The following is a 113,743-nucleotide window of genomic DNA, read 5'->3' as shown; positions in this document are numbered from 1 at the left end:
AATTGGGACATAGCCTTTTTCATGGCTGTGAGGCCGCTAACAGTTTCTCGCCCGTTTGCCCCGCACCGTTTCAGATTGAAACACAAACCTCCCTTCTACTGTTTCAAATCCGAACCAAATCGGCCGTCATTTTTATCCATTTTTCTGTCGTTAGACTGGCTCCATCAACCATTTGCCCACCCGTGCGGTGGCAAGCCAAGGAGTGAGCCATGAAGAAACTGATCAATGCCGTCGATGCCGTGGTCCGTGAACAACTGATGGGGATGGCAGCCGCCCACCCCGAGCTCAAGGTACGTATCGAACCCCACTACATCACCCGCGCCGACTCCCCCGTGATGGGCAAGGTGGCGCTGGTCTCCGGCGGTGGCAGCGGCCACGAGCCGATGCACGGCGGTCTGGTGGGCAAGGGGATGCTGGATGGCGCCTGCCCCGGCGAGATTTTTACCTCCCCGACGCCGGATCAGATGTACGAATGCGGTCAGGCCGTTGATGGCGGCGCGGGCGTGCTGTTTCTGGTGAAGAACTACACCGGCGACGTGCTCAACTTCGAGACCGCGGTCGAGCTGCTGCACGGTGACGGGGTCAAGGTCGGCTTCTCGCTGATCGATGACGACGTGGCGGTCAAAGACAGCCTCTATACCGCCGGTCGCCGTGGTGTTGCTACGACCGTGCTGTGCGAAAAACTGGTGGGGGCCGCTGCCGAAGTGGGCTATGACCTGACCCGCTGCGAGGCACTGGCCCGCCGCATCAACAACCAGAGCCGCACCATCGGCGTTGCCACCCACGCCTGCACCGTGCCTGCTGCTGGCAAGCCCTCCTTCACCCTGGCCGACAACGAGATGGAGTTCGGCGTCGGTATTCACGGTGAACCCGGCATCGAGCGCCGCCCCTTCACCGACCTCAATACCCTGGTGGACGACATGTTCAGCGAGCTGGCGGACAACACTCCCTATGGCCGTACTCTGCGTCACTGGGACAGAGCCTCCGGCAGCTGGCAGGAAGAGCACACCTTTATCGAACCGCTCAACAAGGGCGATCGGGTTATCGCACTGGTCAACAGCCTCGGCGGCACGCCCATCTCCGAGCTCTATGGCGTCTATGGTCGCCTCGCCACCCTGTGCGAAGAGGCGGGCATCCATCTGGTGCGCAACCTGATCGGCCCCTACTGCACCTCCCTCGACATGACCGGCATCTCCATCACCCTGCTCAAGGTGGATGATGAACTGATGACCCTGTGGGATGCCCCCGTTCACACCCCCGCACTGCGTCGCGGCTGCTAAGGAGCCTTCATTCCCATGCTAAGCAAACATCACATTGTCAACTGGCTGCTCGACTGCGAACACATCTTTACCGAGCAGCGTGACTACCTCACCGCGTTGGATACCGACATCGGCGACGGCGACCACGGCCTCAACATGCAGCGCGGCTTTGCCAAGGTGGCCGAGAAGCTGCCTGCGGTGGCGGACAAGGATATCGGTCAGGTGCTGAAAACCACCGGCATGACCTTGCTCTCCTCGGTCGGCGGTGCCAGCGGCCCGCTCTACGGCACCTTCTTTATCCGGGCGGCGGCCAGCACCGATGCCTGCCAGAGCCTGAGCCTCAGCCAGCTGTGCAAAATGCTCAGTGACGGAGTCGAAGGGATCGTCTCCCGTGGCCGCGCCGAGCCGGGCGACAAGACCATGTGCGATGCCTGGTGGCCAGCACTGGCGGCCCTGCAACAGGCGCAGCAGCAAGAGCTGCCCCTCAACGAGGCGCTGGACAAGGCAGTAGCCGCCGCCGCTGCCGGTACCGAGGCCACCATCCAGATGCAGGCCCGCAAGGGACGCGCCAGCTATCTTGGCGAGCGCAGCATCGGCCATCAGGATGCCGGGGCCACCTCGACCCTGCTGCTGCTGACCGCCCTGCGTGACAGAGCGAGGTTGTGACATGATCGGAATCGTAGTTGTCTCTCACAGCGCCATGCTGGCGGCCGGTTTGAAAGCGCTGGCCGACCAGCTCGGCAGCCCGGCCCGATTGCTGCTGGCGGCCGGGGTCGATGACCCCGACCACCCCATCGGCACAGATGCCATCGCCGTGATGAGTGCGATTGAAGAAGCGGACGACGGCAGCGGCGTGCTGGTACTGATGGACTTGGGCAGCGCCCTGCTCAGCGCCGAAACCGCCCTCGAACTGCTGCCCCCCGAGTTAAGCGCTAGGGTGCGGCTCTGCCCCGCTCCGCTGGTCGAGGGCACCCTGGCTGCCGTGGTGGCGGCCGGTTCCGGCCTGACGCTGGATGAGGTGGCCGCCGAGGCACTCGGCGCCCTGGGGCCCAAGCAAGCCATGTTGCCTGCCACAGCTGCACAGGTTGCCACTGAAACGGCACCGGTAGCCGACGACGGCTGGCTGCGCTGTGAGGTGGTGGTGGATAACCCCCACGGCCTGCATGTGCGCCCCGCCGCCCGACTGGTAGCCGCCCTCAAGCCCTTTGCCGCCGAACTCAAGCTGCAAAAGGGGGATAAAGAGGCCAACCCCCGCAGCCTGACCCGGCTCGCCATGCTCAACGTGCGTCAGGGCGACCAGCTCACCCTGCTGGCACGCGGCGAGGATGCCACCGCCGCACTGACCTGCTTCCAGCAGCTGGCAGCCGAGCGCTTTGGCGACTGACGCCACTGTTTCAAGGGGCTGCACTCGCTCGCTGAGCCAGTGCAGCACCACTTTCGTGCAAGTAAAAGACGAAGGAGTCCCCGGCACTGCCGCCCCTTCGCCCCTGTAAGTTTTAAGAGAAGTCTTAATTCATAAAGAGAGGGATAAAATATGGACCGCATTATCATCAGCCCCAGCAAATACGTGCAAGGCAACGGGGCCCTCGCCAATATCGGCAACTACGTTAAAGCGCTCGGCGCCAAGCCGCTCATTCTGGCCGACGCCTTCGTCACCAAGCTGGTGGGCGATACCGTGGCCACCAGCTTCCACGGCGCCGGTATCAAGCCAGAGTTCGACTGCTTCAATGGCGAGTGCTCCCGCCTCGAGATCGACCGCCTGCTGGCCCGCTGCAACCAGACGCCCTTTGACGTCATTATCGGCATCGGCGGCGGCAAGACGCTGGATACCGCCAAGTCGGTCGCCTTCTACCAGAAAGTGCCGGTGGTCATAGTGCCGACCATCGCCTCCACCGATGCCCCCACCAGCGCGCTGGCGGTCATCTACACCCCGGAAGGGCAGTTCAGCGAATACCTGATGATCCCGACCAACCCCAACATGGTCATCATGGATACCGGCGTGATCTCCCGCGCTCCGGTGCGGCTCTTGGTCTCCGGCATGGGGGATGCGCTCTCCACCTACTTCGAGGCCCGTGCCAACAAGGTGTCCGGTTGCCAGACCATGGCCGGTGGTGCCTCCACCCTGGCGGCGCAGGCCATCGCCGAGCTCTGCTACAAGACCCTGCTGGCCGATGGCTACAAGGCCAAGCTGGCGGTGGAACAGGGGCTCTGCACCAAGGCGGTGGAGAACATCATCGAGGCCAACACCTACCTGAGCGGTATCGGCTTCGAGAGCAGCGGGCTGGCCGCCGCCCACGCCATCCACAACGGTCTGACCCAGCTGGCCGAGTGTCACCACCTCTACCACGGTGAGAAGGTGGCGTTCGGTACCCTGGTGCAGCTGGTGCTGGAGAACGCCCCGATGGCGGAGATCGAAACAGTGCTGGCCTTCTGCCGCTCGGTGGGCCTGCCGACCAACCTGCATATGATGGGAGTCAAGGAGCTGGATATGGCGCGCCTGATGGAGGTGGCCAAAGCCTCCACCGCCGAGGGCGAGACCATCCACAATATGCCGTTCAAGGTCACCGCCGAGGATGTGCTGGCGGCCATCGTCACCGCCCACCAGCTGGGGCTGTAACCACGCCACCGCTGACCTTGCCATATAACAAGGCCCCGCAACTGCGGGGCCTTTTCATTTTCTGCGGGCCGGTTCGCAACAGCCTGAATAACTATCAGCCGTGATAGTCGGCGGGATCGATCTCGAGCAGTTTCAGCCGCCGCCACAGGGTGGTGCGGCTGATGCCAAGATGCTGGGCCATCTGGCTCACCTGCCCCTTGCAAGCGTGGGCGCAGCGCAAGATGGCTTGCCGCTCCAGCTCCGCCAGCGTTAGCAGCGGTTGCCCCACCACCTCGTCTGCCACCTGCTGATAGCCGTGCCGAATGGCTGCGGGCAGCGCCTCGGGCGGGATCGGCCCCTGACCGGCGTGAAGCAGCGCATGCTCCACGGCGCTGCGCAGCTCCCCCAGATTGCCGGGCCAGGGATAGGCGAGCAGACAATCGAGGGCCGCCGGACTGAACTGGCGCACCGGCTCGCGACCCTGCGCCCCCAGCTGCTGGCTGATAAGGCCCGGCAGATCGGCACTGCGCTCCCGCAGCCCCGGCAGCCACAGCTCGCACGCCTGCAAGGCATAGAGCAGCTGGCGGCCAAACAATCCCTCCTGTACCAGCTGCTCCAGCGGGGCGCTGCTGGTGGCGATGATCCGCACCTTGAGCGGCAGGATGCGGGCTGAATCGAAGCGCTGGATGCGGCCGGTCTTGAGCAGTTGCAGCAGCGCCGCCTGCATGGGGGCAGAGAGGCACTCCACCTGCTCCAGCACCAGGGTGCCGCCGTGGGCCAGCTCGAACTTGCCCGCCCGCTCCTGCCCCGCCTCATCGGAACCCATCAGCTCCAGCGCCATCCGCTCGCTCGGCAGCGCCTTGCAGTTGAGGGTAATGAGCGGCCCGGCGGCCCGTTCGCTGCCAAAGTGGATCGCCTCCGCCAGCTGGGCCTTGCCCACCTCCTCCTCGCCGCGCAGCAGGATCGGCCCCTGACTCTGGGCCGCCTGCCGGGCGTAGCGCAGCAGCTTGCGCATGGCGCTCGATTCGCCCACCAACGCCGACAGCTCGGGCACCGTCTGGCGCAGCTGATGAATGGCCCGCAGCCGGTCAACCGGGTGCAGCAGGGCGATAAAGCTGACCCCCTCCGGCCCCGGCAGCGGCTTGAGGCTCACCAGCGCATTGATAAACTCCGCCTCCTGCGCGCCGAGCCGCTCCAGCGTCACCTCCACATGACTCAGTGGCGTCTGCCCCCTGATGGCCAGCTGCAACCGCTGGGGCAGCAGCAGGTGCAGCTCCAGCGGTTGGCCGAGACAGAGCGCCGGATCGAGCCGCAGCCGATTGGCCGCCAGCGCGTTGAGGTAGCGCAGCCGGCCCTGCGGATCCCAGGCCAGTACGCCGTCATCCATGCCATCGAGCAGGGCGTAAAGCTCGCTCAGGTGATGCTGGGACTCCTGCATCAGGGTCTCCATCTGCAGCAGATGGGCCAGCTCGCGCCCGGCGCTGACGGTGAGCGCCAGATCGCCCGCGCTCGCCTCCTCTACCTTGCAGATCAAGGCGATGATGGCGACCTGACGGCCATTGCTGTTGTAGACCGGACTGGCGCAGCTGTGCCAAGGATGGAGGGTCTGATTGAAGTGCTGGGGGCCGCTGACGCAGAGCGGCACTCCCTCCAGCGCCGCCAGATTGATGGCATTGGTGCCGATACGCCCCTCGCTGAAAAAGGCGCCGGGGCCAAACCCCAGCGCCGCCAGCTCGCGCAGGGTGTCGGGGTGGCCGGTCCGGGCCAGCAGGCAGCCGCTCTCGTCGGTGAGCAGCAGGGCGCAGGGGCGCCCCTCCATAAATTCGTAGAGATCCTCGAGGGCCATCTCGCCGGTGGTGAGCAGGTCCCGCTTGCGCTGGCGCAGGCTCTGCAAGGTCTGCCCCTTGGCGCTGTGGGGCGGATGCCAGAGGGTGGCACTGGTCTGATGGGCGCAGCGCAGCCAGGATGCCTGCAGATAGTCAGGCCAGGGCTGAAGGTGCTGATGATGCTGAAGGTCAGATGGCATGGTCACAGCAATATCCGGCAAAAAGATAAGCCGTCATTTAACCACGCCCTCCCCGCAGATTCAGTGACCTGCCTCAGAGGGTGACAAGCCCGCCCTCCTCCCGGTCGGGTTCGCCGTCGGCAAATTGCTGGCCGAGCCAGTGGCAGAAGGCGCGGCACTCCGGCATCCCTTCGCTCTCCTGATGCACCAGCAGATCCCACTGCGGCCCCTTGACCCGACGGCTGGAGAGCGGCAACAGCTGCCCCTGCTGACGGACGGGACGGGAGAGCAGCTCGCTCACCAGCGCCACGCCGAGTCCGGCGCTGGCCGCCTCCAGCAGCAGACCGGGATCGGAGAAGTTGAGCCCCCGGGTCTGCAGTTGCAGATCCTCTCCCCCCTTGAGTGTCCAGTGATGCCAATCCAGCGCCCGCTCGCCATGCAGGGTGGTGCGCTCCTCCGCGGGCCGGGACAACACGGTTGCGGTGGCCACCGGCAGCAAGCGATCTGCAACCATGTGCTGATGGCGACACTCGGCCTGCGGCGCGAGATCCCAGCGCAGGGCGAGATCGACGGTCTGCTCGGCCATGTCGGGCTCTTCGTCACTGGTGAACAGCCAGAGATCGATGTCGGGATGCAGCCGATGAAACTCTCCCAGTCGCGGCAGCAGCCAGTGGCGGGCGATGGCGGTGCTGGTGTTGAGCACCAGCTGGTTCGGTTTGCGGTACTGCTCCAGCCGCTGGATCCCCATCGCCAGCTGCAACAGCACGCTCTGGGTGGTCTCCAGCAGATCCTGCCCCGCATCGGTCAGCGCGACCGAACGCCCCTGCCGGTGAAACAGCGGCTGGCCGAGCAGCTCCTCCAGCGAGCGGATCTGCTGGCTAATGGCGGACTGTGTCAGGTGCAGCTCCTGCGCCGCCTGATGAAAACTGCCGAGTCTGGCCGCCGCCTCAAAGCCCCGTAGCACGTTGAGCGGGGGCCACTGCTTGAACACCATTGATTAGCTCCACTTATCACTTTTACCGAAAATTGATCGTTTGTTCGCCGCTACGGCCACGGATAGTCTATTACTCAACGCAATTCGATTAACAGCGCTTGTCACTTCCGGTCATTCAGCGACAGCAAAGAGCGCCCTCATCCAAGGAGTTTTTCATGCCATCCCGACGCAACGTATTGAAACAGCTGGCCGCCATTGGCGTGCTGGCCGGGCTCGGCAATCTGCCGGGCAAGGCCCACGCGGCCAGCGGCAATGCCGGTGAGGATGCTGCCAGCGGCGAGCAATTCCATATGCCCGATGAAGCCGCCCCTCAGACGCAGGTCTGGGTCGCCTTTGCCGCCAGTGCCGATATCTGGGGTCGCGACTACAAGGAAGTGCAGGCCACCATCGGGCGGCTGGTTCAAGCCATGACCCCTTACACCAAGGTGAGCGTGCTCTGCCGCGAAGAGGAGGAGGCGCTGGCCCGCAAGCTCTGTGGCGAGCAGAACACCCGCTTTATCGTCGCAGAGCTGGACGATATCTGGCTGCGCGATACCGGCGGCGTCTTCGTTCAGAATGGCGAAGGGGAGCTGGGGCTGGTGGATTTCAACTTCAACGGCTGGGGTGACAAGCAGGAGCACGAACAGGATGCGGGCGTCGCCGAGCTGGTCAGCAAGCAGGCGGATGCCCACTATCTGCAAAGCAAGCTGACTGGCGAAGGGGGCGGCATCGAGGTGGATGGCAACGGCACCGCCATCATGACCGAGAGCTGCTGGCTCAACAGCAACCGCAACCCGGGGGTGAGCAAGGCGCAACTGGAAGCGGAGCTGAAAGCCAATCTGGGGCTGCGCAAAATCATCTGGTTGCCGGGCATCAAGGGCAAGGACATCACAGATGCCCACGTCGATTTTTACGCCCGCTTTGTCCGCCCCGGGGTGGTGGTGGTCAATCTGGACAACGATCCCCAGTCCCACGACTACGAGGTGACCCGCCAGCATCTGGCCATCCTCAAGCAGGCCACCGATGCGGACGGCAACAAGCTGGAGCTGCATATGCTGCCGCCACCGCTCGATGTGCGGGACAACCGCTTTAGCCGCAGCCGCGACTTCGCCGCCGGTTATATCAACTATCTGCCGATCAATGGCGCGGTGATCGCCCCCGAGTTTGGCGACAAGGCCGCCGACCGCTACTGCCACGATCTGCTGGCCCGCCTCTACCCCGGCCGCGAAATCGTGCAGATCAATATTGATCCGGTCGCCGCCGGTGGCGGTGGCATTCACTGCATCACTCTGCACCAGCCAGCCTGACCCTCCCCTACCCACTGATAACCCGGGGCGCTGCAACGCCACGGGTTATTTATCCATACCATTTCTGTTAACCAGGGCCCCTGACCCGCTGCCGTTCGGCATATTGGCCAGCATGCCGTATGGGATGTCACCTCACTCACACTCCTGTGTAATTCAAGAAGCTGAGGGTGAGTGGCACTTTCCATTGCCACTCCAGAAGTGTATTTTCTCTAATGGAAAATAGAGTTAGCAAACCACTTTTACTATCTGTAACGCTTAGTGAACGAGACAGTTTGCCGTGGCATCGGCATTACGGTGCTTAAACCTTAACATGGCGTTAATGCCTATCTGGAGTTATGAGTGTTCCGAAATATTCTATTTGCCATAGTTTTCTTTATCCTGATTGCTCCAGTAGCTACTTATGCATTTCAATTTGGTATCGGCTTTTGGGAAAAACCGGAAGAGTGGTCTGATTTGGGAGGGTATATTGGTGGAGTTTACACACCCATTTTAACTCTGTTAACGTTGTCTGTATTATGCGTGCAAATATACTTGCAAATGGCCCAACATCGGCAGCACTTAGTGAGTCTTCAAGAAACCCAGCTAACTGAGTATTTGGGTGAATTGAACAATGAATTGGATAAAGAAGTGGGTGAGGGTCTTACACTCCGTAGCTACTTGATCGGCACATATAACACTTTAAACAGCAGTGAGCTAAATAGCATTGACTTGGCTGTTGTCAATCAACTAAACCAAGCTCATCACAAACTCTATTCAATGTGGTCAGGAGCCATGGCATGTTTGTTATATATAAAAACATGTTCAAACATTAAAAGCCTTGAATCTACTCACTATCCGATCCAGAAAAACAAAATCATTGCTTACATGGGGCCACAAGTGTGTAGCTCCTTAGATAAGCATAATTATGCCATACAACTATTACTTAGTTCATTAACCAGAACCGAGAAAATACACAATATCGAATATGAGTTTTGGATAGATAAATCGCAGCCATGAACACGGGCAGCCCGTAGGTTCGATTAGCCGCAAGGCGTAATCGGACGTTCGCGTAAATCTATTTCCCCGCGATAACGGCCACCCGCATTTTCCCTCTGGCAGGCCGCCGCTGACTCACGGAGATAACCGTAAAATTAGGACACCCACCTTCCTGAGAAAACTGCTGTATCGCCAGCATGGCCAGGATGGATGTCCTTTTTTATCGATAGCATGTTTCACAAAATTCACGCCAACATAGCAAAGCATTTCAGAATGATTCGCAACGCTGGGCATTTTCGGTGTAAGGTTGGGTTTCGTGTTTATGGTGCAATGGTTTAGGTTAGGTGGCAACGTAGCTCACCCATTAATATGGCATTATCTCGTTTTAAAGGATTAGACATGATTAAGCTCAGACCTATGATCTCAAGTGAATATCCAGCATATTGCGATTATTTTATTGATGATTACAGCCGTGAGATAGCTGATAATTATGGCCACTCAATAGATAGAGCGATAGAGTTAGCCAATCAGGAGCTTCTTCGTAGTTTTCCTAATGGCTTGGAAAGCGATAAGCATGAATTATTGTGCATCGAATCAGATTCAGAACTAGTTGGTTATTTGTGGCATTCGATTAACGCCGATGATAAATCCACGTTTATTTATGACTTCTTCATTTTCTCAAATCGTCGCAATAACGGTTATGGGAAATTGGCAATTTCTGCGTTTGAATCAAAATTAGCATCAATTGGGATTGAGCAAATTAAATTACGAGTGGCGTACCATAATCAAAGAGCGTTAAAACTGTATCAAGATGTTGGCTTTGCCATTTCTGGCTACAATATGTCAAAGAAGACAGGCTTAAATTAGGAAACCCACCTTTCTGAACAAACTCCGTATAGCCAGCCCGTAGGTTCGATTAGCCGTAAGGCGTAATCGGACGTTCGCGTCAATCAATTCTCCCGCTATCACGGTCACCCAATTCCCCCTCTGACAGAGGCCGATGATTGACGGAAACTCCGGGGCAACTGTGCCTCGATCGTCCGATTACGCTTCGCTAATCGAACCTGCATGGGACGGTAATATATGGGATATGCAGGTTAGAGCGGATCAACCAATCCGACACGATCGCAATAATCATAATCACCACAAATAAAAGAGCCGCCCTTATGGGCGGCTCTTGGTATCAACGATGGATGGCTGAATCGTCTTGTTACCGAATCGTCTTTTTACTGAATCGTTATTGGGCCTTGGGCGCTTCAACCGCAGCGGTCGCCGGTTGGTCATCTTCCTTGATCCAGGCATCCAGCAGGGTGTAACCCACCGCCAGCACCACGGGGCCGATAAACAGACCGATGATCCCCATGGTCAGCAAGCCACCGATAACACCCACCAGGATCAGGATCAGCGGCAGGTCGGCGCCACGCTTGATCAGGAAGGGGCGCAGGAAGTTGTCCATGGTGCCCGCAAACAGTGACCATACCAGCAGGAAGGTGCCCCAGGTGGTGTCGCCGCTCCAGTAGAGATAGCCGATACAGGCCAGCAGCACCGGGAAGGGGCCGATCTGGGCGACGATCAGCAGGAACATCACCACCACCAAGATCATGGCGTAGGGGATACCGGCAATCAGCAGGCCGACACCGGCCACCGTGGATTGCACCAGCGCTGTCACCACCACCCCCATCGCCACGGCGCGGATCGCCTGTGAAGCGAGCACGGTGGCATTGTCACCCCGTTGGCCCGCCAGCCGGTGGGCAAAGCGGCGAATGCCGGTCGCCACCACTTCACCCGAGTGATAGAGCAAACCGCAGATACCGACCGTCAGCAGGAAGTGAACGAACAGCAGCCCCAGATTACCGGCCTGAGAGGCCAGCCAGCGGGCGGTCTGGCCGAAATAGGGCGCCAGCTTGGCAAACAGCACCTGACCACCGCTCGCCAGAATTTGCTGCCAGAACTCATACAACTTGGTACCCACCAGCGGGATCTGTTGCAGCCAGAGCAGCTCTGGCGGCGGCGACTGGCTGATATGGGTGCCCAGCTCGATCAGCATGGGGGCCTTCTCCGCCACATTGGCCAGCGTCATAAAGAGCGGGATGACAAATATCAGCAGCAGCACCAGCGTCATAAACAGGGCCGCCAGCGAACGCTTGCCCCACAGCAGGCGCTGCATCATCAGCATCAGCGGCCAGGTGGCGATGGTGATCATGGTGGCCCACACCAGTGCTGGCAGGAAGGGCTGCAACACCAAGAAACAGGAGATAATCAGGAGGCTGATAAACAGCACCCCCAGGGTTGTCTTGGCCAAATCCACTTTTTTCACATTCATAGAGTTCCCTTGTCAGAGCCGTTGCCCTTGGGTCGTGTATCGCATTTCAAGAAAGAGAGTATCCACCAGAGGCCCGCGCTCAACCAGAGCCCCAGCCCGAAAAAGAGCGATAACTGGCCGAGCAGGATAGTGAGCGAGCTGCTGGTCAGCAGCGGCACCGCCCACAGCCCGGCCCCGATCACAGTGCCCCCCGCCAGCGTGACTGCGCCGGCCAGGATGGGGGGATAACCGCTACGGCTCAGGGTAAGCAAGCCGCCCATCCAGAGCCCGAGCGCCGTCAGGCCGATCCCGGTCAGATGGGCCGATTGGGTCAGCCCCCCGAGTGCCAGTGCGGCGGCAATCAGCAGCAGCCAGCCAACCGCATGCCCATCGGCACGCCAGCAGGGGCGAGCAGCCAGCAGCAAGGCGCCGATCAGCAACCCGGCCGCCACGTCAGAGATAAAGTGTACTCCGAGCCAGACCCGCGCCAGACCGGTGACCAGCGCCAGCAACAGGGCCAGCGAAAGCGCCCGCCAGCGGTGCGTCGGCCACAGCCAGCCAAGCAGCGCCCCCCAGAACAGTAGGGCCGAGGCGGTATGGCCGCTCGGCATGCCAAAGCCTTGCGCGCTCTGGGTTGCCAGCTCTGGTTGCAGATGGAAGGGGCGCGGCCAGCCGATCCCCTCCTTGCCCGCCTGCACCAGCAGCCCGAGCCAGAGCATGGCGAACAGCAGCTGGCGCAGTCGTGGCCACCCCAGCAGCGGGAGCAGCAAAGGTATCAGGGCAAGCTGAAAGCCGCCTGAACCAAACAGATTGCTGACCGACAGCCACCAGACATCGGACCCCAGCCACTGCTGCAGGCGCATCATCAGCGGGATCTCGACCTGATGCAGCGCATTGCCCTGCGCCACGAAATCGGCCTGCCAGCGCACCTCGCTCTCGGGCACCTGCTCAAGCTGGGCTTGCAGCCAGTCGAGCTGATCCGGGAAACGGCGCTGCTCACGGGGGAGCTGGTCGGTGGCGATCAGCCGGGCGTTGAGGATCTCGCCCCCCAGATTGGGGGCCTTCAGGATCGAGACAAACGCTGTGTCTTGCTGGGCGACGATGGGCTGAAGGGTGCGGCAGGCAAAGACCTGCGCTTTCTGCCAGCGGCCAAGATCCGCGACGATTTCGCCGTGCAGGCCGGTCTCTTCATAGAGTTCGCGCAGCGCCGCCTGCTGCGGGCGCTCGCCGCCATCGATATAGCCGCCGCTCAGGCTGTAGCGGGAGGAGATGCGATCCTGCACCAGCAGCAGTTGCTCCTGATGGCGGATGGCGCAGGCGGCCGCCGAGGGGGCCGAGGGGGCCGAGGGAGCCGCCGGTTCGGCACTCACCGCAGGCACAGCGGCAATCAGCGTCAGCAACAGTAAAAAGAGGGTTCTCGACATCAATTTGCTTTCCCTATGCACAATGGCGACAAGCCTCCCAGAAATCAGATAGTTGGGCAATGGTAGCGGCCGGATCGCCGCCGTTCCCGCCGCGCTGGCGGTGCACGGAAGATTGCGATGAAGCGGGGCACTCCCTACTATTGGCGGCTATCTTCAATTTCATGCAGCAAATGCTGGAGCCCTCCATGAGACAGTTCGGCTTTTTCCTCGGCATCGCCATCGGTGTCATTTTGATCCTGTTCGGCAGCATCGTCATCTTCCAGGCGCTCCCTGCCGCACTGGATGTGCTGGAGATGCCAAGCCGCATCCCGTTCGTGCGCGAGGTCTACACCTGGCTGATGACCAGCGCCAACGGCCTGACCTCCCAGCTGGAGCAGAACTTCCTGGAAGCGTTCCAGACCGTGCTCAAGCTGATCCTGCTCATCACCTTCATGTGGGTCTGCGTCAAGCTGGTCAACATGGGGGTGCTGATTATCCGCGCCGGGGTTGATCTGATCCGCACCGCCATCGCCCACAGCGAAGGCCCGCATGACCAGAAGAAGCCGGATCAGCACGATCACTTCTGACTCAGCCCGAGTCGATGGATGTGAACGCTGCCGCTCCCAACCGGGGCGGCAGCTTTATATACGCGGTATGAAGGCCCTTCCCTACCCCATACATGCCCGATAACGCACCGGCTTTCCCTTGTGAATCAGCAAACTGCCCATATGTTGCATCACCTTGACATGGTTTGCGCCCCGCGCTGCGGCTGCCCGGTTTCTATCCCGACCCCGTGCTCTGGTATAATCGACCACCTCTTTTCCCCGTTATGGAGCCTGTTCATGCCCAATCATGCAGAAAGTCCCCTTGAGGTTCGTCTCGACAAGTGGCTGTGGGCGGCCCGTTTCTACAAGACCCGCTCCGTGGCGCGGGATCAGATAGACGGGGGCAAGGTGCACTACAATGGTCAGCGCAGCAAACCGGGCAAACAGGTGGAAGTGGGTGCACTGATCCGCTTCTGGCAGGGGCAGGACGAACGCGAAGTGCGGGTGCTGGCCTTGAGCGAGCAGCGCAAATCGGCCCCGCTGGCCCAGCAGCTCTATGAAGAGACCGCCGAGAGCCTGAAGAAACGGGCCGAGAACAGCGAGGCACGCCGCTTCAACAGCCAGTTTGCTCCCAGCCCCGAGCGCCGCCCCGACAAGCAGGAGCGACGCCAGTTGCTCAGGGTCAAACAGTACTGACCGACCCCGATTTGATACCGGGCTGGCAGCAACCCCAGCCCGCCCGATTTACCTCACCGAAAAGCCAGGAATACATGATGAGCAACCAAGATCTGCTGTATCGCTATCTGTTTGAAGAGTACGAAGTGCGTGGCGAGCTGGTCCAGCTGGATCACACCTACCGCCACGTGGTGGAAGCCCAGAACTACCCGGTGCAGGTGCAAAAACTGCTGGGCGAGCTGCTGGTCGCCACCAGCCTGCTGACCGCCACCCTCAAGTTTGAAGGCTCCATCACTGTACAGCTGCAGGGCGATGGCCCGGTGCGTCTGGCCGTGATCAACGGTGACAACAACCAGCAACTGCGCGGCGTGGCCCGCTATGAAGGCGAGCTGCCGAGCGATGGCAAGCTGCAGAGCCTGATCGGCAATGGCCAGCTGATCATCACCATCACCCCGGAACAGGGCGAGCGCTATCAGGGCATCATCGCGCTGGACGCCGACACCCTGGCAGGCTGCCTGGAGCACTACTTCGCCCGCTCCGAACAGCTGGCGACCAAGTTGTGGATCCGCACCGGCTACCACGAAGGTGCGCCGCGCGCCGCCGGCATCATGCTGCAGGAGCTGCCCGCCCAGAGCGAGGATCACAGCAACGATTTCGATCACCTGACCCAGCTCACCAGCACCATCAAGGATGAAGAGCTGTTCGGGCTGGAAGCGGAAGAGATCCTCTACCGTCTCTACCATCAGGACAAGGTACGGGTGTTCGATCCGCAGGCGGTCGAGTTCCGTTGCACCTGCTCCCGCGAGCGCTGCGAAGGGGCCCTGTTGCAGATAGAAAAGGAAGAAGTCATGGAGATGGTGCAGGAGCTCGGCAAGATCGACATGCACTGTGATTATTGCGGCGCCCAGTACCAATTTAATGGGATCGATGTCGAAACCCTGTTCAGCAGGGCTCCCAGCAATGATGCAAACCAGTTACACTAATTAAAGGCGGGCAAAACCCGCCTTTAACTTTAATAACAAAAAAATACCCTATTTTATAAAGTTTGATGGCGATCGCTAAACTCTACCACCTAAGTGATAGGATGACCGTCAGATAGAACCCTACCAACCTCTGAACCCAGGAGAATACAATGACAATCGTGGCAGAACCCACCCTGGCCCAACAATTAGGACTGGACCAGTACGGCATCACAAACAGCCAAGAAATCGTTCGCAACCCCTCTTACGACCAGCTTTTCGCGGAAGAGACACGTTCTGACCTGGAAGGGTTCGAGCGCGGTGTGGTGACCGAGCTGGGCGCCGTCAACGTCAACACCGGGATCTTCACCGGTCGCTCCCCTAAAGATAAATATATCGTCAAAGATGCCACTACCCAGAATACTGTATGGTGGTCTGACCAGGGTAAAAACGATAACAAAGCCATTAGCCCGGAAGTGTGGTCACATCTGAAAGCGCTGGTCACCAAACAGCTCTCCGGCAAGCGCCTGTTTGTGGTCGACGGCTTCTGCGGTGCCAACCCGGATACCCGTCTGGCCGTGCGCGTCATCACCGAGGTGGCCTGGCAGGCTCACTTCGTGAAGAACATGTTCATCCGCCCGAGCGATGAAGAGCTGAAAACCTTCAAGCCTGACTTCGTGGTGATGAACGGTGCCAAGTGCACCAACCCGAACTGGAAGGAGCAGGGTCTCAACTCCGAGAACTTTGTTGCCTTCAACCTGACCGAGAAGATCCAGCTCATCGGCGGCACCTGGTACGGTGGCGAGATGAAGAAGGGCATGTTCTCGATGATGAACTACTTCCTGCCCCTGCGCGGCATTGCCTCCATGCACTGCTCCGCCAACGTGGGTCAGGACGGCGACGTCGCCATCTTCTTCGGCCTCTCCGGCACCGGCAAGACCACCCTCTCCACCGATCCCAAGCGTCAGCTGATCGGCGATGACGAGCACGGCTGGGACGACGACGGCGTATTCAACTTCGAAGGTGGCTGCTACGCCAAGACCATCAAGCTCTCCGAAGAGGCAGAGCCGGACATCTACCACGCCATCCGTCGCGATGCGCTGCTGGAGAACGTAACCGTTGCTGCCGATGGCACCATCGACTTCGATGATGGCTCCAAGACCGAGAACACCCGCGTCTCCTACCCCATCTATCACATCGAAAACATCGTCAAGCCGGTCTCCAAGGCAGGTCACGCCAACAAGGTGATCTTCCTGACTGCCGACGCCTTCGGCGTGCTGCCCCCGGTCTCCAAACTGACCAAAGAGCAGACCAAGTACCACTTCCTCTCTGGCTTCACCGCCAAACTGGCCGGTACCGAGCGCGGCATCACCGAGCCGACGCCGACCTTCTCCTCCTGCTTTGGCGCAGCCTTCCTCTCCCTGCACCCGACCAAGTACGGTCAGGAGCTGGTGAAACGGATGGAAGCGGCAGGTGCAGAGGCCTATCTGGTCAACACCGGCTGGAACGGCACCGGCAAGCGCATCTCCATCAAGGATACCCGCGCCATCATCGACGCCATCCTGGATGGCTCCATCGAGAAGGCCGAGACCAAGGTGCTGCCAATCTTCAATCTGGAGATCCCGACAGCGCTGCACGATGTGAACCCGGCGATCCTCGACCCGCGCGACACTTACGCCGACAAGGCCGAGTGGGATGCCAAGGCCGTCGATCTGGCAGGCCGCTTCATCAAGAACTTCGAGCGCTTCACCGATAACGACGAAGGCAAACGTCTGGTTGCGGCAGGCCCGCAGCTGTAATAGCCCCGCTTCGTACCAATGACATCATGCCGGTCAGCCACGCTGACCGGCATTTTTGTTTTTATGGAGCCCCGAACGCCGCCAGCCACGCGGCGGCGAGCCCCTAAACCTTGCCTTGCCACTCCTGACGGGGTAGATTCAGCCAAACTTTATACAATATACAATTTTGTAACGCCCAATCGTGACCCGACCATGACCCCACCCTACAAGACCCGAACCCAGATGGTGATGGAAAACCTCCGTGGCCGGATCCTCCGTGGGGAGTTCCCCGCCGGCGCCCCCTTGCGTCAGGATGCCATCGCCAAAGAGCTGGCGGTGAGCCGCATTCCGGTGCGCGAAGCCCTGATGCAACTGGAGGCACAGGGGCTGGTCAAGTTCGAAGCCCATCGCGGCGCCGTGGTCACCATGCTGGACGCCTCGGCCATCGAAGAGCTCTTTTATTTGCGAGCACTGCTGGAAGCCGATACCCTGTTTCACGCCGTCGACAAGATGACGGAAGCCACCTTCGCGCAAGCGGAGGCGATCCTCGCCCAGTTTGATCACGCCCTGGAGTCAGGCACCCAGATCGAGCATTGGGCCGAGTTGAACCACAGCTTTCACGCCACCCTCTATCAGGCAGCCGGTCGCCCCCAGGCACTGGATCTCATCGCCCAGATCAATCTGAGCTGTGACCGCTATGTCCGCTTCGAGCTGCTGTTTGCCAGCGACGGCGTAGACAAGGCGGAGCGTGAACACGCCCAATTGCTGGAACTGTGCCGCGCCCGGCGCAAGCACGAGGCGGTGGTGCTGCTCAAGCAGCATATCGAAGCGGCGGGCCAGTCGATCAAGCGGATCCTGGCCAGCGGCCATAAAAACTGAACACTCATATAGCAACCATCTGGCACTAACGACATGAATAATTTCGAGATAATTGAAACCCGCGTCGCCCAAGTCAGGGCCGAGCTGGCCATGCAGGAGTTGGACGCATTTATCGTCCCCCACGATGATGAGCACCTCGGTGAGTACATCCCCGCCTATGCCGAGCGGCTTGACTGGATCACCGGTTTCAACGGCTCTGCCGGGGTCGCCATCATCATGACCCAGCGAGCAGCCCTCTTTGTCGATGGTCGCTATACGGTGCAGGCGCGGATGCAAACCCCCGCCGAGCTGTTCGAATTCCTCCACCTCAATGAAGATCCCCACGTCCAGTGGCTGGCCGAGCAGCTGCCGTCAGGCTCCCGGGTTGGTTTCGATGCCCGCCTGCACAGCCTGACCTGGTACAAGCATGCCAAAGCCGTGCTGGCCGATCGCGGTATCGAGCTGATCCGCGTCGAGCAGAACCCCATCGACCTGAACTGGAGCGATCGCCCGGAGCCGACCAAGAGTCCGGTCATCCTCTACAGCGAGGAGCTGGCGGGCCAGTCCAGCCAGTCCAAACGTGAACAGCTGGCGGCCGACCTGCGCAAGCGCGGGCTGGATGCGGTGCTGCTGACCCAGGCAGAGCCCATCAACTGGCTGCTCAACCTGCGTGGCCGCGACATCGACCGGCTGCCGGTAGTGCTGGGCTTTGCTGTGCTCTACGCCAACACCAGCATGGATTTCTTCGTCGATACCGACAAAATTGACTGCTTCGCCTTCACCCAACACGTTGGCCAAGACGTCTCCGTCTACCCCATCGACAAGCTAGGCGACGTGCTGCAGCGCATCGGTGAAGATCAGCAGAAGGTGCTGGCCGATCCGGACAGCGCCAACGCCTGGACCCAGCTCATCATGGAAGAGGCGGGCGCCATTCTGGTGGCAGGGCAAGACCCGACCATGCTGCCAAAAGCGTGCAAGAACGAGATCGAGCTGACCGGCATGCGCGCCGCTCACCTGCGCGATGGTGTCGCCATGACCCGCTTCCTCGCCTGGCTGGATCGGCTGATCGCCTCCGGCGAGTTCGAGGGGATAGATGAAGGCACCCTGGCCGATCAGGTGGAGGCGTTCCGCCGCGAGCAGGAGCACTACGTCGAGCCGAGCTTCGATACCATCTCCGCGCTCGGCCCCAACGCCGCCATGTGCCACTACCACCACACCAATGGCACTCCCCGTGCATTCGGCCAGGACAGCCTCTATCTGCTGGACTCCGGCGCGCAATACATGGATGGCACCACCGACATCACCCGCACCATCAAGGTGGGTGAGGTGAGCGACGAGCAGAAAGCGATGTTTACCCGGGTACTGCAGGGCCATATCGCGCTGGATCAGGCCCGCTTCCCCCGTGGCACCGCCGGTATCCAGCTCGACGTGCTGGCCCGCATGCCGCTGTGGCAAGCCGGTTACAACTACGACCACGGCACCGGCCACGGCGTCGGCCACTTCCTGAGTGTCCACGAAGGGCCCCAGCGCATCGCGCCGAAAGGGAGCATGGTCGCCCTGCAACCGGGCATGGTGCTCTCCAACGAGCCGGGCTACTACCGCGAAGATGGTTTTGGCATCCGCTGTGAGAACCTGGTGGTGGTAACCGAGCTGGAGCAGGTTGGCGAACTGCCGATGCTGGGCTTCGAGCGGCTGACCTACGTGCCGTTCGATACCCGCCTGATCGACCGCAGCCTGCTGAGCCCGGCCGAATTCCGCTGGATCAACGAATACCACGTCGAGGTGTTCCGCCGCCTGAGCCCGCTGCTCGAGGGCGAAGATCTCGCCTGGCTGGAGCAGGCAACCAGCCTCATCTGATGACACAGGGCCTGCGGGCCCTGTTTTTTTATCGCCCCTTTTGACCTGTATCAACACCCCGAACGAGCAGGTCAGGAGAATGGCGGCCATGAAAAGTCATCATGCCAGCCCAGCCCGGGGCTCACACGCCGCAGCCAGCAAAAAGGCGAGTGACCACCCCAGACTCATGCGCGAGCAGCAGACGGTCAGCGCCATGATCCGCCTCTACTGCCAGCACCATCATCAGGATCCCCACTGCCGCCACTGTCGCCAGTTGCGGGATTTCGCCCATCAGCGCCTTCGTCGCTGCCGTTACAACCATGGCAACAAACCCACCTGCGCCAACTGCACGATCCACTGCTACGCCCCGGCGATGCGCAAAGAGATCCAGCTGGTGATGAAGTGGAGCGGCCCGCGCATGTTGCTGCGCCACCCCTGGCTCACCCTCCGTCACCTGCTCGATGGCTTTCGCAAAGCCCCCAAACAGCCCCAGAGCCGGCCCCTGCCACCATAACCGCCAATCCCTTGCATCCGGCAGGGGATGACCACTACCCTATGACTCCTTTTCTGCCGTTGACCCAACCGTCAGCGGCGTCGTTGATCCGCTTGCTGCCGATGGAGTCCTGATGCACCACAACCCGCCCCTGCTACGCACCGCCACCCACCATGACATGCACGCCATCTGGCAGATCGATGCCAAGGTGTTTGGCGACGATGTCTATCCCGCCTTCTTCTTCCGTCAGGCGATGGATTTGTGGCCCGAGCTGCTGCTGGTGGCCGAATACGAGGGGCTGCTGGTGGGTTATGTGCTGGGTGGCGTTGGTCAGGAGCGGTCGCAAGGCTGGGTGCTCTCGCTGGCGGTACTGCCCGAGGCACGCGGTTTCGGCCTCGCGGAGCGGATGATGCGCCAGATGGAGGCCAACCAGCAGGCGCTGCAGATCAGCGAACTGCGGCTCACGGTCGATCCGGCCAATCCGGCCCAGCGCCTCTACTACCGGCTCGGTTACACATTGCAGGCGGAAGTAGCCGACTATTTCGGCCCCGGAGAAGACCGTCTGCTGCTGGTCAAAACTCTCTCCGGTACAGCTGCGATTCAAGGACAAAACCGGTTACAGAACGCATAATTGGTTACATTTTGCCGATTTCATGTGTGACGGGGTTGGAGTAGAGTTCACTCATCAACCGGATTGTTCAAATTACGTGCAGCCCAGGAGGCCCACCATGTTGAAGCGTATGACCCTTATTGCCCTGCTGGCAGCGACCACCATCACCGGATGCGCCAACAGTGACGTTTACTCCGGCGATGTCTACACCAAAGACCGCGCCAAACAAGTGCAGACTGTCAGCTACGGCACCATCATCTCCACCCGCCCGGTGAAGATCCAAGCCGATGAGAACTCACTGGTGGGCACCATTGGCGGCGCCGTGGTCGGCGGCCTGCTCGGTAGCACCATTGGTGGTGGCCGGGGCAGCGATATCGCCGCCGCCGGTGGTGCCATCGCCGGTGCAGCGGCAGGCAACGCCATCGGCAACAAGATGAATCAGGTCGACGGCGTCGAGCTGGAGATCAAGAAAGAGAGCGGCGAAGCCATCGTGGTGGTACAGAAAGCCAGCCCCACCTTCGTACCGGGCGCGCGGGTGCGCATGACCCAGGGCAATGGCAGCATCAACGTGGCCGTCGTGAACTAAGCGTGTGAACCAAGCGCACCACTGCGCTCGAGTCATAAAAAAACCGCCGGAACCGGCGGTTTTTTGTTGTCTGACGTGCGGGATTACATGCTGTAAGCCTTCTCGCCGTGGGAAGTGACATCCAGCCCTTCCCGCTCGGCATCGCCGTTCACCCGCAGCCCCACCAGCATGTCGACCGCCTTGAAGGCAATCGCCGCCACGGCACCGGACCAGAGGATGGTGACACCGACCCCGATGGCCTGGATCTTCACCTGAGTCAGGATGGAGTAACCCTCGGCCACCTGATTGGTGACATAGTCCCACACCCCGGTGCCGCCCAGATCCGGGCTGGCAAAGACGCCGGTCAGCAGGGCGCCGAGAATGCCGCACACCCCGTGCACGCCAAACACGTCCAGACTGTCATCGGCCCCCAGCAGGCGCTTGAGACCGTGAACGCCCCACAAACCCGCCACGCCACTGATCAGGCCCATAATCAGACCACCGCCCACTCCGACGAAACCGGCTGCCGGGGTGATCACCACCAGACCGGACACCGCGCCGGATGCCGCGCCCAGCAGGGAGGGACGCCCTTTCATCACCCACTCGGCCAAGGTCCATGACAGAGCTGCCGCAGCCGGAGCCACCCAGGTGTTGATAAAGGCGAGTGCGGCGATACCGTTGGCTTCCAGTGCGGAGCCCGCGTTGAAACCGAACCAGCCAAACCAGAGCAGGGAGGCGCCGATCATGGTCATGGTCAGGCTGTGCGGGGTCATGGGATCACGACCGTAGCCCAGACGCTTGCCCACCAGATAGGCACCCACCAGACCCGCCACGGCGGCGTTGATGTGCACCACGGTGCCGCCGGCGAAGTCCAGCGCACCATGCTGGAACAGATAACCGGCAGTGGCGGTCGCGGTTGCGGCAGCCTCGGCGCTGGTATAGGCATCCGGACCCGCCCAGTACCACACCATGTGAGCCAGCGGGATGTAGGCGAAGGTGAACCAGATCACCGAGAAGAGCAGCACGGCGGCGAACTTGATGCGCTCGGCAAACGCCCCCACGATAAGGCCGCAGGTGATGGCGGCAAAGGCCCCCTGGAACACCACATAGATCAGCTCGCTGATCCCGACACCCTTGCTGAAGGTGGCAGCGATGGAGTCAGGCGTCACCCCCTTGAGCAGCACCTTGCTGAAGGAGCCGTAGAAATTGCCCCCCTCGGTAAAGGCCAGCGAATAGCCGTAGATCACCCAGAGCACGCAGATGAGGCAGAACAGGGTAAAGACCTGCATCAGCACACTCAGCATGTTTTTGGCCCGCACCAGACCACCGTAGAAGAGGGCCAGACCGGGGATCGACATCAGGATCACCAGCGCCGCCGAGAGCAGCATCCAGGTGTTGTCACCCTTGTTGATTGTCACGGCGGCAACCGGTGCCACCGCAGCCTGAACCTGAGCGACCTCTTCGGCCCAACTTGGGGTAACCAGCAAGGCAGGCAACATCGTCAGACCCGCCATCATCCATTTTTTGACCATAGAGCACTCTCCTTCCCTGTCGTACCGGTACGAGACCGGCTCCGTTTCCCTGATTGAATCTGTGGCGAATCGCAAGGTGTTGCTGCAACCCGCCAGAATCACACCCGTGCCCAGCACGGGGATGTCTCTTGCTACCTCCTCATCACTGCGTCTGCCGCCGATGACCGCAAGAGACCGTCTGACAGATAAAAAGCATAAAGCGGGCCATAAATTTAAATCCTTTAAAATCATAAATTTAACTATCTACGAAACCCCGCTTGCACCAACATGGCGCGCTGACTGCGCCAACCCGCCCAGGGCCGCCCTGTCACAGGGCAGGCGATAACGTGCGCACCATAAGTGCGCAAACCCGGAGCCAGCCCACAAGCTGACATCATCGATATCGCCTGCTGCGGGCCCGCTCGTTTACACTGACAGACCAGCCGCTTCCTGTTATCCGACTACGGCATACCATTACGCAGCCCCTTGTTTGCAAGGTGATGGCAGGCCCAATCCGAGGAACACCATGCAGTTCGATCGTCTCGACATCAGACTCTCCCACTACCGCCATCTCGACCGGGAGCATCGTGCCCACATCACGCTGCTGGGGGGATTGATGCTGACCATCATGGTCCTTCATCTTTTGCTGCTGCCCCATTTCCCGTTCGCTCGCCTTCATGTCATCAGCTTTGGCTTCGAGGGGATCAACTGGCTGACCATGCTGTTCCTGTTCTGGGTGGTGCAGTGTGCCCCTCTGCCCACCAGAACCTATCGCCTGCTCTGCTACGGCCTGATGTTGTGGATCATGGGGGCCACCGCCGACATCATGGACGAGTTGGTCGCCCAACCACTCTGGATCGCCATCTATGCCGAGGATCTGCTGCGATCCAGCGGCATCCTGCTCAGCAGCATCGGCATCCTGAGCACCATGCACCACCTCTTTCACGTCAACGCCCAGCTCAGACAACAGGCGCTGTTTGACGATCTGACAAAGCTGCCAAACCGGCGCTACTTTCATCAGCAGCTGTTTCTGGAGCAGGGCGAGTGCCAGGGGCTCATTCTGCTGGATCTCGATCACTTCAAGGTGATCAATGACAACTACGGTCACGATATCGGGGATCGGGTGTTGCTGCAGTTTGGCGAGCTGTTGCAGCAGCACTGCCCGCCCGAGGCGCTGGCAGCCCGCATCGGCGGAGAGGAGTTTGCCCTGCTGCTGCCCGCAGCAAACGAAGCCCGCTTACAGCAACTGGCCAACACCCTGCTGACGGCGACCCGCGCCATCGCCCCTGACCCGGCCCATCCCCTGACAGTCAGCCTGGGGGTGGGGATCCGCGAGCCCAAGGAGTCGGCAGTCTCGCTGTTCAAGCGGGTGGATCAGGCGCTCTATGGCGCCAAGGAGGCGGGCAGAAATTGCGCCGTGTGGGCAACCCCGGTCAGTCACGAGACGTAAGCATCTGCCAACGTAATGATGAGCACAGCAGCAAACATCCAGACAAAAGGGGCCAGACGGCCCCTTTCTTCAGCATGAAATTGTGGCAGCTTAAAAGCGGAAGGTGAGACCGATATTGGCCTGCCACTGGGTCACCAGCTCGCCCCGCACCTTGAACACGCACTGCTCCGGGTTGCAGAGAAACTGGCTGCTGTCGTTGACCAGCGAGCCATAGCCGCGCACCTCGGCACGCAGCGCCAGATGCTCGGCGAGGCGCGGTTGCACCCCGAGCGCCAGCGACATGGAGGGGGTCACCTCGCTGTCATAGGCGGCGAAACGGGTCACCCCGATCCCGGCGCCGATATAAGGTGCCATCAGGTTGTCAGAGAGGGTCAGCGCACCGGCAAAGTGCAGGGTATCGACCGTCAGGCGATCCGGCTGGTCGGGAGAGAGGGTGGTGGACTGGTGGCTGTAGAGCAGCTCTATCATGCCGGGATCATCCACCTCCTTACTGATAAAGAAGCCCCAACTGCCGGAGCTCTGCCCCTGCAGTGAATCGAGCGAGGCAGAAAGCGGCACCGGCTGCACCTCATCGCTCTTCTCGAAGTCGATGGACGAGCTGTAGCCGAAAAACGGCGTCACCTGCCAACCGGATGTGGCCGCGCCCTCGGCACTCCAGACCTGCCCGAATGGCAGCAGCAGCCCCATTATCACGATCCCTGCTCTCTTCATCATCGATCCCTGAACTGAATGTGATTGTTCAAAGAGCATACCAGAGTCATCCTGCTCCAATCCTAAATGGCGACTGTACCGGTTCGATTTCATGGCGGTGATCACACTCACCGATGGCGCTGCAGGCCAGCACCACTGCCGCCGCTATGTGCTACCCGCCACCATTCATCGACGGTTAACCTCTGCCACGTATGCTGGCGCCAAATCGGGTCATAGGGGCCCGTTATCACCACTCAGAAGGACATCAGGGAATGGTTGCCGCGCAACTCAACGACCCCAAAACCACCCTCGCGGATACCCTGCGGGCCACCGCGCATGCCATCGACGAGAGCCATATCAGCCTGCGCCAGATGCTCGCGCTGGTGGGTGAGCAGGGCATGCTGCTGTTTTGCGTGCTGCTCACCGTCCCCTTTCTGCTGCCGGTCTCCATTCCCGGCGTCAGCACCCCGTTTGGCCTGCTGATCCTCTTTATCGGCATCGGCATCACCCTCAACCGGGTGCCCTGGCTGCCCGCCATGCTGATGGAGCGCCGCTTCGCCGCCGATCAGCTCAAGCCCACCCTGCACAAGGGAGCGGATCTGCTGGCCCGGGTAGATCGCGTGATCCGCCCGCGTCTGCTGTTGCTGACCGGCAGCAGCACGGTCAACCGCTGCAATGGCCTGCTGATCATGCTGGCCGCACTGCTGCTGATGCTGCCCCTGGGCGCCATCCCGTTCACCAATGCCATGCCCGCTTGGGCCATCCTGCTGCTTGCCACCGGCATGTTGCAGCGGGACGGTCTGTTCGTCGCCAGCGGCTATCTGCTGGTGAGCGCGACCCTGGTCTGGTTCAGCGCGCTGGCCATCGGCTTGCTGATGGCGGGCCAGAGCGCCACCGGCCTGCTAGGCTAAACCCGATGCACAGAAAAAGGGCGACCAGATGGTCGCCCTTTTTGATTTGTGCGGGATACCGCCCGGTCAAAGCAGATCGTAGATAAGGGCCGAGATGGCAAGCAGCCCCATCACCAACACAAAAAGGGTACTCGGCCCGCGATAACGCTTGAGTGCGGGCAAGCGATAGATGGAGCAGGCCGGCAGCAGAAACAGGATCACCGCGATCAGCGGGCCACTGACACGCTCGATGATGTCGAGCACATTGGGGTTCAGATAGGTGATGACGGCAGTCACCATAAACAGGATCACCGACGACACCCGGGCGATGGTCGACTCCCTGAGGGAGAGCCCCAGCCCCTGACAGGCACCGCTCACCATGCTCACCGTCCCCTCGCTCACCCCCATGGAGGTGCCGAGGAAGGATTTGGACATGGCCAGAATGGCGATGAGCGGCCCCACATAGGCGATCAGCGGGTTGGAGAACTTGTTCGCCAGCGCCGACAGCACGGAGATATTGTCGGTACGGGCCAGCGCCATCTCGGCCTGACTCAGGCTCATCACGCAACTCACCACGAAAAAGAGCACACTGCCGCAAATCAGCAGGCTGCTGCACTTGATGATCCGCTTGGCGCGCCGATCGGCACTCTCCTGACAGCGCTTCTTCTGCGCCGCGCTGAAGGAGGAAATAATGGGCGCATGGCTGAAGGAGAACACCATCACCGGTACGATCAGCCAGAGGGATTTCCAGAATGCCGGATCACGCCAGTCCACCGCCTGACTCTCGGAAAAATAGGAGAGGCTCCACTGGGGCAGTAGATAGATAGAGAGGCCAATCAGAAAGGCGACCATCGGCAGTGCCAGCACGCTGATGGCCGATACTACGATCTGTTTGCCAGCCAGCAGGATCAGATGCAGACCCAGCATCACCCCCAGCACCAGCAGGCCACGCGGCAGCTCGGCGTTCCCCAGCTGGTGGACCACAAAGCTCTGGATCGCATTGGTGATGGAGATGCTGTAGACCAGAATGATGGGGTAGAAGGCCATCAGATAGACCAGCATCAGCAGCTTGCCCGCCTTGGCACCGAAGTGCTCCTCCACCACATGGGTGATATCCCCTTCCCGATGGGAGCTGGAGAGCACAAAGCGGCTCAATGCCCGGTGAGAATAATAAGAGAGCGGAAAAGCCAGCAATAATATAAACAGCAAAATAACCGGGGAATTACTACCAACAGTAATAGGGAGAAATAACGTACCGGCACCAACAGCAGTGGCATATAAGCCCATGGTCCATACCGAATCGCTTTTCTCCCATTTAAATTTTGAAACAGGGTTACTCTTTTCAGCAATAGAAACACTCATTGCAATATATACCTTATTAGTCTGTCATCATTATTTTTATTGGCCCGAATAACAGGCTGGAGATATGTCATTGCATATCGCCCTGTACATGAAAAAACAACGCCGCCAGCGGCCAACAGGGCCACCGGAGGAAGACGGAGCTGCCACGCTACCATCGTTGAAATCGCTATCCGGGTCAAGGTTAATAATTCATGACTGTTTGAATCGGAATGTTTCAAAAGACAACAGGATGTATCACATTCGTCACCCAAAACCAGATTCACGCCTGTTTGATAACATACCGATAAAACCTCATGCTGTTGCCCAACAACACAAATAAGACCAGCGATCAGGCCGATAATATTAACACCTTAAGCTGTGGAATATGAGTTAAATAATTCGACCAACTTTTCTACTAATTGACAGTGATGTCAGCCAATTTATTCAGGGTAAAAGCGCAGGCTATTTCCGACAGCGACCGGGGCGGCACTTTCAACCTGCCGGGCAGTGCGCCACCCGGTTGCGGCCTGCCCGCTTGGCCCGATAGAGCCACTCGTCGGCCCGGGCCAGCGCCTGATTGATCTCCTCCTCCGGCTGCACCAGGGTTGTGCCCAGACTGACCGTGATGGCGACCGGATCGGCAGGCAGCGCTTCGACGGCGGCGCGGATCTGCTCCGCCATCTGCTGCAAACCGGCTTCATCGATCCGCGGCAGCAGGATCAGAAACTCCTCGCCGCCGCTGCGCACAAAGAGATCGTCCGCCCGCAACAGGGCATCGATACAACTACTGAAGCGCTGCAAGGCCCGATCTCCCTGCTGATGGCCGTAACGATCGTTGAGCTGCTTGAAGTGATCGATGTCGAGCATGATAAGGCCACAGGGCGCATCCCCTGCCCGCAACGACTGACAGTGCTCGAAGAAAAAACGGCGGTTGTAGAGGCCGGTCAGCTGATCGGTTTCACTCTGGCGCAGCAGTCGCTGCTGCAACTCGAACTGGCGGGTGATATTGCGGGTCACCCAGGCCACCGCCCGCTTGCCGTCATAGAGGGAGGGCAACGGCGCAATCTTGCCCTCGAAACGCTGCACCCCTTGCGGCCCGACGGCGGCATTGATCCCCCCCACCTCGGCTGCGGATAGCTCATACTCCACCACCCGTACCTGACCGCTTGCCAGCGACTCGGCCACCTGCGCCTTGACCCACATGGCCATCTCGGGCGGCAGCACATCGGCCAGCTGCTTGCCCGCCAGCGGATTGCCATCGTGATAGGATTGCTGCTCCATGCCGCCGATATATTCCACGTAATAGCCATCCTCACTGAGGATAAAGATGGGATCTGGCAGTTGGGCCATCACTTCATAAAGCTGGGTTACCGAAAGCGCCACGGAGACTCCTGTACTTCAGCGTCAAACAGGGGGGAGATATTCTGCCTCAAGAGGAATCACACGCCCTCATCGTCAGCGCAGAAAAATCTGCGGCCACAGCCAACAATCCTTTACATCTAGCAGCCTGCCAGCCTCTCGGCCACCACAGGTGGCAAGCACGTTGCTACTCCCGCCACTGCGCTCGCTCACGGCGGCGAAAGCTCCCTCACCCGGTCACGCATATCCCATTGTTTCAACTCACAAGTTCATTTACGCTGGCCGTCCTGAGTCCAGTTTTCACCTCATCAGCCATCAGGAACGCCAGCCACCCGCAACCGCAGGGGCTGTACCACGGAAAAGGAATCGCCAGATGAAAAACGCCATCGTTACCGCCCGCTTCGACGCCATCAGCACCGAAGGGGAACAGCTCACCCTCAAGATCGCCATCAAGGCCCCCGAGCCGGATCCCAAGTCCGCCAGCGGTGACTGGCGCTGCAAGGTGAAGCTGGCGGGGCTGAGCGACAAGACCTTTATCTACGGCATCGACAGCCTGCAGGCCCTGAGCCTCGCCATCAAGTTTGTCGAAACCGAACTGCGCGCTTTCTCCGATGCGGGCTGGCAATTCTATCTGCCCAATTGCCCAGATCACCCCATCGACATGAGCGCCTGCTACTTCCCGGCGCTCTAGCCCGGCCAACCCAAGGAGCCCGGATGCACGGACCCGATCCCGCCAATCCCCACCCCATGAACGGCTTCCCCCAGGTGTGCTTTATCAAGAACACCATCAAGGGGCCCAATATCGAGGTGGGTGACTACACCTATTACGACGACCCGGAGGATTCGGCGGGCTTCGAGCGCAACGTCCTCTACCACTTCCCCTTCATCGGCGACAAGCTCATCATTGGCAAGTTCTGCGCCATCGCCCGCGGGGTGAAGTTCATCATGAACGGCGCCAACCACCAGACCTCCGGCTTCTCCACCTACCCCTTCTTTATCTTCGGCAACGGCTGGGAGAGCGCCGCCCCCGCCCCGGGCAGCCTCCCCTACAAGGGCGATACCGTCATCGGCAACGATGTCTGGATTGGCTATGACGCCCTGATCATGCCGGGGGTAAAAGTCAGCAACGGCGCCATTATCGCCGCCCGCTCCGTAGTCACCGGTGACGTGCCCGCCTACGCCGTGGTCGGCGGCAACCCCGCCAAGGTGATCCGCTACCGCTTCGACGACGACACCATCGCCCGCCTCAACGCCATCGCCTGGTGGGACTGGCCGGTGGAGCAGAGCAGCCGCAACCTGCCGCTGATAAGCGGCGGCGAGATAGCCGCGCTGGAAGCGGCAACCCGCTAGAGGCAACCTGCAAACCCAGCAAGATCGTAGAAACAACAAAGGGCGCCTTGTCGGCGCCCTTTGGCTTGATGGATATTGCTGAAGCCTGCTGGCTTGGGCTGGCTATCAACCGGTGTTGCGCATACCTGCGGCAATACCGGCGATGGTGACCATCAGCGCCTTATCCAGCTCGGGGTGCAGGGTCTCCGGGTGGTTGCGGGAGCGGTTGAGCAGCTCGGCCTGCAGCACGTTGAGCGGGTCTGTATAGGGGTTGCGCAGCTTGATGGACTCCTTGATCCAGGGCTGATCCTCTAGCAGATCCTCGCGCGGGCTCAGCTTCAGCACCACCTCGATGGATTCGGCGAGCTCCTGACGCAGCTGCTTGCCAAGGCCCCACAGCTCCTGCGGCACCAGACGAGTGTCGTAGTATTCGGCGAGCCAGACGTCCGCTTTGAGGAACACCATCTCCAGCATCTCTAGGCGAGTGCGGAAGAAGGGCCACTGGGCGCTCATCTCTTCCAGCACCGCCAGCTTGCCGCCGTCGATAGCCTGTTGCAGCGCCTTGTGGGCACCGAGCCAGGCCGGCAGCATCAGGCGGTTCTGGGTCCAGGCGAAGATCCACGGAATGGCACGCAGGCTCTCGACGCCGCCGTTGGGCTTGCGCTTGGAGGGACGGGAGCCGAGCGGCAGCTTGCCAAGCTCCATCTCCGGGGTAGCGGCACGGAAGTAAGGGACAAAGTCAGGATGGCCGCGCACGATACTGCGGTAGTGATCGCAAGAGTCGGCGGCCAGCTGTTCCATCACCTCGCGCCAGCACTCCTTCGGCTTGGGCGGCGGCAGCAGGTTCCCTTCCAGCACGGCGCTGGTGTAGAGCTCCAGACTCTTGATGGCCACTTTCGGCAGACCGAACTTGAAGCGGATCATCTCCCCCTGTTCGGTGGTACGCAGACCGCCGCGCAGGGATCCCGGCGGCTGGGAGAGAATGGCCTGATGAGCAGGCGCACCGCCACGACCGACGGTACCGCCACGGCCATGGAACAGAGTGAGGCGGATATTGTTGGCTTCGGCCAACCCCACCAAGGATTCCATGGCGGCGTACTGGGCCCAGCCAGCGGCCATCATGCCCGCATCCTTGGCAGAATCGGAGTAACCGATCATCACGTACTGACGGCCCTGAATGTAACCGCGATACCAGTCCACCGAGAGCAGACGCTCCATCACGGCGGTGCCAGCCATCAGGTCATCCTGGGTCTCGAACAGCGGGGCGACCGGCATGCGGAACTTGCAGCCCGCCTCTTTGAGCAGCAGTTGCACCGACAGCACATCGGACGGCGCACCGGCCATGGAGATGATGTAGATACCGAACGCATCGGGGTCGTGCTGGGCGATGACCTGACAGGTATCCAGCGTCTCGCGTACCTCGGCACTCGGCTCCCAGTCGTGGGGAATGAGCGGACGGCGCGAGTTCAGTTCATTGAGCAGGAAGGCCTGCTTGTCATCTTCGCTCCACTCGGCGTAGTCACCCAGGCCCAGATAGCGGGTCAGCTCGGAGAAGACCAGCCCATGGCGCTCGCCATCCTGACGGATATCCAGCTTGACCAGATGGATGCCGAAACAGGCGACCTTGCGCAGCACGTCCAGCAGCATGCCGTCGGCGATGTTGCCCATGCCGCAGGCGTGCAATGAGTGGTAGCAGAGCTCCAGCGGCTCGCGCAGCTGGGCGGTGGTGGTGATCAGGTCGCGACTCTCGCTCACCTGCCCTTGCACCTTGGCGGTGAGGTGCTCTTTGGTTTCGCGCAGCGCTTCACGCAGCTCGCGCACCAGCGCGCGGTAGGGCTCGGGGTGATCGCCAACGCGGGCGCGTACGGCGTCGGTACAGTCGGACATGGAAAGCTCGGAGGTGAGCTCCTTGATGTCTTTGTAGAACAGGCTCACCGCCATCCAGCGGCCCAGCTCCAGCACTTCGGCAGTCACCTTGGCGGTGACGAAGGGGTTGCCGTCGCGGTCACCGCCCATCCAGGAGGTGAACTTGACCGGCGCGGCATCCAGCGGCAGCCGCACACCCAGATGGTGTTGCAGACGCTCGTCCAGATTGCGCATGAATTCGGGAATGGCTGGCCACAGGCTGTTCTCCACCACAGCGAAGCCCCACTTGGCCTCGTCAACCGGAGTCGGGCGCTGTTCGCGGATCTCGTTGGTGTGCCACGCCTGATTGATCAGCTGTTCGATGCGATTGAGGATCTTGTCCCGCTCGCGGGGCAGCAGGTCGGAGAGCTCCAGCGCCTCGAGGCAGTCGTTGAGCTGCACATGCTTGTGGATCAGGGTGCGACGGGTCACCTCGGTGGGGTGAGCGGTCAGCACCAGATCGATATCCAGCTCGCGCACGGCCTGAATGATGGCCTCTTGCGACAGGTTGGAGGCTTTTAGCTTGTCGAACATCTGCTCCAGCGGATCCGGGGTGCAGACCTGCTCTTCGCAGCGACGGGAGATGGTGTGGAACTGTTCCGCCACGTTGGCCAGATTGAGGAACTGGCTGAAGGCGCGCGCCACCGGCAGCAGCTCGCTATCACTCAGGGTGCGCAGGGTATCGAGCAGACGTTCCCGGTCTGATTCATTGCCCTTGCGGGAGGACTTGGCCAATTGGCGAATGGTTTCGATCTTGTCGAGAAAGGCCTGACCCTGATGATCCTTGATGGATTTACCCAGCAGCTGACCCAGCATGCCTACGTTGGCGCGTAGTGCGGCGTACTTTTCGTTCATTCCACATCCTTATCTTGTTGGTGCCTGACACCCATCCGGGGTGCAAGACGACCTCACTTATTGTTGTGCGATTACAACATATGCTCCGTCATCTTAGGGTGACAATCTACCCAGATTGTCTGCGCAAGGTCAAATAACAGGCCGATTCAGAACATGTATTTCCATCACCACTCCACAACCGGCTTGTTATGTAACTTACTTACAGTTTTACGCCCCTTTCATCGCCGCCGCTACAGGCAAAAACGTCTGATCAGGTGCTGCAACACTGTGGTGGTCGGCTTGACGAACGAGAGGTCGAGATACTCGTCAGGCTGATGCGCCTGGGTGATATGGCCGGGGCCCATCACTATGGTCTGGCAGCCAAGCTGCTGGATAAAGGGTGCCTCGGTGCAGTAGTTGACCGACTCGGCGGCGCGACCGCTCGCCTTCTCAGCTTCGCGCACCAGCACAGAGTCGTCCGCGCAGGCGTAGGCGGGAATGGGCTCGTGCAGATGTTGCAGATGCAGGCAGCCCGGCTGGTGGATTTCGATGGGTGACAACGCCTCTTTGAGCATCCCCATCAGCTCGTCCGGTCCCACCTGCGGAGTGGGCCGCAGGTCGATATGCAGCTCGCAGCAGCCGCAGATGCGGTTCGGGCTGTCACCACCCTGAATGTAACCGAGGTTTAGGGTCGGCTGCGGCACGGCAAAGCGGTGGTCGGCGTAGCGCTCTTTCAGATCCTGCTGCAAGCGCAGCACCTGGCCCATCGCCTTGTGCATGATCTCCATGGCGTTGACGCCGTTGGCAGGATCCGAGCTGTGACCGCTCTTGCCGGTAATGCGGATCGCCTCCGACATATGCCCCTTGTGGGCCACCACCGGTACCAGTCCGGTCGGCTCGCCAATCACGGCGTAATCGGGTTTCAGCTCGGCCGCCGCGGCGATGGCGCGGGCCCCCGCCATGGTGGTCTCTTCGTCAGCAGTGGCCAGAATGCGCAGCGGCTTGCTGAGGGTGGTGAGGTCAATATCTTTCAGCGCCTCGACAATAAAGGCGAAGAAGCCCTTCATATCGATGGTACCGAGGCCATAGAGACGGTTGCCCTCTTCGGTCACCTTGAAGGGATCCTTGCTCCACCCCCCCTCATCGAACGGCACCGTATCGGTGTGGCCCGCCAGCAGCAGACCGCCCTCCCCCTGACCGATCGTCGCCACCAGATTGAACTTGCCCGGCAAGTCGGGGAGCGCTGTCACCTCGCACTGAAAACCGAGCTGACCGAACCAGTCGGCCAGCAGCCGGATCACCGCCTCATTGCTCTGATCCCACTTGGGATCCGTGCTGCTGATAGAGGGAATCGCAATAATATTCTTATAAAGTGAAAAAAAATCCAGATTGGCCATCAGCTCCTCCTTGCGTCCCCGGAATGTTTCTGTTAGAAAATACAAATGCAAAGTGAGTGCATGAATATTCTGTAATTTTACCTGAATATCTGGCTCATCAACAAAGGCTTCTAGTTGTAAGGGAAAGTTAATGTTCTGTCACCTGATCTATAACCGACGACACACACCCGCCTGAATTGCCCCTCCGCACTTGTGCAAAGGGGCGATCGAACACCCTTGTGCACTGCAGCTCCATGCTGTGAATCTCGAACTCTGACTTGGAATATTCAACATGCTTAACACCGTTATCGTCGGTGCCAGTGGCTACGCGGGAGCCGAACTGGCCGCACTGGTACAGAACCATCCACAACTCAAACTGTTCGGCCTCTATGTCTCCGCCGGTAGTCAGGATGCCCACAAGCGCTTCTCATCCCTGCATCCCCAGTGGGTCGGCGCCCTCGATCAGCCGCTGCTGCCGCTGGACGACGACGGCATGACCCGGATCCTGACCCAGGCCGATCTGGTACTGCTGGCCACCGCCCACGAGGTGAGCGCCGAGCTGGCCCCCAAGTTTCTCGCCAAGGGTCTACCGGTGTTCGATCTCTCCGGCGCCTTCCGGGTCAAGGATCAGGGCTTTTACGACAGCTTCTACAGCTTCACCCACGACAGCGAACAGTGGCTGGATCAGGCCGTCTATGGTCTGGCGGAGTGGAACGCCGAGGCCATCGCCACCGCCCAGCTGATCGCCGTGCCCGGTTGCTACCCGACTGCCTCCCTGTGCGCCCTCAAGCCGCTGCAGCAGGATGGCCTGATTGCCAAGGGGTGGCAGCCCATCATCAACGCCGTCTCCGGGGTTTCCGGCGCCGGTCGCAAGGCGGCCATCAACACCAGCTTCTGCGAAGTGAGCCTCAATCCCTACGGCACCTTCAATCACAGACACCAGCCGGAGATCAGCCACCACCTAGGCAAGGAGGTGCTGTTCCAGCCCCACCTTGGCAACTATGTGCGCGGCATTCTGGCCACCATCTATGTGCAACTGGCGGACGGCGTCACCCCCACCCAGGTGGATCAGGCCTTCCTCAAGGCTTACGAAGGCAAGCCGCTGGTGCGCCTCACCGGCCAGATGCCCTCCATCCGTGGCGTAGCGGGCACCCCTTACTGCGACATTGCCTGGCAACAGCAGGGCAACATGCTGGTGGTGGTCTCGGCCATCGACAACCTGCTCAAGGGCGCCGCCTCGCAAGCGATGCAGTGCATAAATATCAAATTTGGTTTTGAACCGGCCACCGGCCTGATTTAAGGAAGGAGTGAGAGATATGGACAAGCAAACTCTGGTAATCAAGCTGGGCGGCGCCCTTATCGAGAACGACGAGGCGCTGACCGCCCTGTTCGCCACCCTCAAAACCTTTCTCGACGATCAGCACCGTCCGCTGGTGCTGGTGCACGGCGGTGGCTGTCTGGTGGATGACCTGCTCAAGGGGCTGGGTCTCACCTCCACCAAGAAGAATGGCCTGCGGGTGACCCCGTTCGAGCAGATCCCCTTTATTGCCGGGGCGCTGGCAGGGACGGCCAACAAGCAGATGATGGCCAAGGCGATCGCCACCGGCATTCCGGCGGTGGGGCTCTGTCTGGCGGATGGCGGCCTCTGTCAGGTGACCCAGCTCGACCCGGATCTCGGCGCGGTCGGCGAGTGCAAGCCAGGCAACCCGGCGCTGGTGGCGGGGATCCTCGGTCAGGGCTTCCTGCCGGTGGTGAGCTCCATCGGCATCACCGCCGAGGGGCAGCTGATGAACGTCAATGCGGATCAGGCGGCCACCGCCATTGCCGAGGCGCTCGGTGCCGATCTGGTGATGCTCTCCGACGTGAGCGGCATCCTCGATGGCAAGGGCAAGCTGGTGCCCCAGCTCGACAAGCTGACCGCACTGGATCTGATGGAGAAAGGAGTGATCACGGACGGCATGGCGGTCAAGGTAGAAGCGGCTCTGCACGCCGCCGAGACCCTCGGCAAGCCGGTCTGTGTCGCCAGCTGGCGTTACCCGGATCAGCTGCTCAAGCTGCTGGCTGGCGGCGCGGTCGGCACTCTGGTCAAGATTGCCGATGGCAATCAGGTAGCCCTCTAATCCTCACCGGAACAAGGAACATCCGATGCAACATCTTCTGAAAGACAGTGATCTGAACAAAGCCCAGATTGAAGCGCTGATTGCGCTGGGCAAAGCGGTCAAGGCCGACCCGAAGAAGTACAGCCAGGCGCTGGCCGGCAAGAGCGTGGTCACCCTGTTCGAGAAGCCCTCCCTGCGTACCCGGGTCACCTTCGACATCGGTATCGCGAAACTGGGCGGCCACAGCGTCTATCTGGATCAGCAGAACGGCGCGCTCGGCAAGCGCGAATCGGTGAAAGATTTCGCCGCCAACTTGTCGCGCTGGTGTGATGCCATCGTCGCTCGGGTGTTCGATCACCAGACCCTGGTCGAGCTGGCAGAGCACGGCACAGTGCCGGTAGTGAACAGCCTGTGCAACCTCTACCACCCCTGTCAGGGGCTGGCCGACTTTATGACCATTGCCGAGCACTACGACGATCTGTCGAAGGTGAAGCTTGCCTACCTCGGTGATGGCAACAACGTCAGCCACTCTCTGCTGCTGCTGGGGGCGACTCTGGGCACCGACGTCACCCTGATCTGCCCGAAAGGCCACGGCCCGGATACCCAGATCTTCCTACAGGCGCAGGCTCTGGCGGCCAAGTCGGGGGCGACCATCCACATCAGTGATGACGTGGCGGATATCGAAGGGTTTGACGTGGCCTACACAGATACCTGGGTCTCCATGGGCGACAACACCCCGATGGAGCAGGTTACCGAGCTCTTTATGCCTTACCAGATCAACCAGGCCCTGCTCGACCGGACCGGCATCCAGCACGTGCTGCACTGCCAACCGGCCCACCGGGAGCTGGAGATCACCTCGCAGGTGATGGATGGCCCCGCCTCCCTCATCATGGACGAGGCCGAAAACCGGATGCATATCCAGAACGCCGTGTTGCTGACCCTGTTTGGGCATAAATAGTCAGGGCAACAAGTAACGCGGTACTCAACCTGAATCACGACCCTTTATTGAATCATCATCGAATCATCACGGAGAGAAGTAAAATGAGCGGAATCAACAAGATCGTACTGGCTTACTCGGGTGGACTGGATACCTCGGCCATCATTCCCTGGCTCAAAGAGCACTATGACGCCGAAATCATCGCCTTCGTGGCCGACGTAGGTCAGGAGCGTGACGATCTGGAAGGGATCGAGCAAAAAGCCATCGCCTCCGGCGCCACCAAGTGCATCATCAAGGATCTGCGCGAAGAGTTCGTCAAAGAGTACGTTTACCCGACCCTGAAGACCGGCGCCGTCTATGAGGGCACCTATCTGCTGGGCACCTCCATGGCCCGCCCGATCATCGCCAAGGCGATGGTCGAAGCGGCACTGGCGGAAGGGGCCGATGCCATCTCCCACGGCTGCACCGGCAAGGGTAACGATCAGGTGCGTTTCGAAGGTGCGGTCGCCGCACTGGCGCCCCAGCTGAAAGTGATCGCCCCGTGGCGGATCTGGGACATGCGCTCCCGGGAAGATCTGCTGGCCTATCTGGAGACCCGCGGCATCCCCTGCAAGGCGACCCTGAAGAAGATCTACAGCCGCGACGCCAACGCCTGGCACATCTCCACCGAGGGTGGCGAGCTGGAGAGCACCTGGAACGAGCCGTCCGAAGCGGTCTGGCAGTGGACCGTACCGGCCGAGCAGGCCCCTGATCAGCCGGAGTACGTCAAGCTGACCGTGGCCAAAGGCGAAGTGGTGGCCATTGATGACCAGCCGCTCAGCCCGCACCAGATCCTGATGACCCTGAACGAGCGTGCCGGCAAGCACGGCGTGGGCCGCATCGACATCACCGAAAACCGGATGGTGGGGATGAAGTCCCGCGGCTGCTACGAAACCCCGGGCGGTACCGTGATGGTCGCCGCGCTGCGCGCCGTGGAAGAGCTGGTACTGGATCGCCCGACCCGCGCCTGGCGGGAAAAGCTGGGTGCCGAGTTCTCCCATCTGGTCTATGACGGCCGCTGGTTCACCCCGCTGTGCAAGGCGATCCTCGCCTCTGCCAACGCCATCGCCGAAGATCTCGACGGTGAAGTGGTGCTGAAGATGTACAAGGGTCAGGTCACCGCAGTGCAGAAGAAGTCACCGAACAGCCTCTACTCCGAAGACTTCGCCACCTTCGGCGCCGACGAGGTGTACGACCAGAGCCATGCCGAAGGCTTTATCCGTCTCTACACCCTGGCCAGCCGGATCCGCGCCATGAAGGAGCAGCATCAGGCGATCGGCGGCGACCACACCCACGGTTAAGCAAGCGCGATAACCCGTTGATTCCGTTGAGGGGGCATGGCCCCCTCTTCTATAGGCCGAGGGCATGGCCCCTGACCCATCATCGGCGGGTGTGACAAGAGCGGCAGCGCCCGGGCCGCTTCTGTGAGATAACAGGGGCGGCTTGCAATGAGGGGTGTGCTTTGCCCCCTTCTCCCGCTTACGTGGAAAACAGGGGGAGAAGGGTTGGGGATGAGGGGGGGAAATTGCCCTCACCCTAACCCTCTCCCAGAGGGAGAGGGAATCGGTTCGCAGTTGCTGGATGTGACGTGTTCAACGGTAACCGCACTCCTCACCACTGCACTGTTATGCAGGAAAATACAGGGCAAGATTTCTGCGCGCAGGCCAAGGGGCCGCGCGAGTACGGTAAGGCGCAGACGCCTACCGACAACGCATTCAAGGAGAGCAATATGGCACTTTGGGGTGGACGCTTCAGTCAGGGAGCCGATAGCCGGTTCAAGCAGTTCAACGATTCGCTGCGGTTCGATTACCGCTTGGCGGAGCAGGATATTCAGGGTTCCATGGCCTGGGCCAAAGCGCTGGTGAAAGTGGGCGTATTGACCGCCGATGAGCAGGGCAAACTGCAACAGGCGATGGAGGTGCTGCTCGCTTCGGTGCAACAGGATCCCCAGCAGATCCTGAGCTCGGATGCCGAAGATATCCACTCCTGGGTCGAGAGCCAGCTTATCGCCGCCGTCGGCGATCTCGGCAAGAAGCTACACACCGGCCGCTCGCGCAACGATCAGGTCGCCACCGACCTGAAACTCTGGTGCAAGGCGCAGGGGGAGCTGCTGCTCGGCTCCATCACCGCCCTGCAGCAGGGGCTGGTGGCCTCCGCCCGCGCCAATCAGGCCGCGGTGCTGCCGGGTTACACCCACCTGCAGCGGGCTCAGCCGGTCACCTTCGCCCACTGGGCGCTGGCCTATGTGGAGATGCTGGAGCGGGACTACTCCCGACTGCAGGATGCCCTCAAGCGGCTCGACACCAGCCCGCTCGGCTGCGGCGCGCTGGCGGGCACCGCCTACGCCATCGACCGCGAAGCGCTGGCGCTCGACATGGGCTTTGGTGGCGCCACCCGCAACAGTCTGGATTCGGTCTCCGATCGGGATCACGTGGTGGAGCTGATGCACGTGGCGTCCCTCTCAATGACTCACCTGTCGCGGTTTGCCGAAGATCTCATCTTCTACAACACCGGCGAGGCGGGCTTTGTCGAATTGTCCGATGCGGTGACCTCGGGTTCCTCCCTGATGCCGCAGAAGAAAAACCCCGATGCGCTGGAGCTTATTCGTGGCAAGACCGGTCGGGTGGTCGGCGCCCAGATGGGCATGCTGATGAGCCTCAAGGCGCTGCCGCTGGCCTACAACAAGGATATGCAGGAAGACAAAGAGGGGCTGTTCGATGCCCTCGACACCTGGCACGACTGCCTCGACATGGCGGCGCTGGTGCTGATCGATCTGAAGGTCAATGGCGAGCGCACCATGGCGGCGGCGCAGGGCGGCTACGCCAACGCCACCGAGCTGGCGGACTATCTGGTGGCCAAGGGCATTCCGTTCCGTGAAGCGCACCATATCGTCGGTGAAACCGTGGTCTTCGCCATCAGCGTGGGTCGCCCGCTGGAGGAACTCTCCATCGGCGAATTCCAGCGCTTCAGCCCGGTGATCGAGTTTGACGTCTACCCCAATCTGGAGCTGGAAGCGACCCTCGCCAAGCGAGTCACCAAAGGCGGCGTCGCCCGCGAGCAGGTAGAAGCGGCACTCACCGCCGCCGAAGCCTGGTTGGCCAAGCGCGGCTAATTACCGTTAACGCAGAGAGAGGGCACCAGCCCTCTTTTTTTGCGCCCGAAATGGCTTGTCCCGCTGACGGGATGGCTGTAGTTGTTGAATGGATGTCAGCGCTCGATAGAAGGAATCTGCATGTATCTGCCACCCCATTTCGCCACCGATGACCCCGAGGCCCTGTATCAGCTGATGCGGGCACATCCGCTAGGAGCACTGATCACCCACGGTTCACAGGGGCTGGATGCCAACCATCTGCCATTCGAACTGGACGCGGAGAGTGGGGAGCATGGCGTCCTACGTGCCCATGTCGCCCGCAACAACCCGCTCTGGCAAGAGGTGCGGGATGGGGACAACGTGCTGGTGATCTTCAAGGCTGCCGATGCCTACATCTCTCCCAGCTGGTATCCGAGCAAGCAAGTGCATCACCAGCAGGTGCCGACCTGGAACTACAGCGTGGTACACGCCCACGGCCGAATTCGTATCCACGATGATGCGCGCTTCGTACGCCGCCTGCTGGCAAATCTGACTCGTCATCATGAGGCCGGAGAACCGACCCCATGGAAAATGGCGGATGCGCCGAGAGAATATATGGAAACCATGGTGCAGGCCGTTGTCGGCATTGAAATCGAGATAGAGCGGCTGGTTGGCAAATTCAAACTGGGCCAGAACAAGGATGAAGCGGATCGCCAAGGTGCAGCTCACGCCTTGCACGCTAGAGGGCAGGTAGAAGTAGCCAGCGATATGGAGAACCCGCCATCACCTCGCTCATAACGTGTTAAACCACAAACAGAAACGGCAACCCGAGGTTGCCGTTTTTTATTGCTCACCGCCGTTCAGGCGCTGGCATTGAGCAGTTTGCCGACCCCCTCCCCATTGCCGTTGGGCAGGGTCTGTTTAAAGGCGCCGAGCAGCTGATCGAGATTGAAATCGCTGGCACCGAGGGAGCCCTTGAGGGTATCGAGCTCGCTCTGCAGGGCATCGAGGCGGGTGCTCTGGGTGCCGTTGGCCAACTGGCTACGGGCGCTATCGATGGCGGCAGAGAGGGATTGGCCGCCATTCTCCTGTCCCAGAGTCTGCATCAGCTCACCCATAAAGTGGTTGATGGCCGAGCGGTTCTGCTCGCTGTCGGCATCCTTGATACCGAGCCGCTGGAACATCCCCTGGACGGTCGGGGCTAGGTGCTCCTCCTGTACGGCAGGCTGCACGGGCTGGGGTTTGCTACTGCTGCCAAGCAGCTGGCTGCCCAGCTTGAGGGCGATTGAGGCAAGGGGAAGCAGGGTACTGATCATGATATCTCTCCGCGACGGCAGCCCTTGGTGGTGATGTGAGAAGGTGTGCATAAGCGGGGCCAGAACGATGAAAAAAACGCCAACAATAGCCAACTCATTGAGCCGTCGAGCGATTTGAATCGCTGCCTCGTGTCTGGGCATGACCATTGCGAGTATCAGGAGGGAGCCGGGCGGCCAGCGGCTGCCGCTGCGGATCAGCGAGGCAAAGGGGCATTGCCGGAGCAAACCGGAAGCGGCGGGATGTCCTTATTCTCCACACCAGCCATCCCCGCGATCACGCCATTTTTCATTCATGAAACTTATAACCATTAAGAACATGTAAATTTTCTTATTTAACATGTTCGCGCATGATGGCTCTCAAACCGGATTTGCCGTTGCCGCTATGCTGTCCGGCAGCCGCTCCCTCTCGCCTCTTTCGATTCTGGAGTCGTTATGTCACTGATTACCCCTCATATCTCCCCCGAAGTCAGCCAACTGGCCCCCGGCTTTCGCGCCCTGAGTATCACGGTGCAAGCCGCGACCGTGGTTGACCCGAACGTGGGGGCGCGCGCCCTTGATGAAGCCTGCACCGCCATGCTGACCGCCGATGTGCCGTGGGCCGAGGCGCACCTCGCCGCCTGGGGCGATCTGTTCAGAACGTTCGGCGCCAAGCCGCAGCGGACTCCCTGTTCCGCCGAGGCCCTGAGAAAACGGGTCGCCCGCGATGGCAACCTGCCCACCATCGATCCCGTGGTCGATCTCTACAATGCCATCAGCATCCGCTACGCCATTCCGGTCGGGGGCGAAAACCTGCGCGCCTATGAGGGGCTGCCGCGACTGGTGGTGGCCGATGGCAGCGAGCAGTTCGATACCATGAAAGGGGGCGAACCCGCCCACGAATCTCCGGAACCCGGCGAGGTGGTCTGGCGGGATGACAAGGGGGTCACCTGTCGGCGCTGGAACTGGCGGCAGGGGGTGCGCACCCGACTAAGTGTCGATTCGGGCCAGATGTGGTTCATTCTGGAGAGCCTGCCCGAGATGCCGCTGGCCGCCTTGCAGGAGGCAGGCGAGCGGCTGATTGCAGGACTGCGGAAGATGATGCCGGAGGCGGTGATCGCGCAGAGCCTTATCGGCCATATCGAATAAACCGCAGACCAGACGAGTTTAATCAGCAGATACAGAGAGGGGCGCCGCAGCGCCCCTCTCTTTCATCCTGTCAGGCCAGCAGCATGGCCACATGCCGCTTTGGGGGCATTCATACCCGAATACCGATCCCCTTCAGCCACTTGCGCAGCCGCCCGTTGGCGTTGAGATAGGGGGAGGCGCTATTGAACTGGATCATCCGCCCGAGCGTCCACTTCTCATACCAGAGGCTGCCATACAGTTGGTTATCGCTGCGCGCCTCAACCAGTTCGATGATGCGCCCTCTGGCGGCCGCCAACCGCTGCAACAATGCCTGATAGCTGAGCCCTTCGTAATCCCGATAGAAGGTTTTAGCCAGCCTGCCCAGCTCGTTCCACTTAAAACCGGTCTCGGGAAAATCAACCGGTAGACCCGCCTCATCCCGCTCGATCCACTTGATCAGCAGTTCGTTCCAGCCAATAAGGTAGGCCAGCAGATTGGCGACGCTCATGGTGGTTCCCTTGCTGTGCCCTGCCAGGGTCGGCTCCCGCACCCGGCTCTCGGGGACGGCCTGCAACGCCTTGAACAGCTTGCCGAAATTGGTATCGATCGCGAGCAGCAGCTCGGCTTTGTTTTGCGGAATTCCCATTGATCCCCCCCGCTTGCGGCGCAGCCGAGGCGATTGCCGCAGCCAAGACAGCGCGCTACGCTAACTCTCTTCCATTCTGTGCAGCTCACCCAGTGCAGGCCAACCATCACGGCAAGATCGGCAATAAATCAACTAATCGGCTATATCAGGGCCATTCATCGACAGGCGAGCCCCGTCACCCTCACCCGCCAAGAGAGTGAACACTATAGCGAGCATGATGAGAGCGGCACTGTGATCCGGCACCAGATAACCACCAGCTGGTTTGCCAATGGGGTCGTCATCCGCCAGCAAACCGAGCAGGACGAAGCGCCATCGCAGCAGCTTTGCGCCGAGTGCTGGATCAGCTATCGGGTCATCGCCAGTCCCATCCCCATCACTCCGGCCAGCAAGCTGTTTCACAACCACTGTCAGGAGCGATTCTGGTTGAAGGTGCAGGGCATCACGCCACAAGGGTGATTGGTATGCCCGTGAACAGAACCGGCAGGGAGAAATGCAAAGAGGCTCCGAAGAGCCTCTTTTTGTATCCGTATCTGAACCCTGCTCAGCCCAGCAGCATATAGAGCTGGTGAGCGGCCACCCCGGCACACAGGCCGCCGATGGTGTGGGCGACAATGGCGCGGGAGGTGAGGTGGCGATAGCCGAGGGCATCAAGCATGGCAGTATGGGTGCTCAGGAAGCCGCTCCAGCACATCCCCATGGCGGTAAACACCGCGACCTCGTTACCGGTGATCCACCCCTTGGCGATAAAGGGAGGCACCAGCGACATGGCGGCACCGACCGCACCGAGCGAGGTGGCCGGGAAGGCGACCAGCTCCGGCTGCTTGAAACCAAACAGCAGGTCAAACAGCCAGCTTACCTTGGCAGCCAGCACCGGCAGCAGGGCAACCCCCTGGAATGCTTCACCGGTATACCCCTTGTCACCCGGGCCGAAGGTCAGCAGCATCACGAAGGTGCTGATGATCAGCACCCCGGGGATCACCGCCATCCCCAGCTCCACGCCGGATTTGCCACCATCGAGCAGGGAGTTGAGGATCCGCAGCCAGCCGGGAGCGGCCTCTTTGGTCACCCCGACCTTGGGGCCGTTGCCCGCTGGTTGCTCATCGATCAGCACTTCCCCCACCAAGGGGCGGATCATCCGCTGCATCAGTCGGGTAGAGACCACCGAGCCGACCAGAGCGCCGAGTAACCCGATCAGTGCCGCGCTGGCGGTGGATTCACCGCTCGGCAGCTGCAGGGTGGCCATAAAAGTGACCACGATCAGCCCCATGCCAAAGGCGGTGCCGAAGTTGGTCAGCGACACCAGCTGCCAGGGGGTAAAGCCTTTGCGAAAGCGGCTGTCCTTGGCGAGGCTGATCACCGCCGGGTTGTCGGAGAAGAAAGTCATCAGCGCCGCCAGCGCGGTGCGACCGGGCAGACGAAACACCGGCTTCATCAGCGGGGCCAGCAGTACCTCCAGCAGACGGATCACCCCGAACTCGCTCAAGAGCTGGCTCAGGGCACCAGAGAGCACCGTGATCCCCATGATAAAGAGCACTGTATTGAGCAGCAGCTGGTGGGCGGTGTTGAACAGGGTATTGACCATGGCCGAGAGGCCCATCTGGCTGCCGAGGTAACCGAACAGGCTGCCGAGAATAAGCAGCACCAGCACCGGCTCCAGCCAGTCCCGAATGGCGGCAAGTCGCCCCTTTGACTCTATAACTACATGATTTTCCATATCTATCCTGCGGTTCATCTGTGCGTGTGTGGTTGTTTTTATGGTTGTAAACGGGCTGGGCCCAATAGAAAAAAGCCCTTGTCTTGCGACAAGGGCTTTTTGAATTGGCTCCTCCTACTGGACTTGAACCAGTGACATACGGATTAACAGTCCGCCGTTCTACCGACTGAACTAAGGAGGAATTGTACTTCGGAGACCAGATATCGCTATCTCATCAACCTTAATTGGTGCCCAGAGACGGAATCGAACCGCCGACACGGGGATTTTCAATCCCCTGCTCTACCGACTGAGCTATCTGGGCAAATGGTGCCGGCTACCGGAATCGAACTGGTGACCTACTGATTACAAGTCAGTTGCTCTACCTACTGAGCTAAGCCGGCACACTTTAAACCATTGTGCATGAACAGATTTTTTATTTCATGGCACCAAAATTGGTGCCCAGAGACGGAATCGAACCGCCGACACGGGGATTTTCAATCCCCTGCTCTACCGACTGAGCTATCTGGGCGTGGGCGCTATTAAACGGATTTTAAGCCGGATGGTCAACGGGAAATTTCACTTTTTGTCTCGTTCGTCTCTTTTTTGCGCAACATCGCCCATTTCTGCCACTTCATCGGCACAGGCCACGCGTTTTCGCCCCCAGACTCTGGGTTCCTCTCCCTTGAGCAGGCGGGAGATGTTCTCGTGATGGCGGATCAGGATAAGGCAGGAGAGCAGCGAGACTGGCAGGGTGTATTCGGGTTTGAGCAGGTAGGTAAAGAGCGGCGTCAGCAGCACGGTAATGATGGAGGCCAGCGAGGAGTAGCCGCTCACCAGCAGCACCAGCAGCCAGGTGCCAATCACGGCGCCCCCCATGGTGAAGCCGATGGGCATCATGGTCCCCAGAGCGGTGGCGACCCCTTTGCCACCGCGAAAATGAAAGAAGATGGGATATATATGGCCGAGGCAGGCGGCGACCCCGATAAAGCCGAGGTAGACGGGTTTGATCTGCAGATACCAGGCGAGATAGACGGGCACAGTGCCCTTGAGCACATCGAGCAGCAGCACCACCAGCGCCGCCATCCGGCCACCGAGGCGCAGCACATTGGTTGCCCCCGGATTGTGGGAGCCATGATCCCGCGGGTCGGGCAGACCGGTGCAGCGGGAGACCAGCACAGCACTGGATAGTGAACCACCCAGGTAGGCCAGAATAATCATCAAAATCGTCAGGGCCGTCATCTTGGTCGTTTTTACCACGATATGAATGGGGTATGATGCGGGCCACATACGCTGGCATGGGCCCATGCCCACCCAGAGCGCCTCGGCAAGCCTGTTGCCCGGCCAGCATCCCTGCGCTGTCATCACAGCCCATCAAGAGTAAAGAAGAAGTACAGTCATGGACAAGGTGTTTATTCGCGGACTCGAAGTTTTGACCACCATCGGTGTATATGAGTGGGAGAAGGGCATTCGCCAAAAGCTCCGTTTTGACCTCGAGATGGGGTTCGACAACCGCCCCGCGGCAGCAACCGACGACATCAATCTGGCATTGGATTATGCCGACCTCTCCAACAAGATTTGCGAGCATGTCACCGGCAAGGTGGTCGAGCTGGTCGAGACCATGGCCGAACAGGTAGCCATGCTGGTGCTGGATGACGAGCGGGTGCAGTGGGTCAAGGTGACCCTCACCAAACCGGGCGCCGTGCCCAATGCCGCTGGTGTCGGCGTCGAGATCCTGCGCCATCGCACCCCGGCCGCGAGCAGCAACTGATGACCACCATCTATATCAGCATGGGTTCCAACATCGAGCGGGATCACCATATCCGCGCCGGACTCGATGCCCTGCACGCCGAATTTGGCGAGTTGCGGGTCTCCCGGGTATTCGAGAGCGAGGCGGTCGGCTTCAACGGCCGCCCCTTCTACAACCTGGTGGCCGCTGCCGAGACTGACCTGCCGCTGGCCACCGTCTGCCAGCGACTGCGGGCCATGGAGTTCGCCCACGGCCGCGAGCCGGATGCCAAGAAGTTCGCCCCGCGCACCCTGGATCTCGATCTGCTGCTCTATGGCGATCTGGTCTGCGACACCCCGCTGGTGCTGCCGCGCGGTGAAGTGCTCACCAACGCCTTCGTGCTGTGGCCGCTGGCCGAGCTGGCCCCCGCACTGCGCCACCCCGTCGATGGCCGCACCGTGGGCGAGCTGTGGCAGGCTTATGACAAGGCCTCCCAACAGCTGTGCCCCATCCCCTTTCATTGGGAAGCGTGCGAATTGCAGCATCACTGATCGACAAGGGCGCCTCACGGCGCCCTTGTCGTTTATAGCGAAATAAGAGGGCCCGGCCCTGCGGGCTGGCAGGGTAGCGCCCACTACAGGAGAACCAGATGCCACTCGATACCATTCACCATTTCAACTGCCAGCTGCTGGCCGCACTGCCCCACCAACGCTATGAGCACGAGCCGATCCTCGACTACGCCACCGACGAACGGGTCAAGGCCCGCCTCGGCTGGCAGGCGGAGTTCAGCAAGACCCTGTTTCTCAAGTTCAAGGATGGCCGCTTCGCCCTGCTGCTGACCCACAGGGACGGGCGACTCGACAACAAGGCGGTCAAAGCTGCGCTCGGTGCCAAACCCTCCATCTGCACCGCCGAGGAGATGCAGACGGCGATCGGCTGTCTGCCGGGGGCGGTCTGTCCCTTCCTGCCGCGCGCCGATATTCCGCTACTGGTGGATCCGCAACTGCTCAGCCACGCCGCCTTCACCTGGACCCCGGGCCACCCGGAGCAGACCTTTCTGCTGGCGACCGAGCATCTGGCGGAAGTGCTGGCGCAGCTCCCCTGCGAGGTCAGCTATCTGCCCGCGCCGACGGCGTAGCGCCATCGCGCGCCAGCTGGGCGAAGATCAGTGCCGCCAGCATGGAGAGCAGCCCGACACAGAGGTAGGTGAGGTGAAAGCCCCCCAGCCACTGCCCATTGGCCGCTGACGATCCCGCCGAGAAGAGCCCGAGCAGGCTGGCGGCAATCGCCACCCCCAAACTCATAGAGAGCTGCATCACCACCGAGAGCAGACCGTTGCCGCTGCTGGCCAGGGTCGGGCTGAGATCTTGTAGCGTGAGAGTGTTCATGGCGGAGAACTGCAGCGAGTTGATGGCGCCGAAGATCGCCAGCCAGCCCAGCAAGACCCCATAGGGGAGCTGGTTGTCGATAAAGTAGAAACTGGCGATCATCGCCCCCAGCAGCAGGGTGTTGCCGATCAGAATGCGGCGATAACCCACCTTGGGGATAAGCTTGTTCACCAGCGTCTTGGTCAGCATGGCGCCAATCACTGTGGGGATCATGGTCATCCCCGCCTTACTCGGTGAAAAGCCGAGCCCCAGTTGCAAGAAGAGCGGCGTGAGAAATGGCATGGAACCGCTGCCGAGGCGGGCAAACAGGTTGCCCCAGATGCCGATGGCGAAGCTGGATGTTTTGAACAGCTTCAAGCTAAACAGCGGCTGCTCCGCATTGGCAGCATAGAGCCAGTAACTCGCCATCGCCGCCAGCCCGAAGATCAGCGCAAACAGCGCCCAACCGGTAGCGATGCTGTGCTCCCCCAGCCCTTGCAAACCGACCGACACCAGCACCATGCCGACACTGAACATCACGAACCCTTGCCAGTCGAACCGGGCAGTCTGCTGCCGCAGCTCCGGCATAAAGTGCCAGCTGGCGATAAAGCCGAGCAGCCCCACCGGCAGGTTGATGAGAAACACCCAGTGCCAGCTCGCCACTTCCACCAGCCAGCCACCGAGCGCCGGCCCCATCAGCGGGCCGAGCAGCCCCGGGATGGTGACAAACGACATCACCCGCAACAGCTCGTGCTTGTCATAGACCCGCAGCACCGCCAACCGCCCCACCGGCATCAGCAGGGCGCCGCCAATCCCCTGCAACACACGGGCTGCCACCAACATGGGAAGGGAGTTGGAGGCGGCGCAGGCGATTGATCCCAGGGTAAAGAGCGAGATGGCGGCCAGATAGATGCGGCGGGTACCGAATCTGTCCGCCAGCCAGCCGGAGGCCGGGATCAGCAGCGCCACCGTCAACATGTAGGCAATGATCACCGACTGCATCTGCAGCGGGCTCTCCCCCAGGGTCTCGGCCATGCTGGGCAGGGCGGTGTTGAGAATGGTGCCATCCAGCGCCTGCATAAAGAAACCGACCGCCGCCAGCAGGGGCAGCCACTTGCGCTGGGCAGGAGTCACCCTCTGTGAATGTTCTGACATAACCGCCACCCTCCTCTCTCGCATCGCTTGCATAAAAAGAGACCCGCACTCGTTGGGTTACAACGGGGCGGGTCACGTTGGCCTGTCAGGCGTCCGGTTGGCCGAGCATGGCTTTGAGCCGCTCTTCCAGGGTGGGCTCGGGGGCCTTGAGGGTCGCCATAAAGAGTTGCTCTATTCCCGCCTTGTCCTGACTTTTCACGATAAACACCAGTCGGGACTGGGCCTTGCCCTCCGGCCAGTCGCCCAATGCCTGCAACGGATAGAGCTGACCGTGGACGCCGTGGATCACCACCGGCTGGCTCTCCCCTTCCAGCTGCAAGATCCCCTTGAGCCGCAGCAGGGCATCGCCATATTGGGCCTGCACCGCATCGATGGCGGCCAACAGGCGAGAGGGCTTGAGCGGCTCACCGATACGCAAAGAGAAACTCTCGATGTTGCCGTGCTCGAAATGGGTAGGCGCAGCTGTACCCACCTTGGCGGCGAACGGTTGCATCTTCGGCTGCATCGGTGACGCCAGCCCCTGCTTGGGGGATTCGGTGCGCAGCCAGGCCAGCAGTTGGCGCACATCGCGCCCCGCCGCTTCGTTGTAGGCACCGAGCTTCTCCAGCACCGCTGGCGACAGTTCGCCATTGGTCACCTGCTGGATAGGAGCCGCCGGGTTGAGGGCGGCCAATTGGGCCTCGACGCGCGCCAGCTGTTCGTCCTCCACCAGATCCCCCTTGCTCACCACCAGCAGATCCGCCAGCGCCACCTGCTTCACCGCTTCATACTGGACCGCCAGCTGCTGTTCGATATGGCCAGCATCCACGACTGTGACGGTGCCATCGAAGCGGTAGCGCTGAGCGATAAAGCCCTCTTCCCTCAACGTGAACAGCACGGGGGCCGGATCGGCGAGGCCAGTGGTTTCGATAATGAGCCGCTTGAACGGTTTGATCTTGCGCTGGATGGCCTTCATAAACAGTCCCTGCAGCGCCTCCACCAGAGAGCCCTGCACCGAGCAGCAGATGCAGCCGGAGTCGAGCAGCATCACCTGCTCATCCACCTGCTGCACCAGATGGTGATCCAGCCCCACCGAGCCGAACTCGTTGATCAGTACCGCACACTCACCGAGCTCCGGCTGCTTGACCCAGTGGTTGAGCAGAGTTGTCTTGCCGCTACCGAGAAAGCCGGTCAGCAGGGTCACAGGGATACGGGTATCTTGCATATCGGTCATGTCGAGTCCTTACCGGTTGGCAAACAGGTCGCTGAGCCAGCGGTTTTCAAAGCGGCCATGGGGGTCGAGCTCGGCTTTCAACGCCACAAAGTCGTTCCAGCGTGGCAGCAGGGCCGGGAAGTCGTAGAGATCCATCGCCAGATGTTTGCCGAAATGGGGAATGCCACCGAGCGGCACCAGCAGTTGCTGCAGCTCGCGCATCTGCTCCATGGAGCCGTTGACGAAGGTGCCGTCCGCCGCCAGATAGACCAGAAAACCGATCCAGCAGACCGACTGGCCATGGGCTGCGCTGAGCCAGGCCTCGGAGGGACCTGTGCAGCGCAGGATAAAGGGGTAGTGCAACACGCCCGGGTTGACCTGTTGCCACGCCTGCAGGGTCTCCAGCGCCTCGTTCATGCGATGCAGCGGCACCGCTACTTCGCAGTTGATCTGGGGCGCCGGGATCCCCTTGCAGAGGATCTGGTAGACGTTGCCCACCAGATCGGAGGCATCCTTGAAGCGACGCACCGTCTCGAAGTGCTCGCCGGCCAGCGCCTCATCCTTGGTGTCTTTCGCCATCTTCTGCAGGGTGGCATCAATGGTGGCGTTCATGCGGGCGTCGATATCGCCATCCAGCAGCAGCGGCTCGCTGCCGCCAGCACGATAACGGGCCACCTCGTCATCGGAGGCGGGATCCACCAGCCAGATGTGGCTCTCGCCGGTCCAGGCAAACCACCAGCTCTTCACAAAGCCGTGCTCGCGGTTGAGCCGCTCGTTGTGTTCCAGCAGGAAGGGGTAATCGGTGGTGAACTTGGTGCAACGCATGATGCGATTCGGCACGGTACGCAAGGTGACGTCGAGCAGGATGCCGAGCATCCCCATCCCCATCACGAAGGCGCCGAAGCGCGGGTCACTGCGATCCACCCGGATGATGTCGCCATTGGCCAGCATCACCGTCAGGGCCTCCACCGCATCGCACAGGGCTGACTGATGCAGCCCCTGGCCGTGGGTGCCGGTGCTGAGCGCGCCGCCCAGGGTCTGGATGCCGATAACACCGGGGGATGCGGGCAGCATCCGCTCCATGGCGATCAGCTCGGCATAGACGGTATCGAGCGGCGTCCCCGCCTGATAGGTGACGGTATCGGCGGTCTGAGCCAACTGGCCACGCAGGTGGTGCAAATCCACCAGCAGCGCCTGACTGCCTTCGGCATAGACGCTGTGAATGGGTTCAAAAGAGAGGCCGGAGCCGATAAGGCGCAGCTTGCGCTCGGGATGTCCCCGCAGCAGCGCTTGCAACTGGTCACGGGTTTTCGGGCGCCACACCTGATCCAGCGCCCCGAGGGGATTGGTTCTCGACCAGTTGAACAGCACCTCCCGATTACCGATCGCCTTGATGCTGTGAAATGCCTGGAACTGAACCGTCATACCGCGCCTCATCTGACTTCTAAATGAGCGGCAATTCTACCGAAAAGCGAGTCACAAGGCATGGAAAACAAGCCCCTGTACTCGAGAGGGAATAGCGGGGGAAAGACTCTCCAGCATCTGTTGGCGGGAGTGTTGGGTCTGCGCCATGCCAACCCCCACCAGACCGCCTGGCCATCCCTGGCCGCATCGCCCGCACGGCAGTGTTGGCCTCCGGGACCTCACGATAACCGGAGGTAACCTGACTCAGGTGGCCCGAAAACCACTACCACGCTCTTGCGCCGCCTGCAACAAGGCATCGACCACGATACGCACCTTGAGCGGCATGTGCTGACTCCTGGCCCAGATAACATTGATCGGCATCTCGCCACCAGACTGGTCATTGAGCACACAGACCAGCGATCCCGTATCCAGCAGCTCCCTGACCAGCCAGGTCGGTACCTGAACCAGCCCAAGACCAGCCAGCGCCGCTGCTCGTACGGCTTCGCCATCCCCCATCTCGTAGCGTACCGGGATATCGTAATCTTCCATTTTCCCCGCCCCGTTGCGGAGCAGCCAGCTATGACGATGTCCAGAGCGCCAGTCGATGATGCAGTCGTGCCGTGACAACTCATCCGGGGTCAGGGGCACCCCACGCCGTGCCAGATAGGCGGGCGCCCCGCAGATGACCAGCTGCTGCTCCCCCAGGCGGCGAGCAACGAGATCGGCCTGATCTTCCAGCGCGCCAATCCGCACCACCAGATCGATGTTGGCCTCAATGAGATCAACCTTGCGCTCGTTGAAGCTCACCGACAGATCCAGCTGTGGATGCTTGCCCGCCAGTTCCAGCAGGATCGGCAGCACATGCCTGCGGCCAAACGCAGCGGGCAGATCGATGCGCACGCGCCCCGACGGGCTCTGCTTTCCCGATGCAAAGCTCTGTTCCGTCTCCTCCAGCACCTGGATGGCCTGGAGACAGCTGGCCAGATATGCCTCCCCCTCCAGGGTCAGGCTCACCCGACGGGTTGTTCTGTGCAACAGCTTGACCCCCAGTCGCGCCTCCAGCCGCACTATGCTCTTGCTCAACGCCGAACCGGTCAGCCCCAGCGCCAATGCGGCGGCGGTAAAACTGCCCGACTGCGCCACGGCGACAAAGTGTCTGACGCTCAGAAAAGGGTCCTGCTCTGCCATCGACTCGGTCCTTGAGGGAAATAGAGATTGGAATAATAGCTACTTAATCAATTCCAAGGAATCAATCACACTGTAAACAGGTTCATTCAACGCCATCCCTGGCTTGAGGTGGCCCAGAGAGCCTTAAGTTCCCGGCTCGCTCAGACGTTGCATTATCACCAGACAGGAGAGACCAGATGTTGACCGTTAAACCCCTCAGTGGACAAGTTGCCTTCGTACAAGGTGGTTCGCGCGGCATTGGCGCCGCCATTGTAAAACGCCTCGCTCGCGACGGTGCCACCGTGGCCTTCACCTACGTTTCCTCGACCAGCAAGGCAGAGGAGATAGTCGCGACCATCACAGCCGCTGGCGGCAAGGCGCTGGCCATCCGGGCCGACAGCGCAGATGCCGTGGCTGTACAGCACGCCATCCGCCAAACCGTCACTACCTTTGGTCGACTGGACATTCTGGTCAACAACGCCGGGGTGCTGGTATGGGGCAACATTGAAGAGCTGGCCCTGGACGATCTCGATCGCACCCTGGCGGTCAACATCCGCAGCGTGTTCGTGGCCTGTCAGGAGGCGGCGCACCACATGAGTACTGGGGGGCGCATCATCAACATCGGCAGCACCAATGCCGATCGCATCCCTATGGCGGGAGGGGCTGTCTACGCCATGAGCAAATCGGCACTGGTCGGCTTGACCAAGGGCATGGCACGGGATCTGGGCCCACGGGGCATCACGGTGAACAACGTGCAGCCAGGCCCGGTCGATACCGATATGAACCCGGCTGACGGGGAATCGGCGGCGCAGCTCAAGGGGATGATAGCGCTGGCCCGTTACGGCAAGGATGAGGAGATCGCCAGCTTCGTCGCCTATCTGGCAGGGCCCGAAGCGGGCTATATCACCGGCGCCAGCCTGACTATTGATGGCGGTTTCTCTGCCTGACCCTTGGTTTTAGGCTACACAAAAAAGCCCCTGCGCTTGCCGGGGCTTGATAACAGGGCAAGTTGCGGCGGCACAGGTCGCTATGCGGCCACAGTGGCAAGGCGGGTTCAGGCTGGCTCAAGCCGCTCCTCGACTGGCGAGGCCTCCTGCGCCAGCAGCTCCTCGCAAAACTGGCGCAACGGCATCGGGCGGGCAAACAGGTAACCCTGCAGATAATCTACCCCCTTGGCCCTGAGGTAATCAGCCTGACGTTCGGTCTCCACCCCTTCCGCCACCAGCGCCAGTCCGAGTCGGGTGGCCAGGTCGATCACGTTGTCCACGATATGTTCCGAGAGCGACTCGGTGCCGATGCGGGCGATAAAGGACTTGTCGATCTTGAGGTAATCCACATGAAACTGCTGCAGGTAAGCCAGGCTGGAGTGGCCAGTGCCGAAGTCGTCGATGGCCAGTTTGACCCCCATCTCGTCCAGCTGGCGAAACAGGGAGAGCGTCTGGGGATCGGACATCAGCAGCTCCCGCTCGGTCAGCTCCAGCACCAGAACTACCTTGCCCGGAGCAAAGCGGCCGAGGAAGGTGCGGCACTCGGCCAGCAGGGCAAAATCGTGGCAATGGGCCGCGCTGATGTTGAAGCTGATATGAAAGCCATCGGGCAACTGCGCCTGAACCCGATTCAACCGTGTAGCTACCAGCTTCATGATATGGGTGGTCATGGGGACGATCAGTCCCGACTCTTCCGCTTGCGGGATAAAGAGGTCGGGCCGGATCACCCCTTCATTGGCATGTTGCCAGCGCATCAGCACCTCTGCCCCCATCATCTTGCCATCGTGGCTGGCAATCTGCGGCTGCAGATAGGGAACAAACTCCTTGGCTCGCAAGGCGCGTCGCAGCTCATCCGTTGGCGAGCCGGGGCGCCCCAGCACCCACCACACCAGCCAGGCCAGCAGCGTAGAGGTTGCGGCCAACCACAGCAGCGCCTGATGCCTGGCGTCCCACAGCGATTTCCAGTAGATCGGCATGGCATAACCGGCGTGAATGGTGAAAGGATAATGGGATGAGCCGAGGGCGAGACTGGTTCTGCGATGCAGGGTGGGCGCTTCATTGAGATAGCGGCCCGACGCGTCGAGCCAGGCTGACCCCACCTGCAGATAGAGGGCGCTGGACTTGCCACTCAGAGAGAGCATGAAGCTGAGCTGGGTGCTGTCGATGGCGCTTAATGCAGCATTCCTGCCCTGTTCGGTTCGCACCACTATCAACGGGTGATTCTGCCGCACCCGATTGCCACTCATCAGCAACAGCTTGTTGCCGGTATAGATCGACCTGTCATCGGCATCACTCACCGCGCCGAACAGGGAGGTACAGCTGATGATGCCGTCGCGCACCAGATTGACCGAACGCAGAAAGGGCTCGATGGCCACCTTTTTGCGCAATACCAGCAGGTTCTCGTCACAGGGCGCATTGACCAGTGGCAATACCGAGCGATTGGCCTGCTCCGCATGATCCAGCATCGCCTCCAGCAGGGTTCTGGCCTTGTGGGCCGAGGCGCTGGAGTCCGCTTTCAGATCCTGCATATAGTTGCTGTGGATGATCCAGCCGCCCGCCATTAGTGGCAGGACGAAGACCAGCAAGGCGCCGCCGAAGCGTAACCGGGTTCGGGAAAGATCGATCCTGAACAAAAACATAAAGAACCACGCCGCAATTCGTCAGGCCTGCCAACGCAAGCACCCAGTGAACAGATATCCACTTTCCCTCGATAACGATGCCCCATCATTACCGCTCATATAGCCGTACAACATAACGCAAAGCGTTTATAAAACGAACCACCTGACAAGTGGTTGGATCTCTCTAGCAAAGATCATGCAAACCATCCCCAAAAAAATCAATGAAGAGCACATAAATGAATAATGCCGCGTAGATACGCGGCATTATTGGCTTTTAATTGCGCCAAATGCGCAATAACTCAGTTACACAGCTTGCTGCAGGATCACCGCATCGGCCTTCTTGGTGTAGGAGGCGATCTCGTTGAAGTTGAGGTAGCGGTAAGTATCTGCCGCTGTGGCATCGAGCGCCTTGGCGTATTGCAGGTACTCAGCCACAGTCGGGATCTTGCCGAGGATGGCGGCAACGGCTGCCAGCTCTGCAGAGGCCAGGTAGACGTTGGCACCTTTACCCAGACGGTTCGGGAAGTTACGGGTGGAAGTAGAGACCACGGAGGCCCCTTCCGCAACCCGAGCCTGGTTACCCATGCAGAGGGAACAACCCGGGATCTCGATGCGGGCACCGACGCGACCAAAGATGCCGTAGTAGCCCTCTTCGGTCAGCTGATCCTTGTCCATCTTGGTGGGCGGCGCGATCCACATGCGAGTCGGCAGCTCGCCCTGATACTTCTCGAGCAGTTTGCCGGCGGCGCGGAAGTGACCGATGTTGGTCATGCAGGAGCCAATGAACACCTCGTCGATCTTGTCGCCGGCCACGGTGCTGAGCAGACGGGCATCGTCCGGATCGTTCGGCGCACAGAGGATCGGCTCCTTGATGGAGGCCAGATCGATCTCGATGATCTCGGCGTATTCGGCATCCTTGTCCGCTTCCAGCAGGGTCGGGTTGGCCAGCCACTCTTCCATCCCCTTGATACGACGGGTAATGGTGCGCACGTCGCCGTAGCCTTCGGAGAGCATCCATTTCAGCATCACGATGTTGGACTTCAGATACTCGATGATCGGCTCTTTATCCAGCTTGATGGTGCAACCGGCCGCGGAACGCTCGGCGCTGGCGTCAGCCAGTTCGAACGCCTGCTCCACCTTCAGGGTCGGCAGACCTTCAATTTCGAGGATGCGGCCGGAGAAGATGTTCTTCTTGCCCGCTTTCTCGACGGTCAGCAGCCCTTTCTGGATGGCGGCGTAAGGGATGGCATGAACCAGATCACGCAGGGTGATGCCCGGTTGCAGCTCGCCCTTGAAGCGCACCAGCACGGATTCCGGCATATCCAGCGGCATCACGCCAGTGGCGGCGGCGAAGGCCACCAGACCGGAGCCCGCCGGGAAGGAGATGCCGATAGGGAAACGGGTGTGGGAGTCACCACCGGTACCCACGGTATCCGGCAGCAGCATGCGGTTCAGCCAGGAGTGGATGACGCCGTCACCCGGACGCAGGCTCACACCGCCGCGGTTCATGATGAAGTCCGGCAGGGTGTGGTGAGTCTGCACATCGATGGGCTTGGGATAGGCTGCGGTGTGGCAGAAGGACTGCATGGTCAGGTCGGCAGAGAAGCCGAGGCAGGCCAGATCTTTCAGCTCGTCGCGGGTCATCGGGCCCGTGGTGTCCTGGGAGCCGACAGTGGTCATCTTGGGCTCGCAGTAGGTGCCGGGGCGAATGCCCTGCACGCCGCACGCCTTGCCCACCATCTTCTGGGCCAGGGTGAAGCCTTTGCCAGTATCGGCCACCGGCTGCGGGCGACGGAACACGGTGGAGAACGGCAGACCGAGCGCCTCGCGGGCCTTGTCAGTCAGGCCGCGACCGATGATCAGCGGGATACGGCCACCGGCGCGCACTTCGTCGATCAGCACGTCGGTTTTCAGTTCAAACTGCGCCAGCACCTGATCGGTGCCGTGCTTGCAGATCTTGCCGGCAAAGGGATAGATGTCGATCACATCGCCCATCTCCAGCTTGGAGACATCCACTTCGATAGGCAGTGCGCCGGCATCTTCCATGGTGTTGAAGAAGATCGGGGCAATCTTGCCGCCGAGGCAGACACCGCCAGCGCGCTTGTTCGGCACGAACGGAATGTCGTCACCCATAAACCAGAGCACCGAGTTGGTGGCGGATTTACGGGAAGAGCCGGTACCGACCACGTCACCCACATAAGCCAGCGGGAAGCCTTTCTCTTTCAGGGCATCGATGGTCTTGATGGGGCCGACGGCGCCATCCTTGTCAGGGGTGATGCCGGGGCGGGCGTTTTTCAGCATCGCCAGGGCGTGCAGCGGAATGTCGGGGCGGGACCAGGCATCCGGCGCCGGAGAGAGGTCGTCGGTGTTGGTTTCGCCGGTCACCTTGAACACGGTGACGGTGATCTTCTCGGCCAGCTCCGGGCGGGAGAGGAACCACTCGGCATCGGCCCAGGATTGCATCACCTGTTTGGCGTGGGCATTGCCCGCCTTGGCCTTCTCTTCCACATCGTGGAAGGAGTCAAACATCAGCAGGGTGTGGGAGAGCCCCTTGGCGGCAAGCGGCGCCAGCGTGGCGTGGTCCAGCAGGTCGATCAGCGGTTGGATGTTGTAACCACCCTGCATGGTGCCCAGCAGCTCAACGGCTTGCGCGGCAGTCAGGATGGGAGAGTGGGCTTCGCCCTTGGCGACGGCAGTGAGGAAACCGGCTTTGACATACGCAGCTTCATCAACACCGGGGGGAATACGGGAGGACAACAGCTCTTTCAGAAAATCTTCTTCACCAGCGGGCGGGTTCTTGAGCAGTTCGACCAGGGCGGCGACCTGCTCTGCATCCAGAGGTTTGGCAACCACGCCCTCGGCGGCACGTTCTGCGACGTGTTTACGGTATGTTTCAAGCACGACTAATTCCTCTTTGGTCTTTTTTTGGGGTTCGCCCAGGCTCGCGGCGATCGTCCTTGCGGGACACCCCGTAGGGTGCTCCCCACTATATAAGTTTTAACGACTAATTAAAATCCAAACCCTGTTTACTTATTCACCACAAAATCGTAACCAATTAAACGGACTGGTATTTTTTGAAAATTAATTGGCCAGCACCAACCAGAGTTAACAAATTGGCATCAATTCGGCATTATTCGAACGTACTGCCCAATTGCAGATAGAAGACGTCATTGCCCCCCTCCGCCATGCCGTAGCCGAGGAACACCGGGCCGAGGAAGCTCTCCACCCCGACATACACAGAACCGGCGGTAAACGAGCTCTCCAGACTGATATCCGCCCCCTTGTTCCAGACGCCGCCCTGCTCCAGAGATCCACCGAGATAGAGCGGCACCTTGAGGGCGCCGAAGTCGTTGTCTGCCACCCGATAGATGTAGCGCAGGCCGCCAAACAGGCTGTAACGACCGCTCAGCTGGTAGCGCTGGAAACCGGAGAGGTGGAACAGCCCCCCCAGATCCTGGATATAGAGCGGGATGCTCTCTTCACTGCCCGAGCCACCACCATCGAGGATCAGGTTGAGGCTATGTCTGTCCCAGGACCAGGGTTTGACCATGGAGAGACGATAGTTCCACCCCTCGCTACGGGAGGCCTGAAAACCGTCCCCATCCAGATTGACGTGGGAGTAGCCCATCTTCACATCCCATTTGACCCCCTGGTAGGGGAAATAGCTGCTGTCCAGGGTGTCGTGTTCGAAGCGGGCATAGGGCCCCCATGCCGTGGCATCCCCTTGCAGCTCTTTGACGTTCTTGATCTCGATACTGCCTGTCTGCCCTTCCAGCCCCATCGACAGGCGACTCCAGGGCTGACGATTCCAGCCTACCGCCAGATCGGCGCTGAAGAAGGAGTACTCGGTATCGAGATAGGTGAACAGCGGATCGTCCGGGTCCGGGTTGAAGAGGCTTCTCTGGGTCTGGTCATAGGCCAGGCTCGCTTCGCCATAGAAGGTCTGGGAGGGTTCCAGCGGGGTATAGAAGTCGGTCTTGATATGCTTGGCAGTGCCAAGCGACGCCTCGGTCAACCACTCGGCCCCCCAGTCATTGACGTTGGTGAGGGTATAGGACATGCCGACGTTGTAGTTGGAGGTGTTCTCGAAGTCGTCGGAGAAGCCGAACTGGAAGTTGAGGTAACCCGGCCCCCAGTTCTTCTCGCTGGCATCCACCACCAGCACGTTCTCCCCGTCGCGCTCCTCCACCTCATAGGTGATGCGATCGAAGGACTCCAGCGCATAGAGCCGGCGAATACCCGCCTCCAGGCTCTCGTTGGTCTGGATCTTGTCCGGCCGCACTTTCAGCATGGCGCGCACCGTCTCGTCGGAGAGGCGCGACTTGTTGATGATCTCCACCTTGTCGATGAAGTAGGCGGGCTGACCGCTGCGCTCGGCACGGCGGCTCAGCTTCTGGTTGCGATAGGCGTTGTACTGCGCCTTGGTGAGCGACAGCCGGTCGAGTTGCAGCGACGCCTTGTCCGCCGCCGCTTCACCCAACTTGATCCCCTCCGGCATCCGGGTAAAGTCGGCGATCCCCATATCGCCAAACTCGGGGGCGAGCAGGATATCCTTGGGCCCCATCAGCGCCTTCTGCTTGTCGGTGCCGACCTGGGTCATATAGGTAGTGAGTTGGTCAATCATCGCCAACCCTGACTTGAGGGATTCACGGGTGCGCAGCTTGGCGCTGATATCCACCGCGATCACCACGTCGGCCCCCATCGCCTTGGCGACATCCACCGGCATGTTGTTGACGCTGCCCCCATCCGCCAGGATGTGGCCCTCCCACTCCACCGGCTTGAGCGCGCCGGGGATCGACATGGAAGCCTGCATCGCCTTGGCCAGACTACCGTGATCCAGCACGAAAGACGTCACCGTCTCCATGTCGGTCGCCATGGCGCGGTAGGGGATCGGCAGATCGTCGAAACTCTCCTGCACCGGCAGGTTGGAGGTGGCCCCCCGCAGCAGGCTGGCCATGGATTGGCCCTGAAAGAAACCGTCCGGTAGCTGGGTGGTGTCGCCATTCACCCCGATGTCGGTGCGCAGCTGATACTGTTCATTCTGCTGCTTCTTGCGCAGGGAGAGCTCGTCACGACCGACCTTGTCCTGATACCCCTTGTTCCAGTCGATGGCGAGCGTCATGCGCTCCACCTCCTCGGCACTGAGCCCCATGGCGTACATGCCCGCCACATAGGAGCCCATGCTGGTACCGACGATGATGTCGACCGGGATCCGTTTCTGCTCCAGCACCTTGAGAATGCCGATATGGGCCGACCCCTTGGCACCGCCGCCGCTGAGCACCACCGCAATTTTCGGGCGATCCCCTGCTGCCGCCATGGCCAGCAGCGGGCAGGCCGCCAGCATCACCAAAAGCAGACGGGTCCATCCCGCACCTAAGCTGCGCATCATATTTTCCATATTATTCAGAGGGTCAGTCACCAAGGATGGCCTCTACTATAAGGGGCCGGGCAGTTAGCGCAACCGTCAATCCGCATCCCGAATGGCCTGCACGCCGGAGGAGCGAGCCGCCGCCGCTGTGAGCGCAAACGTAATCTGCAAATAAAGGGTCACCAGCCTCATGGGCGGGGCTGCGCTGCCGCTAATATGAGAGTCGTCAATCCTCAACCTTTTGAGCACCTTTATGCTGGCAACCCTCACGCTTAAACAGAAAATACTGGCTACGGTCACCCTGGCGGTGGTCGTCTCCTGCCTGCTGGTGGGCTACTTCAGTCAACGCTCGGCCCAGCAGCTGATCGAAAACCGGATGTTCGAACAGGAGCTGCCCAACCTGACCCAACGGATCAGCAAGGAGATCGAGCAGGATCTCCACGGTATCGCCCAGGCAGCCCGTCAACTGGCCACCGACCGCTTCATTCTCGACTGGGTGGATCGGGGCATGCCCAAAGAGCAGGAGCCGATCCTCATCAACCAGCTCAAGGATGTGGCCAACCAGTATGGTCTGGTGACCGCCTCCTTCGCCGATCGCCAGAGTGCCGCCTACTACAACCAGGATGGCTTTCTGCGCAACCTGACCCCCACGCAAGACGCCTGGTTCTATGACTACACCAAGAGCCAGAAGGAGATGACCCTCAGCATCTTCCGCGAGAGCAACGGCGAGGTGAAGCTGTTCGTCAACTTCCAGCAGCTCAATGGTCGCGGGCTGGCGGGCTTTGCCAAATCCCTCGATACCATGGTGACCATGGTCTCCAACTTCCGGCTGGAAGAGAGCGGCATCGTCTTTATGGTCGATGGCAGCGGCAAGGTGAAGCTGCACCCCGAGGCCAACCGCATCGAACGCGATACCCTGGGCGGCATCGCCAGCGGTGATACCGGCAGCCTGCTGGCCAAACGCCCCTTTGCCGTCATCAACGCCGAGGTGAATGGCGAGCCCATGGTACTGGCCAGCAGCTATATCCCGTTGCTCGACTGGTATCTGGTGGCCCAGGTACCGCAAGCCGAGATCTATGCCGAGCTGGATCAGACCCGCAACGAGATCCTGATGATCTCGCTGGTGATTGCGCTGGCCATGGGACTGATGGGGATGCTGCTGGCTGGCTCGGTCAGTCGCCCGCTCAACGAGCTGGCTCGCCTGTTCAAGGAGCTGGGCAGCGGCGATGGGGATCTCACCCAGCGCCTCAAGGTGGAGGGGCGTGACGAACTGAGTCAGGTCGCCACCGGCTTCAACAACTTCGTAGCCAAGATCCACGGCTCCATCGAGCAGGTGGCAGAGAACTCCCGCCAGCTCGCCGATACCGCCAACGAGGTGGCCAACAAGGCGCAGCTGACCCAGCACAACTGTACCGCCCAGCGTGACCGCACTGTGCAGGTGGCTACCGCCATCCACGAGATGGGTGCCACGGTGAGCGAGATCGCCGGTAACGCTTCGCTGGCAGCCGAAGTCGCCAGACAGGCCAACGATCAGGCCGATGCGGGGGCTGTGGTGGTAGCGCAGGCGCGCCACGGCATCGTCGGCCTCTCCGGCGAGATTGAGCAGGTGGCCGGGGTGATCGAGTCGCTGGCGAGCCAGACCGACTCCATCGGCAGCATCCTCGAAACCATCCGCAGTATCTCGGAGCAGACCAACCTGCTGGCACTGAACGCCGCTATCGAGGCCGCTCGCGCCGGTGAGCAGGGTCGCGGCTTCGCCGTGGTGGCGGATGAGGTGCGCAATCTGGCCAACCGCTCCGCCGCCTCGACCGCCGAAATCCAGGGGATGATCAACCGCTTGCAGGAGCAGAGTGCCCGTGCGGTCAGCGCCATGGCACAGGGGCGTAACCAGAGTCTGGAGGTGGTGAACCAGGCTGATGAGGCCAACGCCGCCCTCGGCCAGATCACCGCCCACATCACCCAGATCAACGACATGAATATCCAGGTCGCCACCGCCACCGAGGAGCAGTCGAGCGTGGTCGGCGAGATCAACCGCAACGTGGAAGATATCAACCAGCTCACCATGGAGACCGCCGATATCGCCCACCAGCTGACTGAGTCCAGCCGCAGCCTGCAGCAGCTCTCCGGTCAACTCGACAAGCTGGTCGGCAACTTCCGTCTGTAGTCTGTCATCCCACTCCTGAAGACTCACCAGAGGGCGCTGCGGCGCCCTCTGTCATAGCCACGGCAAACGGTGACGCACGGCCATTGAAACGCCGTTATGCGGCTCTCGAAATGCCTCATAATCAGGGAAATATGAGGAGGAGTTATGGGCAAGCTGATCGTAATGATATTGCTGGGGGGAGTGCTCAGCGCCTGCAGCAGCGGGCCGGTACGGGTACACGGGGCGGATGTCAGCGTGGACGATACCCGGATCCGGGTCAGTGACGGCAGTGGTGGCTATGGCACCTTCTGCCCGCCGGGGCAGGCCAAGAAGGGGCGCTGCTAACCGGACTCCGAAGGCCAGATAGCAAAAAGCCGCTCATTCGAGCGGCTTTTTTATCCAAGCTGAGAAGAAAATTACTTTTTCTTCTTGGCCTTGGCGTTCGGCAGGTCGGTGATGGAGCCTTCGAACACTTCGGCAGCCAGACCCACAGACTCGTGCAGAGTCGGGTGAGCGTGGATGGTCAGCGCGATATCTTCGGCGTCCGCACCCATCTCGATGGCCAGACCGATTTCACCCAGCAGTTCACCACCGTTGGTACCGACGATAGCACCCCCGATGACGCGGCCGCTCTCCTTGTCGAAGATCAGCTTGGTCATACCGTCAGAGCAGTCGGAGGCGATGGCGCGACCGGAAGCAGCCCACGGGAAGGTGGCGACTTCGAAGTTCAGACCTTGTTGCTTGGCCTCTTTCTCGGTCAGACCGACCCATGCCATCTCTGGCTCGGTGTAGGCGATGGACGGGATCACTTTCGGGTCGAAGTAGTGCTTCTTGCCAGCGATCACTTCGGCAGCGACGTGACCTTCGTGCACACCTTTGTGCGCCAGCATCGGCTGACCCACGATGTCACCGATGGCATGGATGTGCGCCACGTTGGTACGCAGCTGCTTGTCCACCTCGATGAAACCGCGCTCGGTCACGGCAACGCCAGCCTTCTCTGCATCCAGCATCTTGCCGTTCGGCACACGACCTACGGCAACCAGCACGTTGTCGTAACGAACCGGCTCGGCCGGTGCGTGCTTGCCTTCGTAGGAGACGTACAGGCCGTCTTCACGAGCTTCAACTGCAGTGACCTTGGTCTCCAGCATGATGTTGAACTTCTTGGCCACACGCTTGGTGTAGATCTTGACGATGTCTTTGTCAGCAGCCGGAACCAGCTGGTCGGCAAATTCCACCACGTCGATCTCGGAACCCAGAGAGGAGTAAACGGTACCCATCTCCAGACCGATGATGCCGCCACCGATAACCAGCAGTTTGCCAGGAACGGTTGTCAGCTCCAGCGCATCGGTAGAGTCCCATACGCGCGGGTCATCGTGGGGGATGAACGGCAGCTTCACCGGACGGGAACCGGCGGCGATGATGGCGTTGTCGAAGGTAACGGTGGTCTTGCCCTCTTCGCCGGTCACTTCCAGGGTGTTCGGGCCGGTAAATTTACCGAAGCCGTTAACAACCTGAACTTTACGCATCTTGGCCATGCCAGCCAGACCGCCGGTCAGCTGGTTGATAACCTTCTCTTTCCACAGGCGGATCTTGTCGATGTCGGTCTTGGGTTCGCCGAAGACGATGCCGTGCTCGGCCAGCGCCTTGGCTTCTTCAATCACTTTGGCGACGTGCAGCAGCGCCTTGGAGGGGATGCAGCCCACGTTCAGACAGACGCCACCCAGGGTGGAGTAACGCTCGACGATAATAGTATCCAGACCCAGATCGGCTGCACGGAAAGCAGCGGAATAACCGGCAGGGCCAGCACCCAGTACTACGACCTGGGTTTTGATTTCTTTACTCATCATGACCTCTTTGTCGTTCTTATATCCCCGGACAGCGCAGTCTTATGCCTTCTTTTCGTTGTAAAACAAGGCGGCTGCAGCCGTGAAAAAACGGGGCAAGTTTACGATCATGTTAATGAAATGAGAAGTAAAAAGGGCAGGCTCTGGGCCCGCCCTCTCACTTACAGGACCAGTCGACGAATGTCGGACAGCACGCCGTTCATGGTGGTGATGAAGCGAGCCCCATCGGCACCATCAATCACGCGGTGGTCGTAGCTCAGAGCCAGCGGCAGCATCAGGCGTGGCGCGAACTCCTTACCGTTCCACTTCGGCTTCATCTCGGACTTGGAGACACCGAGGATGGCCACTTCCGGCGCGTTGACGATCGGGGTAAAGCTGGTACCGCCGATGCCACCCAGGCTGGAGATGGTGAAGCAACCGCCTTGCATGTCGGCAGCGGTCAGCTTGCCGGCACGAGCCTTCTTGGAGATCTCGGCCAGATCGCGAGACAGCTCCATGATGCCCTTCTTGTTAACATCGCGTACCACGGGCACAACCAGACCGTTGGGGGTATCCACCGCCACACCGATATGGATGTACTTCTTCATGATCAGCTTGCTGCCATCTTCGGACAGGGAGCTGCAGAAGCGCGGGTGAGCTTCCAGCGCCTTGGCGGCGGCTTTCAGGATGAACACCAGCGGGGTGATCTTCACGTCCGACTTCTGCTTCTCGAGCATCGCGTTCTGCTCTTTGCGGAACGCTTCCAGCTCGGTGGTATCGGCTTCGTCGAACTGGGTGACATGAGGGATCATGACCCAGTTGCGGTGCAGGTTCGGACCGGAGATCTTCTGGATGCGGGTCAGATCGACCTCTTCCACATCACCGAACTTGCTGAAATCGACCTTCGGCCACGCCAGCACGCTCATGCCGTTGCCAGTGCCGGTACCGGCAGCCGCTGCAGACTCGGCGCGCTTGATGGCATCCTTCACGTAGGCTTGCACGTCTTCTTTGACGATGCGGCCCTTGCGACCGGAGGCTTTTACCTTGGCCAGGTTGACGCCAAACTCGCGCGCCAGACGGCGTACTGCCGGGGAAGCGTGCACGTAAGCGTCGTTGGCAACGAAATCGGTCGCAGCGGCAGCAGCCTGGGCAACCGGAGCCGGAGCCGCGGCAACAGGGGCAGCGGCGACCGGAGCGGCAGCTTGAGCAACCGGCGCGGCGGCAGGAGCAGCGCCAGCCACTTCGAAGACCATGATCAGGGAACCGGTGGAGACCTTGTCACCCGCCTTCACCTTGATCTCTTTGACCACACCGGCGAACGGCGCAGGCACTTCCATGGAGGCCTTGTCACCTTCCACGGCGATCAGGGACTGGTCGGCTTCAACCTTGTCACCCACGGCAACCATGATCTCGGTTACTTCCACTTCGTCACCACCGATATCCGGTACGTTGACCTCTTTGGCAGCAGCGGCAACCGGGGCAGCAGCCACGGGCGCGGCGGCTTGAGCCGGAGCAGCAACGGCAGCAGGCGCAGCGCCAGCCACTTCAAAGACCATCACCAGAGAACCGGTAGAAACCTTGGCGCCAGCGGCAACCTTGATTTCGACCACGCGACCGGCGAACGGTGCCGGTACTTCCATGGAGGCCTTGTCACCTTCCACGGCGATAATGGACTGGTCGGCTTCTACCATGTCGCCCACGGCAACCATGATTTCAGTCACGTCCACTTCGTCGTCACCGATGTCCGGTACGTGCACATCTTTGCGCACGGCAGCGGCAGGTGCGGCGGCCGGAGCAGCAACCGGTGCGGCAACTTCTGCAGGAGCAGCAGCGCCTTCGGCTTCGAAGATCATGATCTGGGAACCGGTGGCAACCTTGTCGCCCACCTTGATCAGGATCTCTTTAACGATACCGGCAGACGGAGCCGGTACTTCCATGGAGGCCTTGTCGCCTTCTACCGCGATGATGGACTGGTCCAGCTCGACCTTGTCCCCCACGGCCACCATGATCTCGGTGACTTCAACTTCATCGGCGCCGATATCCGGCACCATAATCTGTTTGGACATTGTGCTTTATCCTCTTGCGTGCATCCGCGTGACTGGCTGACCGCCCTCACGCGTATCTCGCGTTAACCGTTTTAAACCCTGGCAAGGTCGCGCCGCATGACGGCGCGACCCTTGATCCTCTTACGCGTACAGCGGGTTGACCTTGTCGGCATCGATGCCGTACTTGGCGATGGCGTCGGCCACAACCTGCTTGTCAATTTCGCCGCGCTTGGCCAGTTCGGTCAGGGCAGCAACCACCACGTAGAATTCGTTCACTTCGAAGTGACGACGCAGGTTGGCACGGCTGTCGGAACGACCGTAACCATCGGTACCCAGCACACGGTAGTTCTCGGTCGGAACGAAGGCGCGAACCTGATCGGCGAAGGACTTCATGTAGTCGGTCGCAGCGATGGTGGCTTCGGAACCCAGTACCTGAGCGATGTAGGGAACACGCGCCTCAGAGGTCGGGTGCAGCATGTTCCAACGATCGGCGTCCTGACCGTCACGGGCCAGCTCGTTGAAGGAGGTTACGCTGAACACATCGGAACCGATACCGTACTCGCTGGCCAGGATCTGGGCAGCAGTGCGCACGTGACCCAGGATGGAGCCACAACCCAGCAGCTGAACTTTCGCCTTGGCACCGGCTACGGATTCCAGCTTGTAGATACCCTTGCGGATGCCTTCCTCGGCGCCTTCCGGCATGGCCGGCATGGCATAGTTCTCGTTCAGGGTGGTGATGTAGTAGAACACGTTCTCCGGGTTCTCACCGTACATGCGGCGCAGGCCGTCCTGTACGATCACCGCCACTTCATAGGCGTAGGACGGGTCGTAGGAGATACAGTTCGGGATGGTGTTGGCCAGGATGTGGCTGTGACCATCTTCGTGCTGCAGACCTTCGCCGTTCAGGGTAGTACGACCGGAGGTCGCACCCAGCAGGAAGCCACGGGCTTGCTGGTCACCTGCTGCCCACGCCATGTCGCCAATCCGCTGGAAGCCGAACATGGAGTAGTAGATGTAGAACGGGATCATCGGGCAATCGTTGGTGCTGTAAGAGGTCGCAGCAGCCAGCCAGGAGGACATGGCACCCAGCTCGTTGATACCGTCTTGCAGAACCTGACCCTGCTTGTCTTCCTTGTAGTAGGAGACGATGTCGCGGTCTTGCGGGGTGTATTGCTGACCGTGCGGGCTGTAGATACCGATCTGGCGGAACAGACCTTCCATACCGAAGGTACGGGCTTCGTCAGCCAGGATCGGCACGATGCGCTTGCCGATGGACTTGTCTTTCAGCATCACGTTCAGGGAACGCACGAACGCCATGGTGGTGGAGATTTCGCGCGCCTGCTCGCCCAGCAGCGGACCGAAGGCATCCAGTGCCGGGATTTCCAGCTTGGTGGTGCTTTCGCGCAGACGGGTCGGCAGATAGCCTTTCAGGGCGGCGCGACGGTCGTGCAGGTATTTGTGCTCGGCAGAACCGGCTTCGATCTTCAGGTAAGGCAGATCGGCCAGCTGCTCGTCGGCCACCGGCAGGTTGAAGCGGTCACGCAGGTGACGCACGGAGTCCAGCTCCATCTTCTTGACCTGGTGAGCGATGTTCTTGCCTTCAGCCGCTTCACCCATGCCGTAACCCTTGATGGTCTTGGCCAGAATAACGGTCGGCTTGCCCTTGGTCTGGGTCGCCTTGTTGAACGCAGCGAACAGTTTGCGAGGATCGTGACCACCGCGGTTCAGCGCGAAAATTTCCTCGTCGGTCATGTCTTTGACCAGCGCGGCAGTTTCCGGATAACGGTTGAAGAAGTGCTCGCGGATGTAGCCACCGTCGCGGGACTTCATGGTCTGGTAGTCACCATCCACGGTCTCGTTCATCAGCTGGATCAGCTTGCCGGAGGTGTCTTTCTTCAGCAGCTCATCCCACTTGCGACCCCAGATGACCTTGGTGACATCCCAGCCGGCGCCAGCGAACAGGCCTTCCAGCTCGTTGATGACCTTGCCGTTACCGACAACCGGACCATCCAGACGCTGCAGGTTGCAGTTGACCACGAATACCAGGTTGTCGAGCTTTTCACGCACGGCAACGGTCAGGGCACCTTTGGCTTCCGGCTCGTCCATCTCGCCGTCACCCAGGAAGGCGTAAACGGTCTGCTCGGAGCAATCCTTGATACCACGGTCGGTCAGGTACTTCAGGAAGCGAGCCTGATAGATGGCGGCGATGGGGCCAAGACCCATGGATACGGTCGGGAACTGCCAGAAGTCCGGCATCAGTTTTGGGTGCGGATAGGAAGGGATACCCTTGCCGTCCACTTCCTGACGGAAGTTGTCCAGCTGCTCTTCGGTCAGACGACCTTCAGCGAAGGCGCGAGCATAGATGCCCGGGGAGATGTGACCCTGGAAGTAAACCAGATCGCCACCATCCTTCTCGTTGCGAGCACGGAAGAAGTGGTTGAAGCAGACATCATAGATGGTCGCAGAAGAAGCGAAGGAAGACATGTGACCACCCAGGTCCAGGTCTTTCTTGGACGCGCGCAGCACGATCATCATGGCGTTCCAGCGGATGATGGCGCGAATGCGGCGCTCCATCTCCAGGTCGCCCGGGTAGTCCGGCTCGTCGCTGGACGGGATGGTGTTGATGTAATCGCGATTTGCCTTGGCAGCCACGTCCACACCGCTTACGCGGGCTTTCTCGGCCAACTGTTCAAGGATGAACTGAGCGCGTTGCGGACCCTCTTCACGCAGCAGGGATTCCAGAGAGGCAAGCCACTCCAGCGTTTCTATCGGGTCCACATCGTTCTTCAGGATATCAGACATGGCTGGTTCCTATTTTGTTGTGATTGCACGGCATTGCACGGCGAAAGGCGCAAGCATTCGACAATAAAGCCTTGTGGGATTAGTTTTCCTGCTGACGGATCCGACGCATGGATCGCTGGATCCGGCTGTCTTCCCTCTGCATATCCAACAAGGTGTCCTCGATAAAGGCCAGATGCTCATGACAAGCTGTTCTGGCCCGCTCCGGAGCCCCCGAAAGAATAGCCTCGATCAGATTCGCGCGATGGCGACGTATCTTGGCTACCACTCCCGGGCGGCGATTCAAAATCTCGTTATTCTGCAGAATGTTCTGCTCGAGCATCGGGCTCATGGCCCGCAGCAGGTGCAGCAGCACCACGTTGTGGGACGCCTCGGCCACCGCCAGATAGAACTGGGTCACGGCTGCCGATTCGGCCACCAGCGAGCCCGACAGGCCCGCCTCTTCGATGGCGGTTTGCACCTGACGAATGCGCTCGAAATCAGACCCGGTTCCCCGCAAGGCCGCGTAGTAGGCACAGATGCCTTCCAGCGCATGGCGAAACTCCAGCAGGTCATACCGGGCTTCCGGGTGGGTACTGAGCAGTTCGAACAGGGGATCGGCCATCCCCTTGCTCAGGGCATTCTGCACGTAAGTGCCGCCGCCCTGACGGCGATAAAGCAACCCGCGCGCTTCCAGCCGCTGGATGGCTTCGCGCAGAGAGGGGCGCGATACCTGAAACTGGATGGCGAGTTCCCGCTCGGGAGGCAATTTCTGCCCCGGCTGCAGGCTGCCTTCCAGAATCATCTGTTCCAGCTCGGCGACAATGGAGTCGGCCAACTTGGGTTGCGTAATCTTGCGATAGGGCATGAGGCTACTTTGTTAAATTGGTATTACCAATTTCATGGATGGGGCGAAAATTAGCAGAGCCCTTTTGAAAAGTCCACCCAAAAGATGATCTGAGTCAAGAATCACCCCCACCACTTAAGGGGTAAAACAGGGCAAACATGATTTAGCTCATAGAAAATGGTCTGACCAATATTCTTGACGGCGCTCACAAATAACATTTGCGCAACCGGAGACAAAAATGGCCTGCCAAATAGGCAAGCCATTGATTTTAAAATCCAAACTAAATTTGAATAATTACTTTAGCTGTTTAGCAGCTGCCGGTAGTAATCCCACTGAAAACTGGCTCCGGGATCCGTCTTGCGCCCTGGCGCGATGTCACAATGGCCGACAATTTTTTCATGGGTGATGGCCGGATAGCGCTCTGAGATGGCTCGAGTGAGCCCCACCAGCGCCCGGTACTGGGCCTCGGTATAGGGGGTCTCGTCAGTCCCTTCCAGCTCGATACCGATGGAGAAGTCATTACACGCCTCTCGCCCCTGCCAGCTCGATACTCCTGCATGCCAGGCCCGCGCGCCGAACGGCACATATTGCACCAGCTCGCCATCGCGGCGGATCAGGCAGTGGGCCGAGACCCGCAGCTGATGAATACCGGCAAAATAGGGGTGAGCATCAGGGTCGAGCCGCCCCATAAAGAGATCGTCGATAAAGGGGCCACCAAACTCCCCCGGCGGCAGACTGATGCCATGCACCACCAGCAGGGAGATATCGTCCGGCGTGGCACGTTCGTTGTGATGCGGGGAAGGCACCCGGCGCGCCTTCTGGCACCAGCCAGCGGCATCGATAGAAAAACAAGGTTGCGAAGCGAGTTGAGTCATCGGCTACTCGAGTTGGCTGATTAATGGCGAAAAGATGAAGAGATGTAATAAACAAGCCAGCACCAACTCACTGAATCAACGGGAAATGGTATGTTAGGCTGAGTCATCTTTCGCTCGATATGGATGGGTTATGCAGCACACGGCACGCTGGATGTGGTTACTGGCCTGGCTCTCTCTGATGGGCCTGCTGACCCTCTACTTCCACTCCCGCTCACAACCGGGCGTCACCGCTAGCGGCGAGCTGCTGCTGCGGGCCGACCAGAGCGGCCACTATCGTCTGGAGGGTGCCATCAACGGTCAGCCGGTGCAACTGCTGCTCGATACCGGTGCCACCCGCATCACCATCCCGCTGCAGGTTGCCGAGCGACTCGGACTGACCGCTCATGGCAGCAGCCAGGTCAATACCGCCGCGGGGCAGATCCGGGTCGGCAACGGCACCATCGAAACGCTGGCGATGGGGCCATTGACCTTGTACGATCTGGCGATCTTTATCAATCCGGCGGCAGACGGTGACGAAGTGCTGGTTGGCATGAACGCCCTCGGTCGGCTGGAGCTGGTTCAAAAGGAGCGGCAACTGCTGCTCAGACCCTTGCAGGAATAAGGCATGTTTCAACAGGATGTCAGCCGCGCCGTGCGCGCCGCACTACTCGAAGATCTGGGCGATGCCCTCACCACGCTGGACCAACCGGACGCCAGCGCCGATATCACCGCCCAGCTGATCCCGGCCGACCGGATGGCCAGTGCCCGAGTTATTACCCGTGAAGCGGGTGTGTTCTGCGGCCAGCCCTGGGTGGATGAAGTGTTCACCCAACTGGGCGGCGACGTGAAGGTGGAGTGGAAGGTGCAGGATGGCGAAGTGCTCTCCCCCAATCAGGAGCTGTTCCGCCTCCATGGCCCTGCCCGCCTGCTGCTGACCGGCGAGCGCAATGCGCTGAACTTTGTCCAGACCCTCTCCGGCGTCGCCACCCTCACCGCCCGCTATGTGGCTGAACTGGAAGGCACCGACTGCCGTCTGCTCGATACCCGCAAGACCATTCCAGGCCTGCGCACCGCCCAGAAGTACGCGGTCACCTGCGGCGGCGGCAAGAATCACCGCATCGGTCTCTATGACGCCTACCTCATCAAAGAGAACCACATCCTCGCCTGTGGCGGCATTGCCGAAGCGATTAATGAAGCTCGCCGGCTCAATCCGGGCAAACCAGTCGAAGTGGAAGTGGAAACGCTGGCAGAGCTGGAACAGGCGCTGGCGGCAAAGGCCGATATCGTGATGCTGGATAACTTCGACGTGACCATGATGCGGGAAGCGGTTGCCATCAATCAGGGTCGCGCCAAGCTGGAAGTCTCCGGCAATGTGACGCTGGACACCCTGGCTGAATTTGCCGCCACCGGCGTCGATTTTATCTCGGTCGGGGCGCTCACCAAGCATGTGCGGGCGCTCGATCTCTCCATGCGTTTTATCCAGCAGTGAGATTCCCCCCACAGGCTTGAGCAAACACTCGATATAACCGGATAAACAACTTGCAAAAGGCGCCATAGGCGCCTTTTCTTTAAGCAGGATCCCTCGGCAAAGGAGTGTGATGACGGACCCGCTTCCCCCCATAAAAAAGAGTCGTTAGAAGCCTCTTATTTTATGATTTATATCATGTTTTTGGTAAATGATAGAAAAGTGGTTAACAAAGACAGCAATCTCTGTTGCCACCCCTGACAGCTCGGATAAGATACTGACGTGCGGATGATTTTCCACCGACACTTCCCAGGAACCAAGGATAAAAGGATATTTTCCATGAACAGCGAAATGAAGAAACAATCGGGTTTTACCCTTATTGAACTGATGATCGTGGTCGCGATCGTGGCCATTCTGGCGGCCATCGCGCTACCGGCGTATCAGACCTACACGAAAAAAGCGAAATTCACCGAAGTAATCACAGCGACAGGTCCATTTAAAACCGCTATCGAAATTTGCTATCAAACGAAGAACGATATGCAAGTTTGCGATGCTGAAAAAGTAAATGGCATTCCTCCCGTCGCTTCCGCAGCTGGCGGATTAGTTACTTCTGTAGCCTTAACCGCTGCTACAGCTGCAACTGGCCCAGTGAAAATCACAGTGACAGGTACTGCCGATGTAGACAGCAAAAATTATATCTTAGAAGGAAACGCTTCAGGCGGACGCGTCACGTGGGAAGGGCCAGCGTCAGGGTCAACTTGCAGTGCTGTAGGTTTTTGCTAACGCATGACCTCTAGCCCTAATAGCGGCCTGGCGTTAAGCCTGGCCGCCTCTTCACTGATCAGTGAAGAGGACTCCCAGCGCTATCTGAGCCAAGCCAAGGCCCAGCGCAAACCCTTTGTGACCTTTCTGATAGAGAACAGCATTCTCGACAGCAAGGCATTGGCCGATTTTTGCGAGCTGGAGTATGGGGTACCTCTGCTGGATCTTGCCGCCTTCGATTTGGCCGAGATCCCGCAGAAGTTCCTCAATCAAAAGCTGATCGACAAGCACCACGTGCTGCCCATTTACACCCAGGGCCACACCCTCTATATCGCCATGTCGGATCCGACCAATGTGTCGGCACTGGAGGATTTCGGCTTCAGCTTCGGGCTCCATACCGAGGCGCTGCTGGTAGAGGAGAACAAGCTCACCGCCGCCATCGCCAAGCTGCTGGAGAGCGAGAACGACGCCCTCGGCATGGAGGAGATCGACGAGTCGGAGATCTCCGAGCTGGAAGTCTCGGATGAAAACTCCCGGCTCGATGAAAGCGTCAATACCGCCGATGACGATGCCCCCATCGTCAAGTACATCAACAAGATCATGATGGATGCCATCAAGCGCGGCGCCTCCGACCTGCACTTCGAACCCTACGAGTTCAAGTATCGGGTCCGCTTTCGTATCGACGGCATCCTGCACGAGATCGCCACCCCGCCGGTCAATCTGGCCAACCGCTTCTCCGCCCGCCTCAAGGTCATGGCACGGCTCGATATCGCCGAGCGGCGGCTGCCGCAGGATGGCCGCATCAAGCTGAAGCTGTCGCGCAACAAGTCGATGGATATGCGGGTCAACACCCTGCCCACGATGTGGGGGGAGAAGATCGTGATCCGTCTGCTCGACTCCTCCGCTGCGCGGCTCAATATCGAGCAACTCGGCTTTGATGACCGGCAGAAGGCGCAATATCTGCGTGCCCTCTCCAAGCCGCAAGGGATGATCCTGGTAACCGGCCCCACCGGCTCGGGTAAAACCGTCTCGCTCTATACCGGCCTCAATATTCTCAATACCACCGAGGTGAACATCTCAACCGCCGAAGATCCGGTAGAGATCAACCTGCCCGGCGTCAACCAGGTGCAGGTCAACCCCAAGGCGGGACTCACCTTTGCCAGCGCCCTGCGCTCCTTCTTGCGGCAAGACCCGGACGTGGTGATGGTGGGTGAGATCCGCGATCTCGAAACCGCCGAAATCGCCATCAAGGCGGCGCAGACCGGTCACTTGGTGCTCTCCACCCTGCACACCAACTCCGCCGCCGAGACCCTGACCCGGATGATGAACATGGGGGTGCCGGCCTTCAACATCGCCTCCTCGGTGACCCTGATCATGGCCCAGCGGCTGGCCCGAAAACTGTGCGACCACTGCAAGGCGCCGGAGGTGGTGCCGGAAGCCGAACTGCTGGAGCTGGGTTTTACCCCGCAGCAGTTAGCTGCCGGATTGCGACTGTTCAAACCGGTCGGGTGCAAGGAGTGTTCTGGCGGCTACAAAGGACGGGTCGGCATTTACGAAATCATGTTGATGTCGGAGAACATCGCCAAATTGATCATGCAGGGGGCCAACTCGCTGCAAATCGCGGCGATTGCCCAAAAAGAGGGGATGCGGACTCTGCGTACCTCGGGGCTGGAGAAGGCCCGGCTCGGAGTCACCAGTCTGGCCGAGGTCAACCGGGTTACCACCAACTAATTCGCGTGGCGAAGCAGTCGCCGCTAATACTCGGTGCGTAGGTTCGATTAGCATGGCGTAATCGGACATTCGCGCAGGGAAACAGGATTAACGCTACGTCATCGGACGTTTGTGTCATAAGGGCTGGCGCCCGACCCAATTGCAGGATGCAAAGATGGCAACCCTAACCAAGAAGAACAATGCCCCCAAGAAAGTCTTCGCCTTCCGCTGGCACGGGGTAAACCGCAAGGGGCAGAAGGTCTCCGGCGAGCTGCAGGCCGACAGTATCAACACCGTCAAGGCCGAACTGCGCAAGCAGGGGGTCAACGTCACCAAGGTGGCCAAGAAATCCCAGGGGCTCTTCTCCAAGGGTGGCGCCAAGATCAAACCGATGGATATCGCCATCGTCTCCCGCCAGATCACCACCATGCTCTCCGCTGGCGTGCCACTGGTGCAGAGCCTGCAGATCATCGCCCGCAGCCACGAGAAGGCCGCCATGCGCGAACTGATGGGTCAGATTGCCGCCGATGTGGAGACCGGCACCCCCATGTCGGAGGCGCTGCGCCGTCATCCCCGCTACTTTGACGATCTCTACTGCGATCTGGTGGAAGCTGGCGAGCAATCCGGTGCGCTGGAGACCATCTACGATCGTATCGCCACTTACCGGGAGAAATCGGAAGCACTCAAGTCGAAGATCAAGAAGGCGATGTTCTACCCCACCATGGTCATTCTGGTGGCCATCGTGGTGACCTCCATCCTGCTGCTGTTCGTCATTCCGCAGTTCGAGGATATCTTCAAGAGCTTCGGCGCCGAACTGCCGGTGTTCACCCAGTTTGTCATCGGCATCTCGCGCTTTATGCAGAACTGGTGGTATGTCTTCTTTGGTGGCACGGCCCTTGGCATCTTCCTCTACGTGCGGGCTTGGCGGGCCTCCCAAAAGGTGAGAGACAACACCGACAAGTTTGTCCTCACCATTCCGGTGGTCGGGATGATCCTGCACAAGGCGGCGATGGCCCGCTTTGCCCGCACTCTGTCGACTACCTTCTCCGCCGGTATCCCGCTGGTGGATGCGCTGATTTCGGCGGCTGGCGCCTCCGGCAACTATGTCTATCGCACCGCGGTCATGGCCATCCGCAACGAGGTGGTGGCAGGCATGCAGATCAACGTGGCGATGCGTACCGTCGATCTCTTCCCCGACATGGTGATCCAGATGGTGATGATCGGTGAGGAGTCCGGTGCCATCGATGATATGCTCTCCAAGGTCGCCACCATCTTCGAACAGGAGGTGGATGATCTGGTCGATGGCCTTACCAGCCTGCTGGAACCCCTCATCATGGTGGTACTCGGAGTGCTGGTCGGCGGCATGGTTATTGCCATGTACCTGCCCATCTTCAAGCTTGGCGACGTGGTAGGCTGATTCATCAGGGCATGGCACCACCACCATGCCCTCCCCCTCATTTAATGACTGACGGTTGGTTATGACACTTCTTCTCGAGCTGGCTCACGGCTTGCCCTGGCTCTACTTCTCTCTGGTTTTTCTCTTCTCCCTGATGATCGGCAGTTTCCTTAACGTGGTGATCCATCGCCTGCCCATCATGCTGGAGCTGGAGTGGCAGGCCGAATATCGCAGCTACTTCGCCCCCGATGAGGAGGCCACTGCGCCAGAGCGCTACAACCTGATGGTACCGCGCTCCGCATGCCCTCACTGTGGTCACGCCATCACAGCTCTCGAAAACATCCCGCTGCTGAGCTGGCTCTGGCTCAAAGGGCGTTGCCGCGACTGTCAGGCGCCGATCTCGGCCCGCTATCCGCTGGTGGAACTGCTAACCGCCCTGCTCTCGGTGGCTGTTGCTATGGTGATTACACCGGGATGGGGCACGCTGGCCGCCCTGCTGCTGACCTGGGTACTGGTGGCCCTCACCTTCATCGATCTCGACAAGATGTTGCTGCCAGACCAGCTCACCTTGCCACTGCTGTGGGGCGGGCTGCTGTTCAATCTGGCAGGTGGTTTCGTGCCGCTGGCTGATGCCGTGATTGGCGCCATGGCTGGCTATCTGGTGCTCTGGAGCCTCTACTGGGCCTTCAAGCTGCTCACTGGCAAGGAGGGGATGGGCTATGGCGACTTCAAGCTGCTGGCAGCCCTCGGCGCCTGGCTCGGTTGGCAGGCGCTGCCCATTATTTTGCTGCTCTCATCCCTGGTCGGCGCGGTGATCGGCATCAGCCTGATCGCCTTGCACAAACACCATCAGGGCAAGCCCATCCCCTTCGGCCCCTACCTCGCCATCGCGGGCTGGATCGCGCTGCTATGGGGCGATACCATCACCCGCTGGTATCTCTCTACCCTGCTTTGAGCAAGAGGCCCCCATGTATGTAGTTGCTATCACCGGTGGTATCGGCAGCGGCAAGACCACTATCGCCAATCAGTTTGCCGCGCTGGGTATCGAGGTGGTGGATGCCGATGTGATCGCCCGCGAAGTGGTCGAGCCGGGCACCCCGGCTCTTGCCGCCATCGCCGACCAGTTTGGCCCGGATGTAATTGATCCGAGCGGTCGACTCGATCGTCGCGCTCTGCGCGAGCGGGTCTTCAGCGACCCACAGGCCAAAGAGTGGCTCAATGCCCTGCTCCACCCGCTGATTCGCAGCGAAATGCTGCGCCAGTGTGCCGCAGCCAGTTCACCTTACTGCCTGCTGGTGGTGCCGCTGCTGGTGGAGAACAAACTTACCGGCCTCGCCAATCGGGTGCTGGTGATCGATGTGGATGAAGCCACCCAGATTGAGCGTACCTGCCGCCGGGATGGGGTATCGGCCGAGCAGGCCAAGGCCATCATCGCCGCCCAGGCGAGCCGGTTGGAGCGCCTTGCCGCGGCGGATGATGTCATCGAAAACCACAATGGCAGCGAAATGGCGATTAAAACGCGGATTTTGGCGCTGCACGAGACATATCTGGCAATTGCCTCTCAACAAGCCCGCCAAGTGTGAGTACACTAGGCCGGTTTATGGCTGGCCAGGATTAGGCATGATTTACGATTTTCCCCTCAATGAAAAAAGCCGGACCTATCTTCGTCTGGAGTCCCTGTTTTCCCAGATCCGCGACAATCTGGAGAGTGAACAATCCTGGGCACATATCGCCTTCTTCAAGGGGCTGTTCGATCTGCAGGAGTTGCTGGAGCGTGGTGACCTGCGCGCCGACCTCATCAAGGATCTGGAGCGTCTCGGCCAGCGTCTGAGCCACTGGGCCAGCCTGCCCGATGTCGATCTGGAGCAGATCAAGCAGATGCAGCAAGAGAGCAGTCAGCTCTCCCGCAACCTGCTCAATTCGCCACGCCCGGGTGCCCGCCTGAAAGAGGATCGCCTGCTCGGTTCCATCCGCCAGCGCTTCTCCATCCCCGGTGGCCTGTGTGCCTTCGATGTGCCGCAGCTGCACCACTGGCTCGGTACTCCAGCCATCACCCGTCACCAGCAGATGCAGGGCTGGCTGAGCGACATCAACCTGCTGATGAATGCCATCACCCTGTTGCTGCGCCTGTGGCGCGAATCAGGCAGTTTCAGTGAGCAGGTTGCCAGCAACGGTTTCTTCCAGGACACCGCCGAGAGCGCCGAGCTTATCCGCATCAAGCTGCCGGGCAATCTGTTCTGCTACCCGACCCTGAGCGGCCACAAGAACCGCTTCGCCCTGCGCTTTCTGCCCACCGCAGAACAGCCGATTGGCGATGTGACGTTCCAGCTCGCCTGCTGCTAAGGAGACATCCTGATGGTCACCAAGGTCAAATGCCCGACTTGCCAAACCGAGCTGGAGTGGGGCCCGCAGAGTCCGTTTCGCCCCTTCTGCAGCAAGCGCTGCCAGCTGATCGATCTCGGCGAATGGGCCGATGAAGAGAAGCGCATTCCTGGGGAGATCAATCCGGATCTGCTGCCGGAGCCGGAAGAGGGCGATCAGTGGCTATAAGCCCGTGGTCACTCACCTCTGCAATATGAAAAAAGGGCCGACGGGCCCTTTTTTGATGCTTGTTGGTTGCTATCGGATCACGCCAGCAGGCCCTGTAGCCGCGCCACAATCGGGCCATTGGCATCGGGGAAGTGGTAGTTGTGCAGCTCTGCCACCGGCACCCACAGACACTCTTGCCCCTCCTTGCCGAACGGTTCGCCGCTGAAACGGGTCACCTTCCAGATATCCAGCAACACCTGCTTCTCGGGGTAGTCGTGCTGCAACTCCATGAAGGGAGTGCAATCCTGCACCCGGATGCCGATCTCTTCCCACAGCTCTCTGTCCAGCGCGGTGAGCAGATCCTCGCCCGACTCCACCTTGCCACCAGGAAACTCCCAGCGATCCCCCTGATGGCGATCGGAGGAGCGTCTGGCGATGAAGATATCGCCCCGTTCATTCTCGATGACGCCAACCGCCACCCAGATCCGCTTTTTCTGTTCCATCTTGTTACCTTTGTACACTATGCATGACCGCGCCGTTCGATGCGCCCAACCTCCGGCTGGGTGAGCGGCCGATGATGCCTGATATCCGATTTCCCTTCGCCAAGTGGCGCCACCACAGTGACTTCGCCACTATCTGACAAAAACAAGGCGGGCACCGGGCCCGCCTTGTCATGGCACTGCGTCGATCAGGTCAACTGACCGTGGCAATGCTTGTACTTCTTGCCGGAGCCGCACGGGCAGGGATCGTTGCGGCCGATCTTCTGCTCATCGCGCACGAAGGTGGTGTGACCCTCTTCGCCTGCGGCCTCTTCATCGGCCAGCTGGCTCTCTGCGGCGGCGTGAGTGTAGGTACGGGGAGCGGCTTCAGCCTGCTGGCGCTGCTGCTCTTCCATCGCTTCCACATCGCGCTCCTGGACCTGAACACGGCTCAGGATGCTGACCACGTCGCGCTTGAGGGTTTCCAGCATCTGGGTGAACAGATCGAAAGATTCGCGCTTGTACTCCTGCTTGGGGTTCTTCTGGGCGTAACCGCGCAGATGGATGCCCTGACGCAGGTGATCCATGGCCGCCAGATGCTCTTTCCACAGACCATCCAGAGTTTGCAGCATCACCGCTTTCTCGAAGTTGCGCAGCACCTCTTTGCCAACCAGCTCTTCCTTGTGGGCATAGAGCTTGGTGGCTTCGTCCAGAATGCGCTCGCGCAGCTTCTCTTCATACAGCTTGTCATCTTCCGCCAGCCACTGTTGCAGCGGCAGATCCAGCGCGAAGTCGGCTTTCAGGCGTGCTTCCAGACCCGGCACATCCCACATCTCTTCCAGAGACTGGGGCGGAATGTACTCGTCGATCACCGCGCCGTACACGTCGTCACGGATAACGTGGATGGTCTCGGAGATGTCGTTGGTATCCAGCAGTTCGTTGCGCTGCTCGTAGACCACCTTGCGCTGGTCGTTGGCAACGTCATCAAACTCCAGCAAGCTCTTGCGGATGTCGAAGTTGCGACCTTCCACCTTGCGCTGGGCGTTTTCGATCGCCTTGGTGACCCACGGGTGCTCGATGGCTTCGCCCTCTTCCATGCCCAGCTTCTTCATCATGCCGGTCACGCGATCGGAGGCGAAGATCCGCATCAGGGTATCTTCCATGGAGAGGTAGAAACGGGAGGAACCCGGGTCTCCCTGACGACCGGAGCGGCCGCGCAGCTGGTTGTCGATACGACGGGATTCGTGACGCTCGGTACCGATAATGTGCAGACCACCGGCGGCCAGCACCTCATCGTGACGCACCTGCCAGGCGGCTTTCAGCTCGGCAATCTGCTCGCTGGTCGGGTTCTCCAGCTTGGCAATCTCTGCCTGCCAGTTGCCGCCCAGCACGATGTCGGTACCACGACCGGCCATGTTGGTGGCGATGGTGACCGCACCAATCTGGCCAGCCTGAGCGACGATCTCCGCTTCCATGGCGTGGAACTTGGCGTTCAGTACCTTGTGCGGAATGTTCTCCTTGGTCAGGATGCCGGAGAGCAGCTCGGAGTTCTCGATGGAGACGGTACCCACCAGCACCGGCTGACCACGGGAAACGCAACCACGGATATCTTCGACGATAGCGGCATACTTCTCGTTGGCGGTCAGGTAGACCAGATCGCCCATGTCCTTGCGCACCATCGGCTTGTTGGTCGGGATAACCACGGTATCCAGGCCATAAATCTGCTGGAATTCAAAGGCTTCGGTATCTGCAGTACCGGTCATCCCCGCCAGCTTGTTGTAGAGACGGAAGTAGTTCTGGAAGGTGATGGAGGCCAGCGTCTGGTTCTCGTTCTGGATCTTCACCCCTTCCTTCGCTTCAACAGCCTGATGCAGACCATCGGACCAGCGACGACCCGGCATGGTACGACCGGTGTGCTCGTCGACAATGACGATCTCGTCCTTCTGGACGATGTAGTCCACGTTGCGCTCGAACAGGGTGTGAGCACGCAGACCCGCATTGACGTGGTGCAACAGGCTGATGTTGGAGGCAGAGAACAGCGAGTCGTTCTCGTCCAGCAGCCCCTCTTTCTTGAGCAGCTCTTCCACGAAGATCTGGCCGTTTTCAGTCAGCAGTGCCTGACGGTTCTTCTCGTCCACCGTGTAGTGACCGTCGCCGGTGTACTCTTCGGTGTCTTCCTTGTCCTGCTTGACCAGCAGCGGGATCAGCTTGTTGACGCGAATATAGAGTTCTGAGCTGTCTTCGGCCGGGCCGGAGATGATCAGCGGAGTACGGGCTTCATCGATAAGCACCGAATCCACCTCATCCACCAGCGCGTAGTTGAGCGGACGCTGGACGCGCTGCTCCGGCGAGAACGCCATGTTGTCGCGCAGGTAGTCAAAACCGAATTCGTTGTTGGTACCGTAGGTGATGTCGGCGGCGTAGGCGTCACGCTTCTGGGACGCATCCATGCCGGGCACGTTGCAATCGACGGTCATGCCGAGGAAGGCAAACAGCGGACGGTTCGCTTCCGCATCACGCTTGGCCAGGTAGTCGTTCACGGTTACCACGTGCACGCCACGGCCACTCAGGGCATTCAGGTAAGCTGGCAGAGTTGCGGTCAGGGTCTTACCTTCACCGGTCTTCATTTCCGCGATGCGGTTGGAGTTCAGCACCATGCCGCCGATCAGCTGCACGTCGAAGTGACGCATACCGAACACCCGCTTGGAGGCTTCACGCACGGTCGCGAACGCTTCCGGCAGCAACTGCTCCAGGGTTTCACCCTGCTCGATACGCTGACGGTATTCGGCCGTTTTGGCCTGCAACTCGGCATCGGACAGAGCCTCGAACTGCGGCTCCATGGCATTGATCTGTTTTACAATTTTGCGCAAAGCCTTGAGCGTTCTGTCGTTCCGGCTGCCGATAATCTTGGTAAGCAGTGTGCTAATCATGGGTACCAACTATTTCTGGTTATAAAAGCGTTCCGTCACTGGAACTGAAGAAAAAAACCTAACCCCGGCTGGCACTGAGAAAGCGTGCGGGGTTGACCTGACGACCGTCTTTCAACACTTCGTAATGCAGATGGACCCCGGTCGCGCGACCGGTACGTCCCATCAAGGCAATCTTCTGACCCTGATCAACCAGGGTGCCCACCTCGACCAGCAACCTGGAGTTGTGGGCATAGCGGGTGACCAGGCCATTGCCGTGATTAATCTCCACCATATTGCCAAATTCCGGATGACGGCCCGCCCAGCTGACAATGCCGGGCCCGGTGGCCAGAATCGGGGTTCCGGGTTTGCCACGGAAATCGACCCCTTTGTGCATCTTGGCACGCCCGTTGAACGGATCGACCCGTCCACCAAACCCGGACGAGACCCAAACTCGCTCCTGTTTGACTGGCGTGCCGGAAATAAAACCGGCATCGGTGATATGGTGATTCATGATGAAAGATTCAAGTACCGACAGCTGCTCTTCGCGGCTGCTGAGCTGCTGGCTGAGGTGTTTCATCGAGGCTTGCAGCTCGTTGAGGCTCACTTCCAGATCTTCATCATAAGAAGGGCCACCCATCGGGGGCAGCTCTTTGAAATTGAACTCGTCGGGATCGAGATCTGCCTGCTCGGTCAATCGTTCGCCGAGGGCATTGAGACGGCCAAGCTGGCCCTGCATGGTGCCCACCTGAGCAGCCAGCATTGCCAACTGTTCACGGGCTTCGTCGCCACTCTGGTCGACGGACTGTTGTTCGGCAACGGCAAGCGCCACTTCCAGCGCCTCCATTTTCTGGTGCCAGCTCTGCCAGAGCCAACCACCACCTAGAGCCAACAGGGAGAAGAGAATACCGCCGACCCAGGCCAGACGTTGTTTGGGCAGGTGCAACTTGCGTCGCTGCTTGCCGTGGAGGATCAGGGTAATGCTCATAGAACTAAGTCTGCTCGGTCAGGTGCGGCCAGGAGCCTGCACGGGAAATAAAACCGGGAGATAATCGGTATTAAAGGATGGAGTAAACAAATGACGGAACGTCGGTGCGGAGAGAGGACCGACGTTCCGTTGCACAGCTATCAGGCCAGAACCAGACCGTTATCGTAGTAAGCGATAGGCGCTTTGTCGCCCTCACCCTCGAAGGTCACCAGTTCCCAAGCCTCCTGCTCGGCCAGCAAGGCACGCAGCAGCTTGTTGTTCAGGGCATGTCCGGTCTTGTAGGCACGGAATTCACCGATGATGCTGCGGTTACACATATAGAGGTCACCGATCGCATCCAGCATCTTGTGCTTCACGAACTCGTCCTCATAACGCAAACCGTCTTCGTTCAGCACCCGATAGTCGTCCAGTACCACGGCGTTTTCCAGGCTTCCGCCCAGCGCCAGGTTCTGGGAACGCAGGTACTCGATATCACGCATGAACCCGAAAGTACGGGCGCGGCTGATCTCTTTCACGAAGGAGGCACCGGAGAAGTCCAGTACGCAACGCTGATTGCGCCCTTCAAACACCGGATGCTGGAAATCGATCTCGAGATCCATCTTGAAGCCGTTGCGATAGGGGTGGAATTCCGCCCACTTGTCGCCGTCTTCAACCCGGATGCTCTTCTTGATCCGCACAAACTGCTTGGCAGCATTCTGCTCACGGATCCCGACTTCCTGCAGCAGGTAGATAAAGGGGTGCGCACTGCCGTCCATCACCGGGATCTCGGGCGCGTCAACCTCGACATAGAGGTTGTCGATCCCCATCCCGGCCAGCGCGGCAGAGAGGTGCTCAATAGTAGAGACACGGACACCGGCTTCGTTAACCAGAGCGGTACAGAGCACGGTATCGCGCACCTGATCGGCATTGGCTGGCAGCTCCACCACAGGATTCAGGTCGGTACGCAAGTAAACGATCCCTGTGTTCACAGGCGCCGGACGGAACGTCATGGTGACTTTCCGGCCCGAATGCAGGCCGACACCAGTCGCCTGTACACTCGTTTTCAAGGTTCTTTGTCTAATCATGGGTGTACCCTAAACAGCTTAAAATCCGGACCAGATGGTCGTTGGCAGGCCATCTTAGCACATTCCTTGAACAACAAACAAACAAGAGCCATAAGAGCCTTAGTCGGCTTGCTTGCGCAGGAACGCCGGAATATCCAGGTAATCCGGTTCGCGACGAGCTTGCGGCTCGGCGTTGACCACCTTGGCCGGGGCTTCGTCCATCACACGGCCTTGCATCATGTCGCTGACCAGCGGCTGACGCACCGGGCGCTCTTGCACCTGGCTGCTCTTGACCAGAGTGATGTCCGGCTTGCGCTCGGCACCGATACCGGTCGCAACCACGGTCACACGCAGTTCGTCGTGCATTTCCGGGTCGATTACGGTACCAACAACAACGGTAGCGTTCTCGGAAGCAAAGGCCTTGACCGCGTTACCCACGGTTTCGAACTCTTCGATGGTCATGTCCATGCCTGCGGTGATGTTGACCAGGATGCCACGGGCACCGGCCAGATCCACGTCTTCCAGCAGCGGGCTGGAGATGGCTTTCTCGGCCGCTTCTTCGGCACGGTCATCACCGGAGGCGGAACCGGTACCCATCATGGCGGTACCCATTTCACGCATCACGGTACGCACGTCCGCGAAGTCGACGTTGATCAAGCCCGGACGGGTGATCAGCTCGGCAATGCCCTGTACCGCGCCAAGCAGCACATCGTTGGCCGCCTTGAAGGCGTCCAGCAGGGAGATACCGCGACCCAGCACCTTCAGCAACTTGTCGTTGGGGATGGTGATCAGGGAGTCGACGTTCTTGGAGAGCTCTTCGATACCGTGCGCGGCGAAGCCCATCCGCTTCTTCCCTTCAAAGGAGAACGGCTTGGTGACCACGGCAACGGTCAGGATGCCCATCTCGCGTGCCACTTCGGCTACGATCGGCGCAGCACCGGTACCGGTACCACCGCCCATACCGGCGGCGATGAACACCATGTCGGAACCGGTCAGCAGCTCACGCAGCGCTTCGCGATCTTCCATGGCCGCATCACGACCCACTTCCGGATTGGCGCCGGCACCCAGACCCTTGGTGATGCCACCGCCGATCTGCAGGGTAGTGTTGGCGCTGGAGTTACGCAGTGCCTGGGCGTCGGTGTTGACGGTAATGAACTCAACACCCTCAATATTTTGACGAACCATGTGTTCGACAGCGTTACCGCCGCCGCCACCTACACCGATCACTTTAATGACGGCTTCGTCAGTGTGGCTATCCATAAATTCAAACATGTTGTCTCTCCGCTTTATTTGCCTGACTCAGCAAAATTCTTAGAACTCGCCACGCAGCCAGTTGCTAACCCGTTTGACCAGGCCACCGACGCTTGCCTTGGCGGCATATTCTTTGTTGCTACCTGTGGCTTGATGGGTGCGGCCATATTGCAGCAACCCGACCGCAGTCGAGTACACCGGTGCCTGCACGTAATCACTCAAACCACGTATGTTCATGGGCTCTCCCACCCGGACCTGGCTCTGGAAGATCTGCTCTGCACACTCCACAATGCCTTCAATCTGGGCAGCGCCGCCGGTCAAGACCACACCGGCTGCCAGCTGATGCTTGACCCCCTGCGCTTTCAACTCGCTCTGTACCCGCACCAGCTCATCATTCACCATGGAGAGCAACTCGGTGTAACGGGGCTCAATCACTTCAGCCAGTGTCTGCCGTTGCAGGCTGCGCGCCGGACGACCGCCGACACTGGGTACTTCAATATTGTCTTCCTTGCTGACCAGACGGCCGAGGGCGCAGCCGTAGCGCACCTTGATCGCTTCCGCGTCGAGCGGCGGCGTGCCGAAGGCGTAGGCGATATCGCTGGTCACAGTGCTGCCAGCGTACGGGATCACCTTGGTGTGGCGCAGGGCACCGCCGGTAAACAGCGACATGTCCATGGTACCGCCACCGATGTCCACCACGCAGACACCCAGCTCTTTCTCGTCTTCGGTCAACACGGCATAGCTGGAGGCCAGCGCGGAGAAGATCAGTTGATCCACGCGCAAGCCGACCTTCTCCACACATTTCTCAATGTTGCGAGCCATGTCGTTGTGGCAGGTGATCAGGTGAACCTTGGCCGCCATCCGTACACCGGAGAGGCCAACCGGATTCTTGATCCCTTCCTGATAATCGATGGCAAACTCCTGAGGCAGCACATGCAGCACGCGCAGCTCGTCGGAGAGGCGAACCGACTTGGCGGTGTGGATCACGTTGTCCACATCCTCCTGGGTCACCTCTTCATCGGAGATGGGCACCATACCGGTCTCATTGCGGCAGTCAATATGCTTGCCGGACAAACCCAGATAAACCGAGCTGATCTGGCAGTCGGCCATCATCTCGGCCTCTTCCACCGCGCGGCGCAGTGACTTGACCACGGAGTCGAGGTCATTGACCCCGCCCTTCTCCATTCCGCGGGAAGCGTGACTGCCCATACCGATGACGTTCAGTTCACCGTCCGGCAATACTTCCCCGACCAGAACCGCCACCTTGGTTGTGCCGATATCCAGTCCGACAATCAAATTCCTATCTGCGGTGTTGGTCATGCACTTTCTCTTCGCTCTTCTTCCAGCCAACTGCCATTCCGGTGTCGTATCGAAGATCCACGTAGGCTACTTGCGCACGGGGTTCGATAACCGGGAAGGCATCGATAAACCGCTGCAACCGGAGCGCAATGTCATTGCGTCCCAGGAACAGCTTGATATTGCCATCCAGGGTCAGTTCCCAGGCATGGCGTGGGGTCAGATTCACCCCCAGCAACTTGTATCCCTTGGCAGCCAGTTGCGACTCGTACTGCCGACTCTCTTTCAACACCCGGGCGGCCTGGTCATCCGGCCCTGACAGCTGCAACAGCGGCGTCTTGACCCGATCCGGGGCACTGAACACCGTGCCCCTGGTGTTGACGAAGCGGTTACCATTCCAGCGCGCCGCCACATCTTGTTCCGTGAGGTAGATCTTGATCTTGTTCGGCCACTTCTTTCGTACCGAGACCTGAGCTACCCATGGCAGGGCATTGAGCCGTGCCTGCAATTCGTTGACGTCCAATTCGAAGAAGTTGCGCAGCTCGGCGCCATCCAGCACGGCCATCCGCAGCTCTTCGGTTTGCAAATACTGATGTTGCCCCTGCAGCAACAACTCGCTCATGGGCAACCGGTTGGCATCTGTCAGCCAACCTTTAACGTCCAGCGCCGTCCGGTAGCAGCCCCATATCACCAGCAGGAAAAACACTACACCTGCGATGAAGCCACCCTTGGTGCGCCCCTGTGCCCTTGCCTCCACCCGATCGTTCCCCGTGTAACGCGCTAATCCGGCCTTTTGACAGACCGGTTCGCCATTATATAGGCCCCGGCTTGGCGGTCAAAATACTCATTGGGCCCTCAGGCGCCAGATTTCATGCTATCTATGCTCAATTTCATCTCTCCGAGACGACGGGCAAGCGCCCCGACGTTCCCGGCGCCTTGAGTCAGCACCAAATCCCCCTCGCCGATCAGGTCGGCCAGCACGGCTGGCACGTCATCTGGCGTGGCGACGAAGATGGGTTCAAGGTTGCCGCGCGAGCGAATGGAGCGGCACAGCGCCCGTCCATCTGCGCCCGGGATCGGCTCCTCACCGGCAGCATAAACCTCCAGCATCACCAGCACGTCTACCTTGGAGAGCACATCGGCGAAGTCCTCGTAGAGGTCGCGAGTGCGGGTATAACGGTGCGGCTGGAACACCATCACCAGACGTTTCTCGGGCCAACCGGCACGGGCGGCGTTGATGGTGACCTTCACTTCACTCGGATGGTGACCGTAATCATCCACCAGCATCGCCTTGCCGCGACCGGTCTCAAACTCGCCATACTGCTGGAAGCGACGACCGACCCCTTCAAATTTGGCCAGCGCACGGATGATGGCCTCATCGCTGACCCCGTCCTCGGTCGCGACAGCTATCGCCGCTGCGGCGTTCAATGCGTTGTGAATACCCGGCAAATTGAGGGTGACCTGCAGTTCACCCGCCTCTTTGCGGCGAACCCGGAAGCAGCTGTGGTTGGTGGTCTGGACAAAATCCAGCACCTGCACGTCGGCATCGTCAGAGAGACCGTAGGTCAGCGTCGGGCGGGCAATCTCGGGCAACATGCCACGGATCACCGGATCATCGATGCAGACCACCGCCAGTCCGTAGAAAGGCAGATTGTGCAGAAACTCGATGAAGGTGGCCTTCAGCTTGGAGAAGTCACCGCCGTAGGTGTCCATGTGATCCGCTTCGATGTTGGTCACGATAGAGACCATCGGTTGCAGATGCAGGAAGGAGGCGTCGCTCTCGTCCGCCTCGGCAATCAGATAGCGGCTGCTGCCCAGACGGGCATTGGTGCCGGCACTGTTGAGCAGACCACCGATGACGAAGGTCGGGTCACGGTCGGCTTCGGCATAGATGCTCGCCACCAGACTGGTGGTGGTGGTCTTGCCGTGAGTACCGGCAATGGCGATGCCGTGACGAAAACGCATCAGCTCGGCCAGCATCTCGGCACGGCGCACGACCGGGATCCGCAGTTCGCGGGCAGCCAGCAGCTCCGGATTGTCCTGCTTGATGGCGGTAGAGACCACCACCACGCTGGCACCCTCGACGTGTTCGGCACTGTGACCGACGAAGATATGCGCGCCCAGTCCGGCCAACCGTTCGGTCACGGCGTTGCGAGCCAGATCAGAACCCGTTACCTGATACCCTTCGTTGGCAAGCACTTCGGCGATCCCGCCCATACCGGCACCACCGATGCCGATAAAGTGGATGCGACGCACGCGGCGCATTTCGGGGATCACAGTACGCAGTTTTGCCAGTTCAACCTTGGTCATAATCGTCTCTTTAGTCTGCCGCAGGCCATGTGCCGTCATAACGCGGCTGCACGGCGGCATCAATACATACAGGTACAAGGCTGCACGGTGTCACCGCTGCAACCTTGCTCATCAATCTTTACCACTCTGCCCGGTTGCGAGCTGTTTGCACTCATCGGCAACCCGCTCGGCTGCATCGGTAATGGCGACGCGGCGAGCCGCTTTCGCCATGTTAAACAGGGTCTCCCGGCGACCAGCCAGCCAGGTCAGGCGCGCCGCCAGTGACGCGGTATTCAGCTCGGACTGGGGCAGGAACTCGGCCGCACCGCCGTCGACCAGGGTCAGGGCGTTACGGGTCTGGTGATCATCCACCGCATGGGGCAGCGGCACGAAAATGGCAGCCACACCGGCGGCAGCCACTTCGGAAACGGTCAGGGCACCGGCACGGCAGACCACCAGGTCGGCCCAGGCGTAGGCGCTGGCCATATCCTTGATAAATTCGCTCACCTCGCCATTGATGCCGTGCTGGGCATAGGCAGCAGACACAGTCTCTGCATTGCCCTTGCCACACTGGTGACGCACTTCAATGGGCACGCCGGATGCCGCCACCGCAGCAGGTACCTGCTCGTTAAGCACCCGCGCACCCAGACTGCCACCGACGATCAGCAGGTGCAGCGGCTCGGCTCCGCTGCGCAGTTGCGGATCCGGCAAGGCGACCACTTCGGGACGCACCGGATTACCTACCACGGCGGTACGACGACTCGGCGCGAAGGCGCCCGGAAATGCCATCAGCACCCGCCTGGCGATACGGGCCAGCAGCTTGTTGGTCATGCCGGCAGCGGCATTTTGCTCATGAAGTAGCAACGGGATGCCGGAGAACCAGGCCGCCACGCCACCCGGACCGGAAGCAAAACCGCCCATGCCGAGCACCACGTCAGGACGAACGGTCTTGAGCACCTGGCGTGCCTGCAGGATCGATTTGACGATGCGATAGGGCGCCACCAGCAGCCGCTTGATGCCGTTGCCACGCACCCCCTGAATATCGATGAAGGAGATGGGATAACCGTGGGCGGGCACCAGCTCCGCCTCCATCCGGTCGGCAGTGCCGAGCCAGTGGACAGTCCAGCCCTGGGCCTTCAGGCGATCGGCCACGGCCAGACCGGGGAACACATGCCCACCGGTACCACCTGCCATCACCAACAGAGTCTTGCTCACTAAACCTCCCGCACGCGCGCCTGGGCTGTCGCCTGACGCAACTCAAAATCGATTCGAATCAACATGCTCACCGCCACCGCCATGATGATGAGACTGGAGCCACCGTAACTGACCAGCGGCAGGGTCAAGCCCTTGGTCGGCATCATGCCGCTGGCCGCGCCAACGTTGACGAAGGTCTGGAAGCTGAACCAGATGCCGATGCCGATGGCCAGATAGCCGTCATAGAGCCGCTCTGCCACCAGCGCGCGATGCCCCAGCTTGAGCGCCTTGATCGCCAGCGCAAAAATCAGGAACAGGGCACCCAGCACCCCGACGTAACCCAGCTCTTCGCCGAGGATCGCAAACACGAAGTCGGTGTGCGCTTCCGGCAAGTACTCCATCTTCTGGATGGAGTTGCCAAGCCCTTCACCAAACCAGCTGCCACGGCCAAACGCCATCAGCGACTGGGTCAACTGGTAGCCGCTGCCGAACGGATCGGCCCAGGGGTCCATAAAGGAGGTCACCCGCCGCATCCGGTAAGGCTCGACGATGATCAGCATCACCACCGAGCCGAGGCCCGCACCGATCAGGGTCAAAAACTGTCCCAGTCGGGCACCGGCCAGGAACAGCATGCCAAACGAGGTAACGAACATCACCACGGTGGAACCCAAGTCCGGCTGCAACAGCAGCAAGACCGCCAGCACCCCGAACACCGCCAGCGGTTTCAGGAAGCCGATCCAGGCCTCGCGCACTTCGCTCTGACGCCGCACCAGATAACCGGCCAGATAGACAAACAGCGCCAGCTTGCCAAACTCGGCAGGCTGCAGGTTGAAGGGACCGAGCGGCAACCAGCGCACCGCACCGTTGACGTTGCGACCGACCAGCAGCACCAGCACCAGCATCAAGATCGCCAGCAGCAGCATGGGGCCATTGTGCTGTTGCCAGCGCGCCATCGGCACCTGCAACACAAACCAGGAGATACCGAGCGCCATCACCAGAAACAGGGCGTGACGCTTCACAAACATGAAGGGGTCATCCCCCAGCGCAATCCCCTCGGGGATCGACGCCGAGGCCACGATGACCACCCCGACCGCCATCAGGGAGAGCGCCAGCAGTACCAGCAGCCGATCGTAGAGACCGGCAGGGCGCGCCGGTAACAACCAGCGCTGGAACAAACCTGCTGCTGCGCGAAGGGCGTTCATAGCGCCAGCACCAGTTCAGCGGTAAGGCGATCACCGCGAACATCGAATGATGTGAAGAGGTTAAGCCCGTCCAGACTGGCAAGGTGTGCGTTCATAGCATCTGTACCATCTCGGTGAAACGATCGCCGCGCACCTCGAACGACTTGAACTGATCGAGGCTGGCACAGGCGGGCGCCAGCAGCACCCAGTCACCGGGCCGGGCATCGGCCGCCGCCTTGGCAACTGCAGCGGCCAGGTCGGCCACCTGTTCGGTCTGCTCGCCCAGTGCCAGCAGCACCTCGGCATCCTGACCGAAGCAGTACATGTGATCGATCTGGTTGCCCAGCAGCGCCTGGATCGGGCCAAAATCCTGCCCCTTGCCCTGACCACCGGCCAGCAGCAGCAGCCGTCCCTTGACCGACTCGCGCACACCGGCAACGGCAGCCAGTGTGGCTCCCACGTTGGTGGCTTTGGAGTCGTTGATCCAGCGCACCCCGTTCACTTCGCGCACGAAGCGGGCGCGATGGGGCAAGCCTTCAAAGCGGCGCAGCACGGTAAGCTGAGCCGCACGGGGAATGCCGACCGCATCGCACAGCGCCATGGCCGCAAGGGCGTTGGCCTGATTGTGGGCGCCGACGATCTTCATCTCGTCCACTGCCAACAGCGGTTCGCCGTGCAAGGTCAACCAGTAGCGGCCATCCAGCAGGCAGCGGCCATAGCCATTGCAGTCGAGGCCAAAGCTCTGCCACACCTGACCCACATCGGGCAGGGTCTGGGCATCATCGCGATTGACCAGAATGTGTTTGGAATGCTGATGGATCTCCATCTTGGCGGCGCGATAGTCGGCCATGCCCTGATAGCGATCCATGTGATCTTCGGAGAGGTTCAGCACCACGGACGCGGCAGCACGCAGGCTGTAGGTGGTCTCGAGCTGGAAGCTGGAGAGCTCCAGCACGCAGAGATCCATCGGCTGCTTGAGCAGCTCCAGCGCCGGTGTACCGATATTGCCGCCCACACCGACATTGAGTCCCGCTTCGGCAATCATCTCGCCAACCAGGGTGGTGACGGTGCTCTTGCCGTTGGAACCTGTGATGGCGATGACCGGGGTCTGGGTCTCGCGGACAAACAGCTCGATATCCCCGATGATCTGCACGCCACGCTCGGCGGCGGCTTTCAGTTCGGGGGTCGCCAGCGCGATACCCGGGCTCGCGACGATCATGTGCGCCTGCTTGAGCAGCGCCTCGTCGAGCCCATGGATCAACTCCACCTCCGGCGGCAGTTGATCCTTGCCCGGTGGGTTGGCGCGGGTGTCCATCACCAGTGGCGTGACGCCACGGCCGAGGAAGTAATCGACACAGGAGAGTCCGGTTTTGCCCAATCCGATGATGATGACCATGGCCTTACCTCACCTTCAGGGTGGCAAGACCCAGCAGCACCAGCACGAGGGTGATGATCCAGAAGCGCACGATGACGCGCGGCTCCGGCCAGCCCTTTTTCTCGTAGTGGTGATGGATCGGCGCCATGCGGAAGATCCGCACGCCGCGCAGTTTGTAGGAACCCACCTGCAGGATCACCGAGACGGTCTCCATCACGAAGACGCCACCCATGATCACCAGCAGGAACTCCTGACGTACCAGCACGGCGATGGTGCCGAGCGCGCCACCCAGCGCCAGGGAACCGACGTCGCCCATGAAGACCTGCGCCGGATAGGTGTTGAACCAGAGGAAACCCAGACCCGCCCCGACGATGGCGGTACAGACGATCACCAACTCGGAGGTATAGGGCACGTAGGGAATGTGCAGGTAGTTGGCAAAGTTGACGTTACCGGTCGCCCAGGCAATCAGGGCAAAGCCCCCTGCCACCATCACAGTCGGCATGATTGCCAGGCCGTCGAGACCGTCGGTCAGGTTGACCGCGTTGGAGGTTCCGACGATGACAAAATAGGTCAGCACGATAAACATCAGACCAAGCTGCGGCATCACATCCTTGAGGAAAGGCACCACCAGCTGGGTCTGCCCCTCATGGGTCGCGGTCGCATAGAGGAACACCGCCACTGCCAGTGCTACCGCGGATTGCCAGAAGTACTTCCAGCGCGCGATCAGACCGTCGGTATTCTTGCGCACCACCTTGAGGTAGTCGTCGGCAAAGCCGATGGCGCCGTAGGCCCCCAGCACAAACAGCACCAGCCAGACATAGGGGTTGTCGAGGCGGCACCAGAGCAACACAGACGTGAAGATCGCCGCAATGATCATCAGGCCACCCATGGTCGGGGTGCCCCGCTTGCTGAGGTGGGACTCGGGGCCGTCGTTGCGGATCACCTGACCGAACTTCAGGATCTGCAGACGGCGGATCAGCCGCGGCCCCATCCAGAGGGCAACTCCCAGTCCGGTGATGATCGACAGGATGGCGCGAAACGTCAGGTAGGAGAAGACGTTGAAGAAGGTGAAGTGCGGGGTGAGCAGTTCGGCCAGCCAGACTAGCATGTGGCTGACTCCTGATGGCCTTTGACCATCTCGACGATATCTTCCATGCGGGAGCCACGGGCGCCCTTGACCAGAATCGAAATTTCCTGATGTGTATTTATCATTTGCGCAAGCACTTCAAACAACGATGCCTTGTTATCGAAATGTCGGCCTGCCGCGGCATCTGCGGTGTGGCGACTCTGTTCCCCCACTGTCAGCACGGCATCCAGGCCGCGCTCGCGGGCATGACGGCCAACCCGGGCGTGTTGCTCGGCAGACTCCTCACCCAGTTCCCGCATATCACCGAACACCAGCACCTTGAAGCCACCCATGGCGGTCAGGGTATCGATGCCCGCCAGCACGGATTCCACGCTGGCATTGTAGGTATCGTCCACTAGGGTCAGATCGTCCCAACGCTGGACGCAGAAGCGCCCCTTGACCGGTGCCATCTGCTCCAGCCCCGCCTTGACACTGGCGAGGGATGCGCCGAGGGCCAGACAGCCCGCGGCGGCAGCCAGCGCATTGGCCACGTTGTGGCGACCCGGGATCGCCAGAGTCAGGCTCAGCTCGCCCTGCGGGGTCACCATCACAAACTCGGCGCAACCTTGCTCATTAAGCACCATGTCGCGCGCGTGGAACGGCTGGCTCTGATCCTCAATAGAGAAAGCGCAGCCAATGCCGCGTTCCCGCCACTTCGGCCAGAATTCGTTGTCGGCATTGACGATGGCGGTGCCGCCCTCGCTCAGGCCCTCAAAAATCTCGCTCTTGGCGTGGAACACTCCTTCCAGCGAGCCGAAGCCCTCCAGATGGGCCGCCGCCACGTTGTTGATGATGGCGGCATCGGGTTTGGCCAATGAGGTGGTCCAGGCGATTTCGCCCGGATGGTTGGCACCCAGCTCCATCACCGCAAACTTGTGCTGTGGCTCGAGGCGCAACAGGGTGAGCGGCACGCCCACCTCGTTGTTGAAGTTGCCAGCGGTGGCCAGCACTTCCCCTTCGTTGCGCAGGATGGCGGTCGCCATCTCCTTCACCGTGGTCTTGCCGCAGCTGCCGGTAATGGCCAGCACTTTCGGATTGATGCGCTCGCGCACCAGCTTGCCGAGTCGGCCCAGCCCCTTGAGGCTATCAGCCACCACCAGTTGGGGGATGGCCAGCGGCAGCTCGCGCTCGACCAGCAGGGCAGAGGCCCCTGCCTGAACGGCCTGCTCGCAAAAATCGTGGGCATCGAAGCGCTCGCCGCGCAGGGCAACGAACAGGGCACCCGCGCCCAAAGTGCGGGTGTCGGTACTGACGACGGTGATCTCGCCATCGTCACCAATCAGACGGGCATCGAGTACCTGCGCCAGCTCGGCAAGCCTGAGGGTCATCATTTGAATGACTCCAATAATGTGTGCAAGGCGGCCGCGACGGTTTCCCGGTCGCTGTAGTGCCGCTTGTCGGTTCCAATGATCTGATAATCCTCGTGACCCTTACCGGCCACCAGGATGATGTCCTGTTTGCTCGCCTGACCGATGGCCAGCACAATCGCCTTGACGCGGTCGTGCTCCACCTGCACCGCAGCAGGATCGCGAAGACCCGCCACCATGTCGGCCATGATCCGGGCCGGCTCCTCGGTACGGGGATTGTCGTCGGTCAGGATCACGCGATCCGCATACTGTTCGGCCATGGCCGCCATCATGGGGCGCTTGCCGCGATCGCGGTCGCCACCACAACCGACCAGACACCAGAGCTGGCCTGTGCAGTGCACCCGCAGGGCCTGCAATGCCTTCTCCAGCGCATCCGGGGTGTGGGCGTAATCGACCACCGCCAGCGGCGTATCACCACCGCCGAAACACTCCATGCGACCGGTCACCGGCTGCAACTGAGGCGCTGTAGCCAGCAGCTCGTTGAAGTCGTAACCGAGTACCAGCATCACGCCCATCGCCGCCAGCACATTGCTGACGTTGAAGCGCCCGAGCAAGGGGGCGGATAATACACCATTCCCCCAGCTGGAGTTAATCTGCGCGCGAAAACCTTGCTGATGAAAATCGAGCTGCTGCGCCGTTAATTGACGGCCAGAATGGTGTTCAATCGGGCCATCCACACTGAAGGCCACCGCAGCCGGGTATTTTTCGAGCCACTTGGCACCCAACTCGTCATCACGGTTGATCACCGCATTCGACTCATCGACCAGCTGCAACAGCTGCTCCTTGGCCGCGCCATAGGCTTCCATGGTGCCGTGGTAGTCGAGGTGATCCCGGCTCAGGTTGGTGAAGACAGCGGCGGCAAAGGGCAGCGCGGCGACGCGGTGCTGCACCAGACCATGGCTGGAGACCTCCATCGCCACCAGATCCGCCCCCTGCTCTTGCAGCGCAGCCAGATTGGCTTGCACCTGCACGGCGCTGCCAGTGGTGTTTTCCGCTTCGATCAGATGGCCAAACAGGCCGTTACCGATGGTGCCCATCACGCCGGCCTTGCCACCCAGCAGGGTGCGCCAGTTGGCGACCAGCAAAGCGGTAGTGCTCTTGCCGTTGGTGCCGGTGATCCCGACCAGTTGCAGTTTTTGCGCAGGCTGCTCGTAAAAATAGCCAGCAAGTTCGGAGAGACGAGCGGGCAGATCCTGTATCCCAATACAAGGAACCAGAGTCGACGGCGGAACGAATTCACCATCCTCCTCAAACACAACAGCGGTCGCTCCCTGAGCCACCGCCTGTTCGATAAACCGTCTGCCATCCACCTGATGACCACGAATGGCCACGAAGAGCGAGCCGGGGCCAGCCCGCCGACTATCCAGCTGGATATCGGTCAGGGTGAGCGCCGGCGCCTGGATACCGAAGGGGCGCAGTAATACATCAAGTGCGCGGGACAAGAGAGGCCTCCGTACGGGCAAGTTTGGTGGGCACCGCTGGCGGCACCGCATCGGGACGAATATTGAAGAGCTGCAGCACCCCGCCCATGGCCTCTGCAAACGGTGGGGTCGCCACGGCACCGCCATAATAGGCGCTGCCTTTTGGCTCGTTGATCACCACCACCATGACGAAACGGGGATCACTGGCGGGTGCGAAACCGGCAAACCAGGCCATGTAATCCTTGCCATAGCCACCTGCGACGGCGACCTTGGCGGTACCACTCTTGCCGCCGACCCGATAACCCGGGATCTTGGCTTTTGGAATGGCGTTGTCGACCACGTACTCCAGCGCCTGCAACATGGCAGAGGCGTTGTTGTGGTCGATCACCTGCTCACCCTTGGGCGGCGTGGTCACCTTGACGATGGAGAGCGGCACCCGTTTGCCCTTGTTGGCCAGTGTGGCGTAGGCGGAAGCCAGCTGCAGCGGAGTGACCCGCAGGCCATAACCGAACGAGAGGGTCGCCCGTTCGATATCGGACCAGCGACGACGCTGTGGCAACATGCCGCTGCTCTCGCCCATCAGCCCGCTGCCGGTATCCATGCCGAAACCGAACATGCTGAGGGTGTTGATCATCTCCTGCGCCGGCATCCGCAGCGCGATACGCGACATACCGATGTTGGAGGAGTAGCGCAGAATGTCGTAGAGGTTGGTCGCCTTGTGGATACTGACGTCCTTGATCTGCTTCGCCCCGATAAAAAGCGGCCCGCCCTGGATGGTATCTTTCCAGCTGGTCACGCCAGCCTGCAAGGCACTGAGCAAAATCAATGGTTTGATGGTAGAACCCGGCTCGTAGGTATCGGTCACCACCCGGTTGCGCACCCGGAAGCTCTGGTACTGGCCGCGGTTGTTCGGGTTGTAGGAGGGAGTATTGACCATGGCAAGCACTTCGCCGGTCTTGATATCCAGCATCACCATGGAGCCGGAGGTCGCCTTGTTCTCGTCGGTCGCCCGCTTGAGCGCGCGGTAGGCCAGTGCCTGCACCCGCTGATCGATACTGAGTTGCAGATCGTTGGCGTTCTTGCCCTCTTTGACGAGGCCAAGCCGCTCGATGACCCGTCCCTGACGATCCTTGCGTACCCGCATCTCGCCGGGCGTCGCCGTCAGCCACTCGTTATAGCTACGCTCAATCCCTTCAATACCGCTGCCATCGATGTTGGTCACCCCCACCAGATGGGCACTGATCTCACCAGTCGGGTAGAAGCGGCGCGCTTCGGGACGCAGGTAAATGCCACCCAGCTTGAGGCCCTTGATATATTCCGCCACGGCAGGGGTCACCTGACGCTGCAGATAGACGAAGCGCTTGCTGGGGTTGGCGATGCGATGCTTGAGGGTATTGATGTCGAGCTTGAGCACGGCGGAGAGCGCCAGCCAGGCCCGCTCATTATTGATGGCACCGGATTCGTGGACAGTCTTGGGATCGGCCCAGACCGCTTCGACCGGCACCGAGACCGCCAGCTGCTCACCGTTGCGATCGGTGATCATGCCGCGCACTGCCTGGGTGGAGGTGGTACGCAGGGAACGCATGTCCCCCTCCTGACGCAGACGATCCGGATTGATCACCTGGATCCAGGCCAGACGCAGGATCAGACCCACAAACGCGATGCCGATAAACACCGCAAGCGTGCGAAAGCGCCACGGATAGATCGATGGCGCTTTGACAGTCGCTTTGGCAGCTTTGGCTGTAGCCTTGCGTTTCATGGTTGGGTAATTACCTTCTCGGTGGTCACCAGCGGACGCCCCATCTGCAACTTGTCCATCGCCAGACTCGCCACCCGGGAGTGTTCAGCCAGGGTGCCCTGCTCCAACAGCAGATGGCGCCATTCGATATTGAGGCGATCCTCTTCCGCCATCAGATCGTTCTGCTGGGCCGTCAGACCGCGGGTCATGTTGGTCACCAGGATCACGGCAAACGCGGTCACCAGCACGGCGACCGACAGAAAAATCTGCAGCTTGTGCCGCCAGAGATCGGCAACGATCTCCTTGGCCAGATGAACACGCACTTCGCTCATCGCTTACTCCGCCAGCCGTTCGGCAACACGCAGCACCGAGCTGCGTGATCGGCTGTTTTCAGATACTTCATGATCAGAAGGCTTGAGCGCCTTGCCGACCGACTTCAATTTGCGACCGCCAGCGAGCTGGGCTTCGGTCAGCGGAATGCCGTAAGGCACTTCCGGCCCCTTCTCGTGCTTGCGGATGAAGTGCTTCACCAATCGGTCTTCCAGCGAATGGAAGCTGATCACTGACAGGCGGCCGTGCGGTGCCAACACTTCCAGCGCACCGTTGAGCGCGGTTTCGATCTCGTCCAGCTCGCTGTTGATATAGATGCGAATGGCCTGGAAGCTGCGGGTTGCCGCATGCTTGCCCTTCTCCTTGCTCGGATTGACCCGGGCAATCATCTCCGCCAGTTGACGGGTACGCACGTAAGGCTCGGTCACGCGGTCATGGACGATGGCGCGGGCGATCTTCTTGGCAAAACGCTCCTCACCGAAGGTCTTCAGCACCCAGGCGATGTCATCCACATCGGCCTTGGCCAGCCACTCGGCGGCACTCTGGCCGGAAGTGGGGTCCATCCGCATATCGAGCGGACCATCTTTCATGAAGCTGAAGCCGCGCTCGGCATCATCCAGCTGGGGGGAAGAGACCCCCAGATCCAGCAGGAAGCCATCCACCTTGCCCAGCAAACCGCGCTCATCCAGATAGGAGGCGATGCCGGAGAAGGGGCCGTGCACGATTTCGAAACGGGGATCCTGGATCTTGGCCGCTTCGGCGATCGCCTGCGGATCGCGGTCGATGGCGATCAGGCGGCCATTGGGGCCAAGGTGCTGCAGGATCAGACGAGAATGACCACCACGGCCAAAAGTACCGTCGACGTAGACACCGTCCGGCTTGATGGCCAGACCTTCAACGGCTTCGTGCAGCAGCACTGTGATGTGTTCAGCGGCTTGGGTCATTTATAAAGAGAAATCCTGTAGTCGTGGTGAGCTTGCCCAATCGTCCCCGGGCAGACCCAAGATGTCGTCATTGACCTGTTGTTGCCAGCGGGCTTCATCCCACAACTCAAACTTGTTGAGCTGGCCCACCAGCATGATTTTCTTGTCCAGCCCAGCATGGTTGCGCAGTGGCTGACTGAGCAGCAGACGGCCATTGCCATCCAGCTCGCATTCGGTTGCATGTCCCAGCAGCAGTCGCTGCAAACGGCGCTCTTGTGGATTCATGCTGGAGAGGGTCTTGAGCTTGCGCTCGACCTCTTCCCATTCAGTCAGGGGATAAAGCAGCAGACAGGGATGAGCAATATCGATGGTACAGACCAGCTGGCCGTCGCTTTCATCGCGCAGCCAATCACGAAATTTGGTCGGAATAGCCAGCCGCCCTTTACTGTCCAGGCTGATGGCATGAGCGCCACGCAACAAATTGCAGTCCCTGAAGGTGAGTGAGCAGGCAGATTGCCCCTCTAAAAACCACTTTGATCCACTTTTCCCCACGTTGAAGTTTAAGGACGTGCAGGGGGCTTTTCAAGCAAGGAGATGGGACAGAGGGAACATATTGACGCAGCATTTGCATACCGCGGATTGAGTGGGTTGATTTTCCACAAGTTATTTGGCGTTAAACTCTGGCGATTAATTGAAATAAGTGAATGAACTGAGAACAGACACAATATGCGGGTGCGAACAGCCATCCGGTGTCCTATCACCATCTATCGCTGCCATTGCGCTAAATACGAGACTATTCGACTGATTTAAAACATATAATTTCATTCAACATGGCGAGACAAAAAATATCCGACCAACGAAGCCATATTTTCTCATGCATAAAAAAGAGCCCCGCGATAAATCGCGGGGCTCTTCGGAATGAGGTCGGAGTCGGCCTGTAAGCCGGGTTCTGTACCGGGTTGCCCCGGGTAGCAATCATTCCTCTAGGCCAGCAATCGCTCGCTGGCTCAAGCAACCTACCCGCCCCCAACGCGGGCCGCGCCAATAGGGGCCTATTTGGTCTTGCTTCGGGTGGAGTTTACCGTGCCACGAACTGTTGCCAGTCGCGCGGTGCGCTCTTACCGCACCCTTTCACCCTTACCTGATCCCTTGCGGGCCATCGGCGGTCTGCTCTCTGTTGCACTGGTCGTAGGCTCGCGCCCCCCAGGCGTTACCTGGCACCCTGCCCTATGAAGCCCGGACTTTCCTCCCCTCCGCCCGTCTGTCCCGAGGGACACAACGACGAAGCAGCGATTGCCCAGCCAACTCCGAGGCGCGGATTATAGCCTTGCGATACACACGGGGTAAACCGGCAATTCCCGTTTACAGCCATTTATCGCGCTTTGACCCCCGTTGACAGGCTGAATGCTTGCCGGTTCGAGGGATTGCACAGGTCAGAAAACAGTCTGCAGGCCTATTTCATCGGCTCAATAGTGCTCGAGCCCATATTTGTAGAGGGCATTCTTCTTCACGCCGTGGATCTCGGCGGTCAGGGCAGCCGCTTTCTTCAGTGGCAGTTCAGCTACCAGCAGCCCCAAAGTGCGGATCGCCTCGGCCGGCAGATCCTCTTCATCTTTGGAGGCGCCAGCCACCACCAGCACGATCTCGCCTCGGCAGCGGTTGTCATCCTCACCGAGCCAAGTCAGCATTTCAGAGGCAGGCAGACCGTGGATCGACTCAAAGGTCTTGGTCAACTCGCGGCACACCACCACCTGACGCTCGCCGAGAATGCGAGCAATCGCTTCCACTGTATCCTTCACCCGGCGTGGCGATTCGTAGAACACCAGCGAACGGGTGTCTTCGATAACCGCTTGCAGACGATCGTCGCGCCCCTTGCTCTTGGCGGGCAGAAAGCCTTCAAACGCAAAGCGATCGGTAGGCAGACCGGCTGCGCTCAAGGCGGTGATGGCGGCACAGGGGCCAGGCAGAGGCACCACCTTGACCCCGGCTTCACGACAGCGGGTGACCAAGTGATAACCGGGGTCGCTGATGAGCGGGGTGCCGGCATCGGAGACCAGCGCAACACTCTTGCCCTCTTTGATCCGGCCGATCAGCACATCGGCCTTCTGCTGCTCGTTGTGATCGTGCAGGGCGAAGGTCGGCACCGAGATTTGGTAGTGGCTGAGCAGGATACCGGTATGACGGGTATCTTCGGCGGCCACCAGATCGACACTGCGTAAAATATCCAATGCACGCTGGGTGATGTCCGCCAAATTACCGATCGGAGTGGGGACTATATACAGGGTTGGGATGTCACTCATGGGATCTCCGAGTGCCCCGACAATTGTGTCGCCATATTGGCCCGTTTACACTATGGGGAACTTCAACACTGGTCGGGGAATGAACTTGAACCGGGTTACAAAGCAGCTAAGTGTATCACGACTCTTCGGCATCATACTCGCGGCAGTACTGCTCGCCGCCTGTGCGTCGGAGCCCAATCAACCGTCAGGGCAGTCAGGCATGCCCTCTGCGTTCTCCAATCTGACCAAGAATGCCCAGTGGTATCTTGAGCAGGTGGACCCGGCCAAGCCGGCCGAGGCCTTTACCTGGCAGATGCTGGCGGCACGCAGCTATCTGGCGCTGGGCCAAGCCAAACCGGCCTCGGCACTGTTCCAGCAATTGCAGAAGCAGGCCAAGGAGCCCGCCCAGAAGGCGCAGCTGCAACTGCTGCAAGCCCATCTGTTGCTGGCGCAGGGCCACGCCAATCAGGCGCTGATCCTGCTGGAAGGCAAACCCGAGGTGGTGCTGGATGCCGATACCCAGAAGGATTGGTATCGCCAGCGCGTGGTGCTGCAGCTCGACATCAACAACAAGTTTGGCGCAGCCAAGTCGTTGATTGCACTGGAGCCCTACCTCAATCAGAGCGAGCAGGCGACCAACCATCAGCAGATCTGGTCGTTGCTCAAAAGCATGACCCCCTCCACCCTGCAGGCACTGGAAGAGGCACCGGCCCCTGACGTGACCACCGGTTGGCTGCGACTGGCGGCACTGGTCAACGAGTTTGGCGCCCAGCCAAACCTGCTGGCCCGCCAGCTGGCAGGCTGGAAGCGCGACTTCCCCAACCATCCGGCCCAGAAAGATATGCCGGCAGGATTGGGCGATCTGGCGGCCACTGCCAGCACCTCGGTGCAGCAGATCGCCGTGCTGCTGCCCCTATCCGGTAATCTGGAGCCGCAGGGCGCCGCTATCCGCAACGGTATGCTGATGTCTTATAAGGAAAATCAGGGACAATTTACCCTGAACTTCTACGACACCCAGAGCAAGTCGACCGGCGATCTTTACAAGCAGGCGATTCAGGAAGGGGCGGACATGATCATCGGCCCGCTGCTGAAAGACCGGGTCGAGGAGCTGCTCAAGGCCAATCCGACCGTGCCGGTGCTGGCGCTCAACGAGCTGGACAAGCCGATCGTCAACGATTCCACCTACTACTTCTCCCTCTCTGCCGCCGCAGATGCCGCGCAGGCAGCCCAGTACCTTTACACACAGGGCTACCGCAAACCGCTGCTGATCGCCGCCCAGGGGCGGATCGGTTACAGCAGTATCAAGGCGTTCGAGCAGAGCTGGGCCACCCTGAGCCAGGATAAGCCAGTGGTGGCCACCTTCGGTGCCCGCAACGAAGTGCAGGGGATGGTCAAGAATGCCCTGAGCGGCCGCTCTACCGCCCGTGCTGGTGAAGTGGTGCAACTCTCTGATGCCGCACCGCGCAGCATCGATGCCGTTTACGTGGTGGCCAACAGCCTGGAAACCCGGATGATCAAGCCCTACGTGGATGTCTCGGTCAATCCGATGGGCAGCCTGCCCATCTACACCAGCTCCCGTGGCTACGACAGCGCCGCCACCGAGGTCGCCTCCGAGCTCAACGGCATGCATATCGCCGATATGCCGCTGCTGCTTGGCGGCTACGAGAAACAGCGCGAGCAGATCGCCCTGCTCTGGCCGCAGACTCAGGGTGACCTGCTGCGTCTGTTTGCCATGGGTTACGATGCCGTCAGCCTGGCAGAGAACCTGCAGCAGATGCGCAAGGTGGGTGGCATGCAGCAGGCTGGCATGAGCGGTCAGCTGAGCGTGGATGCCCAGGGCAATATCGTGCGGATGCTGAGCTGGGGGACTTACCAGAACGGCAAACTGGTCGACGAGAACGCCGTTCAGCAGCTGGAGGAGCCCTCCAATGAAGGAACTATGGAAACGGATGCGCCAGCAGTTGCCGAGCCTGTTCCCCTCACCGACGAGCAAGGGACAGCACTTTGAACAAGTCGCTGAACGCTGGTTGCAGGCCCGGGGCCTGCAACCGGTAGCGCGCAACTACCGCTGTCGTGGCGGTGAAATAGATCTCATCATGCACCAGGGCCAGACCCTGGTGTTTGTTGAGGTGCGCTACCGGGCCACAAGCAGCCATGGCGGGGCCGCCAGTTCGGTCACCCGCAGCAAACAGCACAAGATCATGCTGGCAGCGCGCCACTATTTGAAGCAACATGCCATCAACGAGGCCAATCAGGCCTGCCGATTCGATGTGATTGCGTTCGAGGGCGACCAGCCAGCCTGGATCCAGAACGCGTTTTAAGAGGACCCTATGACTGACCGCATCAAAGAGAACTACACCGAAAGCATCCAGACCAAGATAGCCGCTGCCGAGGCGCTGCCGGATGCCATCCATACCGCAGCCCAGATGATCACCATCTGCCTGCTCAATGGCCACAAGGTGCTGGCATGCGGTAACGGTCCTTCTGCCGCACTGGCGCAACTGTTCATCTCCGAGCTGGTCAACTGCTACGAGACCCAGCGCCCCTCCCTGCCCGGCATGGCCCTGACGCCCGACATGGCGACCATCAGCGCCATCGCCACCGATCACGGTTTTGAAGAGGTCTACGCCAAGCAGATCCGCGCACTGGGCCAGCCCGGCGACATTCTGGTGGTCATCACCACTTCCGGCCACAGCCGCAGCCTGATCAAGGCCGCCGAGGCCGCCCTCTCCCGCGACATGACCATAGTGGTGCTAAGCGGGGGGGACGGTGGCGAAATGGCAGGTCTGCTCGGTCCGAACGATGTGGAGATCCGCGTGCCATCCGCCCGTCGGCCTCGCATTCTGGAAGTGAATCTGTTGACCCTGCACTGCCTGTGTGATCTCATCGACCAGACACTTTTCCCGCAACAGGAAGATTGAAACCATGAAAAAGCACACTATCCTGCTCGGTCTGCTGGTGAGCAGCCTGCTGCTGCAAGGCTGCGCAGCCGTAGTTGTTGGCGGCGCCGCAGGGACAGCCAAGGCCTCTGGCGATCGCCGAACGCTGGGCGCACAGTGGGATGACCAGACCATCGAGCTGAAAGCGGCCAATCTGCTGGCCGACAATAAACCGCTCAGCGCAGCCAGCAAGATCAGCGTCTACAGCAACAACGGCCGCGTGCTGCTGGTCGGCCAGACACCTTCTGACGTTTACAAGATTGAGGCGGGCAAAATTGTCAGTCGCATCGAAGGGGTCCGCCACGTCTACAACGAGTTGCGCCTCGGCCAGCCCGCCAGCTTCACCACTCGCAGCAATGATTCCTGGATCACCTCCAAGGTGAAAGCCGACATGTTCGGCACCAAGAACTTCGACAGCACCAAGGTCAAGGTGGTCACCGAGAATAGCGAGGTGTTCCTGATTGGTCTGGTGACGCGTCAGGAGGGGGAACAGGCAGTGCAGATTGCTCGCCACGTTGAGGGCGTGAAGCGCGTGATCAAGGCCTTCGAGTTCGCCCAGAACTAAGCCAACGCGGCATAAAAAAACGCAGCCAATCGGCTGCGTTTTTTTATTTGATGACCTTCAGGGTCGGACGACCGCTGGGGCGCGGCGGTTCCGGCTCAGGCTCCACCGGCGCTTCGGCCTGTTCCAGCCAGATGTCGTAACCCGGTTCGGGCGGGAACATGGTGCCCACGCCATTCTCCCGGGCATGGATAGCCAGTACGGCCGCCATCGGGATATAGACCTGCTGGGATACCCCGCCAAAGCGTGCGCTGAAGCTGATGGCCTCATTATCCATATGAAATTGCATCACGGCACGAGGCGCGATGTTCAGCACTATCTGCCCATCCTGGGCAAACTGCATCGGCACCATCACATGGGGAATGTTGACGTTGACCACCAGATGGGGGGTCAGGTCATTGTCCAGCAACCAGTCAAAGAACGCCCGTAACAGGTACGGGCGGCTCGGTGTCATTGTCGGTTCCATGCTCATACGCCAGAACGGATCTCGCGCTCGGCTTCGGTCAGAGAGGCCTGGAAGGATTCACGCTCGAACAGACGAACCATGTAGGCCTTCAGCTCTTTGGCACCACGACCGGTCAGGTCGATGCCCAGGCTCGGCAGACGCCACAGCAGCGGAGCCATGTAGCAATCCACCAGACCAAACTCTTCGCTCATGAAATAGGGCATTTCACCGAAGATCGGCGCAATGGCCAGCAGGTTGTCACGCAGTTCGTTGCGTGCCGCTTCAGCATCGGTACCGGCCATGATCTTGTCGGCCAGGGAGTACCAGTCCAGCTCGATGCGGTGCATCATCAGACGGCTGTTACCACGAGCAACCGGGTAAACAGGCATCAGGGGCGGATGCGGGAAGCGCTCATCCAGATACTCCATGATGATGCGTGAGGTATAGAGTGCCAGCTCACGATCCACCAGAGTCGGTACAGAGTTGTACGGGTTCAGCTCGGCCAGCTCATCCGGCAGATTGGCTGGGTCAACCTGGCAGATATCCACGCTAACACCCTTCTCCGCCAGGACAATACGCACCTGATGGCTGAACATATCGTTGGCACCGGAAAACAGCGTCATTACCGAACGCTTATTGGCAGCTACAGCCATTGAACCCTCCCGTCATAAAAAAGCAGAAACGGCAATGAAGCATCTTGGTCTTCATTGCCGTGCATTATATTACCCGTATCTGGTCGCTTAGTGAACGTCGCGCCAGAATTCCTTCTTCAACAGCACAGTGAAGATGAAGAAGATCACGATGAAGCCAAGCACCCAGAAGCCCATACGTTCACGCTCCTGTTGTACCGGTTCAGCCGAGTAGACCAAGAAGTTTACCAGATCCAGCACCGTCTGATCATACTCTTCGTTATTCATTTCACCATTGCCGTCAGATTTGATGCTGACAACCTGATGGGTTTCCACGCCATCGACCGTGTGAGTGGCAAACTCGGCACGGGGGGTTCCCTGCAACGGCTCCAGTACATGGGGCATGCCCACGGACGGGAATACGGCGTTGTTCACCCCGAACGGACGGGTTTCATCCACATAGAAGGAGCGCAGATAGGTGTAGATCCAGTCTGCACCACGCACCCGGGCAACCAGCGTCAGATCAGGAGGCGGCGCACCAAACCACTTGGCGGCATCCTTCTCCGAGACAGAGTTTTCCATCAGGTCACCAATCTTGGCGCCATTGACGATCAGATTGTCAGCCATCAGATCGGCCGGGATCCCCAGATCCTCTGCCACCCGGTTGTAACGCTGGTACTGGGTACTGTGGCAACCAAAGCAGTAGTTCATGAAGGTGGCGGCGCCACGCTGCAGAGAAGCCTTGTCGCTCAGGTCATAGTTGGCCTTGTCCAGATGCACGGCTCCGGTATTGGCAAACACCAGTGACGGCAGCAGGGTCAGCACTGCAAATATTATTCTTTTCATTTAAATGTCACCCTCTCCGGCAGCGGCTTGGTGCTTTCATTCTTGCTATAGAAGAACAGCAGGACGAAGAACCCGAAATAACCCAAGGTACAAATTTGGGCAATCAGCGTCAGAGTCGGCGTCGACGGCAGCACCCCGAGGATCCCCAGAATCACGAAGCACACCACAAACTGGGCAATATTCAACTTGTGCAGCTTGCTGCGATAACGCACCGAGCGCACCTTGCAGCGATCCAGCCACGGCAGCAGGAACAGCACCACAATGGAGAGGCCCATCATGATGACGCCAAGCAGCTTGTCCGGCACCGCCCGCAAAATGGCGTAGAACGGCGTGAAGTACCACACAGGCGCAATATGCGCCGGGGTCTTAAGCCCGTTGGCCACTTCAAAGTTCGGCTTCTCGAGGAAGTAACCCCACATATCCGGCTTGAAGAAGATGATGGCGCAGAAGAAGAACAGGAAGCCCGCCACACCGATCATATCCTTGACGGTGAAGTAAGGGTGAAACGCTACTGCATCCAGCGGCCAGCCGTTTTCGTCCTTGTGCTTCTTGATGTCGATGCCATCCGGGTTGTTGGACCCCACCTCATGCAACGCCAGAATGTGCATGGCAACCAGCATCACCAACACCAGCGGCAACGCGATGACATGCAGCGCGAAGAAGCGGTTCAGGGTCGCACCGGAGATGACGTAGTCACCACGGATCCACAGGGTCAGATCGTCACCGATGACCGGAATGGCGCCAAACAGCGAGATGATGACCTGGGCACCCCAGAATGACATCTGGCCCCAGGGCAGCAAGTAGCCCATGAAGGCTTCCGCCATCAGCACCAGGAAGATCAGCATGCCGAAGATCCACAGCAGTTCACGAGGCTTCTGATAAGAGCCATAGATCATGCCGCGGAACATGTGCATGTAAACCACAATGAAGAATGCAGACGCGCCGGTTGAGTGCATGTAACGCAGCAGCCAGCCGTACTCCACATCGCGCATGATGTACTCCACGGAGGCAAACGCACCTTCCGCGGAGGGGTTGTAGTTCATGGTCAACCAGATACCGGTGATGATCTGGTTGACCAGCACCAGCATGGCCAGCGAGCCGAAGAAGTACCAGAAGTTCAGGTTCTTCGGTGCCGGATACTTGGCCATATGGTCGTTGTACATGGCCGTGAGCGGGAATCGATAATCGATCCAGCCCATCAGTTTACTCAACATGGTCAGGCCTCCTTGCCATCGGCACCGACCTGAATGGTGGTGTCATTAATGAATTGATAGGGCGGAATGACCAGGTTCAGCGGTGCAGGCACCCCCTGGAACACACGGCCGGCCATGTCGAACTTGGAGCCATGACACGGGCAGAAGAAGCCGGACGTGACGCCCTGCACCTGCTCGCCAAAGCTGTCAGGCAGATAGGAAGGTGAACACCCAAGGTGGGTGCAAATACCGACCGCGACAAATATCTCGGGCTTGATCGATCTGTACCCGTTATGGGCATAGTCAGGCTGCTGCGGCTCTTCAGATGAGGGATCCCGCAGCTTGTCATCATGGGCGGCCAAGGCATCCAGCGTCTGTTTGGTGCGTTTCACCACCCAGACAGGCTTGCCTCGCCACTCGACACGGATGAGCTGACCCGGTTCCAACTTGCTGATATCGACTTCAACCGGCGCCCCGGCTGCTTTGGCCTTGGCACTCGGATTCCATGACTTTATAAACGGCACTGCGGTAAACGCAGCTCCTACCCCACCAACGGCAACCGTTGACCAGGTAAGAAATCTGCGGCGACCGGTATCAACTGGCGCATTGCTCATCCAAAAACTCTCCCATGTGGACTCCGCACATTCTTATAGTGTCCCTGTTCCCCATTTTTCCCGTGACAACAGCGGCGGAAGCTGGATTTACAATTGCCACAGAAAACAGGGGAAATTTTAAAGAAAAGATAACAACTTGACAAGAAAGAGCGGTGAGCAATGAAAACAATAAAGAAACAATTTTTTGTCTTTTGTGACGCGTGGTTAGCATTGATGTCGGTAATATTACCAATAAAAAAAGCCTAGCGGCTGCCAGGCTTTTTTGACACTCGAAAGAGTGAGTACCAAAAGCGAATTAACGCTTGGAGTACTGCGGACGCTTACGAGCTTTGTGCAGACCGACTTTCTTACGCTCAACCTTACGGGCATCGCGAGTAACAAAGCCAGCTTTACGCAGTTCGGAACGCAGGGTTTCGTCGTACTGCATCAGAGCACGAGTGATACCGTGGCGGATCGCACCAGCTTGACCGGAGATGCCACCACCGTTAACGGTGATGTACAGATCCAGTTTCTCGGTCATCTCAACCAGTTCCAGCGGCTGACGAACTACCATGCGGGCAGTCGGACGGCCGAAGTACTGCTCCAGGGAGCGCTGGTTGATTACGATCTTGCCGCTACCCGCTTTGATAAATACGCGAGCAGTGGAGCTTTTGCGACGGCCGGTACCGTAGTATTGATTTTCTGCCATGTTGCCAGTTCCCGATTAGATATCCAGTACTTGAGGTTGCTGAGCAGCATGAGCATGCTCGGCGCCTGCGTAAACTTTCAGTTTACGGAACATGGCACGGCCCAGAGGACCTTTCGGCAGCATGCCTTTGACGGCTGCTTCGATTACCATTTCCGGTTTACGCTGAATCAGCTTGTCGAAGCTGATTGACTTGATACCACCCGGGAAACCGGAGTGAGCGTGGTACATTTTGTCGGTAAATTTCTTACCGGTTACGTGTACCTTCTCAGCGTTTACAACGATGATGTAATCACCGGTGTCAACGTGCGGAGTGTATTCAGCTTTGTGCTTACCACGCAGACGAGCAGCAATCTCGGTTGCGATACGACCCAGAGTTTTACCTTCTGCGTCCACAATGTACCAGTCACGTTTTACGGTTTCTGGCTTGGCAACGAAAGTTTTCATTAAGTTAAACCCAATTACCTGTTACAGACCCAATTGCTTATGGGGGCTCTCCCACAAACAACAAACGATGGCCTACCTGTACCCCTTCGAATACAAGTAAAGCTTAAAGTGTTGCTGTCTTATCGACAGCTGTAACGTGGGCCGGGCGATTATAAGTGAAGTTGCCTTAAATATCACCTGCTAATTTCACTGCCATGAAGCTAGCAAATGTCGCCCGGCCCTACCTGCCGCAGATGCCCATCCGACTGGCAGGCGCGGTATTGTGACTAAGGAAGGTGCACTCTGGCAAGGTATTCGTGCGATTGCATTTCCTGAAGCCGCGAAAGACAGCGTTTGAATTCGAAATTCAGCAGCCCTTCGCCGTAAAGTTCTGTCATGGGAACCGCCGCCGACATGATGAGCTTGACGTGCCGTTCGTAGAACTCATCGACCATGGCGATGAAGCGGCGAGCCGCGTCATCCGTGCCTGTGCCCATTGGCTGCACATTGGCCAGCAGAACGGTATGGAACAGCCTGGCCAGCTCGATATAGTCGTTCTGGGAGCGGGCAGTACAGCAAAGTTGCTCGAATTCCATATAGAGCACCCCTTCCCCCATCCCCAGCGACGTCAGCTGACGATGATTGACCTCGAATGCCCCCTCGCAAGCCGAGTGACCACCGGTTAATTGCTGAAAATAGTGGTCAAGATTGGCTTTTGCCTGCAAATCCAGCGGGCAGTGATAAATCTCGGCTTGTTCCAGCGTACGCAGGCGATAGTCGATACCGCCATCCACGTTAAGTACCTCGCAATGGCGCTCGATAAGCTCGATAGCAGGCAAAAAACGGGCTCGCTGCAGCCCGTTGCGATAAAGATCCTGCGGCGGGATATTTGAGGTTGCAACCAATACGACACCGTGACCAAACAGCTCCTGAAACAGTGTGCCCAGCAGCATGGCGTCGGTGATGTCTGAGACAAAAAACTCGTCGAAACAGATGATGTCTGTCTCGCTGGCAAGCTTGCTGGCCACCAGCTTGAGCGGATCGGACTGCCCGCTCAGCCCCTGCAGTTCATCGTGAATGCGGTGCATGAAGCGGTGGAAATGGCTGCGCATCTTGCGCGTCCCCGGCAGGCTGTCAAAAAAAGTATCCATCAGCCAGGTCTTGCCTCGGCCCACTCCGCCCCACATATAGATACCTAGGACCGGCTCCGGCGGCTTGGGCTTTTGCAGCCAACCCAGCAGCCCTCGAGATCTGGTCGGAGTCGGGCGCCGTAGCAAATCCTGATACAGTCGCTCCAGCCTGCTAATGGCCATCCTCTGCGCGGGGTCGGCCACAAAGCCGGGGCGCAGCAGATCCTGCTGGTATTTTTGCTGCGGTGTCATCCTTGAGCGCCTCTCCAAGTCCCTGAATCGAGGACAAAATGGTATCACGGCCTCAGGACGCACGGTATAGTGCCATCAAGGCATGGCGGTTGTGACGACCGCATAAACCCACTCTGTTTTAGCTGTAACAAGGAGCATCTATGAGTCTGTTAACTGGGATCCTGCTGGCTGTCGCGGCCTTGATTATCGGTATCGTTCTCGGCCGTTTTTCGGTACGTAGCCGCGATGCTGGCCGTCTGGAACAGGAACTGAAAAAGGCCCACAAGGAGCTCGAGAGTTATCAGGGCCAGATCAACACCCACTTCGCCGACAGTGCCGCCCTGATGGAGCAGTTGGCCGAGCAGTATCAGACCCTCTATCGCCACATGGCCGAGCAGAGCAAATTCCTGGCCAAGGCGCAGGAACCACTGTTCCGCGAGTCCTTGGTAGAAGAAGCCCCTGCCAATGTGGCAGAAGAGCCGGGCGTTCCGCCTCGCGACTATGCGGGCGCCTCTTCCGGACTGCTCAAGCAACCAAACTAGTTCCTCGCGGAACTAATTGGCCAGTCCCGTGGTCTGACCTTGACGATTGCAATGCAACTTTTTCTGGGAGCTGTTTTTCATATGCGTAAACCTCTTTCCATGCTCAGTGTGCTAGCCCTCAGTGTCGGTATCGCCATGTCTGCGGCCCCTGCTCAGGCTGCACTGCCTTCCCTGTTAGGCTCAAATCAGGAGATGCCAAGCCTGGCGCCCGTTCTCGAACAGGTCACCCCGGCTGTGGTCAATATCTCGGTTTCTGGCAAAAAAATTACCCGTCAGCGTCTGCCGGAGCAGTTCAAGTTCTTCTTCGGCCCCAACATGCCCGACGAACAGGTGAGCGAGCAGCCGTTCCAGGCGCTCGGCTCCGGTGTCATCGTCGATGCCAAGAAGGGTTACGTGATCACCAACGCCCACGTGGTTCACGAGGCGGACGAGATCAAGGTCAACCTGAAGGATGGTCGTGAGTATGCGGCCAAGAAGATCGGTGAAGACAAACAGTCCGACATCGCCCTGCTACAAATCAAGGCCGAGGATCTGGTGCAGATCAAGTTCGCCGACTCCGATGAACTGCGGGTGGGTGACTATGCGCTGGCCATCGGCAACCCGTTTGGTCTGGGTCAGACCGTCACGTCAGGCATCGTTAGCGCGCTGGGGCGCAGCGGCCTCAACATCGAGAATCTGGAGAACTTCATCCAGACCGATGCGGCCATCAACTCCGGTAACTCCGGCGGCGCTCTGCTCAACCTGCGTGGTGAGCTGATCGGTATCAACACCGCGATTCTGGGCCCGAACGGCGGCAACATCGGCATCGGCTTTGCCATCCCCTCCAACATGGTGCGGGATCTGACCGAACAGATCGTCAAGTATGGTGAAGTGCGTCGCGGCCAGTTGGGCATTACCGGCACCGAGCTCACCTCCGACATCGCCAAAACCTTCGGTTATAACAAGAAGGATGGTGCCTTCGTCAATCAGGTCATGCCTGATTCGGCAGCAGACAAGGCGGGCATCAAGGCCGGCGATATCATCGTCAGCATCGATGGCAAACCAGTTCGCTCCTTCGGTGAGCTGCGTGCCAAGATCGCCACCATGGGCGCTGGCAAGCAGGTCGAGCTGGGATTGATCCGCGATGGCAAATCACAAACTGCCAAGGTGACCCTGAAGCAGGCCGATGACAGCGAAGTGCGCGCCAGCGCGCTGCATCCGGCACTGGAAGGGGCCAAGCTGAGCACCACTACCGACCCGGTCTCCGGCGTC

At 60.0% G+C, this 113,743-nt stretch carries 103 protein-coding genes, 4 tRNA genes and 1 other RNA gene (1 of these 108 running past the window's edge); 50 read left to right on the top strand and 58 right to left on the bottom strand.

Annotated elements, in window-relative coordinates:
- Positions 1-209 precede the first annotated feature (209 nt).
- The 4 genes from dhaK to BN1115_RS01375 all read left to right on the top strand — a co-directional run bounded on the left by dhaK (position 210) and on the right by BN1115_RS01375 (position 3,876).
- Complete coding sequence (gene dhaK / locus BN1115_RS01390; RefSeq protein WP_042655737.1) at positions 210-1,280, top strand: dihydroxyacetone kinase subunit DhaK; 1,071 nt, start codon at positions 210-212, stop codon at positions 1,278-1,280.
- Positions 1,281-1,295: 15 nt separating this feature from the next.
- Entirely contained in the window at positions 1,296-1,925 is a 630-nt protein-coding gene (gene dhaL / locus BN1115_RS01385; RefSeq protein ID WP_005355013.1) for a dihydroxyacetone kinase subunit DhaL, read from the top strand.
- Between the two features lies 1 nt (position 1,926).
- On the top strand, positions 1,927-2,643 hold the full coding sequence (gene dhaM, locus BN1115_RS01380; protein WP_042655736.1) for a dihydroxyacetone kinase phosphoryl donor subunit DhaM: 717 nt from the start codon (positions 1,927-1,929) through the stop codon (positions 2,641-2,643).
- Between the two features lie 150 nt (positions 2,644-2,793).
- Positions 2,794-3,876, top strand: coding sequence for a glycerol dehydrogenase (locus BN1115_RS01375; RefSeq protein WP_042655735.1), 1,083 nt, complete (start codon positions 2,794-2,796; stop codon positions 3,874-3,876).
- A gap of 94 nt (positions 3,877-3,970) precedes the next feature.
- Here BN1115_RS01375 and dhaR read toward each other — a convergent pair whose 3' ends face one another.
- A complete protein-coding gene (gene dhaR, locus BN1115_RS01370; protein WP_042655746.1) occupies positions 3,971-5,881 on the bottom strand; it encodes a dihydroxyacetone kinase operon transcriptional regulator DhaR in 1,911 nt (636 codons plus the stop codon).
- A gap of 73 nt (positions 5,882-5,954) precedes the next feature.
- A complete protein-coding gene (locus BN1115_RS01365; protein WP_042655734.1) occupies positions 5,955-6,854 on the bottom strand; it encodes a LysR family transcriptional regulator in 900 nt (299 codons plus the stop codon).
- A 155-nt stretch (positions 6,855-7,009) separates the two neighbouring features.
- Between BN1115_RS01365 and BN1115_RS01360 the strand changes: the two genes are divergently transcribed.
- The 3 genes from BN1115_RS01360 to BN1115_RS01350 all read left to right on the top strand — a co-directional run bounded on the left by BN1115_RS01360 (position 7,010) and on the right by BN1115_RS01350 (position 9,982).
- Positions 7,010-8,140 carry an agmatine deiminase family protein gene (locus BN1115_RS01360; RefSeq protein ID WP_042655733.1) on the top strand — a complete coding sequence of 377 codons (1,131 nt, stop codon included), beginning with the start codon at positions 7,010-7,012 and terminating at the stop codon, positions 8,138-8,140.
- Positions 8,141-8,479: 339 nt separating this feature from the next.
- Positions 8,480-9,136 carry a hypothetical protein gene (locus BN1115_RS01355; RefSeq protein WP_042655732.1) on the top strand — a complete coding sequence of 219 codons (657 nt, stop codon included), beginning with the start codon at positions 8,480-8,482 and terminating at the stop codon, positions 9,134-9,136.
- A 378-nt stretch (positions 9,137-9,514) separates the two neighbouring features.
- Positions 9,515-9,982 (top strand): GNAT family N-acetyltransferase, encoded by a 468-nt coding sequence (locus tag BN1115_RS01350; protein ID WP_042655731.1) that lies wholly within the window; start codon positions 9,515-9,517, stop codon positions 9,980-9,982.
- 370 nt (positions 9,983-10,352) lie between these two features.
- Here BN1115_RS01350 and ydiK read toward each other — a convergent pair whose 3' ends face one another.
- Positions 10,353-11,438, bottom strand: a complete 1,086-nt coding sequence (gene ydiK, locus BN1115_RS01345) for an AI-2E family transporter YdiK (RefSeq protein ID WP_042062190.1) — start codon at positions 11,436-11,438, stop codon at positions 10,353-10,355.
- Entirely contained in the window at positions 11,435-12,841 is a 1,407-nt protein-coding gene (locus BN1115_RS01340) for a phosphatase PAP2 family protein (RefSeq protein ID WP_042655730.1), read from the bottom strand. Before BN1115_RS01340 ends, ydiK begins: the two co-directional genes overlap by 4 nt.
- Positions 12,842-13,026: 185 nt before the next feature.
- On the opposite strand from BN1115_RS01340, the gene BN1115_RS01335 reads away from it, so the two are divergent.
- The 9 genes from BN1115_RS01335 to BN1115_RS01295 all read left to right on the top strand — a co-directional run bounded on the left by BN1115_RS01335 (position 13,027) and on the right by BN1115_RS01295 (position 21,160).
- Positions 13,027-13,407 carry a hypothetical protein gene (locus BN1115_RS01335; protein WP_042655745.1) on the top strand — a complete coding sequence of 127 codons (381 nt, stop codon included), beginning with the start codon at positions 13,027-13,029 and terminating at the stop codon, positions 13,405-13,407.
- A 255-nt stretch (positions 13,408-13,662) separates the two neighbouring features.
- Complete coding sequence (gene hslR, locus BN1115_RS01330; protein ID WP_042655729.1) at positions 13,663-14,061, top strand: ribosome-associated heat shock protein Hsp15; 399 nt, start codon at positions 13,663-13,665, stop codon at positions 14,059-14,061.
- A 77-nt stretch (positions 14,062-14,138) separates the two neighbouring features.
- Entirely contained in the window at positions 14,139-15,023 is an 885-nt protein-coding gene (hslO, locus tag BN1115_RS01325) for an Hsp33 family molecular chaperone HslO (RefSeq protein ID WP_042655728.1), read from the top strand.
- A 149-nt stretch (positions 15,024-15,172) separates the two neighbouring features.
- Positions 15,173-16,798: a phosphoenolpyruvate carboxykinase (ATP) gene (pckA, locus tag BN1115_RS01320; RefSeq protein ID WP_042655727.1), complete on the top strand. Its 1,626-nt coding sequence runs from the start codon at positions 15,173-15,175 to the stop codon at positions 16,796-16,798.
- 192 nt (positions 16,799-16,990) lie between these two features.
- Entirely contained in the window at positions 16,991-17,656 is a 666-nt protein-coding gene (locus tag BN1115_RS01315) for a GntR family transcriptional regulator (protein ID WP_042062182.1), read from the top strand.
- 33 nt (positions 17,657-17,689) lie between these two features.
- A complete protein-coding gene (locus BN1115_RS01310) occupies positions 17,690-19,492 on the top strand; it encodes an aminopeptidase P family protein (RefSeq protein ID WP_042655726.1) in 1,803 nt (600 codons plus the stop codon).
- Between the two features lie 88 nt (positions 19,493-19,580).
- On the top strand, positions 19,581-19,985 hold the full coding sequence (locus BN1115_RS01305; RefSeq protein ID WP_042655744.1) for a nitrous oxide-stimulated promoter family protein: 405 nt from the start codon (positions 19,581-19,583) through the stop codon (positions 19,983-19,985).
- 112 nt (positions 19,986-20,097) lie between these two features.
- Entirely contained in the window at positions 20,098-20,595 is a 498-nt protein-coding gene (locus tag BN1115_RS01300) for a GNAT family N-acetyltransferase (RefSeq protein ID WP_042655725.1), read from the top strand.
- A gap of 97 nt (positions 20,596-20,692) precedes the next feature.
- Positions 20,693-21,160: an outer membrane lipoprotein gene (locus tag BN1115_RS01295; protein WP_042655724.1), complete on the top strand. Its 468-nt coding sequence runs from the start codon at positions 20,693-20,695 to the stop codon at positions 21,158-21,160.
- Between the two features lie 83 nt (positions 21,161-21,243).
- Here the strand turns inward: BN1115_RS01295 and amt are convergent, their stop codons facing one another.
- Positions 21,244-22,671: an ammonium transporter gene (amt, locus tag BN1115_RS01290; RefSeq protein ID WP_042655723.1), complete on the bottom strand. Its 1,428-nt coding sequence runs from the start codon at positions 22,669-22,671 to the stop codon at positions 21,244-21,246.
- Positions 22,672-23,176: 505 nt separating this feature from the next.
- Here amt and BN1115_RS01285 point away from each other — a divergent pair.
- Positions 23,177-24,100: a GGDEF domain-containing protein gene (locus tag BN1115_RS01285; RefSeq protein WP_042655722.1), complete on the top strand. Its 924-nt coding sequence runs from the start codon at positions 23,177-23,179 to the stop codon at positions 24,098-24,100.
- A 90-nt stretch (positions 24,101-24,190) separates the two neighbouring features.
- Here BN1115_RS01285 and BN1115_RS01280 read toward each other — a convergent pair whose 3' ends face one another.
- Positions 24,191-24,811 carry an outer membrane beta-barrel protein gene (locus tag BN1115_RS01280; RefSeq protein ID WP_042655721.1) on the bottom strand — a complete coding sequence of 207 codons (621 nt, stop codon included), beginning with the start codon at positions 24,809-24,811 and terminating at the stop codon, positions 24,191-24,193.
- A 251-nt stretch (positions 24,812-25,062) separates the two neighbouring features.
- Here BN1115_RS01280 and BN1115_RS01275 point away from each other — a divergent pair, with 251 nt between their 5' ends.
- On the top strand, positions 25,063-25,701 hold the full coding sequence (locus BN1115_RS01275; protein WP_042655720.1) for an exopolysaccharide biosynthesis protein: 639 nt from the start codon (positions 25,063-25,065) through the stop codon (positions 25,699-25,701).
- Positions 25,702-25,767: 66 nt separating this feature from the next.
- Here the strand turns inward: BN1115_RS01275 and BN1115_RS01270 are convergent, their stop codons facing one another.
- Positions 25,768-27,042 carry an amino acid permease gene (locus BN1115_RS01270; protein ID WP_042655719.1) on the bottom strand — a complete coding sequence of 425 codons (1,275 nt, stop codon included), beginning with the start codon at positions 27,040-27,042 and terminating at the stop codon, positions 25,768-25,770.
- Between the two features lie 471 nt (positions 27,043-27,513).
- The gene (locus BN1115_RS01265) at positions 27,514-28,404 is read right to left on the bottom strand and encodes a sensor domain-containing diguanylate cyclase (protein ID WP_042655718.1); all 891 of its coding nucleotides are present in this window, start codon (positions 28,402-28,404) and stop codon (positions 27,514-27,516) included.
- 349 nt (positions 28,405-28,753) lie between these two features.
- Here BN1115_RS01265 and BN1115_RS01260 point away from each other — a divergent pair, with 349 nt between their 5' ends.
- Together BN1115_RS01260 and BN1115_RS01255 are read left to right on the top strand one after the other, a co-directional pair.
- A complete protein-coding gene (locus BN1115_RS01260) occupies positions 28,754-29,071 on the top strand; it encodes a DUF6968 family protein (protein ID WP_005355042.1) in 318 nt (105 codons plus the stop codon).
- Positions 29,072-29,094: 23 nt separating this feature from the next.
- Positions 29,095-29,730, top strand: coding sequence for a Vat family streptogramin A O-acetyltransferase (locus BN1115_RS01255; protein ID WP_042655717.1), 636 nt, complete (start codon positions 29,095-29,097; stop codon positions 29,728-29,730).
- Positions 29,731-29,835: 105 nt separating this feature from the next.
- Here BN1115_RS01255 and ppc read toward each other — a convergent pair whose 3' ends face one another.
- Both ppc and argE read right to left on the bottom strand, forming a co-directional pair.
- On the bottom strand, positions 29,836-32,469 hold the full coding sequence (ppc, locus tag BN1115_RS01250) for a phosphoenolpyruvate carboxylase (protein ID WP_042655716.1): 2,634 nt from the start codon (positions 32,467-32,469) through the stop codon (positions 29,836-29,838).
- Positions 32,470-32,699: 230 nt separating this feature from the next.
- Positions 32,700-33,845: an acetylornithine deacetylase gene (gene argE / locus BN1115_RS01245; protein ID WP_042655715.1), complete on the bottom strand. Its 1,146-nt coding sequence runs from the start codon at positions 33,843-33,845 to the stop codon at positions 32,700-32,702.
- A 271-nt stretch (positions 33,846-34,116) separates the two neighbouring features.
- On the opposite strand from argE, the gene argC reads away from it, so the two are divergent.
- From argC to BN1115_RS01215, 6 genes are all read left to right on the top strand, one after another.
- On the top strand, positions 34,117-35,124 hold the full coding sequence (gene argC / locus BN1115_RS01240) for an N-acetyl-gamma-glutamyl-phosphate reductase (protein ID WP_042655714.1): 1,008 nt from the start codon (positions 34,117-34,119) through the stop codon (positions 35,122-35,124).
- Positions 35,125-35,140: 16 nt separating this feature from the next.
- Entirely contained in the window at positions 35,141-35,944 is an 804-nt protein-coding gene (gene argB, locus BN1115_RS01235; protein WP_042655713.1) for an acetylglutamate kinase, read from the top strand.
- A 25-nt stretch (positions 35,945-35,969) separates the two neighbouring features.
- Positions 35,970-36,881, top strand: a complete 912-nt coding sequence (locus BN1115_RS01230) for an ornithine carbamoyltransferase (RefSeq protein ID WP_042655712.1) — start codon at positions 35,970-35,972, stop codon at positions 36,879-36,881.
- An 83-nt stretch (positions 36,882-36,964) separates the two neighbouring features.
- Positions 36,965-38,200, top strand: coding sequence for an argininosuccinate synthase (locus tag BN1115_RS01225; protein WP_042655711.1), 1,236 nt, complete (start codon positions 36,965-36,967; stop codon positions 38,198-38,200).
- A gap of 428 nt (positions 38,201-38,628) precedes the next feature.
- A complete protein-coding gene (gene argH, locus BN1115_RS01220; protein WP_042655710.1) occupies positions 38,629-40,011 on the top strand; it encodes an argininosuccinate lyase in 1,383 nt (460 codons plus the stop codon).
- A 120-nt stretch (positions 40,012-40,131) separates the two neighbouring features.
- On the top strand, positions 40,132-40,767 hold the full coding sequence (locus BN1115_RS01215) for an FMN-binding negative transcriptional regulator (protein ID WP_042655709.1): 636 nt from the start codon (positions 40,132-40,134) through the stop codon (positions 40,765-40,767).
- A 62-nt stretch (positions 40,768-40,829) separates the two neighbouring features.
- Here the strand turns inward: BN1115_RS01215 and BN1115_RS01210 are convergent, their stop codons facing one another.
- Positions 40,830-41,285, bottom strand: coding sequence for a hypothetical protein (locus BN1115_RS01210; RefSeq protein WP_042655708.1), 456 nt, complete (start codon positions 41,283-41,285; stop codon positions 40,830-40,832).
- Between the two features lie 432 nt (positions 41,286-41,717).
- Between BN1115_RS01210 and BN1115_RS01205 the strand changes: the two genes are divergently transcribed.
- Positions 41,718-42,410, top strand: a complete 693-nt coding sequence (locus tag BN1115_RS01205) for a B3/B4 domain-containing protein (protein ID WP_042655707.1) — start codon at positions 41,718-41,720, stop codon at positions 42,408-42,410.
- A gap of 109 nt (positions 42,411-42,519) precedes the next feature.
- Here BN1115_RS01205 and BN1115_RS01200 read toward each other — a convergent pair whose 3' ends face one another.
- Complete coding sequence (locus BN1115_RS01200) at positions 42,520-43,035, bottom strand: ClbS/DfsB family four-helix bundle protein (protein WP_042655706.1); 516 nt, start codon at positions 43,033-43,035, stop codon at positions 42,520-42,522.
- 123 nt (positions 43,036-43,158) lie between these two features.
- On the opposite strand from BN1115_RS01200, the gene BN1115_RS01195 reads away from it, so the two are divergent.
- The gene (locus tag BN1115_RS01195) at positions 43,159-43,491 is read left to right on the top strand and encodes a hypothetical protein (protein ID WP_042655743.1); all 333 of its coding nucleotides are present in this window, start codon (positions 43,159-43,161) and stop codon (positions 43,489-43,491) included.
- 85 nt (positions 43,492-43,576) lie between these two features.
- Here the strand turns inward: BN1115_RS01195 and BN1115_RS01190 are convergent, their stop codons facing one another.
- The 6 genes from BN1115_RS01190 to plsY form a co-directional block, all read right to left on the bottom strand.
- Positions 43,577-44,749: a CD0519/CD1768 family membrane protein gene (locus tag BN1115_RS01190; protein ID WP_042655705.1), complete on the bottom strand. Its 1,173-nt coding sequence runs from the start codon at positions 44,747-44,749 to the stop codon at positions 43,577-43,579.
- Positions 44,750-44,854: 105 nt separating this feature from the next.
- A tRNA-Asn gene (locus tag BN1115_RS01185) sits at positions 44,855-44,930 on the bottom strand.
- Between the two features lie 44 nt (positions 44,931-44,974).
- Positions 44,975-45,050, bottom strand: a tRNA-Phe gene (locus tag BN1115_RS01180).
- Positions 45,051-45,053: 3 nt separating this feature from the next.
- Positions 45,054-45,129 (bottom strand) — tRNA-Thr (locus BN1115_RS01175).
- Positions 45,130-45,181: 52 nt separating this feature from the next.
- A tRNA-Phe gene (locus BN1115_RS01170) sits at positions 45,182-45,257 on the bottom strand.
- A 47-nt stretch (positions 45,258-45,304) separates the two neighbouring features.
- The gene (gene plsY / locus BN1115_RS01165; RefSeq protein WP_042655704.1) at positions 45,305-45,967 is read right to left on the bottom strand and encodes a glycerol-3-phosphate 1-O-acyltransferase PlsY; all 663 of its coding nucleotides are present in this window, start codon (positions 45,965-45,967) and stop codon (positions 45,305-45,307) included.
- 157 nt (positions 45,968-46,124) lie between these two features.
- On the opposite strand from plsY, the gene folB reads away from it, so the two are divergent.
- From folB to BN1115_RS01150, 3 genes are all read left to right on the top strand, one after another.
- Entirely contained in the window at positions 46,125-46,496 is a 372-nt protein-coding gene (gene folB, locus BN1115_RS01160) for a dihydroneopterin aldolase (protein WP_042655703.1), read from the top strand.
- On the top strand, positions 46,496-47,005 hold the full coding sequence (gene folK, locus BN1115_RS01155; RefSeq protein WP_042655702.1) for a 2-amino-4-hydroxy-6-hydroxymethyldihydropteridine diphosphokinase: 510 nt from the start codon (positions 46,496-46,498) through the stop codon (positions 47,003-47,005). Before folB ends, folK begins: the two co-directional genes overlap by 1 nt.
- 98 nt (positions 47,006-47,103) lie before the next feature.
- Positions 47,104-47,592, top strand: a complete 489-nt coding sequence (locus BN1115_RS01150) for a YbaK/EbsC family protein (protein WP_042655701.1) — start codon at positions 47,104-47,106, stop codon at positions 47,590-47,592.
- Here the strand turns inward: BN1115_RS01150 and mdtD are convergent.
- From mdtD to BN1115_RS01130, 4 genes are all read right to left on the bottom strand, one after another.
- Positions 47,564-48,976, bottom strand: coding sequence for a multidrug transporter subunit MdtD (gene mdtD / locus BN1115_RS01145; protein ID WP_042655700.1), 1,413 nt, complete (start codon positions 48,974-48,976; stop codon positions 47,564-47,566). The genes BN1115_RS01150 and mdtD overlap by 29 nt on opposite strands.
- Positions 48,977-49,061: 85 nt before the next feature.
- Positions 49,062-50,189 (bottom strand): CobW family GTP-binding protein, encoded by a 1,128-nt coding sequence (locus BN1115_RS01140; protein ID WP_042655699.1) that lies wholly within the window; start codon positions 50,187-50,189, stop codon positions 49,062-49,064.
- Positions 50,190-50,198: 9 nt separating this feature from the next.
- On the bottom strand, positions 50,199-51,593 hold the full coding sequence (locus BN1115_RS01135; protein ID WP_042655698.1) for a D-arabinono-1,4-lactone oxidase: 1,395 nt from the start codon (positions 51,591-51,593) through the stop codon (positions 50,199-50,201).
- 243 nt (positions 51,594-51,836) lie between these two features.
- The gene (locus BN1115_RS01130; protein ID WP_042655697.1) at positions 51,837-52,760 is read right to left on the bottom strand and encodes a LysR family transcriptional regulator; all 924 of its coding nucleotides are present in this window, start codon (positions 52,758-52,760) and stop codon (positions 51,837-51,839) included.
- Positions 52,761-52,936: 176 nt separating this feature from the next.
- Here BN1115_RS01130 and BN1115_RS01125 point away from each other — a divergent pair, with 176 nt between their 5' ends.
- The gene (locus tag BN1115_RS01125; RefSeq protein WP_042655696.1) at positions 52,937-53,686 is read left to right on the top strand and encodes a 3-oxoacyl-ACP reductase family protein; all 750 of its coding nucleotides are present in this window, start codon (positions 52,937-52,939) and stop codon (positions 53,684-53,686) included.
- A gap of 107 nt (positions 53,687-53,793) precedes the next feature.
- On the opposite strand, the gene BN1115_RS01120 is transcribed toward BN1115_RS01125, so the two are convergent.
- From BN1115_RS01120 to BN1115_RS01110, 3 genes are all read right to left on the bottom strand, one after another.
- Positions 53,794-55,365: an EAL domain-containing protein gene (locus BN1115_RS01120; protein WP_042655695.1), complete on the bottom strand. Its 1,572-nt coding sequence runs from the start codon at positions 55,363-55,365 to the stop codon at positions 53,794-53,796.
- Between the two features lie 282 nt (positions 55,366-55,647).
- On the bottom strand, positions 55,648-58,245 hold the full coding sequence (acnB, locus tag BN1115_RS01115; RefSeq protein ID WP_042655694.1) for a bifunctional aconitate hydratase 2/2-methylisocitrate dehydratase: 2,598 nt from the start codon (positions 58,243-58,245) through the stop codon (positions 55,648-55,650).
- A 229-nt stretch (positions 58,246-58,474) separates the two neighbouring features.
- Complete coding sequence (locus BN1115_RS01110; protein ID WP_042655693.1) at positions 58,475-60,730, bottom strand: patatin-like phospholipase family protein; 2,256 nt, start codon at positions 60,728-60,730, stop codon at positions 58,475-58,477.
- A 235-nt stretch (positions 60,731-60,965) separates the two neighbouring features.
- Here BN1115_RS01110 and BN1115_RS01105 point away from each other — a divergent pair, with 235 nt between their 5' ends.
- Positions 60,966-62,876: a methyl-accepting chemotaxis protein gene (locus tag BN1115_RS01105; RefSeq protein WP_042655692.1), complete on the top strand. Its 1,911-nt coding sequence runs from the start codon at positions 60,966-60,968 to the stop codon at positions 62,874-62,876.
- A 144-nt stretch (positions 62,877-63,020) separates the two neighbouring features.
- Entirely contained in the window at positions 63,021-63,200 is a 180-nt protein-coding gene (locus tag BN1115_RS01100) for a hypothetical protein (protein WP_042655691.1), read from the top strand.
- Positions 63,201-63,271: 71 nt separating this feature from the next.
- Here BN1115_RS01100 and lpdA read toward each other — a convergent pair whose 3' ends face one another.
- The 5 genes from lpdA to ampD all read right to left on the bottom strand — a co-directional run bounded on the left by lpdA (position 63,272) and on the right by ampD (position 71,223).
- Entirely contained in the window at positions 63,272-64,699 is a 1,428-nt protein-coding gene (gene lpdA / locus BN1115_RS01095) for a dihydrolipoyl dehydrogenase (protein WP_042655690.1), read from the bottom strand.
- Positions 64,700-64,860: 161 nt separating this feature from the next.
- On the bottom strand, positions 64,861-66,744 hold the full coding sequence (aceF, locus tag BN1115_RS01090) for a pyruvate dehydrogenase complex dihydrolipoyllysine-residue acetyltransferase (RefSeq protein WP_042655689.1): 1,884 nt from the start codon (positions 66,742-66,744) through the stop codon (positions 64,861-64,863).
- A gap of 120 nt (positions 66,745-66,864) precedes the next feature.
- Positions 66,865-69,525: a pyruvate dehydrogenase (acetyl-transferring), homodimeric type gene (aceE, locus tag BN1115_RS01085; protein WP_042655688.1), complete on the bottom strand. Its 2,661-nt coding sequence runs from the start codon at positions 69,523-69,525 to the stop codon at positions 66,865-66,867.
- Positions 69,526-69,604: 79 nt separating this feature from the next.
- On the bottom strand, positions 69,605-70,369 hold the full coding sequence (gene pdhR / locus BN1115_RS01080; protein WP_042655687.1) for a pyruvate dehydrogenase complex transcriptional repressor PdhR: 765 nt from the start codon (positions 70,367-70,369) through the stop codon (positions 69,605-69,607).
- 278 nt (positions 70,370-70,647) lie between these two features.
- Positions 70,648-71,223, bottom strand: coding sequence for a 1,6-anhydro-N-acetylmuramyl-L-alanine amidase AmpD (ampD, locus tag BN1115_RS01075; protein WP_042655686.1), 576 nt, complete (start codon positions 71,221-71,223; stop codon positions 70,648-70,650).
- Here ampD and BN1115_RS22930 point away from each other — a divergent pair.
- From BN1115_RS22930 to yacG, 10 genes are all read left to right on the top strand, one after another.
- On the top strand, positions 71,222-71,320 hold the full coding sequence (locus BN1115_RS22930; RefSeq protein ID WP_410489775.1) for a PsiF family protein: 99 nt from the start codon (positions 71,222-71,224) through the stop codon (positions 71,318-71,320). The genes ampD and BN1115_RS22930 overlap by 2 nt on opposite strands.
- Positions 71,321-71,353: 33 nt before the next feature.
- The gene (locus BN1115_RS01070; protein ID WP_042655685.1) at positions 71,354-71,824 is read left to right on the top strand and encodes a retropepsin-like aspartic protease family protein; all 471 of its coding nucleotides are present in this window, start codon (positions 71,354-71,356) and stop codon (positions 71,822-71,824) included.
- Positions 71,825-71,827: 3 nt separating this feature from the next.
- A complete protein-coding gene (gene nadC / locus BN1115_RS01065) occupies positions 71,828-72,691 on the top strand; it encodes a carboxylating nicotinate-nucleotide diphosphorylase (protein ID WP_042655684.1) in 864 nt (287 codons plus the stop codon).
- Positions 72,692-73,006: 315 nt separating this feature from the next.
- Positions 73,007-73,450, top strand: coding sequence for a pilin (locus BN1115_RS01060; RefSeq protein ID WP_425247338.1), 444 nt, complete (start codon positions 73,007-73,009; stop codon positions 73,448-73,450).
- 3 nt (positions 73,451-73,453) lie between these two features.
- On the top strand, positions 73,454-75,160 hold the full coding sequence (tapB, locus tag BN1115_RS01055; RefSeq protein WP_042655683.1) for a PilB family type IVa pilus assembly ATPase TapB: 1,707 nt from the start codon (positions 73,454-73,456) through the stop codon (positions 75,158-75,160).
- A 154-nt stretch (positions 75,161-75,314) separates the two neighbouring features.
- Positions 75,315-76,556 carry a type II secretion system F family protein gene (locus BN1115_RS01050; protein ID WP_042655682.1) on the top strand — a complete coding sequence of 414 codons (1,242 nt, stop codon included), beginning with the start codon at positions 75,315-75,317 and terminating at the stop codon, positions 76,554-76,556.
- Positions 76,557-76,617: 61 nt separating this feature from the next.
- Positions 76,618-77,490: a prepilin peptidase gene (locus tag BN1115_RS01045; protein WP_042655681.1), complete on the top strand. Its 873-nt coding sequence runs from the start codon at positions 76,618-76,620 to the stop codon at positions 77,488-77,490.
- A gap of 13 nt (positions 77,491-77,503) precedes the next feature.
- Positions 77,504-78,118 (top strand): dephospho-CoA kinase, encoded by a 615-nt coding sequence (gene coaE, locus BN1115_RS01040; protein ID WP_042655680.1) that lies wholly within the window; start codon positions 77,504-77,506, stop codon positions 78,116-78,118.
- A 37-nt stretch (positions 78,119-78,155) separates the two neighbouring features.
- On the top strand, positions 78,156-78,878 hold the full coding sequence (gene zapD, locus BN1115_RS01035; protein WP_042058692.1) for a cell division protein ZapD: 723 nt from the start codon (positions 78,156-78,158) through the stop codon (positions 78,876-78,878).
- 12 nt (positions 78,879-78,890) lie between these two features.
- The gene (gene yacG / locus BN1115_RS01030; RefSeq protein ID WP_033138127.1) at positions 78,891-79,085 is read left to right on the top strand and encodes a DNA gyrase inhibitor YacG; all 195 of its coding nucleotides are present in this window, start codon (positions 78,891-78,893) and stop codon (positions 79,083-79,085) included.
- Positions 79,086-79,162: 77 nt separating this feature from the next.
- Here the strand turns inward: yacG and mutT are convergent, their stop codons facing one another.
- The 20 genes from mutT to rsmI all read right to left on the bottom strand — a co-directional run bounded on the left by mutT (position 79,163) and on the right by rsmI (position 102,271).
- A complete protein-coding gene (mutT, locus tag BN1115_RS01025; RefSeq protein ID WP_042655679.1) occupies positions 79,163-79,567 on the bottom strand; it encodes an 8-oxo-dGTP diphosphatase MutT in 405 nt (134 codons plus the stop codon).
- A gap of 185 nt (positions 79,568-79,752) precedes the next feature.
- Positions 79,753-82,473: a preprotein translocase subunit SecA gene (gene secA, locus BN1115_RS01020; RefSeq protein ID WP_042655678.1), complete on the bottom strand. Its 2,721-nt coding sequence runs from the start codon at positions 82,471-82,473 to the stop codon at positions 79,753-79,755.
- 58 nt (positions 82,474-82,531) lie between these two features.
- Complete coding sequence (locus BN1115_RS01015) at positions 82,532-83,437, bottom strand: M23 family metallopeptidase (RefSeq protein ID WP_042058684.1); 906 nt, start codon at positions 83,435-83,437, stop codon at positions 82,532-82,534.
- Positions 83,438-83,577: 140 nt separating this feature from the next.
- Entirely contained in the window at positions 83,578-84,501 is a 924-nt protein-coding gene (gene lpxC / locus BN1115_RS01010) for a UDP-3-O-acyl-N-acetylglucosamine deacetylase (RefSeq protein ID WP_005336146.1), read from the bottom strand.
- 99 nt (positions 84,502-84,600) lie between these two features.
- Positions 84,601-85,752 carry a cell division protein FtsZ gene (ftsZ, locus tag BN1115_RS01005; RefSeq protein ID WP_005336147.1) on the bottom strand — a complete coding sequence of 384 codons (1,152 nt, stop codon included), beginning with the start codon at positions 85,750-85,752 and terminating at the stop codon, positions 84,601-84,603.
- 39 nt (positions 85,753-85,791) lie between these two features.
- Positions 85,792-87,051 (bottom strand): cell division protein FtsA, encoded by a 1,260-nt coding sequence (gene ftsA, locus BN1115_RS01000; protein WP_005336148.1) that lies wholly within the window; start codon positions 87,049-87,051, stop codon positions 85,792-85,794.
- Complete coding sequence (locus tag BN1115_RS00995) at positions 87,032-87,784, bottom strand: cell division protein FtsQ/DivIB (RefSeq protein WP_042655677.1); 753 nt, start codon at positions 87,782-87,784, stop codon at positions 87,032-87,034. The genes ftsA and BN1115_RS00995 overlap by 20 nt, the downstream gene beginning before the upstream one ends.
- Positions 87,785-87,882: 98 nt before the next feature.
- Entirely contained in the window at positions 87,883-89,337 is a 1,455-nt protein-coding gene (gene murC / locus BN1115_RS00990; RefSeq protein ID WP_042655676.1) for a UDP-N-acetylmuramate--L-alanine ligase, read from the bottom strand.
- 111 nt (positions 89,338-89,448) lie between these two features.
- A complete protein-coding gene (gene murG / locus BN1115_RS00985) occupies positions 89,449-90,531 on the bottom strand; it encodes an undecaprenyldiphospho-muramoylpentapeptide beta-N-acetylglucosaminyltransferase (RefSeq protein ID WP_042655675.1) in 1,083 nt (360 codons plus the stop codon).
- The gene (gene ftsW / locus BN1115_RS00980; protein ID WP_042655674.1) at positions 90,531-91,712 is read right to left on the bottom strand and encodes a cell division protein FtsW; all 1,182 of its coding nucleotides are present in this window, start codon (positions 91,710-91,712) and stop codon (positions 90,531-90,533) included. Before ftsW ends, murG begins: the two co-directional genes overlap by 1 nt.
- Positions 91,713-91,803: 91 nt before the next feature.
- On the bottom strand, positions 91,804-93,087 hold the full coding sequence (gene murD / locus BN1115_RS00975; RefSeq protein WP_042655673.1) for a UDP-N-acetylmuramoyl-L-alanine--D-glutamate ligase: 1,284 nt from the start codon (positions 93,085-93,087) through the stop codon (positions 91,804-91,806).
- A 4-nt stretch (positions 93,088-93,091) separates the two neighbouring features.
- Entirely contained in the window at positions 93,092-94,174 is a 1,083-nt protein-coding gene (gene mraY, locus BN1115_RS00970) for a phospho-N-acetylmuramoyl-pentapeptide-transferase (protein WP_005355120.1), read from the bottom strand.
- Positions 94,168-95,523 (bottom strand): UDP-N-acetylmuramoyl-tripeptide--D-alanyl-D-alanine ligase, encoded by a 1,356-nt coding sequence (locus BN1115_RS00965; RefSeq protein ID WP_042655672.1) that lies wholly within the window; start codon positions 95,521-95,523, stop codon positions 94,168-94,170. The genes mraY and BN1115_RS00965 overlap by 7 nt, the downstream gene beginning before the upstream one ends.
- Positions 95,520-97,052, bottom strand: a complete 1,533-nt coding sequence (murE, locus tag BN1115_RS00960; RefSeq protein WP_042655671.1) for a UDP-N-acetylmuramoyl-L-alanyl-D-glutamate--2,6-diaminopimelate ligase — start codon at positions 97,050-97,052, stop codon at positions 95,520-95,522. The genes BN1115_RS00965 and murE overlap by 4 nt, the downstream gene beginning before the upstream one ends.
- Positions 96,985-98,739 (bottom strand): penicillin-binding transpeptidase domain-containing protein, encoded by a 1,755-nt coding sequence (locus BN1115_RS00955; RefSeq protein WP_042058666.1) that lies wholly within the window; start codon positions 98,737-98,739, stop codon positions 96,985-96,987. The genes murE and BN1115_RS00955 overlap by 68 nt, the downstream gene beginning before the upstream one ends.
- Positions 98,736-99,050: a cell division protein FtsL gene (gene ftsL / locus BN1115_RS00950; protein WP_042058665.1), complete on the bottom strand. Its 315-nt coding sequence runs from the start codon at positions 99,048-99,050 to the stop codon at positions 98,736-98,738. Before ftsL ends, BN1115_RS00955 begins: the two co-directional genes overlap by 4 nt.
- Before the next feature lie 3 nt (positions 99,051-99,053).
- Complete coding sequence (gene rsmH / locus BN1115_RS00945; RefSeq protein ID WP_005336168.1) at positions 99,054-99,992, bottom strand: 16S rRNA (cytosine(1402)-N(4))-methyltransferase RsmH; 939 nt, start codon at positions 99,990-99,992, stop codon at positions 99,054-99,056.
- Entirely contained in the window at positions 99,993-100,451 is a 459-nt protein-coding gene (mraZ, locus tag BN1115_RS00940; RefSeq protein ID WP_042655670.1) for a division/cell wall cluster transcriptional repressor MraZ, read from the bottom strand. It lies immediately after the preceding gene.
- Positions 100,452-100,893: 442 nt separating this feature from the next.
- Positions 100,894-101,280, bottom strand: an RNA gene (gene rnpB, locus BN1115_RS21225) — RNase P RNA component class A.
- A 157-nt stretch (positions 101,281-101,437) separates the two neighbouring features.
- Positions 101,438-102,271 (bottom strand): 16S rRNA (cytidine(1402)-2'-O)-methyltransferase, encoded by an 834-nt coding sequence (rsmI, locus tag BN1115_RS00935; protein WP_042655669.1) that lies wholly within the window; start codon positions 102,269-102,271, stop codon positions 101,438-101,440.
- A gap of 199 nt (positions 102,272-102,470) precedes the next feature.
- Between rsmI and BN1115_RS00930 the strand changes: the two genes are divergently transcribed.
- Genes BN1115_RS00930 through dolP form a run of 4 tightly spaced genes read left to right on the top strand, consistent with a single transcriptional unit; the run spans position 102,471 to position 105,754 of the window.
- Positions 102,471-104,258 (top strand): penicillin-binding protein activator, encoded by a 1,788-nt coding sequence (locus BN1115_RS00930; RefSeq protein WP_042655668.1) that lies wholly within the window; start codon positions 102,471-102,473, stop codon positions 104,256-104,258.
- On the top strand, positions 104,200-104,571 hold the full coding sequence (locus BN1115_RS00925) for a YraN family protein (protein ID WP_042655667.1): 372 nt from the start codon (positions 104,200-104,202) through the stop codon (positions 104,569-104,571). The genes BN1115_RS00930 and BN1115_RS00925 overlap by 59 nt, the downstream gene beginning before the upstream one ends.
- A gap of 9 nt (positions 104,572-104,580) precedes the next feature.
- The gene (locus BN1115_RS00920) at positions 104,581-105,171 is read left to right on the top strand and encodes a D-sedoheptulose-7-phosphate isomerase (protein ID WP_005336275.1); all 591 of its coding nucleotides are present in this window, start codon (positions 104,581-104,583) and stop codon (positions 105,169-105,171) included.
- Positions 105,172-105,175: 4 nt separating this feature from the next.
- Positions 105,176-105,754: a division/outer membrane stress-associated lipid-binding lipoprotein gene (dolP, locus tag BN1115_RS00915; protein WP_042655666.1), complete on the top strand. Its 579-nt coding sequence runs from the start codon at positions 105,176-105,178 to the stop codon at positions 105,752-105,754.
- Positions 105,755-105,797: 43 nt separating this feature from the next.
- Here dolP and BN1115_RS00910 read toward each other — a convergent pair whose 3' ends face one another.
- The 8 genes from BN1115_RS00910 to zapE all read right to left on the bottom strand — a co-directional run bounded on the left by BN1115_RS00910 (position 105,798) and on the right by zapE (position 111,971).
- Positions 105,798-106,223 (bottom strand): ClpXP protease specificity-enhancing factor, encoded by a 426-nt coding sequence (locus tag BN1115_RS00910; RefSeq protein ID WP_005336278.1) that lies wholly within the window; start codon positions 106,221-106,223, stop codon positions 105,798-105,800.
- A complete protein-coding gene (gene sspA / locus BN1115_RS00905) occupies positions 106,220-106,849 on the bottom strand; it encodes a stringent starvation protein SspA (RefSeq protein ID WP_042012397.1) in 630 nt (209 codons plus the stop codon). The genes BN1115_RS00910 and sspA overlap by 4 nt, the downstream gene beginning before the upstream one ends.
- A gap of 87 nt (positions 106,850-106,936) precedes the next feature.
- Positions 106,937-107,671, bottom strand: a complete 735-nt coding sequence (locus tag BN1115_RS00900; protein WP_042655665.1) for a cytochrome c1 — start codon at positions 107,669-107,671, stop codon at positions 106,937-106,939.
- On the bottom strand, positions 107,668-108,885 hold the full coding sequence (locus tag BN1115_RS00895) for a cytochrome b (RefSeq protein ID WP_019444835.1): 1,218 nt from the start codon (positions 108,883-108,885) through the stop codon (positions 107,668-107,670). Before BN1115_RS00895 ends, BN1115_RS00900 begins: the two co-directional genes overlap by 4 nt.
- A 2-nt stretch (positions 108,886-108,887) precedes the next feature.
- Positions 108,888-109,478, bottom strand: coding sequence for a ubiquinol-cytochrome c reductase iron-sulfur subunit (gene petA, locus BN1115_RS00890; RefSeq protein ID WP_005336284.1), 591 nt, complete (start codon positions 109,476-109,478; stop codon positions 108,888-108,890).
- 295 nt (positions 109,479-109,773) lie between these two features.
- Positions 109,774-110,166: a 30S ribosomal protein S9 gene (gene rpsI, locus BN1115_RS00885; protein WP_005336286.1), complete on the bottom strand. Its 393-nt coding sequence runs from the start codon at positions 110,164-110,166 to the stop codon at positions 109,774-109,776.
- A gap of 15 nt (positions 110,167-110,181) precedes the next feature.
- Positions 110,182-110,610, bottom strand: a complete 429-nt coding sequence (rplM, locus tag BN1115_RS00880) for a 50S ribosomal protein L13 (protein ID WP_005336289.1) — start codon at positions 110,608-110,610, stop codon at positions 110,182-110,184.
- Between the two features lie 266 nt (positions 110,611-110,876).
- A complete protein-coding gene (gene zapE, locus BN1115_RS00875) occupies positions 110,877-111,971 on the bottom strand; it encodes a cell division protein ZapE (protein WP_042655664.1) in 1,095 nt (364 codons plus the stop codon).
- 140 nt (positions 111,972-112,111) lie between these two features.
- Here zapE and BN1115_RS00870 point away from each other — a divergent pair, with 140 nt between their 5' ends.
- Together BN1115_RS00870 and BN1115_RS00865 are read left to right on the top strand one after the other, a co-directional pair.
- Entirely contained in the window at positions 112,112-112,492 is a 381-nt protein-coding gene (locus BN1115_RS00870; protein ID WP_005356646.1) for a Z-ring associated ZapG family protein, read from the top strand.
- Positions 112,493-112,573: 81 nt separating this feature from the next.
- Positions 112,574-113,743: the 5' portion of a Do family serine endopeptidase gene (locus BN1115_RS00865; protein ID WP_005336295.1), read on the top strand. Its footprint extends 192 nt past the window's final position; the window shows 1,170 of its 1,362 coding nt (coding positions 1-1,170); the start codon lies at positions 112,574-112,576; the stop codon falls past the right edge of the window.

It is taken from the genome of Aeromonas allosaccharophila, assembly GCF_000819685.1.
In the GTDB taxonomy this organism is placed as follows: Bacteria; Pseudomonadota; Gammaproteobacteria; order Enterobacterales; family Aeromonadaceae; genus Aeromonas; species Aeromonas allosaccharophila.
This window is presented reverse-complemented; position numbering and strand designations above follow the sequence as displayed.

What these genes read in the sequence shown, in the direction of transcription:
- BN1115_RS01110 (WP_042655693.1), bottom strand. Translation starts at nt 60,730, where the DNA reads ATGCGCAGCTTAGGTGCGGGATGGACCCGTCTGCTTTTGGTGATGCTG.
- BN1115_RS01190 (WP_042655705.1), bottom strand. Translation starts at nt 44,749, where the DNA reads ATGGAAAATCATGTAGTTATAGAGTCAAAGGGGCGACTTGCCGCCATT.
- BN1115_RS01280 (WP_042655721.1), bottom strand. Translation starts at nt 24,811, where the DNA reads ATGAAGAGAGCAGGGATCGTGATAATGGGGCTGCTGCTGCCATTCGGG.
- murC (WP_042655676.1), bottom strand. Translation starts at nt 89,337, where the DNA reads ATGACCAAGGTTGAACTGGCAAAACTGCGTACTGTGATCCCCGAAATG.
- BN1115_RS00965 (WP_042655672.1), bottom strand. Translation starts at nt 95,523, where the DNA reads ATGATGACCCTCAGGCTTGCCGAGCTGGCGCAGGTACTCGATGCCCGT.
- mdtD (WP_042655700.1), bottom strand. Translation starts at nt 48,976, where the DNA reads ATGTCAGAACATTCACAGAGGGTGACTCCTGCCCAGCGCAAGTGGCTG.
- folK (WP_042655702.1), top strand. Translation starts at nt 46,496, where the DNA reads ATGACCACCATCTATATCAGCATGGGTTCCAACATCGAGCGGGATCAC.
- BN1115_RS01140 (WP_042655699.1), bottom strand. Translation starts at nt 50,189, where the DNA reads ATGACCGATATGCAAGATACCCGTATCCCTGTGACCCTGCTGACCGGC.
- zapD (WP_042058692.1), top strand. Translation starts at nt 78,156, where the DNA reads ATGATTTACGATTTTCCCCTCAATGAAAAAAGCCGGACCTATCTTCGT.
- ampD (WP_042655686.1), bottom strand. Translation starts at nt 71,223, where the DNA reads ATGACTCAACTCGCTTCGCAACCTTGTTTTTCTATCGATGCCGCTGGC.
- mraY (WP_005355120.1), bottom strand. Translation starts at nt 94,174, where the DNA reads ATGCTAGTCTGGCTGGCCGAACTGCTCACCCCGCACTTCACCTTCTTC.
- BN1115_RS00925 (WP_042655667.1), top strand. Translation starts at nt 104,200, where the DNA reads ATGCGCCAGCAGTTGCCGAGCCTGTTCCCCTCACCGACGAGCAAGGGA.
- argE (WP_042655715.1), bottom strand. Translation starts at nt 33,845, where the DNA reads ATGGCCAATCTGGATTTTTTTTCACTTTATAAGAATATTATTGCGATT.
- ydiK (WP_042062190.1), bottom strand. Translation starts at nt 11,438, where the DNA reads ATGAATGTGAAAAAAGTGGATTTGGCCAAGACAACCCTGGGGGTGCTG.
- BN1115_RS01045 (WP_042655681.1), top strand. Translation starts at nt 76,618, where the DNA reads ATGACACTTCTTCTCGAGCTGGCTCACGGCTTGCCCTGGCTCTACTTC.
- BN1115_RS01375 (WP_042655735.1), top strand. Translation starts at nt 2,794, where the DNA reads ATGGACCGCATTATCATCAGCCCCAGCAAATACGTGCAAGGCAACGGG.
- murD (WP_042655673.1), bottom strand. Translation starts at nt 93,087, where the DNA reads ATGGTCATCATCATCGGATTGGGCAAAACCGGACTCTCCTGTGTCGAT.
- sspA (WP_042012397.1), bottom strand. Translation starts at nt 106,849, where the DNA reads ATGGCTGTAGCTGCCAATAAGCGTTCGGTAATGACGCTGTTTTCCGGT.
- argH (WP_042655710.1), top strand. Translation starts at nt 38,629, where the DNA reads ATGGCACTTTGGGGTGGACGCTTCAGTCAGGGAGCCGATAGCCGGTTC.
- BN1115_RS01310 (WP_042655726.1), top strand. Translation starts at nt 17,690, where the DNA reads ATGAATAATTTCGAGATAATTGAAACCCGCGTCGCCCAAGTCAGGGCC.
- pdhR (WP_042655687.1), bottom strand. Translation starts at nt 70,369, where the DNA reads ATGCCCTATCGCAAGATTACGCAACCCAAGTTGGCCGACTCCATTGTC.
- BN1115_RS00920 (WP_005336275.1), top strand. Translation starts at nt 104,581, where the DNA reads ATGACTGACCGCATCAAAGAGAACTACACCGAAAGCATCCAGACCAAG.
- folB (WP_042655703.1), top strand. Translation starts at nt 46,125, where the DNA reads ATGGACAAGGTGTTTATTCGCGGACTCGAAGTTTTGACCACCATCGGT.
- BN1115_RS01315 (WP_042062182.1), top strand. Translation starts at nt 16,991, where the DNA reads ATGACCCCACCCTACAAGACCCGAACCCAGATGGTGATGGAAAACCTC.
- ftsA (WP_005336148.1), bottom strand. Translation starts at nt 87,051, where the DNA reads ATGACCAACACCGCAGATAGGAATTTGATTGTCGGACTGGATATCGGC.
- coaE (WP_042655680.1), top strand. Translation starts at nt 77,504, where the DNA reads ATGTATGTAGTTGCTATCACCGGTGGTATCGGCAGCGGCAAGACCACT.
- BN1115_RS01300 (WP_042655725.1), top strand. Translation starts at nt 20,098, where the DNA reads ATGCACCACAACCCGCCCCTGCTACGCACCGCCACCCACCATGACATG.
- BN1115_RS00910 (WP_005336278.1), bottom strand. Translation starts at nt 106,223, where the DNA reads ATGAGCATGGAACCGACAATGACACCGAGCCGCCCGTACCTGTTACGG.
- argB (WP_042655713.1), top strand. Translation starts at nt 35,141, where the DNA reads ATGGACAAGCAAACTCTGGTAATCAAGCTGGGCGGCGCCCTTATCGAG.
- rsmI (WP_042655669.1), bottom strand. Translation starts at nt 102,271, where the DNA reads ATGAGTGACATCCCAACCCTGTATATAGTCCCCACTCCGATCGGTAAT.
- aceF (WP_042655689.1), bottom strand. Translation starts at nt 66,744, where the DNA reads ATGTCCAAACAGATTATGGTGCCGGATATCGGCGCCGATGAAGTTGAA.
- argC (WP_042655714.1), top strand. Translation starts at nt 34,117, where the DNA reads ATGCTTAACACCGTTATCGTCGGTGCCAGTGGCTACGCGGGAGCCGAA.
- BN1115_RS00870 (WP_005356646.1), top strand. Translation starts at nt 112,112, where the DNA reads ATGAGTCTGTTAACTGGGATCCTGCTGGCTGTCGCGGCCTTGATTATC.
- dolP (WP_042655666.1), top strand. Translation starts at nt 105,176, where the DNA reads ATGAAAAAGCACACTATCCTGCTCGGTCTGCTGGTGAGCAGCCTGCTG.
- BN1115_RS01130 (WP_042655697.1), bottom strand. Translation starts at nt 52,760, where the DNA reads ATGGCAGAGCAGGACCCTTTTCTGAGCGTCAGACACTTTGTCGCCGTG.
- BN1115_RS01340 (WP_042655730.1), bottom strand. Translation starts at nt 12,841, where the DNA reads ATGTCGAGAACCCTCTTTTTACTGTTGCTGACGCTGATTGCCGCTGTG.
- BN1115_RS01260 (WP_005355042.1), top strand. Translation starts at nt 28,754, where the DNA reads ATGAAAAACGCCATCGTTACCGCCCGCTTCGACGCCATCAGCACCGAA.
- BN1115_RS01210 (WP_042655708.1), bottom strand. Translation starts at nt 41,285, where the DNA reads ATGATCAGTACCCTGCTTCCCCTTGCCTCAATCGCCCTCAAGCTGGGC.
- BN1115_RS00900 (WP_042655665.1), bottom strand. Translation starts at nt 107,671, where the DNA reads ATGAAAAGAATAATATTTGCAGTGCTGACCCTGCTGCCGTCACTGGTG.
- yacG (WP_033138127.1), top strand. Translation starts at nt 78,891, where the DNA reads ATGGTCACCAAGGTCAAATGCCCGACTTGCCAAACCGAGCTGGAGTGG.
- BN1115_RS01275 (WP_042655720.1), top strand. Translation starts at nt 25,063, where the DNA reads ATGGTTGCCGCGCAACTCAACGACCCCAAAACCACCCTCGCGGATACC.
- dhaK (WP_042655737.1), top strand. Translation starts at nt 210, where the DNA reads ATGAAGAAACTGATCAATGCCGTCGATGCCGTGGTCCGTGAACAACTG.
- tapB (WP_042655683.1), top strand. Translation starts at nt 73,454, where the DNA reads ATGACCTCTAGCCCTAATAGCGGCCTGGCGTTAAGCCTGGCCGCCTCT.
- BN1115_RS01105 (WP_042655692.1), top strand. Translation starts at nt 60,966, where the DNA reads ATGCTGGCAACCCTCACGCTTAAACAGAAAATACTGGCTACGGTCACC.
- BN1115_RS01255 (WP_042655717.1), top strand. Translation starts at nt 29,095, where the DNA reads ATGCACGGACCCGATCCCGCCAATCCCCACCCCATGAACGGCTTCCCC.
- BN1115_RS01200 (WP_042655706.1), bottom strand. Translation starts at nt 43,035, where the DNA reads ATGGGAATTCCGCAAAACAAAGCCGAGCTGCTGCTCGCGATCGATACC.
- ftsW (WP_042655674.1), bottom strand. Translation starts at nt 91,712, where the DNA reads ATGAACGCCCTTCGCGCAGCAGCAGGTTTGTTCCAGCGCTGGTTGTTA.
- zapE (WP_042655664.1), bottom strand. Translation starts at nt 111,971, where the DNA reads ATGACACCGCAGCAAAAATACCAGCAGGATCTGCTGCGCCCCGGCTTT.
- hslR (WP_042655729.1), top strand. Translation starts at nt 13,663, where the DNA reads ATGCCCAATCATGCAGAAAGTCCCCTTGAGGTTCGTCTCGACAAGTGG.
- amt (WP_042655723.1), bottom strand. Translation starts at nt 22,671, where the DNA reads ATGGTCAAAAAATGGATGATGGCGGGTCTGACGATGTTGCCTGCCTTG.
- BN1115_RS01360 (WP_042655733.1), top strand. Translation starts at nt 7,010, where the DNA reads ATGCCATCCCGACGCAACGTATTGAAACAGCTGGCCGCCATTGGCGTG.
- BN1115_RS01270 (WP_042655719.1), bottom strand. Translation starts at nt 27,042, where the DNA reads ATGAGTGTTTCTATTGCTGAAAAGAGTAACCCTGTTTCAAAATTTAAA.
- BN1115_RS01100 (WP_042655691.1), top strand. Translation starts at nt 63,021, where the DNA reads ATGGGCAAGCTGATCGTAATGATATTGCTGGGGGGAGTGCTCAGCGCC.
- BN1115_RS01225 (WP_042655711.1), top strand. Translation starts at nt 36,965, where the DNA reads ATGAGCGGAATCAACAAGATCGTACTGGCTTACTCGGGTGGACTGGAT.
- aceE (WP_042655688.1), bottom strand. Translation starts at nt 69,525, where the DNA reads ATGTCTGATATCCTGAAGAACGATGTGGACCCGATAGAAACGCTGGAG.
- dhaM (WP_042655736.1), top strand. Translation starts at nt 1,927, where the DNA reads ATGATCGGAATCGTAGTTGTCTCTCACAGCGCCATGCTGGCGGCCGGT.
- BN1115_RS01205 (WP_042655707.1), top strand. Translation starts at nt 41,718, where the DNA reads ATGTCACTGATTACCCCTCATATCTCCCCCGAAGTCAGCCAACTGGCC.
- secA (WP_042655678.1), bottom strand. Translation starts at nt 82,473, where the DNA reads ATGATTAGCACACTGCTTACCAAGATTATCGGCAGCCGGAACGACAGA.
- BN1115_RS01230 (WP_042655712.1), top strand. Translation starts at nt 35,970, where the DNA reads ATGCAACATCTTCTGAAAGACAGTGATCTGAACAAAGCCCAGATTGAA.
- ftsL (WP_042058665.1), bottom strand. Translation starts at nt 99,050, where the DNA reads ATGAGCGAAGTGCGTGTTCATCTGGCCAAGGAGATCGTTGCCGATCTC.
- plsY (WP_042655704.1), bottom strand. Translation starts at nt 45,967, where the DNA reads ATGACGGCCCTGACGATTTTGATGATTATTCTGGCCTACCTGGGTGGT.
- BN1115_RS01335 (WP_042655745.1), top strand. Translation starts at nt 13,027, where the DNA reads ATGAGACAGTTCGGCTTTTTCCTCGGCATCGCCATCGGTGTCATTTTG.
- BN1115_RS01285 (WP_042655722.1), top strand. Translation starts at nt 23,177, where the DNA reads ATGCAGTTCGATCGTCTCGACATCAGACTCTCCCACTACCGCCATCTC.
- BN1115_RS01135 (WP_042655698.1), bottom strand. Translation starts at nt 51,593, where the DNA reads ATGACGGTTCAGTTCCAGGCATTTCACAGCATCAAGGCGATCGGTAAT.
- nadC (WP_042655684.1), top strand. Translation starts at nt 71,828, where the DNA reads ATGTTTCAACAGGATGTCAGCCGCGCCGTGCGCGCCGCACTACTCGAA.
- BN1115_RS00895 (WP_019444835.1), bottom strand. Translation starts at nt 108,885, where the DNA reads ATGTTGAGTAAACTGATGGGCTGGATCGATTATCGATTCCCGCTCACG.
- ftsZ (WP_005336147.1), bottom strand. Translation starts at nt 85,752, where the DNA reads ATGTTTGAATTTATGGATAGCCACACTGACGAAGCCGTCATTAAAGTG.
- BN1115_RS01365 (WP_042655734.1), bottom strand. Translation starts at nt 6,854, where the DNA reads ATGGTGTTCAAGCAGTGGCCCCCGCTCAACGTGCTACGGGGCTTTGAG.
- BN1115_RS01120 (WP_042655695.1), bottom strand. Translation starts at nt 55,365, where the DNA reads ATGTTTTTGTTCAGGATCGATCTTTCCCGAACCCGGTTACGCTTCGGC.
- BN1115_RS01305 (WP_042655744.1), top strand. Translation starts at nt 19,581, where the DNA reads ATGAAAAGTCATCATGCCAGCCCAGCCCGGGGCTCACACGCCGCAGCC.
- rsmH (WP_005336168.1), bottom strand. Translation starts at nt 99,992, where the DNA reads ATGACCCAAGCCGCTGAACACATCACAGTGCTGCTGCACGAAGCCGTT.
- BN1115_RS01350 (WP_042655731.1), top strand. Translation starts at nt 9,515, where the DNA reads ATGATTAAGCTCAGACCTATGATCTCAAGTGAATATCCAGCATATTGC.
- hslO (WP_042655728.1), top strand. Translation starts at nt 14,139, where the DNA reads ATGAGCAACCAAGATCTGCTGTATCGCTATCTGTTTGAAGAGTACGAA.
- petA (WP_005336284.1), bottom strand. Translation starts at nt 109,478, where the DNA reads ATGAGCAATGCGCCAGTTGATACCGGTCGCCGCAGATTTCTTACCTGG.
- dhaL (WP_005355013.1), top strand. Translation starts at nt 1,296, where the DNA reads ATGCTAAGCAAACATCACATTGTCAACTGGCTGCTCGACTGCGAACAC.
- pckA (WP_042655727.1), top strand. Translation starts at nt 15,173, where the DNA reads ATGACAATCGTGGCAGAACCCACCCTGGCCCAACAATTAGGACTGGAC.
- BN1115_RS01015 (WP_042058684.1), bottom strand. Translation starts at nt 83,437, where the DNA reads ATGAGCATTACCCTGATCCTCCACGGCAAGCAGCGACGCAAGTTGCAC.
- lpxC (WP_005336146.1), bottom strand. Translation starts at nt 84,501, where the DNA reads ATGATTAGACAAAGAACCTTGAAAACGAGTGTACAGGCGACTGGTGTC.
- dhaR (WP_042655746.1), bottom strand. Translation starts at nt 5,881, where the DNA reads ATGCCATCTGACCTTCAGCATCATCAGCACCTTCAGCCCTGGCCTGAC.
- BN1115_RS01295 (WP_042655724.1), top strand. Translation starts at nt 20,693, where the DNA reads ATGTTGAAGCGTATGACCCTTATTGCCCTGCTGGCAGCGACCACCATC.
- rpsI (WP_005336286.1), bottom strand. Translation starts at nt 110,166, where the DNA reads ATGGCAGAAAATCAATACTACGGTACCGGCCGTCGCAAAAGCTCCACT.
- BN1115_RS01125 (WP_042655696.1), top strand. Translation starts at nt 52,937, where the DNA reads ATGTTGACCGTTAAACCCCTCAGTGGACAAGTTGCCTTCGTACAAGGT.
- BN1115_RS00955 (WP_042058666.1), bottom strand. Translation starts at nt 98,739, where the DNA reads ATGAAACGCAAGGCTACAGCCAAAGCTGCCAAAGCGACTGTCAAAGCG.
- ppc (WP_042655716.1), bottom strand. Translation starts at nt 32,469, where the DNA reads ATGAACGAAAAGTACGCCGCACTACGCGCCAACGTAGGCATGCTGGGT.
- rplM (WP_005336289.1), bottom strand. Translation starts at nt 110,610, where the DNA reads ATGAAAACTTTCGTTGCCAAGCCAGAAACCGTAAAACGTGACTGGTAC.
- BN1115_RS01050 (WP_042655682.1), top strand. Translation starts at nt 75,315, where the DNA reads ATGGCAACCCTAACCAAGAAGAACAATGCCCCCAAGAAAGTCTTCGCC.
- lpdA (WP_042655690.1), bottom strand. Translation starts at nt 64,699, where the DNA reads ATGAGTAAAGAAATCAAAACCCAGGTCGTAGTACTGGGTGCTGGCCCT.
- BN1115_RS00930 (WP_042655668.1), top strand. Translation starts at nt 102,471, where the DNA reads ATGCCCTCTGCGTTCTCCAATCTGACCAAGAATGCCCAGTGGTATCTT.
- mutT (WP_042655679.1), bottom strand. Translation starts at nt 79,567, where the DNA reads ATGGAACAGAAAAAGCGGATCTGGGTGGCGGTTGGCGTCATCGAGAAT.
- BN1115_RS01060 (WP_425247338.1), top strand. Translation starts at nt 73,007, where the DNA reads ATGAACAGCGAAATGAAGAAACAATCGGGTTTTACCCTTATTGAACTG.
- BN1115_RS01215 (WP_042655709.1), top strand. Translation starts at nt 40,132, where the DNA reads ATGTATCTGCCACCCCATTTCGCCACCGATGACCCCGAGGCCCTGTAT.
- murE (WP_042655671.1), bottom strand. Translation starts at nt 97,052, where the DNA reads ATGCGGTGCCGCCAGCGGTGCCCACCAAACTTGCCCGTACGGAGGCCT.
- BN1115_RS01150 (WP_042655701.1), top strand. Translation starts at nt 47,104, where the DNA reads ATGCCACTCGATACCATTCACCATTTCAACTGCCAGCTGCTGGCCGCA.
- BN1115_RS01070 (WP_042655685.1), top strand. Translation starts at nt 71,354, where the DNA reads ATGCAGCACACGGCACGCTGGATGTGGTTACTGGCCTGGCTCTCTCTG.